The following is a 113,948-nucleotide window of genomic DNA, read 5'->3' on the forward strand; positions in this document are numbered from 1 at the left end:
GCCGTGCGCGGCTTCCCATTGCGCGAGCGGCTGCGGCGGCGTGGCGCCGATGCCTTCGCCGACGTTGGTGGCCGAGCCGACCGACACGAACAGCGTCTTGCCGTCCTGCGAGAACGCGAGCGAGCGCGTGATGTGGTTGCCCAGGCCGTCGACGATCTTCTCGACGATCGTCTCGGGCTTGCTCTTCGCCTTCAGGTCGCCCGCGGCGTACGGGAAGCGCACGACCGAATTCGCGTTGGCCACGTACAGGTATTTCGGATTCGCGGCCGGCCACAGCGCGAGGCCGTACGGGCGCGACAGGTCCGTTGCGAATACGCTGTCCGTGCCCACCTTGGCGCCGTCGGCCGACAGGCGCAGGATGCGGACTTCACCCTTGCCCGAATCGGCCAGGATGATGTCGCCGTTCGGCGCACGCAGCGCGTAGCGCGCCTTGCCCGTATCGGCCAGCACGCTGACCTTGAAGCCTTTCGGCACGGCCGGCAGCGCGCCGTCCGGACGCTTCGCGAGCTTGGGGCCATTGCCCGCGCTCTCGCTGGCAAACGGTGCGACGAGCTGGTCGACCGTGATGTGGTGCACGTCGCCCGGCTTGTCGTCGGTCCAGGCGCCGGTACGCGCGCCCGTCGCCGCGGCGGTTTTCGGTGCCGCCGATTTGCCGCTTTGCGCGGCGAGATAGTCGATCACGGCACCGCGTGCTTTCGCGTCCGCGATCCCGATCGGCATCGCGGTGCCCGGCACATCCTTCGTCGGGTCGCGCAGGAAGACGTCGAGCTCCGCGCGCGTCCACGTCTTGCCGGCCGCGCCGGCCTTCGACAGCGCATCCGTGTAGTTGTAGCCCGGTGCCGAACCGGCCTTGCGGCCCACGACGTTGAACAGCGGCGGACCCGCGCGCGAGCCCATGGCGGCATCGGCCGTGTGGCAGCTGGCGCAGTTCTGTTCGAAATAGGTCTGGCCCGCGGATGGTGCGGCCGACGCCGCGGAGGCGGCGCCCAGCAGCGCCAGTGCGGCGGCGATCTTGTAGTTCATTTTTTCTCCCCAGGTGAATCAGTCGATCATGAAGACCGGATAACGGCGCCACTCCGGCTCGCGCCAGCGCGCGCAGTTGGCGAAGATGAAGTCGAGCACCGCGCCCTGGTCCTTCAGCAGGTCCGGATTGGCGGCCTTCCACGCGCCGAACTTCGCGGCCAGTTCGGGCTCGGCGGCCAGCAGGCGCTCGGCCTCGTCCTCGAACACGTAGTTCGAATAGGCTTCCTTCTTTTCCAGCACGCTGTTGAAGAAGCCCCAGCGGAAGAAGCTGTCGTGGGCCTGCGGTTCCAGCGTCTCGACGGCGTAGCGGGCCTGGTCCTGGTCGAGCGGGACCAGGTAGTCGCCGGCGCGGATCGTGACGGTTTCGCGCATGCGCTCCAGCTGCACGTCGTCGTGGAACATGTGGCCTTCGTACGCGTGCGGCCGCGTCGTCAGCGCCGCGATGCGGTACACGGAGACTTCCTGCGTGCGCTCGGCATCCACGCGCTCCAGCCTGACGCCGTTCCAGCGCAGGCGCTCGATCGCTTCGCGCCATTGCTGCGGCACGACGTAGGCCTTCGGTGCCGGTACGACCACGTCGGCCGGGAAGCGGTTGTAGTGCGCGATGTCGCGCTCGAACGGCTCGTTGCGGTCGTAGTACAGGCGCTGGTAGTCGCCCAGCACGCTGGCCTTGTACTTCGCCGCATAACCCTTGAAGCGGAACGTGGACGGATTCGCCTCGTCCATCGCCCAGTGCACGGGCCATTCGCGGCGCGTGCGGCCGGCCGCGCGGGTGGCGCGGCGCATCTGCACGATCCTGTCGCCGTGGGCGACGGTGAAGTCCAGCGCCGTCTCGACGAGCGCGCGCATCGAGTGATAGCGGTCGGCGAACGGTTTCAGCATGTGCGTCTCGGGCATGAAGCCGATCGTGTCGTGCAGCGCCGCATAGCCCGTCGAGAAGCGCGCCGTCTCGAGGAAGTCGGCGATGCCCTCGATCGGGGTGTCCTTGACAGGGTTCACGTACGGGCACGTGGGCCAGCCGCGCCTGTCCATCTCCGCGTACAGCGCGGGCAGCATCTCGTCGCGCAGGAAGGTGCCGAGGTCGCCGCCCAGCTTGTCGGCCTGGGTCGGGATCAGCGTCATCGTGTAGCTGTAGTCGGCGCCGTTGGACGTGTGCGTATCGACCATCACGTCCGGGTCCCATTCCGTGAACAGTTTATTGAACGTCTGCGCCGTCAGCGTGTCGCACTTGACGAAGTCGCGGTTCAGGTCGAGGTGGCGGCTGTTGCCGCGAAAGCCGAACGACTCCGGGCCGTCCTGGTTCACGCGCGACGTATTGGCGCGGTTGAACGCGCCGTCCACGTTGTACAGCGGGACGAACAGGAACACGGTCCTGCCCAATGCCGCGAGGCGGTCCGGCTGCTGGCACAGGTCGCGCACGAGCGCCATGCACGCATCGACGCCTTCCGGTTCGCCCGGATGGATGCCGTTGTTGTTGAAGAAGACGGGACGGCCCGCGGCCTTGATGTGCGCGCGGTCGAACACGCCGTCGGCCGAGATCACGCCGGCGTGGATCGGCACGCCCGCGTCGGAGGTCCCGACCACGGAAAAGCGCAGCACCTGGGGGTATTGGTGCGCGAGGTTGTCGTACCAGGCGATGCAATCGGACCAGGTCGTGGTCTGATTCTGGTTGCCCTTCTCGAAAGGCGTCTGCAATGCGTTGAGCATGGTCGTGGTTTGCTAGCAAGTGGAAGACTGAGGTCGCTACTCTACCCCAGTTAACTGCTTTCAGGCAGTCGCCACGTCGCTGAGCGGGAGGGTGATGGCGACGAGGGTGCCTTCGCCGGGGCGCGACTGCATGTGGATGCTGCCGCCGAGGGCGAACACCCGCTCGCGCATGCCGATGATGCCGATGCCTTCCGACGCGACGGCCGGGTCGAAGCCTTCGCCGTCGTCCTGCACTTCGATGTGCAGCGCGCCGTCCTCGTCGGACAGGGCGAGGCTCACGCGCGCGAAGCCGGCCTGCGAGTGCTTCATGATGTTCGACAGCGCTTCCTGCACGATGCGGTAGGCGGAGATGGCAAGCTCGTTGCCGATCTTCGAGAAGTCGCCCTGCGATTCGAATTCGAAGTGCACGCCGGAGCTGCTGCGGTAGTGGCTGACCATCTCCTCGACGGCGCCGTGCAGGCCCAGCATGTCCAGCACTTCCGGACGCAGGCGGCGCACGAGGCGGCGGCCGTTCGCGTACAGGTCCAGCGCCAGCTTGGTGATGGCCTGCGCCTTGGCGCGGATCTGGTCGATCTCGTCGCCCGGCGTGACCTTGGCCGCGAGTTGCTGGATCGTCTGCGATTCCAGGCGCACGGCGATCAGGGACGCGTTCAACTCGTCGTGGATCTCGACGGCGATGCTCTTGCGTTCTTCCTCGATGATGCTGTTGACCTTCTGGATCAGCTTGCGCTTGTCGGCGTCGGCGCGCAGCGCCTCGTTGCGCGACGCGAGCAGGTCGCGCGTGCGCTCGGCCACCTTGTTTTCCAGGTCCTGCTTGGACTGGTCCAGCGCCACCGACATCTCGCCGATCGACGCCTGCAGTTCGCCCACCTCGCCGCCCGTCGTGACGGGCAGCTGGACACGGTAATTGCCGCCGCGGATGCGCCGCAGCACGGAGATCGCCTCGCGCAGCGGGACCGTGAGGCTGCGCGCGAGGATGTACGCGAGCGCGCCGCTCGCGGCCAGCGCCAGCGCGGCCATCGCCAGCTCGACGCGGAAGCGGTGCAGCTGCTTGGCCAGCATGTTCGTCGGCGACATCGTCACGCGCACGAGGCCCACGACTTCCGTCGTCAAGGTCGGCGGGCGGGTGTCGCTGGACGCGGAGACGTGCGGCGTGCCGTTGTCCGAGAACAGGTTGATCCAGACGACCTGCTTGCGGATCGGCGCCTCGAACGAGCGGCCCTCCGCCTCGATCGGGTGCTCGGACAGGGCGAACACCGTGTTCTGGCCGTTCATGTCGACGACGTCGATGCGGTACACGCTGCTGTCCGACTGCACGAGGCCATTGATGGTCAGGCGCAGGTCGGACAGGTTGCCCGAGATGACGTTGTATTCGCTGGTCTCCGCGAGCGCGCGCGCGAGGATGCGGCCGCGTTCCGCCAGTTCCTCGTCGACCTGGGCGCGGTGCGCGTACCACGAATACCAGACGAACGACGTGAACAGCAGCGTCACCGGCAGCATGGTGATGAAGGCCATGCGCAGGCCGATGCTCCAGCCGCGCCAGAACTGCAGCGCGCCGGGGCGCAGCTTCGCGGGCCGCAAGGTGGCGGAGCGCAGCTTGGCGGCGCGCAGCGAGGCGTCACGGAAGGCGGCGGGGCGTTTCATGGCTGGCGGGCCGGCGCGGGCCGGGCAAAGTTGCGCACGTTGTCGGGCACCTCGACGTCGAGCGAGCGCGCGACGCCCTCGTTGACGATGGTGTGGAAATAGCGCGGGAACTGGGGTGGCGGCAGTTCGCCGCCGGCCACGTAGCTGGCCACGATCTCGGCCACCTGCGCGTTGATGTCCTCGACTTCGGAATACGTCGTCGCCAGCGCGCCCGCCTTGACCATGTCGGCCGAAAAACCGATCACGCCCTGCTTCTTGCGGTAGGCCGAGAGCAGGATGTTGCGGAAGTTTTCCGTGTTGTAGACGGCGCTGTCGGGCAGCGCCAGCAGCACGTCGGTCTGCGCGATCTGGCCCAGCAGGCGGTTGATGCCCTCGTCCGAATCGCCCTCCAGCACGTTCACGTGTTCGCCCTCCAGCAGCGGCTTGAGGAAGGCGGTGTCCGGACCGAGGATGGCGGCCACGCGCACGGGACGCCGGTACAGCAGCGCCACGAGGCGCAGCTGGTCGACCGGCGCCGGTTCCGCGTACACGGCCGTGAACGTTGCTGCGCGCGCGGGCGGCAGCGTGCCGAGGATGGAGCGCACGACCTGGCTCGACGTGAACGTGGAGACGACGACGCAGTCGCAGCGGCGTTGCGCCACCTCGCGCAGCGCGGCCGGACCGACGGTCACGTACAGCATGCGCCGGTGCTGGGCCAGTTCGGTGCGGAACACGGCGAACACGGGCACGAGCCGGCGCGTGATGTCGTCCACGATGCGGCGCGTGATGGCGCTGTCGTCCGTCGTGACGACCTGGAAGCGGTAGCCCTGCACGGGTTCCGGCTTGATGTCGCGGGTGGAGAACGCGTGCGCGGACGTCGTCAACATCAGGGCGGCCAGCGCCAGCGCCACATTGGGTCCCTGCCTGCGCGGGGACGACGTGCGGACGCAGGCACCGTCGGTCCCGCGCAGGCGGGAACCCAAGTTTGCAAACCGGAGCACGGACGACAACACGGCAACGAAACGGGTCAGGGCTCGATCAAGCCATGCTTGACGGCGAGCTTGGTGATGTACGCCTGCCGGTGCACGCCGAGCTTCTCCTTCACGGACTGGCTGATGTTGCTGATGGTCTTGGTCGACAGGTTGAGGCGCTCGGCGATCTCCATATTGGTCAGGCCCTCGGCCATCAGCTTGAAGATCTCCAGGCTGCGCTCGTCCAGCTGCGACTGCGGCGAGACGTCGCCGCGCACGGCCAGGCTGGCCAGGCGCTCCGCGATCTGCGGCAGGAAATACAGCTTGCCCGCGTGCGCGTGGCGCACGGCATCGGCCAGGTCGGCCGGGTCGCAATCCTTCGTCACGAACGCGTGCGCGCCCAGGCGGTAGGTTTCCTTGATCAGGCTGTCCTGGTCGAACTGGCTGAGGAACACGATCTTGGCCTTCGGGTCGGTCCGGAGGATGTTCTGCGCCGCGTCCATCCCCGTCAGCTCGGTACCGAAACGGATGTCGAGCACCGCCACGTCCGGCTTGAATTCCGCATACATCGCGGCCGCCTCGCTCGGGCTCTTGGCCTGGCCCACCACTTCCATTCCCTGCGCCGACAACGACATCGCGAACCCGGTCATCACGATCGGGTGGTCGTCCGCCAGCATCACGCGGATCGGCTTTTGCTCTTTCTGCACGTTCGATTCTCCAGGCTACTTCTGCTTTCAGGCGAAAGCACAGAGACGATTATTCCACACAACAGCACCGGGCGCGAGGCGGCAAGCATTCATTTTCCAAATTGTCAAGACGGCCACGGCAATAAAGTGGAATGATACATTGCCATGAAATAGCTTTGCCGATTGCTAGCAAATAGCATATATTCATTCCGTTTGATGGATTTTCCGCTTCACTCCGTTTTACCTCCGGCAACGCCGGTACAACAACAAGGAGGATGGCCATGCAATTCACGAGTCTCCCGAGCGGCAACCGCCCCGATGCGAAAGCCGCGAAATTCGTCCTCGTCGCCGCCCTGCACGTGGCACTCGGCGCCGTGTTCATCCACAGCATCAACACGAAGAAGATTTCCCTGTCCAGCCTGCCGGAACAGGTGCTCGTCATGATCGAGCCGGAGCGCCCGGCGCCGCCACCGCCGCCCGAGCCGCCGAAGCCCACGCAGCAACTGGCGCCGCCGGACGTCGTGGTGCCGAAGGTCGAGGTGGACGTCGCCCCGCCGCCCGTGCCGAGTCCCATCCAGGCGACCACGGCATCCGACCCGTCGCCGTTCCCGGCCATGCCGTCCGACCCCGTGCCGGACACGCCGGCCACGCCCAGCGCCAACCCGGGCCAGATGCGCACGGCGGTGCTCGCGGACGCCAATGGCTGCGCCCTGCCCGACTATCCGGCCGCGGCCGCGCGCCGGGGCGACACCGGGACCACGACCCTGGCGCTGCTCGTGGGCGCCGACGGCCGCGTGAGTTCCTCGCGCATCGAACGATCGAGCGGGTCGCGCGACCTCGATCGCGCCGCCATCAATGCCCTGACGCTGTGCAAATTCAAGCCCGCGACGAACAACGGCGTCGCGCAAGCCGGCTGGGCGAAGCTGGCCTTCGTCTGGAAGCTCGACTAGTTGGTGGCGATCAAAGGGAGACGCACGATGCGTCACGTACCTCGACTGGCCGTATGGGCGGCCTGCGGCCTGGCCTTCCTCCTCGCCTGGCTCATGCTGCAGCCGCGCGCGGCGCCGGTGCCGACCGGCCCGTTCGTCCCCGGGTTCGACGCGGCGCGCGCACAGGCGCACGTGCAGGTGCTCGCGCGGGCGCCGCGTCCGGCCGGCAGCGTCACGAACGCCCGCGCGCGCGAGTACCTGCTGGCGCGCATCCGCGCGCTCGGCCTCGAACCCGAGGTCCAGGTCGATACCGTGTCCGCGACGTCGTGGGACTGGATGTCGCATGGGCAGAGCACGATGGCGACCGCGCGCAACATCGTCGTGCGCAAGCGGGGCGGCGCGCGCCATGGCGCCGTGCTGGCCATGGTCCATTACGATTCCGCCGCGCCGACGCCCGGCGCGGCCGACGGCGGCGCGTCCGCCGCCGCGCTGCTGGAAACCATGCGCGCCCTCCAGGCCGGGCCGCCGCTCGACAACGACCTGCTGTTCGTCTTCACGGACGCCGACACGGTGCAGGCGATGGGCGCGCGCGCCTTCATGCAATCGCACCCGTGGGCGAAGCAGGTGCGCGTCGCCCTGCGCTTCGACAATGCCGGCAACCGCGGCCCGCTGGAATTGATCGACGCGGCGCACGCGGACGGTTTTGCGCTGGACGCGTGGGCGCGCGCGGCGCCGCAACCGCAAGGCTCGTCCTTCATGGCCGAGCTGTACGACCGCCTGCCGCAAAGCGGGGGCGCCGCACCGCTGGCGACGGGCGCCTTTCCCGTGCTGCACTTCGCGACGACGCAGGGACCGCTGGGCCGGGAAGGCATGCACGACGTGCCGCAGCGCCTGTCCAGCGCGAGCCTGCAGCACGAGGGCGAGACGATGCTCGCGCTGCTGCGCCGCCTCGGCAACGCCAACCTGGCGCTGGTTTCTCCCCCGCACGGCCAGGTGTATTTCGCGCTGCCGCTCGCCGGCATGGTCCACTACGATGCCCGGCTGACCTGGCCGCTGGCGCTGCTCTGCTGCGCGCTGGGCGCCTGGGCCTGCCGCGCGGCCCTGCGCAACCGCATCTCCGCGACCGACATCGTCGACGCCATGTTCAGCGTCCTGTTCATCACGATCTGCGCCACCTTCGCCGCGTACCTGTGCCGCGAGGCGCTGCCGGTGCTGCAGGCCCGCTATCCGGCCGCCGTCCTCGCCGACGACGGCGGCGTGCGCTGGCAACTGGCGGCCTTCATGCTGGTGCCGGCCGCCGTCTTCATCGCGCTGCAGCGGCGCCTGCAGCGGCGGCTCGGCGTCGCGGCGACGGCGCTGGGCGTGCTGCTCGCCGCCGACGTCGCACTCGTCGCGACCTGCGTACGCGCCCCCGGCGCCAGCTACGTGCTGGCGTGGCCGCTGCTGGCCGGGCAGGCCGCATGGCTCGTACTCATGGGCGCACGCGCGTGGGCGCCGGCCCGGCGCGCGGCCATCGCGGTCGCCGGCGCGCTGCCGGCCCTCGTCCTGCTGCTGCCGGCGGTGTGCGCGAGCTTCGCGTTCTTCACGCCGGCCTGGCTCGTGCTGCCCTCGAGCCTCGTGTGCCTGCTGGCGGGGCTGTGCGGCATGGCCCTCGATGCGCTCGCGCGGCGCTGGCTCGTGCGGCCGCTGCTGGCCGGCGCCGGCGTCTCGTTCGGCATGGCGTATGCGGCCGTGCCGAACGTGCCCGACCTGCCGGCGCCGAACCGGCTCGTGTACTACAAGGACACCCCGAGCTGGCAGGCGTTCTGGCTGCATCCGGCCGGGCCGCTCGATGCGTGGACGCGCCAGGTCTTCCCCAACACCATGCATCCGTATCCGCTACCCTACCTGTTCGGGCCCGACGCGGATCCGGTGTGGTACGCGGCGGCGCAGAAGGACGACAGCATCGCGTGGCCCGGCCTCGTCATCGACAAGGACGAGCGCAGCCCCCGGCGGCGCCACGTGGAATTCACGCTGCGCTCGAACAACCGCGCGCCCGACATCGTCGTGCGCGTGCAGGGTGCGTGCCCGTGGCGCACGAGCGTCAACGGCCGCGTGCTGACGGAGAAATCGTGCTTCAGCTGGCATCTCGCCTTGCACGGCATGGGCGACGAGACGCTGCGCTTCGCGTTCGACTTCCAGGGCGATCCGCCGTTCCTCGTGTACGTCCAGGAACGCATCCCCGGCCTGCCCGCCCGCGACCTGCCGCCCCGTCCCGCCGGCCTGCCGCCGCTGCTGCCGCTGTCGGGGACCACGGTGGCGGCCGACGTGCTGCGGTTCCCCTGAGCGTGCCGTTATCGGCGCTGCCGCCGTCCCTTGCCCACCGACAGCCCCAGCAGCGACAGCCCCATGACCATCAGCGTGCCGCCGGCCGGCTCGGGCACCTGCGACGGGTCCGCCAGCGCGTGGACCTGCGCCTGCGTCAGCACGTTGTCGTAGATGCGGATGAAGTCCACCGAGCCCGCGGCCGCTTCGTTCAGGCCGCGGTCGTCGCGGAAGAAGTTGGCGTCGTGGCCGGCGAAGTCGGCATAGCCCTGCTTGTCGGCCACGGTCCCCACCAGCACGCCGTCCTGGTAAATGCGGAAGGCGGCGTCGGCGCCGCGGGTCAGCGTCAGGCGCGTGTCCTGCTTCGCCGTCAGGTGGCCGAAGCTGCCGCCGTAGTTGTACAGGTCGTAGCCGCTGCCGGACGTATAAAAACCGTAGTCCTGCAGCAGGCCGCTGAAGTCGACCACTTTCTGCCAGGAGCCCAGCGTATCGAAGCGGAAGCGCATGTCGATCGTGTACGTCGCGCCCAGGTTCCCGTGCAGGCGCAGGCCCTGGTTGGCGGCGAAGCCGTAGTGGCCCGCCGCGACGCTGCCGCCGTTGGCGACGAGGGCCGGGCCGCCCAGCGTGTCCGCCAGGTTGCCGTTGAATTCATATTGGTGGATCAGCGCGGCGCGTGCGTCGAAGGTCAGGCACAGGGCCAGCGTCGCGAAGATGCTGCGGTAGTTCATGTCGTGTTTCCCGTTTATTGATGTTGTGATGAGAAAGCAGGCAAGGGGCACGGCCCGTGCCGCGCCCCTCCTTCGAGCTTGACGACATGATAAGAAGATGGGACGTCGGGTCCCAGCCCCACCGGTGGGGTCACATCCGCGCGACGGTGGGACGCAGCTGTTCCAGCAGGCCGGCCTCGGACGAGCAGCCGAATTTTTCGTAGACGGCCTTCACGCAATCGCGCAGCACGGCGTCGCTGACTTCCATGTTGGCGCGCGCCGATTCGCGGCCGCCGCCGACGCCCATCCAGAACGCCACCTCGGCCTGTTGCGGCGACAGCTCCACGGAGCCGATGGCGCGCCAGATGCGCAGCGGCAGCGGCACGACGAATTTCATGAAGATGCCGACCGTGCGGATGTACGCCGGGTCTTCGGCGTGCAGCGCGGCCGCGCCGCCGGCGCTCATCCACTGCGCGCGCGCCTCCAGCACGCCGCCGGCCATGGCGAGGGTCCCGAGCGGCAGCAGCCACGGATAGCGGTCGCCGTGCGCGACGGATTCCACGAGGCGCAGGCAGAACGGGGGCAACGTGCGGCGGTTGAAGGCCTGGCGTTCCTGCGCCGCCAGCTGGTCGAGCAGCGCGCCGGCCGAATCGCTCAGGTACAGGATCTGGCCGTCGACGGTGGCCAGCAGCATGGCCTCGTCCTCGACGACGCCGGCGCTGCCGGCCGCCAGTTCGGGCGCGTTGCGCAGCACGTGCTCGAAATACGTCGCCACGCGCTGCAGGTCTTCCTCGTCGTGGCGGTCGAACGCGGGGCCATCGTGGCGCCACAGCGTGATCTCGCCCAGCCGGCGGCCGGCATGCGACAGCGGCACCTGCAGCGTGTGCAATGCGGGCGTGCCGTTCGCCGTGAAACCGGCGTGGTCGCGGTACGCATAGCCGCTCGGCGGCGGCAGCACCGACACGTACGCGGGGTCGTTCCCGGCCAGCGGCGACGCCTCGGCCGGATCGACGCGCAGCGCCAGCTCGGCGCAGGAATTCGGCACGAGTTCGCGCACCAGGGTGAAGGCATCCTGGACGATCGTCATCAGGTCCAGTCCCGCGTAGCACAGGATGCGCAGGCGGGCCCATTGACGGCTGTTCTTTTTGCGGGACACGGTCGGCTGGATGAAGTTGGGATAAGTCAGGCGCGGCCCATACTGATCGTTATGACAACGGATGTCAACCTTCCATGGCCGGCTGGTTCGAAGCCTTTCCTGCCAGGATCTGCGCCAGCTTGCCGATTTCGACCGGCTTGACGAGGTGGTGATCGAAGCCCGCCTGGCGCGACAGCTCGCGGTCGCGCTGCTGGCCGTACCCCGTCAGCGCGACGTAGACGGCCTGCGCGTGGCGCGCGTCGCGGCGCAGGCGGCGCGCCAGTTCGTAGCCCGTCATGTCGGGCAGGCCGATGTCGAGGATGAACACTTCGGTGGCGGGATCGGCATGCGCCAGCGTGCCGGCCGCATCCTCGTGCACGTGCACCGCGTGGCCGTGCGCGCGCAGCAGCACCGCGAGCGACTGCCCGGCGTCGCCGTTGTCGTCGACGATGGTGACCGTGAGCGGCCGCGCCGCCCCGCTGCCCTCGCCCGACCGCACGACCTGCCCCACCTCGGCCTGCGCGAGCGGCAGGGTGACGGTCATGATCGTGCCCTGCTGCGGTCCGGCGCTGTGCGCGGCCACCTGGCCGTTGTGCATGCGGACGATGCTCTTCACGAGCGCGAGGCCGATCCCGAGGCCGCCCTGCGAGCGGTCCGGCGCGCGGTCGGCCTGCGTGAACAGGTCGAACACGTGCGGCAGCAGCTGCGCGTCGATGCCGGTGCCGTTGTCGCGCACCGCGGCCCGCGCCGCGCCGTCCTCGATGGTGACGACGAGGGCGATGCGGCCGCCCGGCGGCGTGTACTTGGCCGAGTTGTTGAGCAGGTTGACGAGCACCTGGATCAGGCGCGTGCGGTCGCCTTCGACCGGCACCGGCGCATCCGGCAGCTCCACCGTGAGGCGATGCTGGCGCTCCTCGATGTGCGGGCGCGTCTGCTCCACGGCCGCCATCGCGACCTTGTTCAGGTCGAGGATCTCGTTCTCCAGTTTCACGAGGCCGCGGGTGACGCGCGAGACGTCCAGCAGGTCGTCGACGAGCTCCGTCATGTGGCGCACCTGGCGCGAGATGATGTTGCTGGCTTTCAGGCGCAACCCTTCGTTCACTTCGGGCAGGCGCAGGAGCTGGGCCGCGCTCGTGATCGGCGCCAGCGGATTGCGCAGTTCATGCGCCAGCATCGCGAGGAACTCGTCCTTCATCTTGTTGTGGCGCTCGGCCTCCGCGCGCGCCGCGCGTTCGCTGGACAGCAGCTGCTCGCGCTCCTCGGCCGCGCGCTGGGCCATGTCGTACAGGCGCGCGTTGTCGATCGCGATCGCGGCCTGCACGGCGAAGGCGCCGATCAATTCTTCGCTGCGTTCGCTGAACATCGCGGGCTGCGGATGGCCGAAGAACAGGCCGCCGATCACTTCGCCCGAGCGCGACACGACGGGTGCAGCGAGATAACTCACGACGGGCAGATGCCCGGCCGGCATGCCACGATGCGGCAGCATGGTGCCGTAGCGCGGATCGTCGCGGATGTCGTCGCTACGAATCGGCGCGCTGCCGTCGAACGTGGGCACGAGCATGGGCGTGGGACGGGGCTTGCCGATGCGCTCGAATGCGGCGCGCGGCGCTCCGGACAATGCGTACAGCGAATACACATCGCCGTCGTCGTCCTTGTTGTTGTAGAAGAACGCGCCGAATTCCGCGCCGACGAGCTGCGTGGCGGCATCCGTGATGGCCTGCATCAGCGGCTCGAGGGCGATGGTCGACGCCAGCGTCTCGGTCGCGCTCTTCATCAGTTCCAGCACGCGCGTCTCTTCGCGCAGCGCCTCCTCGGCGCGGATGCGGCGCAGCGCTTCCCACATGCGGCGCGCGGCGTCTTCCAGCAGGCGGACCTCGTCCCCGATGCGGCCCGCGTCGAGCGGCGCATGCAGCGCCAGCACGGCCGCCAGGCGGTCGCCGTCCATCAGCGGCACCGCGATGCCCGCCTTGTCGCCGGCCGCGCCATCCGTCGACCACACGGTCTCGCCCTTGCACAGGCGTTCCGGCACGCCCAGCGCCAGCGCCGCCAGCGGCACGGTGCGGCCGGACTGCGGCGTGCGCGCGCCGCCGTCCCACTGTTCCAGGATCACGGCCGCATCCATGCCCGGCCGTCTCTCCGCATACGTCACGGTGGCATCGTCGACGTACGCACCGACCTGGCGCAGCGCCGCCCGCAGCAGCGGACCGGACGACGTCTCGCGGCGCAGGATGTCCGCCAGTTCGAGCTGGAAGGCGCGGCGGCGTTCGGCCAGCACCGTCTCCGTCGTCTCGACGAAGGTCACCAGCACGCCCTTGGGGTTCCCGTCGTCGCCACAGACGGGGCTGTACGAATAGGCGAAGTGGCAGGTCTCGAAATAGCCGTAGCGGTTGATGGTCAGGGCGAGGTCGCTCGAACCGACCGGCTCGCCCTGCAGCACGCCCGCCCACATCGGGCCGATCACCGGCCAGATCTCCGGCCACGTCTCACGGACGTCGCCGCCCAGCGCCCCGTCCTTCTTGGCGCCGAGGATCGGCACATAGGCATCGTTGAAGAATTGCGTGTACGCGTCGCCCCAGGCGAGGTACATCGGCAGCTGGCAATCGAGCAGCGTGCGGACGGCGAATTTCAGGCTGAAGGGCCAGTGCGCGACGGGACCGACGGGCGTCGTCTCCCACGGGTGGCGCCGCATCTGCAATTCCATGTCGCCCGGCTTTCGGGCGGATGTGTCATCGAGGGATGCAAGATCGAACGGCCAGGGCATATCGTGGATAGTCGGAGGCAAGCCGGAGCGGCTCAGCTACCCATCATAGCAGGCGGCGCGAGCCCAACGTGTGCACATATTGAAATATTGTAACAAAGAGATGGGAAAATGTTACGCACCCCGTTCGATCCGCGCGAGCAGGCGCCGGCCCGCGGCGACGATCCCGGGGCCCGGATCCATCTGCGCCCTCACGATCATGCCTTCCACGCACAGCAGCGCCTCTTCCGCCACCTGGTCCGGTGCCGCCAGTCCCAGCCGTGCAGCCACGCCGCCGAGATAGCGCTCCAGTTCGCGCTTGTGGCGCACGGCCTGCTCGCGGTGGCGGGGATCGTCCGCCGCGCCCGTCTCGGCGACGGCATTGATGAAGGCGCAGCCGCGGAAGTCGTCTTGCGCGAACCACTCGTCCAGCGCGTCGGCCACGGCAGTCAGCCCTTCCCCGCGCGCGAGCCGGGCGTCGACGGCGGCCGTGAACCACGACGTCCAGTGGTCGTGGCGCCAGTCGAGGAACGCGGCGATCAAATCGTCTTTCGACGGGAAATGGCGGTACAAAGACATCTTCGCCACGCCGGATTCCGCGACGATCCGGTCGATGCCGGTGGCGCGCAAACCGTCGCGGTAGAACAGGCGTTTTGCCGTATCGAGGATGCGGTCGCGGGCGGAAGACTGGGCCATGGTCGTCAGGTTGGGGCGGAGTGCGGGACTCCAGTATATGATACAGACCTGTCTACATCAACTAGCTGGATGGATGGGCCGCATCAGGCTGGTTTCGCTTACGATACAGACCTGTCTACCTCATTTACACAAGGAGCCTTCATGTCCACGATCGAACCCCGTCCCCCACTCCCCCCGTTCACGCCCGAAACGGCCATCCAGAAAGTCCGCCTGGCGGAAGATGGCTGGAACAGCCGCAACCCGGAAAAAGTCGCACTGGCCTACACGCCGGACAGCTATTGGCGCAACCGCGCGGAATTCGTCACCGGCCGCGAGCAGATCGTCCCCTTCCTGGACCGCAAGTGGAAAAAGGAACTCGACTACCGCCTGATCAAGGAGTTGTGGGCCTTCGAAGGGAGCCGCATCGCCGTGCGCTATGCCTACGAATGGCACGACGATTCCGGCAACTGGTTCCGCACGTTCGGCAACGAGAACTGGGAATTCGACGAGATGGGCCTCATGCGGCGGCGCTATGCGTGCCTGAACGACATGCCGATCCAGGCATCCGAGCGCAAGTTTCACTGGCCGCTGGGTCGGCGGCCGGACGATCACCCCGGCTTGTCGGCGCTGGGGTTGTAATCCCTTACTGGATGACGCCGCAGGCGATGCGGTCGCCCCCGCCGCCCAGCGGTTTCGGCTGGTCCGAGAAATTGTCGCCGCCGGCGTGGATCATCAGCGCCTTGCCCTTCACTTCGGACAGCTTGGTCAGGCGCGGCGCCGTCACGGCCGTGCTGGCCCCGCCATTGTTCCCGACGACGAGCGGCGGCAGATCGCCCAGATGGCCGTCGCCGGACGGGCCGGCATGGTGCTTGGCGCCGGCCGGATCGAAGTGACCGCCGGCGGCGCCGGCCGGCACCTTCTTGCCATCCTTCTCGTTCGTGCCGCAGCTGGCCATCTCATGCACGTGGAATCCGTGCGCCCCGGGCGGCAGGTTCGTCAGATTCGGCGTGAACACGAGACCGCTCTTCGATTCGGCGATCGTCACGGCGCCGATCGGTTTGCCGGTGCCGTCCGGGCCCACGAGCGTCATCGAGGCTTGCAGTTGAGCGGCGGCGTGGGCGCCGGAGGCTGCGGTCAGCGCGCATGCGAGCGCGATGAGCGATTTGATGGTCATACCGTCTCCTTTCAGGTTGGGAATGTGTCGCGGGAATAGTGTATTCGATAACTAGCTGAGTTGACGCAACGGATACCGTGAGCGCGACAGGAACAATGGCGAGTCGACCGAGGAGCCATCATGTCCGACAGCCTGCTCTCAGAAATCCGCCAGACCATCATCGACATCCACCCGGAACTGGCCCACGACGCCAGCCTGCCGGACCGCCTCGAGCGCGCGTATGCGCACGCCGTGGTGCTGGGGTTCACCGACCTCGATGCCATCGCCCGCTTCCTCCGCTACGAAGCGACGGCCCCGAATTTTTATCGCCAGCCCGCGATCGACGCCTGGCTCAGAAGGCCCGGCCAGCCGGTCGAGCAGCGGTTTGCGGATGTGCTCATGCGGGTGAAGTCCGGCGTCAGGCGGGATTGATCGCATGGGGCTGGCATTTTGCCATTCAACCGTTAAACGATTTCACATTTGTCTTAGCGGAAATCTATGAGCAAACCTTTGGCTCGCATGGGTGATCGCACCAGTCACGGCGGCACCGTCATCAGCGGTGACATGACGTGGGAGGTCTACGGCAAAGCCGTCGCGCGCGTGGGCGACCTGACGGTATGCCCGAAGTGCAAAGGCGTGTTTGCGATTACCACCGGCGCAGACGACCTGACGGGTTTCGGGCAGGCCGTTGCGCGACATGGCGACAAGACTGCCTGCGGTGCGACGCTGATCGCCGGCCAGTCGTCGGCCTGGTGGGACAACCATTCCGGCCCCGACGGCGCAGCTTCTGCTGCCAGCGCAAACACCGACATGGGCAGTCATCTGGTTGCACAGGAGGCGCCGACCATCTGCCTGGAGTGCCTCGCCAAAGCTGCTGCCGCAGGATCGGCCATGGTAGTGAGAAGCTAGCGTGGATATCGTCGAGCACTTCCGGGCCCTTCAACACGCTGACACTGCCTTATGGCTCTATGCATTGGTTGACGGCTTCCCGTATGAACAGCATACCGGTCAGCGTTCTGGTTTATCACCGCGGCATCAACCGTCCTATTTTTCTCGGTACGGAAGATGAGCCTCTCGCTCACGCCGGCCCGTGGCTCATCGACGTCGTCAGGGCGCCTGACCAGTTGCAGTCGCTGCACGACCTTGAGCAAGCGCTGCCATCGGTGTCGTGGCTGATCTCGGCGATCGATCTGGAAGGCCTGAGCCAACTGCTGCAACTCAAACTCGACGCGCAACTGCCGGATGGCCGCAAGGTACTGCTGCGGTTCTACGATCCGCGCGTGCTGGGCAACCTGATGCATACGATGAACAACGCGCAGCGCGCCGAGTTCGTCCACCTCATCGACGAATGGCACTTCATCCACGATGGCCGCAGAGTATGCATGGGAGGGCCTCGTGCTTAAACTGAGCGAAGAACAGCTCTCGCATCTGGACCTGCTGGAAAAGCGTCAGTACATCAAGCAAGTCTGCAAGAACATCGTCAGGGAACATCCCGAACTCGCAAGCGACAGGGGTTTGCCGGACCGCCTCGAACGCGCGTATGCGCACGCCGTCGCGCTGGGTTTCACGGATGGCGGCGCCATTACCCAGTTTCTTTATTACGAAGCCTTTGCCCCGAATTTTTATCGTGAACCGGCCATCGATGCCTGGCTCAGAAAACCGGGCCAGCCGGTCGAACAACGGTTCGCCGACATGATTGCGTGGGTGAAGTCCAGACTGAGGGAGAATTAATGGCAGCGCTCGCAGTTCCCATCCTCGAAGCCGCCGGCGGCGCCCTGTTGCGGGCGCTCGGTGTTGCCGCTGTTGCCGGTGCCGGTGCGGTCGCGGTCAATGAAGTGACCAAGAACAAGGTCGAATCTGCGGACAAGGCCAAATCTGCGCCGATTGCGGAGGCTGGGACACAGGCCATGACAAAAGATAGGTGTGACAGGTGTCCGCCGGATGGCGGTTTGCTGGTCAAGCGCAACTGGAGTATGTCCGAGGTATCGCGAGCTTATCAGGCCCGTATTTCTGGTTTCGCGCCCTACACAGAATGGAATTTTCAAGGCATCGATTTTGATGGCTTTAAGTCACAGGGATGCTTGCTGTTAGAGGCCAAGGCTCTTTACGACCAATTCTTTGAGTCAGCCACAGAGCGGAAATTTTTCTTTGAATACACTGGACTGCAAAAAATCCTCGACGAAGCAGGACGCCAAAGCAAAGTTATCGACGCATCGCCACCTTCAGAATTGCACTGGTATTTTATGCAGCCATTGAGCCGTGCTTATTTCGCGAACCAATTTCGAGAGTCCTTTCTCCCTATTGTCACCTTCCTCACGCCATGAGCTATAACCTTACAATTAGCTGCAACTTCAGAACGGGATCGGTCCTCCCTTCAATCGAGTCGCAATATACAGATTTGTGGAAACTTGCCGTTACCTTGCAGAGCCTTGGCTTTCCTCTTGATGAATGGTACCCACCAGCCGACACGCAAGAGCAAGCATTACTGAACAGCGCATTCACAGACACCGGCCCAAGCTTGGCAGCACTTGCAATGGCCAAAGCTGACAAGGATAACCTTGCCACAGATCTGAGAAGCTTAGGTGTTTGGAACGGCAAAGAAGGTGACGAGGGCGCAACCTATACGACCAGTTACGACACGGGTCGGATTCCGTCTCGTTTGCGTTTTCGAACCCGAAACGTCGGAGCCCTGCAGGATTATCGAAATGTTATCAAATTGACTCGTAATATCGTCGGCATATGGAAACCTATGCTTGTCCAAGTCGGTCCAGCGGATTATTCGGACAATAGTGTTTTCCCGGACAGACCTGGCGCAGGCTGGATGCTCTATCTACCGTTTGCGATCAATGCCCATCAGGTTCCGGAAGCGGCTGACGTCATCAAGATCATGGATGACAAAGGTAAAGCCCAGCAAGGCAGCCTCATCATTACCGTAGCGGAAACCTTCGACGCGCAAAATCCTGAGCACATCAAAAAGGCGAACGCGATCGAGACCAGGCTGGTCGATCAAGACCTGCTCCCGACCAATAGAGAATTCGTCACAAAGTTCTAAGCGGCCAAACGCAGGACCTCGCCGGTCGCGCGCACCTCTGCATACTCGCCATGCAGGTTCGCCAGCGCCATCAGGTGGACGTCCTCGGCGCTGCGCAATGTCCCGCCGAAATCCGTCTTGTCGAAGGTAAAACAGGCATCCGCCACGACGACGGTCGAGAAACCGAGATTGCCGGCCGTGCGCGCCGTCGCCTCGACCGAATTGTTCGTGCTCACGCCGGCGATGACGACGTCGCGGATGCCGCGCGCGTGCAGCCACCGTTCGAGTCCCGTGTTGATAAAGGCGTCGGGCACGTTCTTTTCGACGACGTGCTCGTGCGCCAGCGGAGAAAAGGCTTCCTGGAACTCGGCGCCACTCTGCCCCGGCGCGAAGACCGACGTCGCCGCGCGGCTGATGTGGCGCACGAGGACGACGGGCTCGCCGCGCTCCCGCCACGCCGCCAGCAGGCGGGCGATGTTGGCTTCGGCCTGCGGGTTGTTACGCGGCGGCAGGGTCGGGCTCTGCATGCCTTTTTGCATGTCGATGATGAGCAGTGCGGTCATGGGGTCGGCGCTCCAAAACGTTCAACGATGAAATCAATAAAACTGCGCAGTTTGGGCGAGCGATACCGGTCCGGCAGGTAGACGATGTGCATCGGCCGCTCCGGCAACCCGTATTCGGGAAACAGCTGGACGAGCCGCCCCGCCCGCACGTCCGCCTCGAGCAGGATCGTCGGCTGCAGCACGATCCCGAGCCCGTGCAGCGCCGCGGTGCGCAAGGCCTGCCCATTGTTGATTTTTACGCGGCCGGTGACGGGCACCCGGCAGACGTCGTGGTCGTGCTGGAAGCGCCACTGGTTGATACTGGCCGCGCCGAACGCGAGGCAGTCGTGACTGGCCAGGTCGGCCGGGGTCGCGGGGACGCCGCGCCGCGCGAGATAGTCGGGCGACGCGCACAACATCAGCCGGTACGGCGCCAGTGGCCGGGCGACGACGTTCGCATCCGGCGGCAACTGGCCGACACGGATGATGGCCTCGTAGCCGTCTTCCATCAGGTCCACGAAGCGATCGGCAATATCCAGTTCGACATCCACTTGCGGATAGAGTGCCAGGTAATCGGACAGCACCGGCGCCAGCGCCTCGGTGCCGAACGTGACGGGCGCACTCACGCGCAACGTGCCCGCGGGCGCGAGCCGCATCGTGTGCGCCTGGGCATCCGTCTCGGCCACGAGCCGCAGGATCTCCTTGCAGCGCGCATAGTATTCCTCGCCGAATGCCGTCACGTGCTGGCGCCGCGTCGTGCGGTGCATCAACTGCATGCCGAGCCGCTGCTCGAGCGCGCGCACATGATTGCCGGCCATGGTCGCCGACATGCCGCACGCGTCCGCGGCCGCGCTCAGGCTGCCCTTGTCGACGGTGAGCACGTAGACCTTCATGCTGTCCAGCAAATCCATTCGCAAGTCCTGGTTGGAAATGTTGCAAGAAAAGCCGAGTTTATCGTTTTTCCGTTGGCAATCACACTGGGCGTCTCATTTCACAGGAGCCAACGCCATGTATGCCATCCAGCTTGTCGAACCGTCGTTGACCGCGTTCCGCCGCGTTTCCTTGCCGGATCCGCAACCCGGGCCGGGCGACGTCCTCATCCGCCTGCGCGCGGCCGCGCTGAACTACATCGACGTCGCCGTCGCGACGGGCAGCTTCCCCGGCGCGACCTTGCCGATGGTGCCTGTCGCCGATGGGGCCGGAGACATCGTCGCGCTGGGCGCGGGCGTGACGGATGTCGCGATCGGCGACCGGGTCATTCCCCACTTCATGCCGGACTGGCTCGACGGCCCGATGCGGCCGGAACGGATCGCGGCCATGCGCGGCATCACGCTGCCCGGGTCGCTGTCGGAATACGTGGCGGTGCCGGCGAAGAGCGCCGTGCGGCTGCCGGAACACCTCGATTTTGCCCAGGGCGCGACGCTGCCGATCGCGGCGACGACGGCGTGGAACGCGGTGCGTTCGGCGTCCGTGCGGCCCGGTTCCGCGGTCGTCATTCTCGGCACGGGCGGGGTCAGCATATTCGCGCTGCAGTTCGCCAAGGCGAGCGGGGCGACGGTCATTCTCGTGTCGTCATCCGATGAGAAGCTGGAGCGCGGACGCGCGCTCGGGGCGGATCACTTCGTGAACTATCGCGCGACGCCGGACTGGGACAAGGCGGTGCTGGCGATCACTGAAGGGCGCGGCGCCGACCTCGTCGTCGAAACGGTCGGCGACGCCACGTTCGAACGCTCGCTGCACGCGGCGGCGACGGGCGGCACCGTGTTCACGGTCGGCTTCCTGTCGGGCGCGGCGACGTCGGTCAACCTGTTCTCCATCATCGGCAAGGCCTTGCGCGTGGTGGGCAACAGTACGGGATCGGTGGCGGACCTGGGCGAGGCCGTGCGGGCGATTGCGGCGCACCGGATCGTGCCGGTAGTCGACCGGCGGTTCGGCCTGGACGAGACGGCAGCGGCTTATGCCGAGCTGGCAGCGGGTTCGCGGCATTTCGGCAAGCTGGCGTTCGTGCATTGATCATCCACCGGGAGTCGAACCCGGTATCCGGAGCATGGCGTTCCGTGTCTGTGCAAAAAAGATAATCTAGTGTTATCGTTTTCTGTCCAACAACAGTGGCCACGGTGCCGAAGGACCCTCATGCTTCTCTACGTCGACGCCCAATATGCCAGTCCCTACGCCATGTCCGTGTTTGTCGGGCTCAAGGAAAAAGGCATTCCGTTCGATATGCAAACGCTGGATCTGGGGACGGGTGCGAACCGCTCGGCGGACTATGCCGCCACATCGTTGACACAGCGCGTGCCGACGCTGGTCGACGGCGACTTTCGCTTGTCCGAGTCCTCGGCAATCACGGAATACCTCGATGAGGTGTATTCCGGTACCGCCCTGTATCCCGACGAGCCCGAGGCGAAAGCGCGCGCCCGCCAAATCCAGGCGTGGTTGAGAAGCGACCTGCTGCCCATCCGCCAGGAGCGGACGACGGAAGTGTTGTTTTATCGTCCATCCGATGCGCCTTTGTCCGACGTCGCGCAGCAGGCCGCGCAAAAATTGTTCAAGGTCGCGGAGACGCTGTTGTCCCGGGACCGCGCGCACCTGTTCGATGCCTGGTGTATCGCGGATGTGGATCTCGCGGTGATGCTGAATCGCCTCGTCCTGAACGGCGATGCCGTGCCGGCGCGGCTTGCCGACTACGCGAAGAGACAATGGGAGCGGGCGTCGGTCCAGGAATGGGTCGATCTGCCGCGTCCACCGCTCTGATCAAGCCAGGGCTTCAGCATCGAGGATCGTCGCCCATATCGGAAAAATCGCAATCACCGATCACTGACGGTAGTCATGGGCCGGGCTCGTCCGATCGATACACTGCACTTATCCATATTGCTTATTTTATAACTTTTGAGCAATGAAGGTTGCAGATGATCCGGATTGCCCGCCACCTCGCATGCCTGCTCGCCACCTGCGCCATCGCCGGACAGGCCAGCGGGCGCGACTCCGACCCGGACGGCTGGGGCATCGTGACAAGCCAGCCCATCACGGTGGCGGGTCATGAGTTCTGCCGTTCCTTCATCACGGCCTGGCTCGACAAGCCCGGCAGCGACCGCTACACGATCGCCATCCGCGAGCGCCCGTCGGCACGCTGGGGCACGCTGGTCTGGGTCGAGTACGGCCCGCGCCGGGTGCTCCAGGTGCAACTGCCGCCCACGCGCACGGCGCTGAGGGCGCTGGGCGAAAGCGCCGCCGAGAGCGCCTACCAGGCCGTCCTGGACACCGAGCGCCAACGCACGCTCATCCTCGATGCCGACCTCGCGCCCGACGAATTCTGACCCCGCATGAAGGAGTGAGCCATGTCCCACCGACTGTCCCTGCCTGTCGCCTGCAGCCTCGCGCTCTGGGGCGCCGCCGCGTGCGCGTCCGAACTGGTCTACGTGCCGGTCAACCCGAATTTCGGCGGCGCGCCCTCCAACGGTCCGGCCCTGCTCGGTGCGGCGTCGGCGACCAACAAGCATGGCCAGGCTGGCCTCGGCGGATCGTCGCCGCTGAACCAGTCGCCCCTCCAGCAGTTTAACCAGACGCTCGAACGCATGATGCTGAGCCAGCTCGCGTCCGCCGCGACGTCGAAGCTGATGGGGTCGGACGGCAAACTCGTGCCGGGGACATTTTCGACCGAAAACTTCGTCATCACGGTGACCGACCTGGGCGGCGGCCTGTTGCGCGTGACCACGACGGACAAGGCGACCGGCGCCGTCACCTCGTTTGAGGTGGGACAATGAATGCGCGCACCTCGGCCCTGCTGGCCGTACTGGCACTACTGTGCGCATTGGGCGGATGTGCCCATGTGCCCTCGGCGGCGCGGGACAATGCCCAGCTGACACCCGCCACCGCCGTCACGCGCGACCTGCTGGCCCTGCCGCCGCCCAAGGGCAAGATCGCGGTGGCCGTGTACGGCATCCGCGACCAGACCGGCCAGTACAAGCCGGCGCCGGACAGCTCGTTCTCCACCGCAGTGACGCAGGGTGCGTCGTCGATGCTGATCCGGGCGCTGCAGGACTCGGGCTGGTTCATTCCGGTGGAACGCGAGAACCTGCAGAACCTGCTCACCGAACGCAAGATCGTGCGCGCGCTGGAGATGCCGCAGCCGGCGGGGACGCCGCCCGTGCAGATGCCGCCCCTGCTCGCGGCCTCGGTCCTGATCGAAGGCGGCGTCGTCGCCTACGAGAGCAATGTGCGCACCGGCGGCGTGGGCGCGCGCTTCCTCGGTATCGGAATGAGCACCCAGTACCGGGTCGACCAGGTGACGGTCAACCTGCGCACGGTCGATATCCGCGGGGGCCAGATCCTGCAGAGCGTGTCGACCACCAAGACCATTTATTCGTACGAGCTGCATCCGAGCGTCTTCAAGTTCGTCAACGTGAAGGACCTGGCGGAATTCGAGGCCGGCACGACCCGCAACGAGCCGACGCAGCTGTGCGTGGGCGAGGCGATCGAGGCCGCCGTGGTGCACCTGATCGCGCAGGGCATCCGGGCCGGGAACTGGACGCTGCAGGACGACGCCGGGATGGCCGATCCGGTGCTGCGGCGCTACCTGGCCGCCGCAGGGAGAGCGCCATGAACGCGCTGCGGCACGGCGCCTGCGGCCTGTTGCTGGCCGGCGGCATCCTCGCGGGCGCCCGCGCGGGCGATCTCGCCCCGTCCGAACTCGATGTGCGGCCCACGGTCATTGCCGCGGCATCCCTTCCGGCACAAAGCCGGGCAGCGGTGTCGCAAGCGGGCAGCGACAACGGCGCCAGCCTGCTGCAAACGGGCATCGACAACGAAGCCTCCGTGTGGCAGAACGGCCAGCGGAACGCGGCCAGCATCCTGCAGGCGGGCGCAGGCAACCACGCCGGCATCGACCAGCAGGGCGCGTTGAACTCGGCCCGCATCGAGCAGTACGGCCAGCACGGCTATGCGCGCATCACCCAGTATGGCAACGGCAAGTCGGCCACCATCGTTCAGCATTAGGGGCCGCTGAATCGCTTTCGATAACGCCCCTGTCCACTTCGAGGAGCACTTCATGAAACTCGCACTCTCGACCATCGCGCTGGGCGTCGGCCTGGCCTGTACCAGCCTGGCCGCGTCGGGCCAGACCATCACGGTCACGCAACAGGGCAGCGGCAATACCGCAGCCGCGGAGCAGGTGAATACGACGCCCGACGCGGTCATCTATTCATCCACCACCGCATCGATCACGCAGATCGGAAATGACAACCATGTCGGCGGTCCCGGCGGCACCAGCGCCGGCATCTTCCAGATCCTCTCTCCGAACGGCGGCGCGCGTGCGCTGGTCACCCAGACCGGGGCGGGCAACAATGCGGGCATCACGCAGGACGGCAGGCCCGGGCCGAACCCGCCGCCGGTCACGGCCGTGATTACCCAGCAAGGCAACGGGAACGATGCGGCGATCACGCAGACGCACGCGGTGTCCAACAATGTGTCCGTCGACCAGAACGGCAGCGCCAACCTGGCCCGCCTGCTGCAGGTCAACACCGGCGACGCGTCGTTCCACATCACGCAGAACGGTACCGGCAACACGACCACGGCGGAACACTTGAGGAGCTCGCATGGCGGCCCGCAGGTGAACCAGACCGGCGAAAATAATACGGTCGCGATCTACGCGGACAATCTTCTTGGCCCCGGCGCCAGGATCACCCAGGACGGCAGCATGAACAGCGCGAACGTCCTGCTGATCGACACCGACGTCCTGCTCACCCTCTCACAACAGGGGGTCGGCAACGTTGTCAACGCAAGCGAGTCGGGAACCGGTTATGCGGACATCAGCCAGAACGGCAACGGCAACCTTGCCAACCTGACCCAGGCCAACGGCTTCCAGAAGGCCTCGATTGCCCAGATCGGCAACAGCAACAGCGCGTCGGTGACCCAGACTCTCCAGGCCTACTATGCCGGCAATGTGAGCCAGACAGGGGCGGGCAACTGGGCGAACGTCTACCAGCACTGATACCCGAGGAGCAAACTCATGAAATCCAGACTTTCGGCAATCGCCCTCGGCGCCGTGCTGGCCTGCGCCAGCCATGTCGCCACGAGCCAGACCATCACGGTCACGCAGCAGGGCAGCGGCAACACCGCGGCCGCGGAGCAGGTCGGCCTGACACCATTCGACACGGCGCCGAACACCAGCGCATCGATCACGCAGATCGGCAATGACAACCACGTGGGCGGCCCCGGCGCCACGAGCAGCGGCGTCTTCCAGCACGACACCAACAGCGGCGTGACCGCCGTGGTCAGCCAGAACGGCACGGGAAACAATGCAGGGATCACGCAGGACGGCGTGAGGGTGTACGGTCGGTTCGACACCAGCATCACACAGCGCGGGAACGGGAACGATGCCGCGATCACGCAGGCCATCGTCACGTCCAGCCCTGTCGTCGTTGACCAGAACGGCAGCGGTAACGTCGCCCGCGTGGAACAGAGTCTCAGCGGCGACACGAGTGTCCAGACGTCGCAGACCGGCACGGGCAACAGGGTGACGGTCATCCAGCGGGACGGCGTGTACTACGGTCCGAAGGTCACCCAGACCGGCGATGGAAATATCGCATCGGTCATCACCGACAGTGCCTACGCCGCCGGCCCGACCATCGTACAAACCGGCACCTCGAACAGCGCCAGTACGGTCCAGCGCGATGGCTGGGATGACTCGCTCACGCTTCGGCAGGAGGGATCGGGCAACACCGCTGACGTCAGCCAGACCGGCGACGGCCAGGTCGCCGACATCCGCCAGATCGGCAACACCAACCTGGCCAGCTTGACCCAGACCGGCGCCAGGAACGCGGCCACGATTGCCCAGATCGGCAGCAGCAACACCGCGACGGTCAGCCAGGCCGGCGAAGGCTACGTGGCCAACGTCAACCAGACGGGCTCGGGCAACTGGACCAACGTCTACCAGCACTGAGGCCGGCAGGCGACAGGCAAAAAAAACGGCACCCCTCGAGGTGCCGTTTTCATTAGCTGACTAAGCTAAGCAGAAGCGAAGATCACTCGCCGTCGCCATGATGCTGTTCGACCGAAGCCGCAGCGTTCTGCTGGTCTTCCATCGCCTGCAGCTCGGCAGCCATGTTGGCCTTCTCCTGCTGCAGCAGCGCTGCGCGCTCTTCCGCTTCCCACGCTTCTTTTTCCTTGCGGGCGCGGTGGAATGCCAGACCGGTACCGCCCGGGATCAGGCGGCCGACGATGACGTTTTCCTTCAGGCCGCGCAGACCGTCGCGCTTGCCCATGATCGCCGCTTCGGTCAGCACGCGGGTGGTTTCCTGGAACGATGCCGCCGAGATGAACGAGTCGGTCGACAGCGATGCCTTGGTAATACCCAGCAGCACGTTCTCGTAGGTCGCCGGCAGCTTGCCTGCGGCCGTCACGCGGTCGTTCTCTTCCAGCAGTTCCGAACGCTCCACCTGCTCGCCGACGATGTAGTCGGTGTCGCCGGCTTCGACGATCTGAACACGACGCAGCATCTGGCGAACGATCACCTCGATGTGCTTGTCGTTGATCTTCACGCCCTGCAGACGGTACACGTCCTGCACTTCGTCGACGATGTAGCGGGCCAGCGCTTCGATACCCAGCAGGCGCAGGATGTCTTGCGGATCGGCCGGGCCGTCCACGATCATCTCGCCCTTGTTCACCACCTGGCCGTCGTGCACCAGCACTTGCTTGTCCTTGGTGATCAGGAACTCGTGCTTGTTGCCGTCCATGTCGGTGATTTCCAGGCGCTGCTTGCCCTTGGTCTCTTTACCGAATGCGACCGTACCGGTGACTTCCGCCAGCATGCCGGCATCTTTCGGCGAACGGGCTTCGAACAGCTCGGCAACGCGCGGCAGACCACCGGTAATGTCACGGGTCTTCTGCGATTCGGTCGGGATACGTGCAAGCACTTCACCCACCGACACTTGCTGGCCATCCTTCACCATGATCAGTGCGCCGACCTGGAAGCCGATCGTCACGGCGTGCTCGGTGCCGGCGATCTTGACTTCCTGGCCTTCGGCGTTGAGCAGCTTGACCTGCGGACGGTTGACCTTGCCAGAACCGCGGCGTTTCGGGTCGATCGCGACCAGGGTCGACAGGCCGGTGACCTCGTCCACCTGGCGCGCGACGGTGACGCCTTCTTCCACGTTCTCGAACTTGATCGTACCGGCGTACTCGGTAATGATCGGACGGGTCAGCGGATCCCACGTTGCCAGCGGCAGGCCGGCTTTCACCACCATGCCGTCCTGGACAGCCAGGGTCGCGCCGTACGGCACCTTGTGACGCTCGCGCTCGCGGCCGTGGTCGTCCGTGATCAGCACTTCGCCCGAACGCGAAATGACGATCTGGGCGCCCTTGCCGTTGGTCACGTAACGCATGGTCGCCGTGAAGCGGACCGTACCGTTCGACTTGGCTTCCACCGACGATGCCACTGCCGCACGCGATGCCGCACCACCGATGTGGAACGTACGCATGGTCAGCTGGGTACCCGGCTCACCGATCGACTGTGCTGCCACCACACCGACAGCTTCGCCGGAGTTCACCAGCATGCCGCGGCCCAGGTCACGGCCATAGCACTTCGCGCACAGGCCATAACGGGTGTCGCAGTTCAGCGGCGTGCGGACCTTGACTTCGTCGATGCCCAGACGCTCGATCTCTTCGACCATGTCTTCGTCCAGCAGCGTGCCGGCTTCGTACAGGGTCGCCTGCGTTTCCGGATTGACGACGTCGGTACCGGTCACGCGGCCCAGGATACGGTCGCGCAGGGCTTCGATCACTTCACCGCCTTCGACCATCGCCTTCATGTGCGTGCCGTTGGTGGTGCCGCAATCGTCTTCCGTCACGACCAGGTCCTGCGTCACGTCGACCAGACGACGGGTCAGGTAACCCGAGTTTGCCGTCTTCAGCGCGGTGTCGGCCAGACCTTTACGGGCGCCGTGCGTCGAGATGAAGTACTGCAGAACGTTCAGGCCTTCGCGGAAGTTCGCGGTAATCGGCGTTTCGATAATCGAGCCGTCCGGCTTCGCCATCAGGCCGCGCATACCGGCCAGCTGACGGATCTGGGCTGCGGAACCACGGGCGCCCGAGTCGGCCATCATGTAGATGGCGTTGAACGACTCTTGCGTGCCTTGCGTGCCGTCGCGCTTCGTGACCGGCTCCACTTTCAGCTGGTCCATCATCGCCTTGCCCACTTCGTCCGAGGTCTTGCCCCAGATGTCGACGACCTTGTTGTAGCGCTCGCCGGCGGTGACCAGACCCGAGGCGTACTGCTGCTCGATCTGCTTCACTTCCGCTTCGGCGGTCGAGATCATGGTCTTCTTGACGTCCGGGATCAGCATGTCGTCCACGGCGATCGAGATACCGGCGCGCGTTGCGAGACGGAAGCCCGACTGCATCAGCTTGTCGGCGAACACGACGGTCGCACGCAGGCCGCACTTGCGGAACGACGTGTTGATCAGCTTCGAGATTTCCTTCTTCTTCAGCGCGCGGTTCAGCACCGAGAACGGCAGGCCTTTCGGCAGGATCTCGGACAGGATCGCACGGCCGACCGTGGTCTCGTAGCGGGTCAGCGTCTGGTCGAAGCCGCCTTCGGCGTTGCGCGGGAATTCCACGATACGCACGGTGATGCGGGTCGCCAGTTCGACTTCCTTGTTGTCGTACGCGCGGATGACTTCCGACACGTCCGGGAACAGCATGCCTTCGCCCTTGGCGTTGATCGCCTCGCGGGTCGCGTAGTACAGACCCAGCACGATATCCTGGGACGGGACGATCGACGGTTCGCCGTTCGACGGGAACAGGATGTTGTTCGACGCCAGCATCAGCGTGCGCGCTTCCATCTGTGCTTCGATCGACAGCGGGACGTGGACTGCCATCTGGTCACCGTCGAAGTCGGCGTTGAACGCCGCGCAGACCAGCGGGTGCAGCTGGATTGCTTTACCTTCGATCAGGACCGGCTCGAACGCCTGGATACCGAGACGGTGCAGCGTCGGCGCACGGTTCAGCATCACCGGGTGTTCCTTGATGACTTCTTCCAGGATGTCCCAGACGACCGGTTCCTGCTGCTCGACGAGCTTCTTCGCGGCCTTGATGGTCGTTGCCAGACCCATCAGTTCCAGCTTGTTGAAGATGAACGGCTTGAACAGCTCGAGGGCCATCAGCTTCGGCAGACCGCACTGGTGCAGTTTCAGCTGCGGACCCACCACGATGACCGAACGGCCCGAGTAGTCGACGCGCTTGCCCAGCAAGTTCTGACGGAAACGGCCGCCCTTACCCTTGATCATTTCAGCCAGCGACTTCAGCGGACGCTTGTTGGCGCCGGTCATCGCCTTGCCGCGACGGCCGTTGTCCAGCAGCGAGTCCACTGCTTCCTGCAGCATGCGCTTTTCGTTACGCGTAATGATCTCCGGCGCGCGCAGTTCCATCAGGCGCTTCAGACGGTTATTACGGTTGATGACGCGGCGATACAGGTCGTTCAGGTCGGACGTGGCGAAACGGCCGCCATCCAGCGGGACGAGCGGACGCAGCTCCGGCGGCAGGACCGGGAGCACTTCCATGATCATCCATTCCGGCTTGATGCCCGAACGCTGGAACGCCTCGAGCACTTTCAGGCGCTTGGCGTATTTCTTGATCTTGGCTTCCGACTTCGATTCTTTGAGTTCGACGCGCAGGGCTTCGGCTTCGCGGTCGATGTCGATCGAGCGCAGCAGTTCACGGATGCCTTCGGCGCCCATGAATGCGGTGAAGTCGTCGCCGTACTCTTCGTACTTGGCGGCGTAGTCGTCTTCCGACATGATCTGGCACTTCTTCAGCGGGGTCATGCCCGGATCGGTCACGACGTATGCTTCGAAGTACAGGACGCGTTCGATATCGCGCAGCGTCATGTCCAGGACCATGCCCAGACGCGACGGCAGCGACTTCAGGAACCAGATGTGCGCGACCGGCGAGGCCAGCTCGATGTGGCCCATGCGCTCACGGCGGACTTTCGCCAGGGTGACTTCGACGCCGCACTTCTCGCAGATGACGCCGCGGTGCTTCAGGCGCTTGTACTTGCCGCACAGGCATTCGTAGTCCTTGATCGGACCAAAGATTTTCGCGCAAAACAGGCCATCACGTTCCGGCTTGAACGTACGGTAGTTGATGGTCTCCGGCTTCTTGACTTCGCCGAACGACCACGAACGGATTTTCTCGGGCGACGCCAGGCCAATCTTGATGGCGTCGAAGCTCTCGTTTTGCTGAACTTGCTTGAATAGATCGAGCAGTGCTTTCATTTATCACTCCGGGTGATTGAATTCTGTATCTACTACTACCGCCAGCTTCTCACTGATTTTCGCCAGTGCTTGCCTGCCTCCACCAGCCCTGAAACCGTCATCCCGGCGCAGGCCGGGATCCAAGTCTTTCGGCGATTCACCGAACTTGGGTTCCCGCCTGCGCGGGAACGACGATGTCAGGGCCGCGGGCCAGCCCGAAGGCTGGCGGCCGTGCCGCTGTGTTAGCTGCGCTCGAGATCGATGTCGATACCCAGCGAGCGGATTTCCTTCACCAGCACGTTGAACGATTCCGGCATACCTGCATCGATCACGTGGTCGCCCTTGACCAGGTTCTCGTACACCTTGGTACGGCCGTTCACGTCGTCCGACTTGACGGTCAGCATTTCCTGCAGCACGTACGATGCGCCGTACGCTTCCAGTGCCCACACCTCCATCTCACCGAAGCGCTGGCCACCGAACTGGGCTTTACCGCCCAGCGGCTGCTGCGTCACCAGCGAGTACGGACCGGTCGAGCGGGCGTGCATCTTGTCGTCGACCAGGTGGTGCAGCTTCAGCATGTGCATGAAGCCCACGGTCACCTTGCGCTCGAATGCTTCGCCGGTGCGGCCGTCGTACATCGTGACCTGGTTCTTCGACGGGGTCATGCCCAGGTGGGCCGCGATCTCGTCCGGGAAGGCCAGATCCAGCATGCGGCGGATCTCTTCTTCGTGGGCACCGTCGAACACCGGGGTCGCGAACGGCACGCCGTTCTTGAGGTTGTGCGCCAGCTCGACGATTTCCTGGTCGCTGAAGTTGTCCAGGTCTTCCTTCTTGCCCGTTTCGTTGTAGATCTTGCCCAGGAAGGCGCGCAGCTGCTCGGTCTCGGCCTTGGCCTTGATCATTTCGCCCAGGCGCAGGCCCAGGCCTTTCGCTGCCCAACCCAGGTGGGTTTCCAGGATCTGGCCGACGTTCATACGCGACGGAACGCCCAGCGGGTTCAGCACGACGTCGGCCGGCGTACCGTCGGCCATGAACGGCATGTCTTCCACCGGCACGATACGCGAGACCACACCCTTGTTACCGTGGCGGCCTGCCATCTTGTCGCCCGACTGCAGGCGGCGCTTGACGGCCAGGTAGACCTTGACCATCTTCTGCACGCCCGGCTGCAGCTCGTCGCCCTGCGTGAGCTTCTTGCGCTTCTCTTCGAAGGCCAGGTCGAACTGGTGACGCTTCTCGTTGATCGACTCCTTCATCGCCTCCAGCGCGTTGGCGGTTTCGTCGTCGGCCGGACGGATGTCGAACCAGTGGAATTTATCCAGGTCGTCCAGGTAAGCCTTGTCGATCACGGCACCCTTCGCCAGCTTCTTCGGACCGCCGTTGACGGTCTTGCCGACCAGCAGACGCTCCAGACGCTGGAACGCGTCGCCTTCGACGATACGCAGCTGGTCGTTCAGGTCCAGGCGGAAGCGCTTCAGCTCGTCGTCGATGATCTGCTGGGCGCGCTTGTCGCGCACGATGCCTTCACGGGTGAACACCTGCACGTCGATCACGGTACCAACCATGCCCGACGGCACGCGCAGCGACGTATCTTTCACGTCCGACGCTTTTTCGCCGAAGATCGCGCGCAGCAGCTTCTCTTCCGGCGTCAGCTGGGTTTCGCCCTTCGGCGTCACCTTACCGACCAGCACGTCACCGGCCTGCACTTCGGCGCCGATGTAGACGATGCCCGACTCGTCCAGGCGAGCCAGCTGGTTTTCCGCCAGGTTCGAGATGTCGCGGGTGATTTCTTCAGGGCCCAGCTTCGTGTCGCGTGCGACGACCGACAGTTCCTCGATGTGGATCGAGGTGTAGCGGTCATCCTTGACGACGTTTTCCGAGATCAGGATCGAGTCCTCGAAGTTCAGGCCGTTCCACGGCATGAACGCCACCAGCATGTTCTGGCCCAGTGCCAGTTCGCCCAGGTCGGTCGAGGCGCCGTCGGCGATGACGTCGCCGCGTGCCACGCGATCGCCCACTTTCACGATCGGACGCTGGTTGATGTTGGTGTTCTGGTTCGAACGGGTGTACTTGATCAGGTTGTAGATGTCGACACCGACTTCGCCAGCCTGCGCTTCTTCGTCGTTCACGCGGATCACCACGCGGCCGGCGTCGACGTAATCGACGATACCGCCACGGGTCGCCTGCACGGTCGTGCCCGAGTCGACCGCCACGGTGCGCTCGATGCCGGTACCGACGAAGGCTTTTTCCGGACGCAGGCAAGGCACGGCCTGGCGCTGCATGTTGGCGCCCATCAGTGCGCGGTTCGCGTCATCGTGCTCGAGGAACGGAATCAGCGATGCCGCCACCGACACGATCTGGCCCGGGGCCACGTCCATGTACTGGATGCGTTCCGGCGACACGAGGATGGTCTCGCCCGCTTCACGTGCCGAGACCAGCTCGTCGACCAGTTGGCCTTCTGCGTTGATCTGCGCGTTCGCCTGGGCGATGATGTAGCGGCCTTCTTCGATCGCCGACAGGTATTCGATCTTGTCGGTGACTTTCGAACCTTCGACCTTGCGGTACGGGGTTTCCAGGAAGCCGTATTCGTTCAGGCGGGCAAACAGTGCCAGCGAGTTGATCAGGCCGATGTTCGGGCCTTCAGGCGTTTCGATCGGGCAGACGCGGCCGTAGTGGGTCGGGTGCACGTCGCGGACTTCGAAGCCGGCGCGCTCGCGGGTCAGGCCGCCCGGGCCCAGTGCGGAGACACGGCGTTTGTGCGTGATTTCCGACAGCGGGTTGGTCTGGTCCATGAACTGCGACAGCTGCGACGAACCGAAGAATTCGCGGATCGCGGCCGAGATCGGCTTGCTGTTGATCAGGTCGTGCGGCATCAGGTTGTCCGCTTCGGCCTGGCCGAGGCGTTCCTTGACGGCGCGCTCCACGCGCACGAGGCCGGCGCGGAACTGGTTTTCGGCCAGTTCGCCCACGCAACGCACGCGGCGGTTACCCAGGTGGTCGATATCGTCGACTTCGCCGCGGCCATTGCGCAGCTCGACCAGGATCTTGATCACGGCCAGGATGTCTTCGTTCGACAGGGTCATGTCGCCGACCAGTTCGTCACGGCCGATACGGCGGTTGAACTTCATGCGGCCGACGGCCGACAGGTCGTAGCGTTCCGGGCTGTAGAACAGGCCGTGGAACAGCGCTTCCACCGATTCTTCGGTCGGCGGTTCGCCAGGACGCATCATGCGGTAGATCGCGACGCGGGCAGCGGTCTGGTCGGCGGTGTCGTCGGTGCGCAGCGTCTGCGAGATGTAGGCGCCCTGGTCCAGGTCGTTGGTGTACAGCGTCTGGATCGCGTCGATGTTGGCGTCGCGCAGCTTGCCGAGCAGCTCGTCAGTCAGCTCGTCGTTGGCGTTGGCGATGATCTCGCCGGTGTCGCCGTCGACGACGTTCTTCGCCAGCACGCGGCCGACCAGGTAGTCTTCCGGCACCGAGATGTGCGTGATGCCGGCGTTCTCGACGTCGCGCACGTTCTTGGCGTTGATGCGCTTGTCCTTCGTTACCAGCGTCTTGCCGGTCTTCGGATCGACGATGTCGAAGCGCGCGACTTCACCGCGCAGGCGCTCGGCCACGAATTCCAGTTCCGCGCCTTCCGAGCGCAGGTTGAAGTTGTCGAACACGAAGAAGTTCGCGAGGATCTGCTCCGGCGTCATGCCGATGGCTTTCAGCAGGATCGTCACCGGCATCTTGCGGCGGCGGTCGACGCGGAAGAACAGGATGTCCTTCGGGTCGAACTCGAAGTCCAGCCACGAGCCGCGGTAAGGAATGATACGTGCCGAGAACAGCAGCTTGCCCGACGAGTGCGTCTTGCCGCGGTCGTGCTCGAAGAACACGCCCGGCGAACGGTGCAGCTGCGAGACGATCACGCGCTCGGTGCCGTTGATCACGAACGAACCGTTGGCGGTCATGAGCGGCAGTTCGCCCATGTACACTTCCTGCTCCTTCATTTCCTTCACGACGGGCTTGGTCGGCGATTCCTTGTCCAGGATCACCAGGCGCACCTTGGCGCGCAGCGGCGACGCGAAGGTCAGGCCGCGTTGTTGGCATTCCTTGACGTCGAAAGCGGGGTCACCCAGCACGTAGGAGAGGAACTCGAGGCGCGCAAAACCGTTGTGCGACACGATCGGGAAGATGGAGGTGAAAGCCGATTGCAGACCTTCGTTCTTGCGTACGGAGGGCCCTGCATCCGCTTGCAGGAAATTCTCGTAAGACTCCAGCTGCGTAGCGAGGAGGTAGGGAACGTTGTGAACGTTGGCGCGCTTCGCGAACGACTTGCGAATGCGTTTCTTCTCAGTAAATGAGTAGTGCATGGACACTCCGTGAGTGACAGAAAGGATGAGAATTCAGGAATTGCCAGTGGTTAAGCCACCACATGCAAGGCCTCAAATCTCGCCGCAATCGGCCGGGTGATTGGGAACCTGTGCTGCTGTGTTACGATAATGCTGTGCTGCGGTGCTACCAAAACCTAAGGGTACTGCTTGTTTTGTCGTAGGGACGACAAAAGAGCCAAAGCCGCATACCCCACCTTCCGGCGGGGATCTGCGCGCTTTGACTCCGGCGCGGGGCGCTGATTCAGCGCCCTTTGCATATGTATTACTTGAGCTCAGCCTTGGCGCCAGCTTCTTCCAGCTTCTTCTTGGCGGCTTCAGCGTCAGCTTTCGGCAGGGCTTCCTTGACGGTCTTCGGTGCGCCATCAACGACGTCCTTGGCTTCTTTCAGGCCCAGGCCGGTGATTTCGCGGACGGCCTTGATGACGCCGACCTTGTTCGCGCCGACTTCGGTCAGCACGACGTTGAATTCGGTCTGCTCTTCAGCAGCCGGTGCAGCGGCGCCGCCGCCAGCTGCCGGTGCGGCCATTGCAGCTGCCGACACGCCGAATTTCTCTTCGAATGCCTTGACCAGGTCGTTCAGTTCCATGACCGACATTGCGCCAACTGCGTCCAGGAACTCTTCTTTGCTAATTGCCATTTGAAACTCCAAATATTTGATTGTGATTAGTACTTGACCAAAAAGGCTTGCTTATTCTGCTGCTGCGGCTTCTGCCGGAGCTGCGGAACCTTCGCCTTTTTGTGCTGCGATTGCAGCCAGAACTCGTGCAAAGCCGGACACCGGAGCCTGCATGACGCCCAGCAGCTGGGCGATGAGGACTTCACGGCTCGGGATGCTTGCCAGCGCGTTGACGCCAGCGACATCCAGGTTCTTGCCAGCGTAGTTACCGCCCTTGACCACCAGTTTGTCGTTGGTCTTCGAGAAGTCGCTGAGCACCTTGGCGGCTGCCACGGCGTCGTCCGAGATCGAGTAGATCAGCGGACCAACCATGGTGTCGGCCAGGGATGCGAACTGGGTGCCTTCCACAGCGCGACGAGCCAGCGTGTTCTTCAGAACACGCAGGTACACGCCCTGCGAACGAGCATTTGCACGGAGTTTCGTCAGAGCACTAACCTGGATGCCACGGTACTCGGCGACGACGATGGTTTGCGCGGTTGCTACTTTCGCGCTAACTTCTTCGACGACGACCTTTTTGTCATTCAGATTAAGACCCACGGTCAATCTCCTTAAATGATGTGAGGGACGTCCCCCGCATCGGTTCGAACACGGCGTCCGAAGTTAAGAAGTACGACAAAAGCATCGACTACAAAACTTGTTCGGGTTCGCCATCTGCGTTGGGTGTATCTATTAACCTCCGGCCCAACCTGCTGCCTTCGGCCCAACGGTCTTTGATTGCCTGGCGGGGTTCAGTCCGCCAGCCCAAAGATCCGCCCCGCGATATTCTGCAAGGACTTAATTCTTTTCCTGGTCTGCATGGTGGGCTCAGGGAGTCCACCCTACGATCCATCGATAACCGTAGGGTGGGCACCCCGTGCCCACCAAACGTTTACATCTATTAAGCAGCCAGGGTAGCGTGATCGACACGCACGCCCGCGCCCATGGTCGACGAGATCGCGACCTTGCGCAGGTAGATACCCTTCGACGAAGCCGGCTTGGCCTTGTTCAGGGCGTCGATCAGCGCGACCAGGTTGGTCTTCAGCTGTTCGTCGCTGAACGACTTGCGGCCGATCGTGGCGTGGATGATACCTGCCTTGTCGGTACGGTACTGGACCTGACCGGCCTTGGCGTTGCGCACGGCGCCAGCCACGTCCGGGGTCACGGTGCCGACTTTCGGGTTCGGCATCAGGCCGCGCGGGCCCAGGATCTGGCCCAGGGTACCGACGATACGCATGGTGTCCGGCGAAGCGATGACGACGTCGAACGGCATGTCGCCGGCCTTGACGCGCTCTGCCAGGTCTTCCATGCCGACGATGTCGGCGCCGGCGGCTTTAGCCTGCTCGGCCTTGTCGCCCTGTGCGAAGACAGCGACGCGCACGGTCTTGCCGGTACCAGCCGGCAGGACGACGGAACCGCGGACGACCTGGTCCGACTTCTTCGGATCCACGCCCAGTTGCACGGCGACGTCGATCGACTCGTTGAACTTGGCGGTTGCGAATTCTTTGACGATTGCAACGGCGTTGTCGAAAGCGTAGGCCTTGTTACGGTCGACCTTGGCTTTGATTTCTTTGACGCGCTTGGACAGCTTGGCCATATTAGATACCCTCCACCGTGATGCCCATCGAACGAGCCGAGCCGGCCACGACGCGCACAGCAGCGTCCAGGTCAGCGGCGGTCAGGTCCGGCTGCTTGATTTTTGCGATTTCTTCAGCCTGGGCACGGGTCAGCGTGCCGACCTTGTCGGTGTGCGGCTTCGGCGAACCTTTGGTGACGCCCGACAGCTTCTTGATCAGGTACGTTGCCGGCGGGGTCTTCATCTCGAACGTGAAGGACTTGTCCGCGAAGGCGGTGATCACGACCGGAATCGGCATGCCCGGCTCCATGCCTTGAGTCTTGGCATTGAAGGCCTTGCAGAATTCCATGATGTTCAGACCGCGCTGGCCGAGGGCCGGGCCAATCGGGGGGGACGGGTTTGCTTTACCAGCCGGCACTTGCAGCTTGATAAAACCGACGATTTTCTTTGCCATGATAGGCTCCTTTGTCGATTATGAGTGGTAGCGCTCCACCATACCGGCGCTCCGATCAAGCTACTGCGCGTTGCATTTTCGGTCTGCGATGCTCGCTGTACTGAAGTACAGCTGCGCTTCTCAGGCTGGGCGCCCCCACCGAAACTGCCGCCGCTCGCTACGCTTTCTCGGAGTGCCTTTTCCTGGCGGAGCTCCTCTTATCGGATTCCGCCTTGCTGCTGCGACGCTCCGATTCGGCGTTTTAGACTTTCTCTACCTGCCCGAACTCCAGTTCCACCGGAGTCGCGCGGCCGAAGATGGTGACAGACACACGCACCTTCGATTTTTCGTAGTTGACTTCCTCGACAGAGCCGTTGAAGTCGGTGAACGGGCCTTCCTTGATCCGCACCTGCTCGCCCACTTCGTACAGCACTTTGGGCCGCGGCTTCTCGACACCTTCCTGGACCTGCTGCATGATCTTGTCGATCTCGCGCGCCGGAATCGGGGTCGGCTTGTTGCTCTTGCCGCCGATGAAGCCGGTGACTTTCGGCGTGTTCTTCACGAGGTGCCAGGTCTCGTCGGTCATTTCCATCTCGACCAGCACATAACCCGGGAAGAAGCGACGCTCGGTCACCGATTTGCTGCCATTCTTGACTTCGACCACTTCTTCGGTCGGAACCAGGATGCGGCCGAATTGTTCCTGCATGCCGCCGCGCTCGATGCGGTCGGTCAGGCCGCGCATCACGCTCTTCTCCATGCCGGAGTAGACATGCACGACGTACCAGCGCTTGTTGCTGACCGGAGTACTCAGCGGCGCACCAGCGTCTTGTGCCGGGGCGTCACCCGGCACGTTATCTTGCTGAACGTTATCGCTCATTATTATTTCCACCCCAGGATCACGTCGTACATCAGAAATTCCAGAATCTTATCCGTGCCCCACAGGAAAATTGCCATCACCAGCACGAACCCGAACACCACGGCGGTGATCTGGGTCGCTTCCTTGCGGGTAGGCCATACAACCTTCTTCGTTTCACGTACGGATTCCTTCGCGAAGCTCAGGAAATCGCGGCCGGTCGCGGAAGTCCACAACAGCAGGACGGCAATAGCCAAACCAGCCACGAGTGCGCCTGCGCACATCAGGGCTGGTTTGTTCTGGCCTTTCAGAATGAAAAAGCCGACCACACCTGCAATCGTAGCAACCACTGCCAGCGCGACCTTGAACTTGTCGTTCGAGGTGCCGACGGTTTGCACGGATTGATTAGACATACTTAATTTACTTTCGGGTGCCTGGCACCGAATTCGGTGGCAGGGGCGGAGGGCATCGAACCCCCAACCTTCGGTTTTGGAGACCGACGCTCTGCCAATTGAGCTACGCCCCTACAAAAACTTCTAGTTGAATCGAGCATTATACGCTACTTGGGTATTTCGCGCAACACTCTATTGTTGGGCGGAACAGAATCGTTCCGCCCGGAGCTTGGCGGGGAATTCGTGGAGCGACGCTCCACGCCCGCCGAGCGGCTCGTCCATTCAAGGGCGAGCCTCTTGCAACATTTACTTAGGCGATGATCTTGGCAACCACGCCGGCGCCGACGGTACGGCCGCCTTCGCGGATTGCGAAGCGCAGACCTTCTTCCATCGCGATCGGAGCGATCAGCTTGACGGTGATCGACACGTTGTCGCCCGGCATGACCATCTCTTTGTCGGCCGGCAGAACGATCGAGCCGGTCACGTCAGTCGTACGGAAGTAGAACTGCGGACGGTAGTTGTTGAAGAACGGGGTGTGACGGCCGCCTTCGTCCTTCGACAGGACGTACACTTCGCCCGTGAAGTCGGTGTGCGGCTTGATCGAACCCGGCTTGGCCAGGACCTGGCCACGCTGGACGTCTTCACGCTTGGTACCGCGCAGCAGCAGGCCGACGTTGTCGCCAGCTTGACCCTGGTCCAGCAGCTTGCGGAACATTTCCACGCCGGTGCAGGTCGTCTTGACCGTATCGACGATACCGACGATTTCGATCTCTTCGCCGACCTTGATGATGCCGCGCTCGACACGACCGGTCACCACGGTACCGCGGCCCGAGATCGAGAACACGTCTTCCACCGGCATCAGGAAGGCGCCGTCAACAGCACGTTCCGGGGTCGGGATGTAGGTGTCCAGGGCCTCAGCCAGGCGGATGATGCAGTCTTCGCCCATTTCGCCCTGCTGGCCTTCCAGCGCCATACGAGCCGAACCCTTGATGATCGGCAGGTCGTCGCCCGGGAACTCGTACTTCGAGAGCAGCTCGCGCACTTCCATTTCGACCAGTTCCAGCAGTTCCGCGTCGTCGACCAGGTCGCACTTGTTCAGGAACACGATGATGTACGGAACACCCACCTGGCGAGCCAGCAGGATGTGTTCGCGGGTCTGCGGCATCGGGCCGTCAGCAGCGGAGCACACCAGGATCGCGCCGTCCATCTGCGCTGCGCCGGTGATCATGTTCTTGATGTAGTCGGCGTGGCCCGGGCAGTCGACGTGTGCGTAGTGGCGGTTGGCCGTTTCGTACTCGACGTGCGCGGTGTTGATGGTGATGCCGCGTGCTTTTTCTTCCGGAGCCGCGTCGATCTGGTCGTACGCCTTGGCTTCGCCGCCGAATTTCTTCGACAGAACGGTTGCGATTGCAGCCGTCAGGGTGGTTTTGCCGTGGTCAACGTGACCGATGGTGCCGACGTTCACGTGCGGCTTGGTCCGTTCGAATTTTTCCTTTGCCATTCTAGACTCCTAAGATCCTAACGATATTGAAAATTACCAGGCACACCTGACGGTCGAAACAGCCGACAGCCGTTTAAATTCTGGTGCCCTTGACGTGGATTGAACACGTGGCCTCTCCCTTACCAAGGGAGTGCTCTACCACTGAGCTACAAGGGCTGATTTGAAACTGGAGCGGGTGAAGGGAATCGAACCCTCGTCATAAGCTTGGAAGGCTTCAGCTCTACCATTGAGCTACACCCGCGAGGTACCACGAATTCGATTCACTACACGATCAACGCATTTGGTGGTGGGGGCTGGATTCGAACCAGCGTACTCAGAGAGGGCAGATTTACAGTCTGCTGCCTTTAACCACTCGGCCACCCCACCGCGAAGAACCGCAGAGTATGAAGCAAGATAACAACTTCGTCAACTGGTTTTGCTTGAACTGATCAAACTCAAACAGTGTCGTTGCTTCGGGGCGTGATTGTAACGGCCGCAGTACAACTCCGCAAGGGCTGTTTGCAAGAATCCCTGCCGAGCGGTCCAACCATGCATTTGCGCGTACACTGTATTGACGTCAGAGGCGCCCCATGGACCAGCATCGCACCGGCAATCACGAAGGGCACGCGCTTCGGCTGTGGCTGGCCAACCTGGCGACCATTGCCGTCTATATCGGCACCCTTCTCCTTAGCCGCGCGCTGGCCCTGCCCGCGGGCTATGCCACACCCGTGTACCTGCCGGCCGGCGTCGGGTTCGCCTTGAGCGTCACGTTCGGCTGGCGTGCCCTCCCCGGCGTCGCCATCGGCGCGTGCCTGTCGCACCTGCCCGACGGCTGGATGGACCCCGACATCGCGCCCGCGACCGCGGTCCTCGCGACGACGGTCGCCACGCTGGGCTCGCTCGTGCAGGCCTGGCTGGGCGCCCGCTGGTTCCGCCGCTTCGTCGACCCGGCCCTCGGCACGGCGCGCGACGTCGCCCGTTTCCTTGCGCTGGCACCCATGTTCTGCCTGATCAACGCCACCGCCAACGTGTCCGCCCTGTACCGGCTGGACGTGGTGACGGCGGCCGAACGGGCACCGAACTGGATCAACTGGTGGGCCGGCGACACCGTGGGCGTCCTGCTGGCCGCCCCGCTCGTCTGGATCGTGTGCGGCCAGCCGCGCCGGCTGTGGCGCCGGCGGGCGCGCCTCGTCGCCCTGCCGCTGCTGCTGGCGGCCGGCGTCGTCATGGCCGCCTACGAGCAGACCGTGAGGTGGGAACACCAGCAATACCTGCAGGCCTACCGCCTGAAGGCCCAGCAGGTGGCCGACGAGCTGCAGGCCGAGCTGCGCGAGCACGAACGCTTCGTCGGCACGTTCTCGCGCACGCTTGCGGCGGAAGACCGGTTCATGGATCCCGCCAAGTTCCTGAACATCGCCAGCGGCTACGTCGACGGCCGGCCGGAGATCGCCGCCATCAACTGGCTGGTGCCCGTCACGCTGGCCGAACGCGCGGCGTTCGAAACGTGGGTGCGCACGCACGTCGACGCCGCGTTCGCCGGCGTGCGCGACGTGACCCGGACACAGGGCCTGCATCCGGCCGGTCCGCGCGCGCAATACCTGCCCCTGCTGTACACCTGGCCCCCGTCCAATGCGAGCATCCGCGGCATGGACTACCTGACGGCGCCGGGGCGCACGGAAGCGGTGTCGCGCGCGCTGGCCGGCACACGCCCGATCGCGACGGGGCCGGTCGAGCTGGCATCCAACGGCGCCAACGGCATCGGCCTGTTTCGCTCGGTCGGCGCGCCCGGCCGGCCGCCGCTGGGGGTATTGGCCCTGATCCTGGATGCCCATGCTTTCGTGCGGCAGGCGGTCGTGCGCGCAGGCTTCTCGGGCTTCGACATCAGCCTGGCGGATACGACCGGCCGCGGCCCGCCCATCGCGCTGGTGGGCACCCCCGGCCGGCACGTGGTCAGCGGCGACTACACCGTGCCGCTCACGTACGGCGGCCGCACCCTGCAACTGCGCTTCACGCCCACGGCCGCCTACATGGAAGGCGAACGGGGACTCGCGAGCTGGATCGTGATCACGACCGGCCTGCTGCTGGCCGCGCTGCTGGGCGCGCTGATGCTGATCGTCAGCGGCGAGCGCGCCCAGATCGAGGCCCAGGTGGCGGAGCGCACGGCGCGCATGCAGGCCATCCTGGACAATGCCGCCGACGCCATCGTTACCGTCAACGCGCGCGGCACGGTGCTGTCGGCCAACCGCGCCACGACCGCGCTGTTCGGCTACCCGCCGAATCACCTGCCGGGCCTCGCGTTCACGACGCTGGTGCCGGGCCATGGCGACGAAGACAGCCTGGGCCTGCTGGTGCGCCTGGCCGACAGCAGGCCCGACGAACGCCAGCTGGACGGCCTGAACGCGCGCGGCGAGCCGCTGCCGCTCGCGGTGGCGGTGTCCATCGTCGACCTGGCCGGGGAGCGCCTGTACGTGTGCATCCTGCGCGACCTGACGGAGCAGCAGCGTGCGCAGGCGCGCATCCACCGCCTGGCCCACCACGACCCGCTGACGGGCCTGGAGAACCGCCATGCGCTCGGCATGCGCCTGGAGCAGCAGCTCGCCCAGGCGCGCCGCAACCGGCAGCCGCTGGCCGTGCTGTTCATCGACCTCGACCATTTTAAAAAGATCAACGATTCGCTCGGCCACCAGGCGGGCGACGAACTGCTGGTGGGCGCGGCCACGCGCATGAAGGACCTGCTGCGCGACGTCGACAGCCTCGCCCGCCTCGGCGGCGACGAATTCATCATCGTGCTGTGCGGCCCGCTTTCCCCCGACAGCGTGAGCGCGGTGGCGGTGCGCCTCGTGGCCTCGCTGCAGCAGCCCTACCGCCTGGCCGGCACGACGGCGCACAGCGGCGCCAGCGTGGGCGTGGCCCTGTTCCCCGAGGACGGCCACGATGCGGACACGCTGCTGCGCCACGCCGACATGGCGATGTACGCGGCCAAGCGCGAAGGCCGCGGCAATTTCCAGTTCTTCTCGCCCGCCATGAACGCGGCCACGCACGAACACCTGCTGCTGGAAAACCGCATGTGGGCGACGCTGGAGAACGGCGGCTTCGACGTCCACCTGCAGGCCCAGGTCGAGCTCGAGACGGGACGCGTGATCGGCGCCGAGGTGCTGCTGCGCTGGCACGACCCGGAGCTGGGCAGCGTCGAACCCGGGCGCTTCATCCCCATCGCCGAGGAATCGGGCCTGATCCTGCCGCTGGGCGACTGGGTGCTGGCGCGCGCGATGGCCCTGCTGGCCGAGTGGCGCGACGACGGCATGGACCACCTGCGCCTGGCCGTGAACCTGTCGGCGCGCCAGTTCAGCGGCGGCGCCCTGCTGTCGCGCCTCGACGCGCTGCTCGCGGAGCACGCGATCGACCCGGCGCGGATGGAACTGGAGATCACGGAAACGGCCGCCATGCGCGACCCGGAAAACACGCGCAGCCTGCTGCTGCAGCTGCGCGCGCGCGGCTTCAAGCTGGCCATCGACGACTTCGGCACGGGGTATTCGTCGCTGGCCTACCTGAAGCTGTTCGCGATCGACCGCATCAAGATCGACCGCGGCTTCGTGCGCGACATCGAGACGAATCCGAACGACGCCGCCATCGTCGACGCGACCATCGGCCTGGCCCATGCGCTCGGGCTGGGCGTGATCGCGGAAGGCGTGGAAACCCACGCGCAATGGGGCTTCCTGCGCGACCGCAACAGCGACGAAGCGCAGGGCTACCTGTTCGGGCGGCCGATGCCGGCGCGCGAATTCCGGGAATTCGTCAGGGCGCGAGCGCAGCCAGTACCTGGCCCTTGAGCGCCTTGATGAGGGCCGTTTCGTCGGGCGGCACGCCTTCCGGCGCGAGCTCCGTGCGGTCGGCATAGAACAGGCCCAGCTGCACCTTTCCCACCACCAGCGGCAGCACGATGAAGCTCCGCGCGTCGGGCAGCAACGCCTTGTGCCAGGCCGGCAGCAGGTCGCGGATCTTGGCGCTGCGCGCATCCGAGATCATGAGGTCGGCGTCGTTTTCCATCGCCAGGTAGAACAGGTCGCGCGCGCTCTTTTCTCCGGCGGGCGCCAGCGGAAACGTGAAGCCTTCCTGCACGCGCGCCTGCGCGAGCCCGAACGATGCGCGGGCCCGGTACTGGCCGGCGCGCACGTCCTTCAGCACGACCGTCGCGAAGCGGAAGCCCAGCGCCGTGTACAGCGTCTCCAGCACGGCCATGACGACGTCGTTGACCTTGTGCCGGCCGGACGCGCGCATCTGGGTGACGTCCTGCACGCCCGCCAGCAGCAGGTCGCGCGCGTTCTTCGGCTTGCCGCTCGGGTACGTGCCCTGCTCTTCCTCTTCCCCGCCGAGGGTCGCCAGCAGCAGCACGTTGGGCAGGCCGCCCTTGTCTTCCTGCGGCGCGCGGCGCGGCATGGGCTGCAAATTCATGCTCTGCAGGAGGCTCGTCATTTCGAACGCGACCGTCTCGAACAACTCGTCCAGCTCGGCCGCGCCGAGGTTCAGCGCGGTGCCGTAGCGCGCCAGCAGCGCCTGCGCTTCCGGCGTGTCGGACGGCGTGGGGGTCCTGCCCATCAGGCGCGCCACGTCCAGGCTGAACGACGCCACCTGGCGCATCCATTCGCCGCGGTTGACGGCCAGCTTGAGCGCCCCTGCCTCCAGCGGGCGCTGGGCGTGCATGATCACGGCCGGGATCATCCACTCGCCCAGCACGGCTTCGGACAGCGCGTCGAAGCCGCAGCCGAGGATCATCTGCGCGGCCTGTGCGGGCGTGTGCTTGCCGGTGGCGAGGAGGGCCTGGATCTCGCGGTAGCGGTCATGCTCGTGCGACGCGACCAGCAGCGCGCCGAGATTCTTGAACAGCGCGCTGATCGACGCTTCCTCCGCGCCCTGGTAAAAGCTGTGGCGCGCCATTTCGCGGCCGACGAGACTCGCGCACAGCGACGCTTCCAGTTCCATGCGCACGCTGTACGCATGGTCGCTGCTGGCCAGCGCGTCGACGAGCAGCATCGCCAGCGCGACCGTGCGCACGTTGTCGAAGCCCAGCAGGGAAATGGCACGCGACACCGTCGTGACGGCCGTGCCGGCCGCCGTGCGGTAGCGGACCGTGTTCGCCAGGCGCAGGATGCGCTGCGTGAGCGCGACGTCGGACAGCACGTAGTGCGCGAGATCGTGGGTGCCCTGGTCTTCCGAGGTCGCCATCTGCACGACGCGCGCGATGGCGCTGCCCAGCGCGAACATGTCGTCGTCGCCGCAGACCTTCTGCAGCAGCGCGGCGCGCACGCGGCGGCCCCCGTCCGTCGGCTGGAACGGCGCGGCGTTCGTGTTGGGATTGGAAGCGGGGCTCCCGACTGCAGGAATCATGATCGCTTAGCCGGCCCTTTTCGGACGCGGACCCTTGTCGTATTTTTTCAGGATCTGCTGGTGCAGCCCGGCCAGCGCCGGCAGCTTCGGGTTGACCGGATCGAGGCGGCGCACGCCGGCGATGTAGCCCAGGGCCTGCTGGCCCAGGCGCTCGTCCCAGCCGTCGTGGTCCAGGCATTTCAGAATCGCCAGCGCGGCGTTGAACACGACCTGCGGATTGTCCGGCAACTTGGTCGCCGCTTCCTGCATCAGCACGACGGCGCCCTTGTAGTCGCCGCTCTTCGCCTTGGCGGCGCCGGTGGCGACGAGGTCGACGACCTGCTGGCGGCTTTCCATGGCGAGCTTCTGCGCCGTCTCGGCCTGGCCCGCGTTCTCGAACACGGCCATCGCGCGCGCCACCGCGGCGCCGTTCTGCGCATTGCGCATCACGTCGCGCACGATCTCGGCGGCGCCCTCCTCCATGCCGTTCTCGATGCACGTGCGCGCCAGTTCCAGCTTGATCTCCGGGCGCAGGTCCGGCGCGTCCTGGCTGGCCGCGAGGGCCGCCGCCAGCGATTCCGCGAGGCGCGCCTCGTTGCCCGTGTATTCGTGCACGAGGCTCGACGCGATCGCGCTGCACAGCGGCGTGTGCTTCTGGAACGCCATCGATTTGTCGAGGTCGCGGATGACGGCCGCGGCCTGCACCGGGTCGCCCTTGCGCACGAGCGTCTGCACGAGGCGCACGTGGTCCTGCGGGTCCTTGAATTCGGAATACTTGGCCTTGCTGACGACCTGCTTGAGGATCTTCTCGGCCGTGTCGTGGTCGCCCGCCTCCAGCGCCGTTTCGCCCAGCTTGCGCAGCCGGCGCACCGCGTGCGGGGAGACGGTCACTGCCTCCGTCAGCACGGCCTGCGCCGCATCGAGCGCGCCGGCCGCCTCGTGGGTGCGCGCGAGCCAGTCGTAGGCGTCGACGAAGTTCTTGTTGGCGTCGACGAGCTCTTCGAGCATCGCGCGCGCTTCGTCGTAGCGCTCGCGCAGGAACAGCGTTTTGGCCAGGCCCAGGCGCGCCCAGGCGATGGCCTTGGTCTCGACGAGCTGGCGGTAGAGCGGCTCCGCTTCGTGCGGCTCGCCGAGGAACATGTGCAGTTCGGCGCGCAGGCGCATGAAGTCGACGAAGTAGCGCGGATGGCGTTCTTCCCCGTCGAGGCAGGCGGCGATCGCCTCGCGCTGGCTGCCCGCCTCCATCAGGTCGTACACGGGCAGCAGCGCATTTCTCCGTTCCAGCCCGCGCGCGATGCGTTCGAGCAGGCGGTCGGCCGTGAACGGTTTCAGGACGTAGTCGGTGGGGCCCAGTTCGGCGGCGCTAACGACCTTGCCGTAATCGCCTTCGGCCGTGACCATGAAGAACATGGTCGACAGCGGCATGAGCTTGTGGTGGCGCACGTCTTCGAGCAGTTGCTGGCCGTCCTGGCCGCCTTCCAGCGCGTATTCGCACAGGATCAGGTCGTACTGCTTCAGGCCGAGGTGCTTGACGGCCTGGTTGGAGCTGCCGACGTGGTCGATCTTGCTCAGGCCGCACATGTTCAGCATGTTGTGGATCGTCGAGCGCATCCCGGCGTGCGGCTCGATAATCAGGGCGTTGAGGCCGTCAAGTTCGTTCATGTCCCGGTTTTCCGTGTGTGCCTGCGATGGGCTGGCGGGCTGCATGGGCCCGTGTGGTCTACCGAGTATATTACGTCCAGGGAACAAAATTCTTGAATTTCACCCCCCATCAAACTGGTGAAATGTCGCGAAAAACCACACTTTCGGTTATCAGGCGCCGGGCTGGCGTGCGGCGGCCTGGCGCAGCGGCGCGCGGTGGCCGGGGGCGCATTCAGGACGGGCACCGCCGATCATGATGTTTTGGTAACGGACTTCGTACTTGCCGGCCGCGAGTTTATCGATCAGGAACTTGGCGCGGCCCAGCACGTAGGCGTGGCGCACGTTCGAGCGGCGGTCGAGGTCGTAGATCTTGACCAGCACAGGCGACGAATTGTTGCTGTTGTCGACCAATACCTGCATCTCGTCGCCCTGGTTGCCGAGCGGATAACCGTCGATGTAGCCGGACTGCGCCGGCCACGGATCGCCCGTCGGCGCGACCTGGGTCTGCAGGTCGGTGTCGCAATCGGGCGCGCGGGCCGGCACGATCAACTGGGTGACGCCGAGGGCCTTGATGTCGGGCGGCACATCGGCCTGCCCGGCGGGACGTGCCCAGCCGTCGGCGCTGGCGTCGCTGCCCAGCGGATCTGGCGCTGTGTTCGGGGTGGATGCGGAGGCGGATGCCGACGCGGAGGCCGATGCCGATGCGGGCGCCGCGGCCGTGGGCTGCGCTTTGCCGGGCCAGGCCAGCGCGCTCGGTACGCTCGGCAGTATCCTGGGGGGATCGAGCAGGACGATGGCCAGCGCGCCGCCGCCCGCGAAGGAGGCGAGCATCAGGCCCCACCAGCGCGGGTCGCGCAGCACGCGCCAGCGCGACGGTGCCGCGACCTGGCGCGGTTCCCAGTGCCCGTCGCCGCGCGGCTTCTCGCGGCCATCCTCGCCATGGGAACTTTCCAGCCACTCGACTTCCCACTCTTCCGAAGCGATCCACTCGTCGTGTTCCTTGCGGCGCACGGGATCGGACAGGATGTTGTAGGCCGTATTGACGATGGCCATGATGCGGGCGGCGCGCTCGTCGCCCGGATTCTTGTCGGGGTGATATTTCTGACTCAAGGCCTTGTAGGCCGCGCGAATGACTTCCTGCGGTGCGTGGCGCGACACCTTCAGGTTGTCATAATGGGTATGGATCTTGGCCATGGGTCAGGGTCGGGTTGCACAGGGCGCCAGCTGCTTCAATAGTAGCCGATTCGTTCTGTAACGGCAGAGGCAAAGGACAGCCTGCCGTACGGGCGGCATTACAGCATAGCCGGGTTTGTATCCACCGCGCAAGATGTCAGTATCACAACTTGTGGCTGCGATCGGCGCGCTCGATGGCGGGGTCGAGCGCGACGCCGCTGCCGACGATGAGCACCTTGAACAATTCCCCCATTTCCGCCGGCGAGACGAGCTTCTGCACGGCCTTCGACTGCGGCAGGTAGCGCAACGCATCTTCCGGGTCCGTCTTCAGCAGCAGCTCGCCGATGCCCGCCGCCAGCAGGAAGGCCGCCTGGCTCATGTAGCCGAGCACGTCCAGCCCGGCACCGTGGGCCGCGAGCGCCATCGCCGTGAAATCGACGTGCGCCGTGATGTCCTGCAGGCCCGGCAGATAAAACGGATCCGGGTGCGCATGGTGGCGGTAATGACACATCAGCGTGCCGCTCGTGCGCTCGTCGAAATAATATTCGTGGGCCGGGAAACCGTAGTCGACCAGGAGCGCGGCGCCTTTCCCCTTCTCGAACATCTGCGCCAGCGAGCGCATGAACCCGCAGGCGACCGGGTGGACTTCGGTCAGATAGCCGTCCTGCAAGGTGTCGGCGTCGGGAATTTGGCGGCCGATCTGGTCGAGCAGAGCCGCGTCGGGCTCTGCGGGCGCAAAGGCGAAGCGACCGTCTTCCACCGTCACCATCTGGCGCAGCCAGCGGCCGCCGTCGCGCACGACGAGCTCGACCGGCATCGCATCCAGCACTTCGTTGGCGAGCACGACGCCGCGGAACGCGACCGGGAAATCGTGCGTCCAGCGCACCTGCGAGAAATCCTTCAGCGCTTCCTGCTGGCGCGCGCGCAATTCGCCCGACAGTTCGATGATCGTATAACTGTCGACGCGCACGCCCAGTTCGGCCAGCGCGGTCAGGACGTCATGGGCGAGTTTGCCCGTGCCGGCGCCGAATTCGATAATGTCAGGGGCACTTTGGGCCATAATAGCGGCTGCCGCGCGCGCCAGCGTGGCACCGAACAGCGGGCTGATCTCGGGCGACGTGGTGAAATCGCCATCGCGGCCCAGCTTCGCCGCACCGCCGCTGTAATAGCCGAGGTTCGGCGCGTACAGCGCCAGTTCCATGAACCGCGAAAACGGGATGGCGCCGCCCTGGTCGGCGATCTCGGCAGCGATCATGCGCTGCAGGGCTTGGGACGCGGCCAGCGCGTCGCTGGAGGGAAGAGGTAAGGACATCCGGCCATTGTAGCGAGAATTGGCAGCGACCCACAAACCACGATGACACAGACAAATTCGACTCCTGACTCAGTTGGCACACCCTCGGACCGCCCGCACGCGGGACGCGCGCGCGTGGCCCTCGTCACGGGCGCCGGCCGGCGCATCGGACGCGCCATCGCGCTTGGCATGGCCGAAGCCGGCTGGGACGTCGCCGTGCACTACCGCCAGTCCGCACAGGATGCCGACGAGGTCGTCGCGGCGATCCGCGCCCTGGGCCGGCGCGCCGTCGCGCTGCATGCGGACCTCGCCGACGAGGCGGCCGTGCGCGCCCTGCCCGGCCAGGCCGCGCACCTGCTGGGTGGACTGGATTGCATCGTCAACAACGCGTCGTTGTTCGAATACGACAAGCCGGACGCCTTTTCTCCAGCCCTGCTGGCCGCCCACATGCAGTGCAACGTGGGCGCGCCGCTGCTGCTCGCGCAGGCCTTGCACGCGCTGGTGCCGGACGGCGGCCAGGCCGTCGTGATCAACTTGCTCGACCAGAAACTGTACAATCTCAACCCGGATTTTTTGTCGTACACGTTGTCGAAAGCGGCATTGCAGACGGCCACCACGATGCTGGCCCAGGCGCTGGCACCGGCACTGCGCGTCGTCGGCGTCGCGCCCGGCATCACGCTCGTCTCGGGCGACCAGAGCGCGGACGGCTTCGAGCGCGCGCACAAGGTCACGCCGCTGGGACGCTCGTCCACGCCGCAGGACATCGTCGACGCCGTGTGCTACGCGGCCAATGCGAAGGCGCTGACCGGCACCACCCTGCTCGTCGACGGCGGCCAGCACCTGATGCCGCTGGCGCGCGACGTGATGTTTTTGACTGAAGACTGAATCAACCCCGTCCCCTCTTATTTCGAAGGTTTCCTATGTTGTCCGCCCTGTTCTACCCGCAACTGCGCGATTGCCGCAGGCTGTTCCTGCGCAATTACGAAGTCATGATCAACATCGGTGTCCATGAGTTCGAAAAGAAGGGCGAGCAACGCGTCCTGATCAATGTCGACCTGTACATCCCGCTCGCCCTGTCGACGCCGAAGGACGATCAATTGCACGAAGTGGTCGACTACGACTTCATGCGCGAGACCATCGCCAGGCGCATGGCGCAGGGCCACGTGCACCTGCAGGAAACCCTGTGCGACGACGTCGTGAAGGCGATGCTGGCGCACCCGAACGTGCGCGCGGCGCGCGTGTCGACGATGAAGCCCGACGTGTATCCCGACTGCGAAGGCGTCGGCGTCGAAGTGTTCCAGATCAAGGATGAAGCATGAATGAAGTGACCCTGGCGCACCCCGAGGCGGACGCGCTTGATAAAAAGGCCGAGAAGCAGGCCTACGAGAACAACAAGCTGCACAAGCGGCTGTGCCGGCTCGTCGGCCAGGCGATCGGCGATTTCAACATGATCGAGGACGGCGACAAGGTCATGGTCTGCCTGTCCGGCGGCAAGGACAGCTATGCGCTGCTGGACATCCTGATGACCTTGCGCGAGCGTGCCCCGATCCACTTCGACATCGTCGCCGTCAACCTCGACCAGAAACAGCCGAACTTCCCGGCCGACGTGCTGCCGGCCTATCTGGAAAAGCTGGGCATCCCGTACCACATCGAGAACCAGGACACGTACAGCATCGTCAAGCGCCTGATCCCGGAAGGCAAGACGACGTGCTCGCTGTGCTCGCGCCTGCGGCGCGGCATCCTGTACCGCGTGGCGGACGAGCTGGGCTGCACGAAGATCGCGCTGGGCCACCACCGCGACGACATCCTCGAGACCTTCTTCCTGAACATGTTCTTCGGCGCGAAGATCAAGGGCATGCCGGCCAAGCTCGTCTCGGACGACGGCAAGCACGTCGTGATCCGCCCGCTGGCCTACGTGAAGGAAGCGGATACGGAACGCTATGCGGAAGTGAAGGCGTTCCCGATCATCCCGTGCGACCTGTGCGGCTCGCAGGAAAACCTGCAGAGAAAACAGATCAAGGCGATGTTGCGCGACTGGGAGAAGAAATATCCGGGCCGTGTGGAAAACATCTTCTCGTCGCTGTCGACCGTCGTGCCGTCGCACCTGATGGACCGCGAGATGTTCGGCTTCACGGACCTGAAGGCGGACGGCGTGGCGAATCCGGCCGGCGACATCGCGTTCGACGAGGAACCGTGCTCGACGCCGGCGACGGGGACCATTCCGCTGCAGCCGCTGTAATACTTCACGCTGGCGTCGGAAGGCCTGGGCGAGCGCGCGGCCGAGGGCTCGGGCCTGATCTGCGTGGCCATCGTCGGCGGTGCCATCGTGCTCTTGATCACGGGCTACGCCGCCGATGCCGCCGGCCTGCGCCTCGCACTGGCCGTGCCCGCGCTGTGCTACCTGCTGATCCTCGCGTTCGGCTGGTACGCGCGCCGGCCGCTGCAGCACGGCTGAGCGTCAACCCGCGACATCGGTGCCCGCCGGGCTCGCGCCGTCCGGCTGCCTGCGCGCCTGGCCGAGCTGGCGCAGCGCGCGGGCGTTGATGCGGTCGCGCTCGGTATCGCGCAGCCAGCCCCACTTGTCGAAGTAGCGCCACGCCGACACGCACCGCCACCAGAGCGCAGCCGACCGCCTGCGCCAGCCGCGCGCGCTTGCCTGGGCCGGGTCGCGCGCAGGGTGACGCAACACCGTGACATGCGGCACGAACACGGTGCGCGCGATGCATGCGGTGCGGCGCGCCAGGTCGACGGTGTCGAACCGCTGCAGGAAGCGCTCGTCGAACATGCCGGCGCGCAGCACGGTCTCGACGCGCATCAGCAGGCAGCAGCCCGGCGGCACCGGCACCTCCATCACCCGGCTGTAGCCGCCCGCGTGCAGCTGGTAGCGCGCCAGCCTGCCGCTGGAGCGGCGCAGCAGCGGAAAGCAGCGTCCCAGCAGCAGTTCCAGCGGCCCCGGCAGCAGGCTGCACAGCGGCTGCAGGCGCCCGTCCACATCCTGCACCCGCGGCGCCAGCAGGCCCACGTCGGGATGCTGCTCCATATAGGCGACCATCCGGGCCACCGCGTCGAGCGGCAAGCCGATGTCGGGTGCAAGCAGCAGGTGATAGACACTGCCCGCAGCCGCGGCCTCACGCAGGATGCGGTTATGGGCGCGCGCCTGACGGGGCCAGTCCCGTTGCGGGCGGTAGTGCGCCCCGTAGCGTCCGGCCAGCGCGGCCAGCGCAGGCTGTTGGGCATCGTCGACCACGTAGATCCGGAGGTGCGGACAGGCCGTCGTGAGGCTGAGCAGCAGATGTTCGATCCGGTCCGGTGCCGCCCCGCCGCAGACGAGGCAGCAGCTGGCCCGGACGGCCGTGGCGCCCATGCTCAGCCCCCGCCACGCGCGCGCGTTCGCCGGGCGCGCGGTGCATGCGCGGCACGCCGGTTAGTTGCAAAACTGAATTCCTTGTCCATGGCGCCCTCCAGCGAACGAAACACATGGGTTCAGAGTGGCGCCGTGCGCGACGGTTGCAGCGGAATCGGCGGCGTTTGCGCAGGATCAGACTGCAAGCATCTGCCGCCGACAAATGGATATGAAAGAGGTCAAACGGTTACAGCGCCATGGGCACCCCGTGCCCACGCGTCGCGCCAACATGATGCGTACGTCACGCGTGGGCACAGGGGTGCCCACCCTACGATCCTGTCATTGATGAGTCAAGGTGTTTAGCGTGTGCGCGGCGGATAAATCGCGATCTCCTTCATCTGCGACCGCGCGATGTGCATCGGCACGCGACGCGCCCGCGCCGTCGACGCCGCCGGGCAGGCATTGGTGGCGCGGTACGCGAGCGCGGCGGCCAGCATGCCCTCGGCGGGATCGCCCAGCGCATGCGCCATGTCGTCGGACACGGCGCAGGTCGGCGCAAAGCCGTCGGCGAAATCGCCGAAGCCCTTCGCGTTCACGCCCTGGAACTGGATCGTGAAATACGTCGTGCCGCAGTTGTCCGCCGGCAGGAAGCCGTAGGGCTTGCCGCAGGTCGTGGCGCCGATGATATCGACCTGGACGTCCACCCCGCGCAGGCCGTTGATGACGGCTTCGCTGGCCGAGCACGTGTCGGACGTCGTCAGCACGGTCACGCGCTTCAGGCCCAGGTAGGGCAACGCCATATTGCGCGGCGCGGAAAAGCCGTAGGCCGTGTTGCGGAACGGGATCGGGGCATCGGGCGCCGTCTTGTCGTTGTACAGCGCGCGCTCGAACGTCTTCCCGGCCGTGGCCGGTCCCGCGATCATGTACGCCAGTTCGCTGGCGACGTACAGCAAGCCGCCGCCGTTGTAGCGCATGTCGAGCACGAGGTCCGCCGCGCCCTGGTTCTTCAGGCTCGTGAACGCATTCACGAGCTGCAGTTCGGAGACGGCATTGTGGTCCTCGAAGCTCAGGTAGCCCACCTTGCCGGTCGGCGTGTCGATCACTTTCACGTTTTTCACGGGCGTCGTCGTGACGACGGCGGACGTCAGCGCGATGTCCATCGTGGTGTCGCCGCGGCGTATCGTGAGCGTGTGGCGCTCGCCCGCGGTGTCCGGCGACAGGCCGTCGTTCAGCCGTTCGATCTGCGCCTCGTCGGCGGTGTTGATGAAGTCGATGCCGTCGACGGCCGTCAGCAGGTCGCCCCGCTGGATGCCGGCGGCGGCCGCGGGCGACCCCGGCTCGACGATCGCCGCGATCCACGTGCGCGGTGCCGTCGTGGAGTTGACGGACCACGTCAAACCATAGCCCGTATCCTGGCTCGCATTGGTCAGCGCATCCCATTCCGCCGTCGTGTAGGTGAAATGGAAACGGTCCTTGTCCTTGCCCGACGCGGTCAGCGCGGGCGTCTTGAGCGCAGCGAAATAGTCGAGCGTGTTCGTGTAGTCGGCCATGCGGACCGTCGACGGGATCTCGCTGTACCAGAGATAAGTCGCGTCGGTCCAGCCGCGCAGGAATTTCATCTCGTCCTGCAGCGTGCCCTGGCGGTCCGGGAACGCATGGCCCTCGGCGTCGACGCCCGTGCGTGGCGCGGCGCACAGGTTTTGGTAACTGATGTAGTCGGACGGGATCGGATCCGGGGTCACGGCCGGTGGCGTGGGCGTCGTGGTCGGCGGCGTGGTCGTTCCGGTGCCGGGATTGCCGGCGATGGGCGTCGAGGCGCCGATGCCTGGACTTCCCCCGCCGCCGCCGCAGCCGGACAGCGTGACGAGGGTGGCGCAAGCGCAAGCGAACAGGCGCGAAAAACGGGTCGGCGAAGCAGCGGTAGAAAGCGATTTCATGCGTCCGATTATAGACCCGGCCGCTACGCGCAAATACATCCAACTGTAACAACGCCGCCTGCCGAGTCCGGCAGGCGGCGTCGTGTCAAACGATCGGCATCAGGCGGCGCGGGTGACGGTGCCGCCCGCGTGGAAGGCGGATACCAGTTCCGCTTCCTTGCGCTTGGCTACCTTGAGGTTGCGCTCCTTGACGTGGCCGAAGCCGCGGATGTCTTCCGGGATACTCGCGATGGCCACGGCCTGCGCCAGGTTGTCGGCCGTCAGCCTGGGCAGCAGGCCCTCAATGGTGGCGCGGTATTCGCCGATCAATGCGCGCTCCATCCGGCGCTCGGCCGTGTGGCCGAACGGATCGAATGCCGTGCCACGCAAACCCTTCAGCTTCGCCAGCACGCCGAACGCCTTCATCATCCACGGGCCGAATTCCTGTTTTACCAGGTGGCCGTCCTTGTCCTTCTTCGCGAACAGCGGCGGCGCCAGGTGGAATTTCAGTGTGACGTCGCCTTCGAACATGCCGTCGATCCTGGCCATGAACGCGGGATCCGTGTACAGGCGCGCGACTTCGTACTCGTCCTTGTACGCCATCAGCTTGTGCAGGTAGCGCGCGACGGCTTCCGTCAGGCGCGTGCCCTTGCCCAGCTTTTCCTCGGCGGCGCGGACGCGGTCGACGAAGGCCTTGTACTGCACCGCATAGTCGGGATTCTGGTACGCGGTCAAGAGTTCGACGCGGCGCTTGACGAGCTCGTCGAGCGTCTGCGCGCGCTTGAACTCGATCACCTGCGCGGGCGTGACGAGCTTCTGCACGGACGGCAGATCATGCGCCGCCGTGCGGCCCCAGTTGAAGGCGGCCTTGTTGAAGGCGACCGACACGCCGTTCAACTCGATCGCCTTCACGATCGACGCTTCCTGCAGCGGCACGTGGCCCTTCTGGAACGCGTAGCCCAGCATGAACATGTTGGTGGCGATGGCGTCGCCCATCAAGGTCGTCGCGATGTGGCCGGCGTCGATGAAGTCGACGTTGCCTTCGCCGCAAGCCTGCACGATGGCGCCGCGCGAACCTTCGGCCGGGAATTGCCAGTCCGGGTTCTTGATGAACGCCGCGGTCGTGGCGCCGGTGCCGTTGACGGCGGCCCACGTGCGGCCTTCGCCCATGCGCGACAGCGCGTCGCGGCTGGCCGTCACGATCTGGTCGCAGCCGATCACGAGGTCCGCGTTACCGGTGCCGACGCGCGTCGAGTACAAATCGCCCTGGCGGTCCGCCAGGCGCACGTGCGACATCACCGGACCGCCCTTCTGCGCGAGGCCGCTCATGTCCAGCACGAGGGCACCCTTGCCTTCGACGTGGGCGGCCACCGCGAGGATCTGGCCGACCGTCACGACACCCGTGCCGCCGACGCCGGTGACGAGGATGCCGAACGGGTTCGTCGTCGCAGGAATCTTCGGCATCGGCAGCGACGGCGGCGCCGCTTCGGCAGCGGTCTTCTTCGGCTTTTTGAGTCCGCCGCCTTCGACCGTGACGAAGCTCGGGCAGAACCCGGTGACGCACGAGAAATCCTTGTTGCACGACGATTGGTTGATCTGGCGCTTGCGGCCCAGTTCCGTCTCCAGCGGTTCGACGGACAGGCAGTTCGACTGCTTCGAGCAGTCGCCGCAGCCTTCGCACACGGCTTCGTTGATCACCGCGCGCTTGGCCGGATCCGGGTAGGTGCCTTTCTTGCGGCGGCGGCGCTTTTCCGACGCGCAGGTCTGGTCGTAGATCATGGCCGACACGCCCGGCATCTCGCGCAGTTCGCGCTGCACGTCCATCAGTTCCGCACGGTGGCGCACGGTGACGCCTTCGGCCCACGGATAATCGTCCGGGTATTTGTCCGGTTCGTCGGTGACGACGATGATCGGCGTCACGCCTTCGGCCGCGAGCTGGCGGCTGATCCTGGCCGGGTCGAGCGGACCGTCGACGACCTGGCCGCCCGTCATCGCGACGGCGTCGTTGTAGAGAATCTTGTACGTGATGTTGACCTTGGCCGCGACCGAGGCGCGGATCGCCAGCACGCCCGAGTGGAAATAGGTGCCGTCGCCGAGGTTCGCGAACACGTGCTTCTCGCCCGTGAACGGCGCCTGGCCGATCCACGTGACGCCTTCGCCGCCCATGTGCGTGAACGTGGACGTCTCGCGGTCCATCCACAGCACCATGTAGTGGCAGCCGATGCCGGCCATCGCGCGCGAGCCTTCCGGCACCTTGGTCGAGCTGTTGTGCGGGCAGCCGGAGCAGAAATACGGGATGCGGTCCGTTTCCGGGTTCGCCTTCGGGATGTTCTTGAGGATCAGTTCCTTCGCTTCGAGGAAGGCGATGCGTTCCTTTACGCGCTCCGCGACCGGGTGGCCGGCGCAGTAGTGCGAGATGCGCGACGCGATCGCGCGCGCGACCTGGGCCGGGTTCAGCTCGTAGTTCGCCGACAGCAGCCAGTCGCCCTGGCCGGAGCGGTTCTTGACGCTCCACTCGCCGGCGTCGTCGAACTTGCCGACGACGCGCGGACGTTCGCTGTCCGGCAGGCTGTACAGCTCTTCCTTCAGCGCGTATTCCAGCACCTGCCGCTTTTCCTCGACGACGAGGATCTCGTCCAGGCCGCGCGCGAATTCGTGCACGCCGACCGAGTCCAGCGGCCACGTCATGCCGACTTTATACACGCGCAGGCCGATGTCGCGCGCGGCCTGCTCGTCGATGCCGAGATCCGCCAGCGCCTGGCGCGTGTCGAGGTAGCTTTTGCCCGCGGTGATGATGCCGATCCTGGGCTGCGGGCTGTCCCAAATGATCTGGTTGAGTTTATTGGCTCGCGCATAGGCCAGCGCGGCATACCACTTGTAGTGGTTCATGCGCACTTCCTGGTCCAGCACGGCGTCCGGCCAGCGGATGTTCAGGCCGCCCGGCGGCATCTCGAAATCGGTCGGCAGGATGGTCTGGACGCGGTCCGGATCGAGGTCGACGACAGCCCCCGATTCGATGATGTCGGTCACGCATTTCATCGATACCCATAGCCCGCTGTAGCGGCTCATCGCCCACGCATGCAGGCCGTAGTCGATGTATTCCTGCACGGACGACGGATACAGCACGGGGATGCCGCAGTGATGCAGGATGTGGTCGGACTGGTGCGCCGTGGACGACGATTTCGCCGCGTGGTCGTCGCCCGCCAGCACGAGCACGCCGCCGTTCTTCGCGGAGCCCGCGTTGTTGCCGTGTTTAAAGACGTCGCCGCAGCGGTCCACGCCCGGGCCCTTGCCGTACCACATGGCGAACACGCCGTCGTACTTCGCATCCTTGAACAGATTGGTCTGCTGCGTGCCCCAGACGGCGGTGGCCGCGAGGTCTTCGTTCATGCCGGGGTGGAAGTGGACGTGGTGCGATTCCAGGTGTTTCTTCGCCTTCCACGCGGTCTGGTCGACCTGGGTGACGGGCGAGCCCCGGTAGCCGGTGATATAGCCCGCCGTGTTCAGGCCGGCCTTCAGGTCGCGTTCGCGCTGCAGCATCGGCAGGCGGATCAGCGCCTGGGTGCCGGTCATGAAGGCGCGGCCGCGCTCGAGCGTCCATTTGTCGTCGAGCGTGATCTCGTGCGGGGATAGCGGTTCCAGCTGGCTGCGGTCCAGGGGGGCGTTCATGCGTGTCTCCAACGTTTGTTTTATATGTCGCTGCAGCGTAGGGTGGGCACCCTGTGCCCACGCGTGACGTTTGCGTCATGCCGGCGTTCGCGTGGGCACAGTGACGTTTGCGTCATGCCGGCGTTCGCGTGGGCACAGGGGTGCCCACCCTACATGGTTGTCGTGCGCGCGGCGTCAAATAACGGCCCCGCGTCGTGTCGGGCCAGTATAGACCCGCACCCCCAGCATTAAATTTCAATGAATTCCCCCCGCCGGACGATTTGCGCAATAAAATTGCGACGTACGCGAGTCCTGTGGAGAATTCATGTCAAAAATCGAGCTGGATAAAACCGATCGCAAAATCCTGGCAATCCTGCAGTCGGATGGCCGCCTGTCGAACCAGGACGTGGCCGAGCGCGTCAGCCTGTCGCCGTCGCCCTGCCTGCGGCGCATCAAGCGGCTGGAAGAGGCCGGTGTCATCCGGCAATATGTCGCCCTGCTCGATCCCGACAAGCTGGGCCTGGGCCTGCTGGCCTATGTGAATGTCCGCCTGGAAAAGCACAGCGAAGGCGCGGCGAACGCGCGCGTGCCGGCCACGTCGCCGCGCTTCGAATTCGCCCAGGCCGTGTCGACCTGGCCGGAAGTGGTGGCCTGCTATGCGATGACGGGGGAGATGGATTTCCTGCTGCGCGTGCACGTGGAAGACATGGACCACTTCTCGCGCTTCATGATGAGCACCTTGCTGCGCCACCCGGCCGTGCTGGACGTCAAGTCGAGCTTCGCCCTGCAGCGCATCAAGGAAACGACGGCGCTGCCCATCGTTTGACGGGCCTGCTCGTGCCCACGCGCGACGCCAACGCACCGCAAGCGTCACGCGTGGGCGGAGGCCGCCCACCCGACGGGTGCTTCGGGCATAACGTCGGCAAGCCTTCTGTTTAGTAATAAGCGCGAAACTCGAGGCTTCCTGCGCCGACGCGTTTGACCCTGCCGCACGTCGTCGGTAATCTCGATCTGGTCTCGGCCCGGCCGTCGCTTCAGGGGCGGCCGGTTCGTCTCCAGCCGGTGTGGTCCGGCTCTCTTTCCGATGCACCGGGTGTTATCCCGGTCCGTCGGATTTTTTTTGGCCTACCAGCCGGCGATGCGCCGCAGTTGCGGCAGGATCTCCGCCGCCATGGCCGCATGCTGGGCCGTCGTCGGATGGCCATTGACGGCGTCACCGGGCTGGTACGCCACCGGTGCGAGCAGGTGCACGCGCCTGTCGCCCACGCGGCCCATCGCTTCCTTCAGATAGCCGATCAGCGCCGCCTTCTTGTCGCCATTCAGCAGCACGCCTTCCGTCAGCGCGATCTGGGCGTGCGGATGGTCGCGCAGCACGCGGCGCAACAAGGCCGCGTACGTATCGACATACGCCGCGCGCTCCGGAATGCCGGGATTGAAGTCATTGGTGCCGATCGCGATGACGATCAGGTCCGGAGCGTAATCGGCCTGGTGCCATCGCACCGGATGCGCGGCATCGGCGATGGCGAGGTCGTAGAACGCCGGCAGCTGGAACTCGTCGGTCCGGTCGTTCCAGCTGCGCACGAGACCCCGGCCGCCATAGCAGACCAGCTGCACCTGCGCGTCGAGCGCACGCGCGGCCAGCATGCCGTAGGACAGGCGTGGATTCCACCAATCGGGCGTGTTCTTGTCGCCGGCGCCCCGCTCCATGTCGGCGCCGCACGTGACGGAATCGCCCAGCACGAGCAGGCGCCGCCTGGGCAGCGTGGGGGCGGCGAGGAACCGGCCATCGGCCGTGAAACGCGCGATGGACGTCACGCCCAGCCAAGTCTCGCTGCGGTGCACGAGTTCGACGCGATGCGAGCCGGGCGCCGCACCCTTGAAGACGTCATAGGACTGCACCTGCGGCGCCAGATGCAACGTGCCGGCGGGTTTGCCGTCCACGATGACGTCGACGAGGCTGCTGGCACTGCCCGCCGCATCGACGGCAAGCCGGGTGCCGTCGACGACCAGGGACAACGTCACGCCGGGATAGCCGAAGCGCACGGTGCCATCGGCTTCCGCCACCGTGCGGCCCATGCGCGCGACGTGCGTATCGGCGGCGGGTATCGTATGCCCGGCGGCCGCCGCAGCCGCGCACACAGCCAGCAGCGCGGCAACGAGCGGCCGGCGCATCACGCCCCCTTCTTCAGGCGCAGCAGCAGCACGCCGTGCGACGGCACGGTCGCGTCGAGACGCTTGCTCGTGTCGCCCGTCTTGCCGGTCCAGGCATCCGTCCAGTGCCAGGTCGCCTTCTTGAAGTCGACTTCGCGCTTGGAGAGGTCGTCGGCGATGGCGTTCTGCTTCCAGTCATAGTGCAGCGGCAGCGCGGACTCGCCGCGGTTCAGCACCATGAACGCCCACTCGTCGTTGGCAAGCGGCTTGGCCCACAGTTCGACGGGACCCTGCTTCCAGAAGCGCAGCGCCGGCACGCCCAGCGGGTCCTGGTTGAGGGCGATGACTTCGCGGCGGCCGATGATCTTCTTGACCGAGTCCGGCATCGAACGCAGGTCGTTGCCGAGGATGAGCGGCGAATTCATCATGGCCCAGATCGAGAAGTGCGCGCGGTCCTCGTCTTCCGTCATGCCCATGCCGACTTCCAGCATGTCCATGTCGTTCCAGTGGCCCGGCCCCGCGTGCTTGCGCAGGCCCGCCTGCATGTCGAGGATGCGCATCACGCCCCATGCGGACCACGAGCCGGCGCTCTTTTCGCAATCCCAGCACGGATAGATGTCGCCCGTCGTGCGCCACGAGTGGCCGACGTCGGCCGCCCATTCCCACGGCTTGTTGTCGCCCCATTCGCAGATGCTGAAGAGAATCGGGCGGTTGGCCGCGCGGATCGCGTCGCGCATCGTCGTGTAGGCGCCGACCGCGTTCAGGCCCTTGGTCTCGCACCAGTCGTATTTCAGGTAGTCGATGCCCCAGGCGGCATACGTCTTCGCATCCTGGTATTCGTGGCCGCGGCTGCCGGGACGGCCGCCGCACGTCTTGTCGCCGGCGTCCGAGTAGATGCCCAGCTTCAGGCCACGCGCATGCACGTAGTCGGACAGCGCCTTCATCCCGGACGGGAAGCGCTGCGGGTCCGCCTGGATGTCGCCGTGCGCGTCGCGCGCGCCGTGCCAGCAGTCGTCGATGTTGATGTACTGGTAGCCGGCATCCTTCAGGCCCAGCTTGACCATGGCATCGGCGGTCTCGCGGATCAGTTTTTCGTCGATGTCGCAGGCGAATTTATTCCAGCTGTTCCAGCCCATCTGCGGGGTGGCCGCGAGGCCGTCGAATTTCTGCGCCCAGGCCACGGCCGGGGACGCCGCGATGGTGGCGGCAAGGATCAGGGAGGCACTACGTTTCACTATTTTGCTCCAATCGTCTTCAGGCGTTTATCGTGGTCCGCGATCAACTTGAGCGAGCTGGCATCGCTGTCGAACACGGAATAAAGGCCCTGCTCTTCCTGCGGCGGATCGCCGACGAAATCGTTACCCGGCTTCCACCAGTAATCCGCATTGGCCGCACGCCCCGCACCGCCCCACGCCCAGAAGTTCCAGCCGGCGACCGGATCGCCCGCTGCCGCGCGCTTCTCCAGCGTCGTGAAGACTGCGTCATAGAAGCGGTCGCGCACCTTGGTCGACGCCTTGATGTCGAACGAGCCGCCGTCGCGGTTCAGGCCGAACTCCTCCAGCACGATCGGCTTGCCGAGCTTCTTCGCATAGTCGACATGCACGTTCAGGTAGTGGCTGGCCTTCTCCATCATGCCGTCCCACGTGGCGTCGGGCTTCTTCGGATCGAACCAGCCCCAGTTCGTCGGCCACACGTGGTACGTCAGGTAGGCGATGTCCGGCGTGCGGTGCGCGTCCAGGTACAGCTGCGCATCCTGCGCGGAGCCGGCCAGGCCCTCGCTGCCCGTGCTGACCATGTGGCGGCCATCGAGCGAGCGGATGTAGTGGGCGGTCTCGGCGATCCACTTCACGTACGTCGCCTTTTCGCGCGGCGTCGACTTGCTGTTGCCGGGGCGCGGCTCGTTCGCGAGCTGCCACGACAGGATCGTCGGGTCGTCGCGGTAAGCCTTCTTCGTCACCGTGTTCGTGCGCTGGACGATCTTCGCGATCACGTTGCGGTATTCGGCCTGGGCGCGGGCGTTCGTGTAGAACGTCGCGTTTTCGGCCATGTAGCGTTCGTAGTCCTTGCTCACGTTGGGATCGTGCGCGGGCGAGCCGGTGAACCAGTTCAAGTACTGGGTCATCCCGCCGGACCACTGCCAGAAATTATTCAGGTAGAGCACGGCCGTCATGTCACGCTTTGCCAGTTCGGCCATCATGAAGTCGAGGCCTTGCAGCAGCTGCTCGTCGTACTGCCCGGGCGCGCTCGTCGTGGCGGGGCTGACGGCGCTTTTCATTGCCGTCTTCTCCGACACGGCCAGCACGCGCACGTTGTTGATGCCGAGCGCCTTCATGCGGTCCAGCTCCTTGACGAGGCGGGCCCGCTGGCCCACGCCCGCCGGCGCGCCGAGGTAGCCGCCATACCAGAAGTTCGCACCGGCGATCATGTAGCGCTGGCCGTTGCGTTCGAAATGGCTGTCCTTGACGGCCACGAAGCCGCTGTTGTCTGCCGCTTGTGCCGCTTGGGTCGCACCCGCCATCAGCAGGGTGGCGGCCAAAGCGATGTTGCCGAACTTGCGTTGCATGGTCGTAGTCTCCTCGCGCTCCTTGGGGAACGTCATTGTGTGGGATCATGCGCCGCCCACCGGGCGGTGGGCGGCAGGGGGGTGATGCTTACTTGCGCTGGCGGCCGCGCACGTCCAGCGTGGACGCCGGCAGGTCGACCGTCACGCTGGTCGCGTTCTTGCCGGCCGCGTCTTCGGCCAGCACCAGCTTGTACTTGCCCTTGGCGATGCGCCAGGTCTTGCTCTTCTCGTCGAACAGGCCGAGGATGCGCGGCTCGACGACGACGTCGACTTCCTTCGATTCACCCGGCTGCAGCGCGACCTTGTCCCAGCCGGCCAGGCGCTTCGGCGCTTCCCACTTGGCGGCGAGCGGCGACACGTACACCTGCGGCACGTCCTTGCCGGCGACGTTGCCCGTGTTCGTGACCTTGAAGCGCACGTGCAGGCGGCCGTCCTTGACCTGGCTCGCGAGACCCGAGTACGAGAACGTCGTGTACGACAGGCCGTGGCCGAACGGGAACAGCGGGGTCAGGCCCTTCTGGTCGAACCATTTATAGCCGACGGCCGCGCCTTCCTTCGTGTAATCGACGGTGAAGCGCTGCTCCGGCTGTTTCGGATCGCCGTCCAGCTTCGGACGCGGCAGCTGCTGCTCGGAGACCGGGAACGTGGCCGGCAGGTGGCCGGACGGATTCACGGCGCCGAACAGCACGCGCGCGATCGCTTCGCCGCCGCTCGTGCCCGGGTACCACGCTTCCAGCACGGCCGGGATCTTCGACACCCACGGCATCGCGACCGGGCCGCCCGTCTCCAGCACGACGACGGTGCGCGGGTTGGCGCCGGCCACGTTGTCGATCAGGGTGTCCTGGTTGTCCGGCAGCGCCAGCGACGTCGCGTCGTTCGCCTCGCCGATCCACTGCGTCGCGAACACGAGCGCGACGTCGGCCTGCGCGGCCACGCGCGCGGCGCGTGCCGGATCGGTGCCGTCGTCGTACACGACCTTCGCGTTCGGCGCCAGCGCCTGGATGTGGCGCAGCGGCGACGACGGGTAGTACACGACCGGACCCGGCCAGACCTTCGGCTCCAGGCCCGGCACGGCATTGCCGCCGACCGGATACACCTGCGACGAACCGCCGCCCGACAGCACGCCCACGTCGGCATGGCCGCCGATGATGGCGATGGTCTTCACGTCTTTCGACAGCGGCAGCACGCGGTTGTCGTTCTTCAGCAGGACGATGCCCTCTTCCGCCGTCGCGCGGCTGACGGCGCCGTTCTTCGCGAAATCGATCTTGCCGCCCTGCGCGACCGGATTGTCGACGACGCCCTTGGCGAACATGGCGCGCACGATGCGCGTGGCCATGTCGTCCAGGCGCGCTTCCGACACGTAGCCGTTCTTCACGGCTTCGTCGAGCGCGCCGCCGAAGTACGGCGACTTGTCGAATTCCTGGCCCGACTGGCGGTCCAGGCCATTGTTCGCGGCCTGCACGGTGCTGTGCGTCGCGCCCCAGTCGGACATCACGTAGCCCTTGAAGCCCCAGTCCTTCTTCAGCACTTCGTTCAGCAGGTAGTCGTTCTCGCACGCATAGGTGCCGAACACGCGGTTGTACGAGCACATGACGGAGCCGGCGTCCGACTGCTCCAGCGCGAGCTGCATCGCGAGCAGGTCCGACATGCGGGCCGCGGCCTTGTCGATGCGGACGTCGTGCTCGTTGCGGCCCGTCTCCTGGTCGTTCAGCGCATAGTGCTTGACGGTCGAGATGACGTGGTTCGATTCGATGCCCTTGACGGCATGGCCGACCATCGTGCCGGCCAGCAGCGGGTCTTCACCGGCGTATTCGAAGTTGCGGCCGTTGCGCGGATCGCGCATCAGGTTCACGCCGCCGGCCAGCATCACGTTGAAGCCGGACAGGCGCGCTTCCGAGCCGATCATCGCGCCGCCGGCATAGGCCATCTGCGTATCCCACGTCGACGCCGTGGCGAGGCCCGACGGCAGCGCCGTGCGCTCGCGCGGGGTCGGGGTGGCCTGGGTGGCGACGCCGAGGCCGGCGTCCGTTTCCAGCAGGTCCGGCAGGCCGAGACGCGGGTTACCCGGCACGAAGCCGGCCGAGAACGGGATCGCGCCTTTCGGCGGCGTGGTGCCCTTCGGGGCGAACGACGTGCCGAAATAGCCGAACACCCAACGCAGCTTTTCTTCGCGGGTCATGGCCTTGACGGCGAGTTCGGCGCGCTTGTCGGCGCTGAGGGAACGGTCCAGCCATGGCTTCTGGGCCGGCGCGGCGGGCGCGTCGGCGGCGGTGGCGAACAGGGGGAAGGCGGCGGCCAGGGCGGCAACGAGGGTCAGTTGATTCAAACGCATGGGACGAGGCTCTCTTAGGGTACGGATCGTTATAGGTATGCGACGCTTTGGATAGGCAATGTGCCGCCGCGTGAGAACCGCGCGGCGGCAATTCGGGATCAGGCGGTCAGACGGCCTTGACGTCCACGTACATGCGGGCGTATTTCGCGCCGAAGTACAGGATGAAGGCGTAGCAGACGGCCGGGATCAGGAACGACGTCTGCAGGCCGATCATGTCCGCGGCCTGGGCCTGGATGACGGGCACCACGGCGCCGCCGGCGATGGCCATCACCAGCAGGCCGGAGCCCTGGCTGGTCTGCGGGCCCAGTTCGTGCACCGACATGCTGAAGATGGTCGGGAACATGATCGAGTTGAACAGGCCGACGGCCAGCACGGCCCACATCGCGAAGTGGCCATGGCCGAACGTGGTCGCCACCAGCAGCGCGATGCACACGGCGGCGTTGAACGCGAGGACCTTGCCCGGGCTGACGGTACGCATCACGGCCGAACCGATGAAGCGGCCGACCATCGCGCCGCCCCAATAGTAGGCGACATAGTTCGCGCCGACTTCCGGCGAGAAGCCGGCGATGGACGAGTCGCCCATGTAGTTGATCAGGAAGCTGCCGATGCTCACCTCGGCGCCGACGTACACGAAGATCGCCAGCACGCCCAGCATCAGGCGCTTCTGCTTGAGGATCGAGCCGGTGCGCACCGTGCCGGTGTCCTCGTCACGGATGATCGGCAGGCGGATCACGGCGAACAGGATGGCCAGGATCGCCAGCGTGGCGGCCAGGCCCAGGTACGGACCCTGCACGGCCTGCGCCTGCGCCAGCTTCTCGGCGGCGGTCATGTTGTTCGGATCGGCGACCGTCGAGATGTGCGACAGGATCAGGTAGCCGCCGATCGGGGGGCCGACGAAGGTGCCGAAGGAATTCAGGGCCTGGGTCAGGTTCAGGCGGCTCGACGCGGTGGCCGGCGGGCCCAGTACGGTGACGTACGGGTTGGCGGCCACCTGCAGGATGGTGATGCCGCCGGCCAGCACGAACAGGGCGAACAGGAACAGCGCGTACACGCTGGTGGCGGCCGGGTAGAACAGCGCGGCACCGACGGCGCACACGGCCAGGCCGACGACGGCGCCGGCTTTGTAACCGATGCGGCGGATCAGGGCGCCGGCCGGGATCGACAGCAGGAAGTAACCGCTGAAGAAGGCCAGGTTCACCATCATCGCCTGTACGTACGTCAGGTTGTAGACCGATTTCAGGTGCGGGATCAGGATGTCGTTCAGCGACGTCAGCAGGCCCCACATGAAAAACAGTGCGGTGACGACGGTCAGCGGAAAGGTGTAGCTGGGCTGGGCCCGGTTGGCAGGCTCGACGACAGCCTGTGGTGCGCGTTCCATGGATAAGTCTCCTCGAGATGTTACCGCTAACAGGACGGCAACTTTTATTGTGAAAAGATTCTGCAGAAGCAGGGTAATAGGGTCAAACGGGGTGTGCGATTCGCCGCGAAGTTTAGTCAGGTGCCACTAAACACGGCCTCCCCTCTTATGAAATCGGTTTCTTACATGAGAATATACCGGGCAAACAGCTGTTTAGTAAAGCCGACTAAACTTCCCTGTAAATGCACCTTCGCGTTTGACCAAGGGAATTTTCATATGCAAGACTCCATTCAAATGAGCGACGCCCAAGGCGTGCGCAGCAACGATATCGGAGACAACGTGAATCCCGTCACCTCACGCCCCCAGGCGGGCGACAGCCCCGCACCGGTCACGATCCGCGACCTGGCCAAGTATGCCGGCGTCTCGGCCGGCACGATTTCGCGCGCCCTGAAAAACGAGCCCGGCCTCACGGAAAGCACGCGCCAGATGGTGTTGTCGGCAGCCCACGAACTGGGGTACGACTTCTGCAAGCTGCGCCGCAAGCGCATCCGCCGCCTGACATTCCTGTTGCATCGACAACACAATACGGCGGCCAGCAGCCCGTTTTACTCGCCCGTGCTGCACGGCGCGGAGGAAGCCTGCCGCAAGCAGGGCATCGTGCTGTCGTTCATGGCGGTCGGCCCGGCCGACGGCGTGACGGAACAGCTGCGCATGCACGCGCCGGACGCCATCGTGTGCGCCGGCTTCTTCGAACCCGAACTGCTGAACGCCCTGCGCGCCAGCGGCAAGCCCCTCGTCCTCATCGACATGAAGCTGCGCGGCTACAGCTCGGTCAACCCGGACAACCACATGGGTGGCTACCTCGCCACCCGGCATCTGATTTCGCTGGGGCGCGAACGCATCGCCATGATCTCCGGCTCGCTCGGCCACTACAGCATCCGCGAGCGCAACCGCGGCTACCGCCAGGCCTTGTACGAAGCGGGCATGCTGGCCGACCCGCGCCTGGAGACGTGCCTGCCGGACGGCGTCGACCTCGAGACGGGCGCCTACGAAGCGATGCAGGCGCTGCTCGACCAGCCCCACCCGCCCGACGCCGTGTTCTGCTACAACGACGCCGCCGCCCTCGTCGCGATGCGCGCCTGCCTCGCGGCCGGGAAGACGGTGCCGCACGATATCTCGATCGTCGGCTTCGACGACATCCCCGGCGCCGTGCTGGGCCACCGTCCGCTGACGACGCTGCGCATCAACAAGAAGGAGCTGGGCGCGCTGGGCGTCGAGCTGCTGCTGCGCGGTCCGCAGGATCCGCCGCTGGAACAGGTGGCGCCCGTGGAACTGGTCGTGCGCGCCAGCACGGTCTGCGAGAATTTTCGCCTACGCTAGCGTGGGCTCCCCGAGCCCACGCGTGACGCCGCATATCGCATACGTCACTGACGCTAAATCGTTCCATCCACATCCCGATTTCACTCACCATAACCCACCATGCTTCCCGATTTCCATTCCCGTTCGACGCTGCTGCAGCACATCCGCCACACCCGCCAGTTCTACGACCCGCGCTGCGTCGACCCGAGCGGCGGCTTCTATCACTTCTACAAGGACGACGGCGCGATCTACGACGCGCGCACGCGCCACCTGGTAAGCAGCACCCGCTTCGTGTTTAATTTTTCGATGGCGTGGCGCCAGTTCCAGGAGCCGGCCGACCGCGAACGCGTGCTGCACGGCCTGCGCTTCCTGCGCGACGCGCACCGCAACCCGGAGACGGGCGGCTATGCCTGGACGCTGGACTGGAACGACGGACAGAAGAAAGTCACGGACGACACGAACCACTGCTACGGCCTGGCCTTCGTGCTGCTGGCGTACGCCCACGCGGTCATGGCCGGCGTCGACGAAGCGCGCGCCTGGCTGGACGAGACGTACGACCTGATGGAACGCCGCTTCTGGGAACCGGCGCACGGCCTGTACGCGGACGAAGCGAGCGGCGACTGGTCGACGCTGTACCCGTACCGCGGCCAGAACGCCAACATGCATGCGTGCGAAGCGATGCTGGCCGCGTTCGACGCGACGGGCGACACGAAATTCCTGTGGCGTGCCGAGACGCTCGCGCACAACATCACCGTGCGCCAGGCGGCCCTGTACGGCAACCTGGTCTGGGAACACTACAACAGCGACTGGTCCGTCGACCCGGACTACAACCGCGACGACAAGACGAACATCTTCCGCCCGTGGGGCTACCAGCCGGGCCACCTGACGGAATGGGCCAAGCTCCTCCTGATCATGGAACGCCACAAGGACCAGATGGCCGGCCCGTCCGACTGGCTCGTGCCGCGCGCGCGCCAGCTGTTCGACGCGGCGCTGGCCAAGGCATGGGACGCGAAGCACGGCGGCATCCATTACGGTTTCGGTCCGGAAAACGAAATCTGCGACGCCGACAAGTACTTCTGGGTGCAGGCCGAGAGCCTCGCCGCCGCCGCGCTGCTGGGCGCGCGCACGGGAGATAAAGCGTACTGGGACTGGTACGACCGCATCTGGGCCTACAGCTGGGAACATTTCGTCGACCACGAACACGGCGGCTGGTACCGCATCCTCGGCCCGGCGAACGAAAAGCTCACGGACGAGAAGAGCCCGGCCGGCAAGGTCGACTACCACACGATGGGCGCCTGCTATGAAGTATTGACCGTTCTCGTGAAGGACTGACATGGCGGACTTTCCCGTATTCGTCGCGGCAGGGGAAGCCCTGACCGACATGATTGTCGACGACGCCGGCGCCACGCGCTGGCACAGCGTGACGGGCGGCTCGACGTGGAACGTGGCGCGCGCGATGGCCAAGCTGGGCGCGCCCAGCGCCTTCGCCGGCGCCGTCAGCTGCGACGTGTTCGGCGACCAGCTGTGGCGCGCCACCCTCGACGCAGGCCTGGACGAGCGCTTCCTGCAGCGCCTGGACAAATCGCCGCTGCTCGCGATCGTGCACCGCCTCGACCCGCCCAGCTATTTCTTCGTCGGCGACGACAGCGCGGACCTGCACTTCGACGCCGCGCAGCTGCCGCAAGGCTGGATGGGCGCCTGCCGCTGGGCGCACTTCGGCGGCATCAGCCTGGCGCGCCAGCCGCTGGCCGGCAAGCTCGTCGCGCTGGCCGAAACGTTGAAGGCGCGGGGCGTGCGCATCAGCTACGACCCGAACTTCCGCGCGCTGATGGACGAAAACTACGACCCGACACTCCGGCGCATGACGGCCCTGGCCGACGTCGTGAAGGTCTCGGAAGAGGATCTCGTGGGCCTCCTCCGGACGGACGACGCCGATGCCGCCTTCGCGACGCTGCGCGGCTGGAACCCGGACGCCACCTATCTGTACACGAAGGGAGCGGCCGGCGCCTCGCTGCATACGCCGGCAGGATCGTGGGAGATGGCGGCGCCGCGCATCACGCCCGTGGACACGGTCGGCGCGGGCGATGCCAGCATCGCCGCGCTGGCGTGGAGCATGCTGCATGCGCCCGAACGCGATGGCCTCGCCCACCTGCGCTTCGCCGTCGCGGCGGGCGCCGCGGCCTGCCTCGCGGCCGGCGCCACGCCGCCGTCGCTGGCCGCCATCGATACCTTGCTGGCCGGGATGCACGCCTGATCACTTCCAGCAGTTTTCGTAGGTGACGCCGACGGTGAATCCGGACAGCGTCGTGCCATGGATGCCGTTCGCGGCCAGCGGATCGTTCATCCGCGCGGCCGCGCGCGCGGCCTCGTTCCAGCGCGCGTGCGTGACGAACAGGCGCAATTCCGGACGGTCGAAATAGCCGGGCTTCGACATCAGCGCGACGGCGCCCGTGACCTTGGTCAGCCGGCGCACGTCGCCGTTCTGCGGCGCCACGCGGTCATGGCCGATATCCGCCAGCAGTTTTATCCTGTCGGACAGCGCGTACGACATGCGGCCGCCGGCCGACGCCCACGTTTTTGCCTTGGCCGGATCGTGTGCCGTATCCCGTTGCCAGACGGCGATCAGTTCCCCGCCGAAGCGGCGCGTGACCTGCGCGTACCAGCTGTCGACGATGCGCAGCCGGTGCACGTCGTCGCCGCTCGTGATGTCGCCCGTCGCGCCATTGTCCGTGCCGGCGCCCGTGCCCCACTGGACCGCGAGACGGTTGTCGCCGGCGCCGTCCAGCACGCGCTGGCGGTGCTGCACCGTGATCATCGAACCGCCGTGATGATCGCGCTGGCCATCGCTGCGGATCAGCGCCAGGCCCAGTTCCAGCGTGCCGCCCGGATTCACGGGCACGCCGCGCAGCTGAACATCGTGGCGGTTCGCCGTGTCGCCGACGCGCATGATCGGCATCGTCTGCTGGTCGTCGTGCAGGTAGGCGTAGCTGAACTTCATGGGTCCCAGCGGCACGTCTTCGATGCCCACGCCCATGCCGGACGGGTTCCAGTACAGGAAGTCGTTGACGTTCGCGCCTTCGCGCTTGTAGTAGCGGCGCCCGATCCACAGCGCGGCGTCACCGAGTCCGCTCACGTGTTCGATGGCGAGATACGCTTGCGGCAGGCCGATCTTCCAGCCGCCCTGCGGCCGCCTTGCATTGTTCGACGCGGCCGCGTTGCCCAGGTTGAGCATGGCGTACGCCTTCACGTCCTCGCCGGCGTCGCCCTGCACGAGGTGCTGGCCCAGCAGCATCTCACCGTAGACGCCGCATTCATTCCCCAAGCGGTACTTGGCGCCCGCGCCGGCCAGGCCGAAGCAGGTCTGGCCGCCGCCTTCGGAATTCGCGGCCGCGTTGGCGCGCAGGTAGTTTTGGACGTCCACGGCGGACGCAGGGAAGCAAAACGCGAGCGCGAGCAGCGCCGGCGCGATGGTTGGCATGCGCATGGTATCTCCTGATTGTTTTTATGGGCAAAGCGGATCCCGTCCGGCCGCGGCGCAGATGCCGCGGCAGGTCGACGGAACAGGATCGGATGACGGGTAGGGTAGGCACCCCGTGCCCACGCGTGACGTCGGCGATATGCCGGCCTTACGCGTGGGCGGAGGCCGCCCGCCCTACCGGAGCAAAGCTTCCACCTCGCATGCGGTGGGCGCATACGGCCCGGCATGCATGGCAGCCGTGGCGGCCACCGCCGCGATGCGCGCGAGCTGGCACGAAGGGCGCATCTCCGGATGGAGCAGCAGGCCCGTGATCCAGCCGGCCATCGACGCATCGCCGCAGCCGACGGTGTCGACGACGTCCACGCGGCGCGCGGGCGCATCGAGCACCTCGTCGCCGCGGATCAGCGACAGGCCATCGGCACCGCGCGTGTACAGGATCTCGGCATCGGGCGCCAGCGCGCGCAGCGCGGCCAGCGCGTCGCGCTGTTCGAAGCCCGGGAACAGACCTTCCAGGTCTTCGTCCGACACCTTGATGTGGCTGGCGAGACCCGCGATGTGTTCGAACGTGGCCCGGTACGCCGCGTCGCGCATCGCGTTGCGGAAGTTCGGGTCGAAGGCGATGCGCTTGCCGGCCTGGCGCGCCATCAGCGCCTGCTCCACGAGACGCCGCGCCAGTGGACCGCGCGCGAGCGCGAGGCTGCCCACGTGGATGAAGTCGGCCGCTTCCAGCCAGCCGTCCGGCAGCAGTTCGGGCCGGAAGTGCAGGTCCGCGCTGTTCTCGCCCAGGAAGACGTAACGGGGCGGATGGCGTGACGTCACCATCGCAATGAACGGCGGCGCCTCCACGCGCTGCAGGAAGCGTTCGTCCAGTCCGGCCGCGCGGCTGGCGTCCGCGATCTCGTCGCCGAAGGCATCCATGCTGACGGCGCCGGCATACCCCGTGTGCAGCCCGAGCCTCGCGCCGACGCGCGCAACGTTCCAGCACGAACCGCCGGGCAGCGAGCGCCACGTGCCGTCGTCCTGGCGGATCATGTCGGTGAGCGCTTCGCCGAAGACCACGTAGCGAGGGAGTCGTTGTGCTTGCATGTCAGTTCGCCTGTTGTTGATAACGCCATTTATCGAGCATCACGGCGAGCACGATGACCGTGCCCTTCGCCACGTACTGCCAGAACGAGGACAGGCCGAGGATCGTGAGACCGTTGTTGAGCAGGCCGATGATCAGCGCGCCGATCACGGTGCCCCAGATCGTGCCCACGCCGCCCATCAGGCTCGTGCCGCCGAGGACCACCGCGGCGATCGCATCGAGCTCGTAGCCCGAGCCCCAGTTGCCGTTCGCGCCATACAGGCGGCTGGCCGACATCGCGCCCGCGGTGCCGGCGCACAGGCCGGAGAACGCATAGACGAAGACGAGGACCAAGCCGACCTTGATGCCCGTGAGCCGCGCCGCCTGCGGATTGCCGCCGACCGCGTACACATGCATGCCCAGCACCGTGCGGCGCAGGATGAACCAGGCCACCAGCACGAGCGCGGCGGCGACCCACACGAGCCACGGCAGGCCGGCGAACGAATCGTTGCCGATCCATTCGAAGGTCGGGATCTCGCGGTTCAGGATCGTGGTGCCGTCCGCGAGCAGGTACGCCGTGCCGCGCAGTGCCGTCATCGTGCCGAGCGTGACGACGAACGGGTTGATCTTGAAGACGGCGACGAGCGTGCCGTTCAACAGGCCCATGCCGAGGCCCGCGAGCAGGAAGATCGGCAGCGACAGCGCGGGCGCGTGGCCCGGCAGCGACGCGATCATGCCCAGCACCGCGGACACCGCCAGCACGGAGCCGACGGACAGGTCGATGCCGCCCGTGAGGATCACGAACGTCATGCCCGTCGCCAGCACGAGGTTGATGGAACTCTGGCGCAGCACGTTCATCGTGTTGGCCGTCGTCGCGAAATTCGACATGCCGTCTTCGGCGAAGTAGCCGGTCAGGAAGTAGAACACGATGTACAGCGCGACGAGCACGGGCAGCATGCCCATCGTCGCGAACATGCGCGAAAAGGCCTGGCCGATGCCGCCGTGCGCGCTTGCACGCGGCGCCGTGGGAAGGGATGATTTGAGGGTCTGCATGATGTCGTCTCCTATGCGGCCTGGGCCTGGGTGGCCAGTGCCATGATGTTTTCCTGGGTGATGCGTTCGCCAAGCAGCTCGCCGGACAGCCAGCCTTCGCGCATGACGAGCACGCGGTCGCACACGCCGATGATTTCCGCCAGCTCGCTCGAGATGCACAGCACGGCCACGCCCGCATCCGCCAGCTCGTGGATGATCCGGTAGATCTCGTGCTTGGCGCCGATGTCGACGCCGCGCGTCGGCTCGTCGAGGATCAGCACGCGCGGCTTGATCTCCAGCCAGCGCGCGAGCAGCAGCTTTTGCTGGTTGCCGCCCGAGAGGCCGCCGATGATGCCGTCCGGCCCCGCGCCGCGCGCCGACAGTCTGGCAATCGCGCCGCGCGTGACGTCCAGCAGTTCCCCGCGCCGGAGTACCCCGCAGCGGGCATGCTTGCCGAGCACGTTCATCGTCACGTTCGCCAGCAGCGACTGTTGCAGGAACAGGCCCTGCCCCTTGCGGTCTTCCGGCACGTAGGCGATGCCGAGGCGGATCGCATCGCCCGGCGTGCGGATCGTCACTGCGCGGCCATCGACTTCGATCGCGCCGCCGGACAGAGGGTCCGCGCCGAACACGAGCCGCGCCAGTTCCGTGCGGCCGGCGCCGACGAGGCCCGCGAGGCCGACGATCTCGCCGGCGCGCACCTCGAGCGAAACGGGATGCACCTTCGCACCGTGCACGTCGGTGAGCTTCAGGCGCACGGGGCCCGGCACGCGCCGCTGCGCGTGCTCGTAGAAGCCGTTGAGTTCACGGCCGACCATCATGCGCACGACCGTGTCCGGCGTCGCTTCGTCGCGCGTCAGTTCGCCGATCCACGTACCGTCGCGTAGCACGGTGACGCGGTCGGCCAGCATGCGCACTTCCGCCATGCGATGGCTGATGTAGATGATCGCGATGCCCCGTTCGCGCAGGGCGCGCATCACGTCGAACAGGCGCTCCGTCTCGCGCTCGGACAGCGCGGCCGTCGGCTCGTCCATGATCAGCACGCGGCTGTCGTGCACGAGGGCGCGGGCGATTTCGACCTGCTGCTGGTCGGCGATCGACAGGCCGCTCGCGAGACGGTTCGGCGCGAACGTGGCGCCGAGACTTTTCAATACCTCGGCCGCGCGCCGGTTCATCTGCGCCGTGTCGACGACGCCGAACCTGCCGCGCGGTTCCGCGCCCATGAAGATGTTCTGCGCGACCGTGAGATTGGCCGCGACAGACAGCTCCTGGTAGATCAGGTTGATGCCGCATGCGCGCGCATCGGCGGGACACCCGATGCGGACTGGCTTGCCGGCCACGCGGATCTCGCCGGCGTCCGGCTGGTACACGCCGGCGAGGATTTTCATGAGGGTGCTCTTGCCGGCACCGTTTTCTCCCATCAGCGCGTGGATTTCGCCGGGGCGGATGGTCAGCTGGACGCCGTCGAGCACCGTGACGGCGCCGAACCGCTTGCGGATGCCGGCGACCTCCAGCACGGGCGGTGGATGTAGTGTTGCCATGTCTCCTCCAATGAAGGGGATGTTTTAATGACTGGCCCAGCCCTTGTAGGCCAGTACGTTCTGCTTGGTGATTGCGGGGGTGGGAATCAGCACGACCGGGTTCGCGGGACGCTTGCCGTTCATGATCCCGTAGCCGATGTCGACGGCCAGCGTGGCCATCTTGTAGGGGTCTTGCGCGGTGGTGACGGCGAAGATGCTGTTCTTCGACCTGAGCGCCGCTTCCGCATCCGGCGCGCCGTCGACCGACGCGACCATCTGCACGTCCGCGCGGCCCGCCTGCTTGACCGCGAGTTCCGCGCCGATCGCGGACGGGTCGTTGATGGCGAAGACGGCATCGATGCGGCGGTGCGCGATCAGGAGGTTCGTCATCACTTCCATGCCGCCATCGAGGCTGCCCTTCGCGTCCTGGTTGTCGGACACGATGCGGATGCCGGTGCCGGCAAAGGCCTGCTTGCAGCCGGCCACGCGCGCGATCACGGCGGTGACGGGTGGCCCGTTGACGATGACGACGTTGCCCTTGCCGTGCAGGCGAAGGGCGATGCGCTTGCAGGATTCGGTACCCGCCATCGTGTTGTCGGACATGACCGTCGCGTCCGCGTTGTCCGCGCCGACGTCGACGGCCACCACCACGATGCCGGCATTGCGCGCCTTTTGCAGCACGGGTGCGATGCCTTTCGGATCGGACGCGTTGACGATGAGGATGTCGACCTTGTTGGCGATGAAGTTCTCGATCTGGCCGACCTGGGTGTTCAGGTCGTACTTGCTGGAGACGGTGGTGACCTTGACCTTGTCGCCGCCGACCTTTTTCGCGGCGTCAAGCGCGCCCTTGCCGATGGCGACGAAGTAGGGATTGGCGAGGTCGCTGACGGCCACGCCGACGGATTTCAGCGGGCGCGCGGCGTGCGCCACGCCGGCCAGGGAGAAGGCGAATGCCGCGATGCACGCGAACACGGCGGATCTTTTCATGACGGTGTCTCCGAGCTGTTTTAGGTATGGGATACGGCCTGACGAAAGAACTTTACACGTGTCGACTTTTTGTCGTCAACAGATTTTTTACAAAATTTTTAATGGTTGAGTGACCACAACAACACGTGAACGACAGCGGGCGAATGGCGCATGCGCGAGGGGAATTCGCGCTCTTATTGCACGCAAGTATTTTTGCTATGATGGTGACGCGCCTGTCGACGGGCGCTTACTTTACACGAGTCAACAAATTGATGAAAACAGCGCAAAATCCCCGTGGCCCAGCCTCTCGTGGCCCGGTGACCATGCACGACGTCGCCGCGCGGGCCGGCGTGTCGCGCGCCACGGTGTCGAAGTATTTCAACGACCGCGAGGGATTGAAGGCCGATACGCGGGCCCGCATCGAGCAGGCCTGCCGCGACCTCGAATACGTGCCCGACCCGCACGCCGTGAGCCTCGTGCGCGGGCGCTCGCGCATGGTCGGCGTCATCCTGCCGGTGGTGAACGAACCGTTCTTCGCCGAGGCGCTGCGCGCGATCGAGGCGAAGGCCAAGGCGCTGGGCATGGACGTGATCATCCAGTGCTCGTACAACGACCCGGCCGAGGAAGCGGCGGCGCTGATGACGATGCGGTCGATGAAGGTGGCGGGCGTGATCCTGACCGCGGTCGCGTCGACGGCGAACCTCGACCTGCTGCTGCGGCTGGAGCAGGAAATGCGCATCGTCTACATGGACAGCTACGTGCACGAAGACTGCAACTACGTCATGAACGACAACCGCCAGAGCATGGCGATGCTGACCCGCTACCTGCTGGGCCGCGGCCACCGTCCGGCCTACCTGGGCGCGCCACCGGTCGCGCATCCGTCGCCGGAAGAACGGCTGGCCGGCTACCAGGACGCGATGGCGGAAGCCGGCATGCAGCCGCACCTCGTGCCGGCCAGCACGCAGCCGTCGTGGGATTTCGAAGCGTACGCGTTCCGCCACGTGCTCGACTGGCTCGCGAGCGGCGCGTGGAAGCGCGCCGGCGTCACGGCGCTCGCCTGCGGCACCGACAGGCTCGCCATCGGCGCGATGTCCGCGTGCCGCCGCTTCGGCCTCGAACCGGGCAAGGACCTCGCGATCGTGGGCCACGACGACCTGCCGATCTCCGCCTACCTCTACCCGCCGCTGACGACGTTCCGGCAGGACGTCGCGGCCATCGGCGTCGCGGCGATGGAATGCCTGCAGGCGCAGCTGGACGGCGCCGACGTGGCGCCGTACCGCAAGCGGTTTACGGGCGGATTGGTGCCGCGCGATTCGGCTTAGGAACGTTCAGCGTTTCGGCCGGAACCATTTGACGGCAGCGCGCGCATTGGCCTTGACCGTGTAATCGATCTTGGCGAACTGCTCTTCCAGCGCCTCCGCAAGCACGCTGCCCGGGCTGGGCGGCGGCAGGTGCAGGTGGGCGTCCGCTTCTCCGTATTCGCGGCGGATCTCCATCCCGGCCTTCTTCGCAATGTGCATCATCGTGCGGTTCGACGACAGGCACTGCATGTACAACGTGTCGACGTCGGAGTTGCGGCAGTGGATGGCGGCCCGTTCGAACAGCCGCGTGCCGACGCCCTGCCCCCGCGCGGATGCCGAGACGGAGACACCGAACTCGGCCACCTTTTCCTTGTCCGTGTAATGGATGCTGTCCGGATGCGCCTCGCGCGACGTGAACGCGAGGTGGCCGACGCCCACGAGCTGGAACCGCCCGTTGACAACGCCGAACACGATGTCCTTCGAAAAATCGAGCTTCGCGACATACGCTTCGATCAGCTCGTCCGGCAACACGCTGCCGAAGCGCAGCAGGCGGTCGTCGCGGTCGAGGGCCAGGAAGTGGCGCAGGATCCGCCGCCGGTCGCGCCTGGCCAATGCCTTGACCAGCACGGCCTGACCCTTCTTCTTGATCAGGTGGTTCAGCCAGCGGCGGAGTGGATGGTCCTGCATGGGCGCCCTATTCTTGCGTCGATACAACAGAATTTGATCACTTATCGCTGCGAACGGGATACCAAGGGTAAAGCGGCATATACTTGATTCTAAAGAGAAATCGAGAGTGTCGCATGCCATTTTTTCGCCAGGCCCTGTCCTGCCTGATCTTCTGGATGAGCGCGCTGCTCGCGTTTCCCTCCACCGCGGCCGACGCAGATGCATCCGCAGCCTGGCAACCATTTTCTCACGTCTCGTTCCGGCATCACACCGAAGAAGCGCTGCGTTTCGGCACGTCTCTCGCCCAGGATCGCGACGGTTTCCTGTGGCTGGGTACGCAGACCGGCCTGGTTCGCTGGGACGGTTTCCGGGTGCGGCGCTATGTGGCCGATCCGGCGCGGGAAGGTAGCCTGCCGGACGGCTATATCCAGAGCGTGCACGTGGACGCGGGCGGCCGCCTGTGGATCGGTACGAGCGCGGGCGGCCTGGCGCGCTACGACGCGGCGCGCGACCGCTTCGCCGTCATCCCGGCCGGCCCGGGCGGCCTGGGCCATGCACGCGTCTCCAGCATCGTCGACGACGGTGCCGGCGGCATCTGGGTCGGCACCGGCGCGGGACTGGGACGCGTCGACGCCGCCGGCAAGGTGCATGCCGCCGCCAGCGGCGCCCCGCAGCTGGCCGCATCCGTGCTCGCACCGGATGGGGTGGACGTGCTGTTGCGCGACCGCCAGGGCGGTCTCTGGATCGGCACCCGCGAGGGCCTGTTCTACCGGTCCGGCGACCACGACCGGCTGGAGGTCGTGCACCTGGGGCTGCCGGCGCCGAACGAACCGTCGATCAACGCCTTGTACCAGGACAGCGCGGGGCGCGTATGGATCGGCACCCGTACCCATGGCGCCTTCGTCATCGCCACGCGGGGCGCGGCGCCCCGTCCCATCGTGGAAACGGGTCCGCAGCCCGCCTTGCAGGGCGAGCGCGTGTTCGCGATCGTGCAAAAGGATGACGACGTCGTCTGGCTCGGCACGGAGAGCGGCGGCATCGTCGAGGTCGACGTGCGCCAGGGCACGACGCGGCGCCTGCGCTACCGCGGCGATGTGCCGGACAGCCTGCGCAGCGACGAGATCCTCGCCATGCTGCGCGAGCGCGGCGGCCAGATCTTCGTTGCCACCGGCGGCACCCTGAGCCAGCACGATCCCCTCCCGCGCGGCATCGTGACGGTGCGGACGATCGGCAGCATTACCGGCCTCAACATTTATCATCTGCTGCCCCGCCCGGACGGCAAGGTATGGCTGAGCGTTCCCGGCGGTGGCGAGAGCATCGTCGAGCCGCACACCGGCGCGCTGGCCGAGATCAGGGCGGACGCCGATGCCCTGCCCAAGGGCCGGGTGCTCGCCATGGCGAATGCGCCGGACGGCAGCGTCTACATCGGCACCCAGCAAGGCCTGTATCGCAGCGACGGCACCGGGCGCGCCGTACGGCACGTCGAGATTGCGGGCCGCCGCCCCGACGCGTCCGTCTGGGCCCTGGCGTGGCGCGACGGTCTCCTGTGGCTGGGCGGGCTGGACGGGGCATGGGCGGTGCGGCCGTCCTCCGCCGGGCCGGCGACCGTGTTGCGCCACGAAGACGAGGCGCTGGGCGACCGCCGCGTCACCGCCCTGCTGCCGCTCGCGGACGGCAGCGTGTGGGTCGGCACCCGGCGCGGCGTCGTGCGGCTGGACCGGGACGGCACGACGGTGGAGCGCCTGCCGACCGACAACGCCGACCGCACGCGCGCGCCGAACGGCTTCGTCTCGTCGCTGCTCGTCGACCGCACGGGCCGCCTGTGGGTGTCCTCGTTCGGCAACGGCGTCGCCATCCTCGATCGCACCGATGCCGGCGGGCGCCGCTGGTTCCGGCGCCTGACGACGGCCGACGGCCTGCCCGACAACAGCGTCAACATGCTGGTACAGGACCGCAGCGGGCAGATCTGGCTGAGCACCGACCTCGGCCTGGCCGGCGTGCACCCCGACACCCTGCAGGTCCGCCGGCTGGGCGAGGCCGACGGCGCCCACGTGCCGAGTTACTGGACCAGCTCGGGCGCGCTGGGGGCGGACGGCGAAGTGCTGTTCGGCGGTTTCACCGGCCTCTCCGTCGTATTCCCCGACCGGCTGGACACCCGCCGTCCCCTGCCCCCGCTCGCCATCACGCAACTGATGCTCGGCGGGCGTGCGGTCCGTGCACTTGCGCCGGGTGCATCGGGCCGCGAGCCCGCCGCGCTGACCGTCACGCCCGCCGATCGCGAACGCGGTTTCGCGGTCGAGTTCGCGGCCCTGGATTACATGCCGGCCGAACACCGCCACTACGCCTACCAGCTCGAAGGCTTCGACACCGGGTGGATCGAAGCCGACACGACCGTGCGCCGCGCCAGCTACAACAACCTGCCGCCAGGGAACTACCGCCTGCGCGTGCGTGCCACCGGCGACGGCGACGATACCGTCAACCTGGAGCTGCCGGTCCGCGTCCTCCCCGCCTGGCACCAGCTGGCCTGGGTGCGGGCGCTGGGTGCGATCGCCGTGCTGGCCATCCTCGCCGCCCTGATGCAGGCCCGCACGTCGCTGCTGCGCCGGCGCCAGCGCGAGCTGGAGGCCGTGGTCGCCAGCCGCACCGCCGAGCTGCGCGCCACCCAGCTGAAACTGGAAACCATGGCCTACAACGACGCGTTGACGGACCTCCCCAACCGGCGCCGCTTCAACGACGAACTGCAGCGCCTGGCCGCCCTCGGCCAGCGCGGCGGCGACCCGTTCGCGCTGCTCCTGATCGACCTGGACCGCTTCAAGCACGTCAACGATACGCTCGGCCACGATGCGGGCGACGCGCTGCTGGTCGCGGCGGCGGAGCGCCTGCGTGCGGCCGTGCGCCAGACCGACTGCGTGGCGCGGCTGGGCGGCGACGAATTCGCCGTCCTGCTGACGCCGGCCAGCGACGCCATCGTGGGCGACGTGGCCCAGCGCATCGTCGATTCGATGCGCGCACCGATCGCGTTCGGCGCCCACGACATGCGCGTCAGCGCCAGCGTCGGCGCCGCCGTGGCCTGGCGGGACGGTGTGGACACGGACGCGCTGTACAAGAACGCCGATACGGCGCTGTACTGCGCCAAGGAAGCGGGCCGCGACACGTGGTGCAGGTTCGGGGCCGACACCGCGGCGGCCTAGGTTCAGTCGCGCACGTCGCCCAGCGCCGCCTTCACGGCGCTCACCCGCGCGGCGTGCACGGCTTCAGGGATTCTTTCCCGGTTCTCGGCATGGCGCGCCGCCACCTCGCCCGCGTTCACGCCGCGCGCCGCGTCCAGCGCGCGCAGCAGCCAGGGCGCCTGCGGATAGGCGCGGCTGCGCATCTCATGTCGTTCGTCGCCGCGCCCGCGCGCATCGCATTCGGACGCCAGCAGCATCTGCGCGAAGCGGTCCGGCTTGCGGAACGCGTCGCAGCGTTCGAACAGGGTCACGATCGTGTTCGGCCGCAGGTCGAGCGCGCGGCTCACGTTGCCGTGCTCGCGCGCCGTCATCACGGCCAGGTCGCGACAGTCCGTCGGCACGCGCAGGCGCTTGCTCAGTTCCGTGATCAGGCGCGGCCCCATGCCTTCGTGGCCATGGTGCTTGGGCCAGTGTTCGGGCGGCGTTGACCCTTTACCCAGGTCGTGCATGAGCGCGGCAAAGCGCACGGGCAGGTCGTAGCCCTGTTCGGCTGCGTAATCGATCACGAGCATCATGTGCACACCCGTGTCGACTTCGGGATGGTGCAGCGGCGGCTGCGGCACGCCCCACAGCGCATCGAGCTCGGGCAGGATGCGCGCCAGCGCGCCGCAGTCGCGCAGCACGGCCAGCATGCGCGACGGCTTTTGCTCCATCAGCCCGCGCGAGAGTTCCTGCCACACGCGCTCCGGCACGAGCGCATCCACCTCGCCCGCCTCGACCATCTGGCGCATCAGCGCGAGCGTCGTGTCGGCCACCGTGAATGCCGGGAAGCGCGCGGCGAAGCGGGCCAGGCGCAGGATGCGCACGGGGTCTTCGGCGAACGCGGGCGACACGTGGCGGAACACGCGGTCCCGCAGATCCTGCAAGCCGCCGTACGGGTCGACGATGGTGCCGTCCTCGGCGCGCGCCATCGCATTGATCGTCAGGTCGCGCCGGATCAGGTCGTCTTCGAGCTTGACGTCGGGGGCGGTGTGGAACACGAAGCCGTGGTAGCCCGGCGCCGTCTTGCGCTCGGTGCGCGCGAGCGCGTATTCCTCGTGCGTCTGCGGGTGCAGGAACACGGGGAAATCCTTGCCGACGGGCCGGAACCCCTTGGCGATCATGTCCTCGGGCGTGGCCCCGACGACGACCCAGTCGTGGTCCTGCACGGGCAGCCCCAGCAGCTCATCGCGGACGGCGCCGCCGACGACGTACGCCTGCATCGTCATCAGTCCGGCAACTCGTCTTCGTGCAGGCCGGCGATTTCCGTTTCGGCCATCGCTTCCTCGACCCAGCGCGCGACGGCCGGGTGCGCGAGCACGCGCGTGCAATAGGCCTGCAGCGCGGGCGCCAGCGCCACGCCATAGGTCTGGAAGCGCGTGACGACGGGCGCGAAGAACGCGTCGGCGATGGAGAAATCGCCGAACAGGAAGTTGTGGTGGCCGAAGCGGGACAGGCACTCTTCCCAGATCTCGCAGATGCGGCCGATGTCGGCCTGGGCGCCCGGCGTGCGGCCGCGGCCCGGCAGGCGCGCCTTGATGTTCATCGTCATCGCGGTGCGCAGGTCGCCGAAGCCGGAATGCATCTCGGCCACGACGGAGCGGGCCAGCGCGCGGGCGGCCACGTCCTGCGGCCACATATGCTTCTCAGGAAATTGCTCTGCTACGTATTCGCAGATGGCGAGACTGTCCCAGATGGTCATCTCGCCGGCCAGCAGCACGGGCACGCGGCCGGAAGCCGAATACTGCGCGATGTTGGTGGCCGTGTCCGGCTGGTCGAGCAGGACGCGCACTTCCGTGAACGGGATGCCGGCGGCGACGAGCGCCACCCAGGGGCGCATCGACCACGAAGAGTAATTCTTGTTGCCGATGACCAGGGTCAGGCCGGCCTGGCGTGCGTTGTCGAGGGTCTGCGTCAATGTCGGGTCGAGTTCGAGAGTCTGCATGGTGTGGCGTGATCGTTGAGGTCAGCGCCCGGCACGGGCGCGCAGGACATCGAGTCCGCCGGGCGGCGCCAGGTACTGCGGCGCGACGGCCTCGAGCGCCGTGAGCTTGATTCCCAGCGCCGCTGTTGTCAAGACTTTATTGTCCCTGGACGGCTCGAGCACATTGTCGACCTTCATCGAATCGAGATTGTCGCGCGTGATGACGGGCTCGCCCGGCAGCAGCTCGAACAACATCGCCTGCAGCCGCGCGAGCGCATCCGGCAAGGCGATCACCTTGCGCTCGTGCCCCGCATAGCGCCCCGCCAGCCGCACCAGTTCCGCCAGCTCGTAGACTTGCGGCCCACCCAGTTCATAGGTGAGGCCGGCCGTGTGCGGATCGAGCAGCGCACGCACGAACGCCTCGGCCACGTCGCCCACGTACACGGGCTGGAAGCGCGCATGCGCGCAGGCGAGCGGGACGACGGGCAGGTGGCGCTGCAGGCGCGCGAACATGTTGAGAAATTTATCTTCCGGGCCGAACACGACGGACGGCCGGAAGATCGTCGCCGCGACGCTGGGCTGGCTCGCCGCGGCCGCCTCGCCGTCGGCCTTCGAGCGCTGGTACATCGAGGGGCCGTTGCGGGCAGCCCCCAGCGCGCTCATGTGCAGGTAGCGCGGCACGCCTTCGATCGCGCAGGCGGCGGCGATGCGGTGCGGCAAATCGACGTGGGCCCGGCGGAAGTCCGGCCCGTACGGACTGCCGCGGCGCGAGTGCAAGATGCCGACCAGGTTGATGACGGCATCGCGCCCGGCCACGAGCTTGCGAAGCGCCGTGTCGTCGTAAGGATCCGCCTGCACGATGTCGACGCCCAGCGGCATCAGGTGCATCGCGTGGCTTTCGTGCCGCGTGGGCACGACGATGTCGATGGCGTGCTCGGACAGCCTGGCCGCCAGGTGGCTGCCGATGAATCCGGTCCCGCCGAACAATACGACCGATTGCGCGTGCATGCTGTCCTCCTGCTCGTTGTTCGCTCTCCTTACGGGAGGCCGATGCCCCCGCCGCGCGGCGTGATCGTACCCAGGCGCGCCTTGAGCGATTGCGGACGCTTGTCGAACAGCGCGGCATAGTTCGTCGCGTTCGACATCACGTTGCGCACGTAGGTTCGCGTTTCCTCGAACGGGATCGACTCGACGAACACGGCCCCTTCCATCGGCGCCGTCAACAGCCCGCGCCACGTGCGCGCGCGCCCCGGTCCGGCGTTGTACGCGGCCGTCGCCAGCACCTGCGAGCCTTCCGCACTGTTCAGCACCATGTTCAGGTAATTGGTGCCGAGCACGATATTCGTCCGGATATCGCTGAGCATGCCGTGGCCGTAGTCCGTCAGCCCGATCTTTTCCGCCACCCACTTGCCGGTCGACGGCATCACCTGCATCAGCCCGGACGCGCCCACGCCCGACTGCGCATCGGAGACGAAACGCGATTCCTGGCGGATCAGGCCATAGACCCAGGCCTGGTCCAGGCCGAGGCCCTGCGCCGTCGGGTGCAGGATGTCGTTGTGCGGCGCCGGGAAGCGCTGGGTGTAGTCGAACTCGGTGCGCGTGCGTTCGGACGTGGACAGCATGCGGTCGAGGATATCGTTCTGGCGCGCGAACTCGGCGGCGGCGAGCAATTGCCGTTCCGTGAATCCGGTGAGCGCCCAATTCCATTCGCGCGTGCCTTCGAAACGCATGCGCATCGAAAAGAATTTCAAGGCGCGCTTGAAGCCGGGGTTCGCGGCCACCTGCGCCAGCTCGGCCGGCGTGGGCGGCGCGGCGCTGGGCGGGATGCTGATCTGCATGCCCAGCTCTTCCATCGCCAGCTGGCCATAGAAACTGTTCTGGTCGGCGATGCCGCGGTACAAGGCCTGCGCATCCTCGCGCCGGCCTTCGGCCTGCAGCGCGCGGCCCAGCCAGTACGTCCAGGCGGGCTCGTCGTGCTGCTGCGGCGGCATCGCCTCGATCGTCGCACGCACCGTCTTCCAGTCGCCGCGGCGCAGCGCGATGCGCGTCTTCCACTCCAGCTGGTTCCACGTCAGCGGCGCCCCTTCGGCCTTCTTCCAGTCGTCGTACGCTTCGGGCGCCAAGGTCAGCGACGCGGCCAGCGCGATGTTCGCCCAGCCGATCGCCCTTTCCTCGGCCGACAGTTTCGATGCGTTCCTGTTGAGCGCCACCGTCGCCAGTTTCAGGCTCGTGCGCGCCATGCGGCCGATGGCGACGAGGTAGATCTCATGGTCGGCGCGCGTGCTGCCGATGCCGCGCGCCATTGCCACGGCCGGCAGGTCGACGGCCTGCGCGGCACGCGTGTCGGACGCACCCAGCAGCAGCGCCGTGCGGCGCGACGGCCCCGTCGCATGCATCTCGCCGGCCAGGCGCAATTGCGCCAGCAAATCATTGTTCGTGAATTGACCGGACTGGACGAGCTGGTTGACGAGTGCGGCGCACGCTTCGCCATACATCGGCGGATTGTCGAGCAGCACGCGTGCCTCGGCCGCCACGTTTTGTCCCTTCGACGCGCGCGACAGCAAGGCGTAGCACTTGACCTGGTAGTCGTCTTTCTTGACGAACAGGGGCAGCTCGCGGTCGAAATTGACCCAATCGCGCTTGCGGCCGAGTTCCAGCAGCCAGTCGTTGCGCAGGCGGTCGGCGATGGCGCTGCCTTCGTAACGTTTTAGGAAATCCAGTATTTCCTCGTTGGAAGCGTCGCGCAGCCGCGGTTTGAGCCGATAATAGTCGACGTACGACGGAATCGCGTAGTCCGGCAGCCGGGCCGCCAGCGCCGCGGCTTTATCGGCATCGTTCTTGCGGGCGGCGTCGCGCAGTTGCGCGAAGATCTCGTCCTGCTCGCGGCTGGCATCTGCCTGCGGTCCGGGCGCGACGACCGGCGCAGGCACCGCGGTGGGCGCAGCGGGTGCGGGGGGTGCCGTCCCTGGCGACACGGCCTGGGCCGCGACAGCGGACGACGCGAGGAAGAGCAGGCTGGAAGCGGCCGCGACGGCGCCGGCTAACAGTGTCTGCGACATCGATAATGCGATATTCAATGTAGGCTTCATTTCATCCATGACCGGCGATTCAAGAATACCATGCCCCTCGAGCCCGAGCGTGGCGGACGAGAAACAGGCGGCAAAATCGGCATTGCGCAAGGCGCTTAGGACTGCACGTGGGGGGCTTGATCCCGCAATCAAGGTCCAGTGGGATGCACACATCGGCGCACAGGTCGTTGCGTGGTGGAGATTGCGCCAGGTAAGTGTCATCGGTGTGTACTGGCCGCTGGTCGGCGAGCCCGACCTGCGCGCCGCATACGCGGAGCTGCACCAGGCGGGCGTGCGCCTGGCGCTGCCCGTCGTGATGGAACGCGATGCGCCGCTGACGTTCACGGAGTGGACGCCCGGCGAAGCCATGTTGCCGGACGAAGCCGGCGTGCAGGTCCCGGCCCAGCTGCGCTTCATCGAGCGCCCGCCGGCCCTGCTGATCCCCTGCCTCGGCTTCAATGCCGACGGGTATCGCCTCGGCTATGGCGGCGGCTACTACGACCGCACCCTGGAACAGCCGCCGCGCCCGCACACGTTGGGGATTGCCTACAGTAATCAGGAAGCCCAGTTCTCGCATGCGCCGCACGACGTGCCGCTGGACGTGATCGTGACGGAAACCACCCACGTCACCTGAGCGATCGAGTGATCATTCGATACGCGCAGGGGTGGCACGCCGTGCCCACGCGGAGGTTCGCGTGAGTATCGGCGTGCTTGTTCAGGCGCCGATGATGCGCTGCCAGATCGCGGTCGTGGCCGCCGCCTGGTTCATGCTGTAGAAGTGCAGGCCGGGCGCGCCGCCGGCGAGCAGTTTCTCGCACAGGCCGCTGACGACGTCCAGGCCGAACGCCTTGATCGACGCGGAATCGTCGCCGAAGCTGGCCAGCTTCAGACGGATCCAACGTGGAATCTCGGCGCCGCACATGTCGGAGAAACGCATCAGCTGCGTGTAGTTCGTGATCGGCATGATGCCGGCCACGATGGGCACGTCCACGCCCAGCTTGTGCGCATTGTCGACGAACTGGAAGTACGCGTCCGGATTGTAGAAGTATTGCGTGATCGCGGCATTCGCACCGGCCTGCACCTTGCGGACGAAGGCTTGCAGGTCGTCCTGCGGCGACTTGGCCTGCGGGTGCATTTCCGGATACGCAGCCACCTCGATGTGGAACCAGTCGCCCGTTTCCTGGCGGATGAACTCGACGAGGTCGCTGGCATAGCGCAGTTCGCCTGCGCCACCGTAGCCGCTTGGCAAGTCGCCGCGCAGCGCCACGAGACGGCGGATGCCCTTCTCCTTGAATTCCTGCAAGATCGCGCGGATCGATTCGCGCGTGCCGCCCACGCACGACAGGTGCGGTGCGGCATCGTGGCCTTCGGCCAGGATCTCGAGGACGGTGGACAGCGTGCCGTGCTGCGTGCTGCCGCCGGCGCCGAACGTCACGGAGAAATATTTTGGATTCAGCTCGGCCAGCTTCTGCCGGGCCACGCGCAGCTTGTCCGCACCCTCGGGCGTCTTGGGCGGGAAAAACTCGATACTGATGTTAGGGGTTTCCATCTTTGTTGAGTAATAAGGTAGAAAGCGCCCACGAAATGACACTGTACAAGATCGCCGCCAGGAACGCGGACCAGAACCCCGCCACGTGAAAGCCCCCGACGAGGTGCGCGACCAGCCAGAACAGCAGTGCGTTGATCACCAGGATGAACAGGCCGAGCGACACGACCGTCACGGGCAAGGTCAGCACGACGAGCAAGGGACGGATGATCGTGTTCACGAGACCCAGGACGAGGGCCGCCACGAGGGCGGCACCGACGTTGTCGACCGTTACCGAATGCATCAGGTAAGGCAGGGCCATCAGGGCTGCCGCATTGATCAGCCAGGTCAGGAGCAGGCGCATGTTGTGTCTTTCGTGAGAGGTTGTCCAGCACACCTCCGCCGACGATGGAATCCGGCGGACGTGCATCAGTTCACGGAAGAGCTTACCAGATCAATAACGGTAATGTTCCGGCTTGTACGGGCCTTCCTTGCTCACCGAGATGTAGGCGGCCTGCTCTTCGGTCAGCTCGGTCAGCTGGGCGTTGAGCTTCTTCAGCTGCAGGCGGGCGACTTTTTCGTCCAGCTTCTTCGGCAGCGTGTACACGCCGACCGGGTAGGCGGCGGTATTGGTGAAGAGTTCGATCTGGGCGATGGTCTGGTTCGCGAACGACGAGCTCATCACGTACGACGGGTGACCCGTGCCGCAGCCCAGGTTCACGAGGCGGCCTTCGGCCAGCAGGATGATGCGTTTGCCATCCGGGAAGATAATGTGGTCGACCTGCGGCTTGATGTTTTCCCACTCGTACTTACGCAGCGCGGCGACTTCGATTTCGTTGTCGAAGTGGCCGATGTTGCAGACGATCGCCTGGTCCTTCATGCGCAGCATGTGCTGCTCGGTGATCACGTGGTAGTTGCCCGTGCAGGTAACGAAGATGTCGCCGTGTTCGGCGGCCTGGTCCATCGTCACGACGCGGTAGCCTTCCATTGCGGCCTGCAGTGCGCAGATCGGGTCGATCTCGGTAACCCAGACCTGGGCCGACAGCGCGCGCAGCGCCTGGGCCGAACCCTTGCCGACGTCACCATAACCGGCCACGACGGCGACCTTGCCGGCGACCATCACGTCGGTCGCGCGCTTGATGCCGTCGACCAGCGATTCGCGGCAGCCGTACAGGTTGTCGAACTTCGATTTCGTCACGGAGTCGTTGACGTTGATGGCCGGGAACGCCAGCTTGCCGTCCGCGTGCATCTGGTACAGGCGGTGCACGCCGGTGGTGGTCTCTTCCGTCACGCCCTTGATCTGCGGCAGGCGCTTCGAGTACCACTGCGGATCGATGGCCAGGCGGCCCTTGATGGCGTTGAACAGGCAGATTTCTTCTTCCGAACCCGGCTTGTCCAGCACCGAGATGTCCTTCTCCGCGCGCACACCCAGGTGCAGCAGCAGCGTGGCGTCGCCGCCGTCGTCCAGGATCATGTTGGCGTAGACGTCATCGCCCCATTCGAAGATGCGGTGGGTGTAGTCCCAGTACTCGTCCAGCGTCTCGCCCTTGACGGCGAACACGGGCGTACCGACCGAGGCGATGGCGGCAGCAGCGTGGTCCTGCGTCGAGTAGATGTTGCACGAGGCCCAGCGCACTTGCGCGCCGAGGGCTTCCAGCGTGCGGATCAGCACGGCGGTCTGGATGGTCATGTGCAGCGAACCGGCAATGCGCGCGCCCTTCAGCGGCTGCGCGGCCGCGTATTCGTCGCGGATGGCCATCAGGCCCGGCATTTCGGTTTCGGCGATGCGGATTTCCTTCTCGCCCCACGAGGCGAGGCCGATGTCGGCAACGAGGTAGTCCTGGGTGGTGTCTTTGAGTACGGCGCTCATCACGCCCTCCTTTCAAGTTAAGAAAAAAGTAACGTGAGCGCGGTGTTGATATCCGAGCCTGGCGAGATGGGGAATCTCGTCGCAACGCTCCTCGGAATTTACAAGTGTAGCACGGTGGGCAGGTGTCTGCCCACCGGCAACGGGCGTTTTTGCAACGCCCGTTGGGTGTTACGCGAGACCGGCTTCGGCGCGCAGCAGCGCGGCCTTGTCGGTGCGCTCCCACGTGAATTCCGGCTCTTCGCGGCCGAAGTGGCCGTAGGCGGCCGACTTGGTGTAGATCGGGCGCAGCAGGTCGAGCATCTGCACGATGCCTTTCGGGCGCAGGTCGAAGTGTTCCATCACCAGTTCGGCGATCTTCTCGTCCGAAATGACGCCCGTGCCTTCCGTGTAGACCGTGATGTTGATCGGACGGGCCACGCCGATCGCGTAGCTGACCTGCACCTGGCACTGGCGCGCCAGGCCGGCGGCCACGACGTTCTTGGCCACGTAGCGGGCGGCGTAGGCGGCCGAGCGGTCGACCTTGGACGGATCCTTGCCGGAGAACGCGCCGCCGCCGTGCGGTGCGGCACCGCCGTAGGTGTCGACGATGATCTTGCGGCCGGTCAGGCCGCAATCGCCCTGCGGACCGCCGATGACGAAGCGGCCGGTCGGGTTGACCAGGTAACGGGTGTCCTGCAGCCATTCGCGCGGCAGCACCGGCTTGATGATCTCCTCGATCACCGCTTCCTCGATCTGGCTGTGGCTGACTTCCGGCGCGTGCTGGGTCGACAGCACGACGGTGTTCACGGACACCGGGCGGCCGTTGACGTAGCGCAGCGTGACCTGGGACTTGGCGTCCGGGCGCAGCCACGGCAGGCGGCCGTCCTTGCGCAGTTGCGACTGGCGCTCGACGAGGCGGTGCGCGTAATAAATAGCGGCCGGCATCAGTTCCGGCGTCTCGTCGCACGCATAGCCGAACATCAGGCCCTGGTCGCCCGCGCCCTGGTCGAGGTCGAGGCCGGCGCCTTCGTCCACGCCCTGGGCGATGTCCGGCGACTGCTTGTCGTAGGCGACCAGCACGGCGCAACCTTTATAGTCGATGCCGAAGTCGGTGTTGTCGTAACCGATGCGCTTGATGGTATTGCGTGCAACTTGAATATAATCGACGTTTGCGTGCGTCGTGATTTCACCGGCCAGGACGACCAGACCCGTGTTGCACAGGGTCTCGGCAGCCACGCGCGCGCGCGGATCCTGTTCCAGGATGGCGTCGAGGATGGCGTCGGAAATCTGGTCGGCGACTTTGTCCGGGTGGCCTTCAGAGACGGACTCGGAAGTGAAGAGGTAGTCGTTGGAAGACATTAAGGCTCCTGATACTGTTGTAAAAATTGCCGCAGCACCAAGGCCTGCGACGCTTTAGCGAGATTTATATTCCGCTTCGCAAGTTGTCATTAACTCCGCGGATGCTACAAAGTGGTATTTTACGCTCCTCCAAAAATTCTGGCACAGCAACCCGTCGGTTCTCTACCCTAAATCAATCAATGCTTGTCCTTTTGTTTCGGATCCTGTCGTTTTTGCCGCTGCGCGTCCTGCATGCGCTTGGCGCCGCGCTCGGCTGGATCGTCTATCTGCTCTCGCCGTCGCACCGCCGGCGCCTGCGCGAGAACCTCGAACGGGCCGGCTACGGCGGCCACTTGCGCGCCGCCATCGCCGAATCCGGCAAGGCCATCGCCGAGCTGCCGTTCGTCTGGTGCGCGCCGCAGGAGCGCGTCACCCGCCACGTCACGATGGAAAACTGGGAACTGGTCCAGCGCCAGCTCGACGCCGGCCGCGGCATCGTCTTCCTCACGCCGCACCTGGGCTGCTTCGAACTGACCGCCCAGCAGGTCTCGCTGCGCGTCGAACTGACGGTGATGTACCGCCCGCCGCGCCAGAGCGCCCTGAAACCGCTCGTCGAAGGCGCCCGCGAGCGCCAGCACATGCACCTGGCACCCGCCAACCTGGCCGGCGTGCGCATGCTCGTCAAGGCGTTGCGGGGTGGCCAGCCCGTCGGCGTGCTGCCGGACCAGGTCCCGCAGGAAGGCGAAGGCGTATGGGCGCCGTTCTTCGGCCGCGACGCGTACACGATGACCCTGCCCGCCAAGCTGGCCCAGCTGGGCAAGGCCGACATCCTGACCGTGTACGCGGAACGCCTGCCGCGCGGCCGCGGCTTCGCCATCCGCTTCGTTCCGTTCGAAGGGTCGCTCGACGGCGACGCGGCCCAGCAGGCCGCCGCCATCAACCGCCAGATGGAAAAGCTCATCGCCTACTGCCCCGCCCAGTATTTCTGGAGTTATAACCGCTACAAGAAGCCGCAAGGCGTCGAAGCACCGCACCCCGAGACCGTCGCATGAGGTTCCTGATTTTCCTGTTGTGGCTGCTGCACTTCCTGCCGCTGCCTGTCCTTGGTCGCATCGGCAACGCCGTCGGCTGGCTGATGTATTACGCGATTCCCAAGCGCCGCAAGATCGCGCTGGTCAACCTGCGCCTGTGCATGCCCGAACTGGGCGAAGCGGAGCGGGTCGATATCGTCAAGCGCCATTTCATGGCCTATTCGCGCAGCATCCTGGAGCGCTCGCTGATCTGGTGGGCGCCGTTCGAGCGCATCCACGGCCTGATCGAGATCGTCCCCAAGGTGCCGAAAGCGCAGCTGGAAAGCGGCCCGACCATCTTGTTCTGCCCGCACTTCGTGTGCCTGGACGTGGCGGGCGTGGCGTCGCGCGTGGTGCCGCTGTCGAGCATGTATTCGCCGCAAAAGAACAAGGCATTCGACGATTTGTTGCGTAATGGCCGCGAACGTTATGGCCCGGTGCGCCTGTTCACGCGCACCGACGGCATCAAGCCGATCATCCGCGCACTGCGCGAGGGCCTGCCTTACTTCATGCTGCCGGACATGGATTTCGGCGAGAAGGATGCCACCTTCGTCCCGTTCTTCGGCGTCCCGGCCGCCACGCTCACGGCAATGGGCCGCCTGGCGGGCGCGACGGGTGCAAAAGTCATCCCGGTCGTCGCCACTTTCTTGCCCGACTATAAGGGATACAGGGTAGAGTTCTATCCTGCATGGGAAGATTTCCCCGGCGACGACATCATTGCCGCCACGCGTCGCATGAACGCCTTCATCGAGGACCGCGTGCGCGAACATCCGGCCGAGTACTTCTGGACCCATAAGCGCTTCAAGACCCGGCCACCCGGCGAGCCTTCGTTCTACGATTAATGACAGAAACCATGAAACTCAAGTTCACCAAGATGCACGGCGCCGGCAACGATTTCGTCGTCATCGACGCGATCAACCAGCAACTCGACCTCGGCCCGGAACAATGGCGCCGCCTGGCCGACCGCCGCTTCGGCGTCGGTGCCGACCAGATCCTGGTCGTCGAGCGCCCGGTCACGGAAGGCAGCGATTTCCGCTACCGCATCTATAACAATGACGGCGGCGAGGTCGAGCAATGCGGCAACGGCTCGCGCGCCTTCGTCCGGTTCGTCAGCGACAAGGGGCTGACCGACAAGCGCAGCATCCGCGTCGAAACGATGAGCGGCATTATCACCCCGCGCCTGGAAGACGACGGCAGCATCACGGTGGACATGGGCGCGCCGATCCTGGAGCCGAGCCAGGTTCCGTTCGATGCGGCCGGCCTGGAAGGCGTCGCCGAAGGCCGCGACACGCTGTGGCCGATCACCGTCTCGAACAAGGGCCAGGAACAGACCGTGCTCGTGTCGACGGTGTCGATGGGCAATCCGCACGCGGTGCAGGTCGTCGCCGACGTCGATGCGGCTCCCGTCCTGGAAACGGGCCCGCAGATCGAGCACCACCCGCGCTTCCCGCGCCGCGTGAACGCCGGCTTCCTGCAGATCGTGGACCGCGGCCATGTGAAGCTGCGCGTCTACGAACGCGGCGCCGGCGAGACGCTGGCCTGCGGCACGGGCGCCTGCGCCGCCGTCGTGGCGGGCATCCGGCGCGGCCTGCTGGATTCGCCGGTGCAAGTCCAGGCCCGCGGCGGCAAGCTGACCATCAACTGGGCCGGCGAAGGCCAGCCGGTTTATATGAGCGGTCCGGCCGAGACCGTGTTCGAAGGCGAGATCGAGATCTGAAGCGAGATCCGATTCAGGCGGCCAGCGAATAGTCGCCGTCCGGCGCCGGGGACTCTTCCGGTTCTTCCGTCCCGGACTCCGCGCTCGCCATCTCCGGCAACAGGCTGCGCAACCGGTACAGGCGCTGGCGATAATTCCCTTCCGGCCCGCCCGGACCGCAATCGACGTTCTCGAAGACGAGCGCCACGCGGTCGAGCAGCTGGCGCTCCTGCGCCGTTTCCACCGAGATCAGCCGGCGCCGGCTGCGGCCGTAGCTGGCGCGGATGTCGATCACGAGGCAGTGACCGCGGTCGGCGCCGCGGATATCCAGCAACAGCGCCTCGGCCCGGCTCAGGCCAAAGGCCACCGCCAGTTCCAGGCGCGCGGCCAGCAGCGGATGGGCCGCGAGGTCACGCCCGGCCAGTCCACCCAGGTCCGTCCAGGCGCCGGGCTGGCGCGGCGCCAGCTTGCGCAGCGCGGCCGCAGCCTTGGGACAGGCCTGCGCCGCCGCCTTCTGCAGCCAGAACAGCGCGCGCACGTCGTTGTTCTCGTTCTCGCGGCGCGCACGCCATGCCGCGTTCCCGCATTCCAGCTGGGCATCGCGATAGCCCATCTCCGCCGCGCGCTCCAGGTATTTCTGCGCTTCCAGCACATTGCGCTGGGAGAATTCCGGCTTGATATAAATACGCGACAGCGCGTACCAGGCTTCGGCCAGGCCCTGCTCGCCAGCCAGGGTCAGCCAGCGCACGGCCTTTTTGAAGTTGGCCGCGCCATGGCTGCCGGGAATCCGCTTGCCGTCCACCCGCATGCGGGCGCACCACAGGCCGAGCGCGAACTGGGCATGGCGGTCCTGCTCGGCCGCGGCGATTTCCCAGAACCGCAGCAATTCATCCTGGTCGACGTCGTGCGGGGTCTCGTTCGCGGCCACGAGCCGGGCACAGCGCGACAGCAGCAGCACCTCGTCCGGCGCCAGGCGGGCGGCGGTGTGGTCCTGGGCGGCATCGGAACCGGCCAGGGCGCGCGCCAGCGGGAGCGCCCGCTCCAGCCAGGCGGACCAGCGGCCGGCGTTCCAGTCCTGTTCCAGCAGGGCGAACTGCGCGGCGCCGACGCCGCTGTCGGCCGCCTGGCGCAGCCAGCGCTGGCCCGCAGGGCTGGCCACGGGCGCGCGGGCGACCGGCTCGTCCGTCTCGGGCGGCGCCGCGCCGTGCTCGCGCGCGAGCAACCACTGCGCTTCCGGAAAGCCGGCACGGGCCGCGTCTTCCAGCGCGCGCAAGGCCTTGGCGCGCTGGGCCGGCGTGCACTGGCCCTCGTTCAGCGCGCCCAGCACCAGCTGGGCATAGACGAGCCCGGCGCGCACGAGCCCGCCGTCGTAGGCCAGTTCATACCAGCCGGTGACGGGTTGCGGATTGTCACGCGCAAGATCGACCGGAATATGGTTCCCGATCAATTGCCATGCTTCAGCGCAACCCTGCTGTGCGGCGCGGTCGAGCCAGTGGAGGGCCGTGGGCAGGCTCTTCGGCAGCCCGGCACTGCCGAACAGGTAGAGCCGGCCCAGGGCCAGTTGCGATTCGACGCGCCCGGCACGTGCGCCGCGGATGACCGCCAGTTCTTCACGGTTTGCCATCGTTCTTTTCTGGATGTTAGAGACGTCTACGAAATATACGCAGTCCAATTTCGCAAGCACAATGCACGAAGATACGTGAAGATCGCTTGCGTTGCGCTACTGATGAGCTCATGTGTCGCGCACTGCGGTAACAATGGACGTCGGATGGGCCAGAGTCTAAAGCCGCGGCGATGCGATTCGGCTACGATTCCAATGGCCTTTGAGCCCGCACAAACCCTGCCGTGGTACGGGGAGAGAATGATGATGTTTTGAAACTTAAACGAGCCTTAAGGTGTGCCCGGTTTCCCGAGGCGGCCGTTTCGAAAATACAACAGCACGATTGGATTTATTGGCTTTCGACCAAGTGCAACAGTCATAATTGACAAATCAGACAATCTTGACGCATTAAGCATTTAAGGTTCACACATCCGAGTGTTCAGCAACTAATAAAAATCTCAATGCTCTCTGGATTCCTTCGATTCACTTTTTAGGATAAAAATTAAGATGAAAAAAACCCTCGTGGCAGCCGCTCTGCTGGGCGCATTCGCCGGTGTGGCACAAGCTCAAACCGCTGTTCAAATCTACGGCAACATCGACGTCGGCATGGTCAAGCGCACCGACCAGACCCTGGCCATCGGCAAGCGTGCTTCGAACACCCTGGGCTTCAAAGGCACCGAAGATCTGGGCAACGGCCTGAAGGCACTGTTCCAGGTTGAAATGCGTTACGAGCCGGACACCGGCACCAACGAAAACAACGGCCGTCCGCTGTTCCAGGGCCAGACCCGCGTCGGTCTGCAGGGTGACTTCGGTATGGTCCGTCTGGGCCGTGGCCTGACCCCGTTCCAGGAAATCGTCGGTTCGTTCGAACCGTGGCACGGTCTGCCGACCCAGGCCGGCTTCTACACCGACATCTCGGTCGCCGGCTTCAACTCGGCTCCGCTGGACGTCGGCGGCACCAGCCCGAACAACAACCGTGTCTCGAACGCGATCTTCTATAACTCGCCGGTCGCCAATGGCTTCCAGGTGAACGCTTCGTGGGCATCGAAAGAAGCCACCGGCGGCGGCGTGACCGGTATCGGCGCTGGCGCCGCCACCTACGCTGCGGGCGCACAGGCTTCGGCCAACCCGTTCTCGATCGCTGGTACCTACAACAACGGTCCGGCAGCAGCGATGCTGGCTTACGAGCGCAACGCCGTCGAATCGAAGGTCTGGTCGGTCGCAGGTTCGTTCTCGGTGACCCCGGAACTGAAACTGATGGGTACCTACTCGCACCAGAACATGGAGCACACCAACACCCAGCGTCCGACCATCAAGGGTGCTGAAATCGGTGCAACCTACGCTGTCGGCCCGGGCAAGCTGCTGGCTGGCTTCGGTCTGAAGAAGCAGGAAGAAAACGTCCGCCTGCACGACCTGATCACCCGTCAGTACTCGCTGGGCTACGAGTACAGCCTGTCGAAGCGTACGTACCTGTACGTCGACGCATCGCGCAAGACCAACGTCTTCAACCAGGCGACCGGCGCAGCTTCGGCTACCCCGACCGTCAACCACTACGACATCGGCCTGAACCACTCGTTCTAAGCCGAGCCGCGGGGGCAACCCCGCTGCATCGCTCAAGCAAGGGCGGATCCGGGCAACCGGGTCCGCCCTTGGCTTTTGTGGCACAGTGCAGACAGGAAATCTGCGCCGACCCAATGCCGTCGGTTAAAATGAACTGTCTACCCATCTCGCAAGCCGCACATGACCGCCGCAACACTGGATTCCGCCGCCATCGCCCAATACCTGCTCGACCATCCGCAGTTCTTCGTGGAGCACGCCGCTTTGCTGGGCGAAGTAAAACTGTCGAGCCCACTTACGGGCCGCGCGGTGTCGCTGCAGGAACGCCAGATGGAAGTCATGCGCGACAAGTACCGCGCCCTGGAACTGCGCATGTCCGAGCTGGTGCGCCACGCCGAGGAAAACGCGGCCATCGCCAACCGATTCCATGGCTGGACCCAGCAATTGCTGCGCACCCGCGTGCCGGACGAGATCCCGACCGCCGTCGCCGACGGCCTCGTCAAGCATTTCATCGTGCCGCACGCCACGCTACGCCTGTGGAAACTGGCGCCCGAGCACGCCGACACGTGGTACACGAACGGCGTCTCCGAGGACGTGCGCCTGTTCGCCGGCAGCCTGCGCGTCCCGTACTGCGGTCCGAACAAGGACTTCGAGGCGGTGAGCTGGCTGGCAGGCGCCGAGCTGGACGGCGCGGACGCCGTGCGCTCGACCGTCCTGCTGCCGCTGCGCGCGAACGGCAGCGCCTTCGGCCTGCTCGTGCTCGGCTCGCCCGATCCGGAACGCTTCAGCGCCACGATGGCGACGGATTTCCTCGTCCACATCGGCGAGACGGCCAGCACCGCACTCGTCCCTCTGCTCGGCTGACGTGGACACGCCGGCCGCCGACGACTGGACCGGCCGCTACCTGGCGGAGCTGAAAACGCAGCGCCAGCTGTCCGACCACACGATCGCCGCCTACCGCCGCGACCTGGCCGAACTGGCCCGGCTCACCGGCCAGGCCGACTGGGCGGCATTGACCCATTTCGACATCCGCCGCGTCACGGCCAAACTGCATGCCGAGGGGCAGAGCGCCGCCTCGATCGCGCGCAAGCTGTCCGGCTGGCGCGGCTTCTTCGACTGGCTGTCGCGCCACGTTGCGCTGGCCGCCAACCCGGCCGACGGCGTGCGCGCGCCGCGCCGTCCCAAGCGCCTGCCCAAGGCACTGGCCGTCGACGATGCGGTCCAGCTCATGGAAAAGACGACGTCCGGCCATCCGGAACCCGCGGAGCTGTGCGACCGCGCCATGTTCGAACTGCTCTACTCGAGCGGCCTGCGCGTATCCGAGCTGGCCGGGCTCGACGTCCACCACGTCCCCGCCCGCGATGGCCAGCCCGCCTCGCTCGGCTGGCTGGAACTCGACGCGCAGGAAGTGGTCGTCACCGGCAAGGGCAACAAGATGCGCCGGGTGCCCGTCGGCGGTCCGGCGCGCGCGGCACTGGAAGCGTGGCTGGCCGTGCGTCCGCCGGCGCGCGACGGCAGCCTCGCCCTGTTCCTGTCGACGCGCGACACGCGCATCAGCCCCCGCGTCGTGCAATATCGCCTGAAAGCCCATGCGCAAAAGGCCGGCATGCCGGTCCACGTGCACCCGCACGTGCTGCGCCACTCGTTCGCGTCGCACGTGCTGCAATCCTCGGGCGACCTGCGCGCCGTGCAGGAACTGCTGGGCCACGCCAGCATCACCTCGACCCAGATCTATACGTCGCTCGACTTCCAGCACCTCGCCGCCGTCTACGACCGAGCCCATCCGCGCGCAAAGCGTAAGTAAGTGCTCCAGCGCAGGCAGGCACGGCATGCCGGGTGGTGACGATTCGCAAATTCCGGCATAATCTTCCGATTCCCTGCGGCCGGAACGGCGCACACCATTGGACAGCGACATATGGAATTGATCCCAAGCACTATCCTGACCGGCTTCCTCGGCGCCGGCAAAACCACGTTGCTCAACCGCATCCTGCAGGAAGAGCACGGCCTGCGCATCGCCGTCATCGAAAACGAGTTTGGCCAGGAAAACATCGACAACGAGATCCTCGTGCAGGACCCGAGCGAGCAGATCGTCGAAATGAACAACGGCTGCATCTGCTGCACCGTGCGTGGCGACCTGATCGTTGCCCTGACGAACCTGGCACGCAAGCGCGAAGCGGGCGAAATCAGCTTCGACCGCGTCGTCATCGAGACCACCGGCCTCGCCAATCCCGGCCCCGTGGCCCAGACGTTCTTCGTCGACGAGGAAGTCGGCGCGCACTACCTGCTCGACGCCGTCGTCACCGTCGTGGATGCCCGCCACGCCATGGACCAGCTGGACCGCCACGAGGAAGCCCAGCGCCAGGTCGGTTTCGCCGACAAGATCCTGCTGTCCAAGACGGACCTCGTGGACGCCGCCGCCGTCGAGGAACTGAAGGCGCGCATCCGCCGCATCAACCCGCGTGCACCGATCAGCACGTCGGACTTCGGCCGCGCCCCGATCAGCGACGTGCTCGACCTGCGCGGCTTCAACTTGAACGACAAGCTGGAGCTGGATCCCGCCTTCCTCACGACGGAAGAGGCGCACGACCATGGTCACGACCACGATCATGACCACGTCCACACGGAAGCGTGCGACCACAGCCACGACCACCATCATGGCCACCACAGCGACGACATCGCCGCGTTCGTCTTCAAGAGCGACCGTGCTTTCGACCCCGAACGACTGGATCAATTCCTCGGCAGCATGGTCCAAGTATTCGGTCCAAACATGCTGCGCTACAAGGGCGTGCTGTCGATGGCGGGCGCGGATCGCAAGGTCGTCTTCCAAGGCGTGCATCAAATCATGGGCAGCGACCTCGGTGCAAAGTGGGCGGATGGCGAATCGCGCGGCAGCAAGATGGTGTTTATTGGTAAAAATTTACCGAAAGATGTCTTTATTCGCGGATTGGAACAGTGTTTGGTATAAACTACCCCGGTTCTATGGTGCTCTCATGCACCCTGTGGTTGAACGACTGAACAACGGTCACGGCAGCTCGCCCGGCGCACACACCGAAGCAATGGTAACCGCTGAGTTAGCTGATAAAATGGAAACTCTGTCGTATCAAAGGTAAGTGAAGTCATGACTAAAACAACGAAACCGAATACCGTTGCGCAGCCCGAAGAACGCCTCCTGACGGAAGAAGAAATTCGGGCCATGAGCGACGACGACTACATGAACCCGGCCCAGCTGGCGTTCTTCAAGAACCGCCTGCAGGAACTCGAAAAGGAACTGCTGAAAAACGCAGGCGAAACGACGGAACACCTGCGCGAAACGGTACTCGTTCCCGACCCGGCCGACCGCGCCACCATCGAGGAAGAGCACGCGCTCGAGCTGCGTACCCGCGACCGCGAGCGCAAGCTGCTCAAGAAGGTCCAGCAATCGCTGGCCTCGATCGAGTCCGGCGAATACGGCTGGTGCGAAGAGACCGGCGAACCGATCGGCATCCCCCGCCTGATCGCCCGTCCGACCGCGACCTTGTCGCTGGAAGCCCAGCAGCGCCGCGAGCTGAAGCAAAAGCTGTACGGTGACTGATCGCCGTACGCGCCGATGAAAAAGCATGCGCCCGTCGCATGCTTTTTTGTTTTTGGGGCCGGAGTGACCTAGGGTTCGTGCGCACGAATTATTTCCCATCGGATACACTTATCGGATTGCCGGCAAGTTGACGCAGCTCAGGCGTGCGCACCGCACCGTCCGCGCCGCCATGCTAATGTCTCGACCGGCAAACGGGCAGACAAGGACGGCATGGGACTCTTCGATTTCCTGAAGAAAAAAGGCGACGCACCGCTGGCGGGTGCGGACGCCCGCCCGCGCCCTGACGATCCGCTGACCGCCGGCCCCGTCACGCGGCTTTCCCTCGATACCGAGGCGGAACGCGAGCGCCAGCGTGAAATCGCGCGCGCCACCGCGGCCAAGATCGACGCGATCGAACTGGAGATGGCCTCCGCCATCTTCGACGACGACGCCTGGGCCGGCAACCGCCGCCCGCCGGCCGCCGCCGGCGCGCCGCCACCTGACCAGGACACGGACCTCCTGCCGGGCCAGGATGAAGTGCCGGACGCGGCCGCCGCGCCGTCCAGCGCCCCCATCGTCGAAGAAGCGGCAATCCTGTACGCCAACGACCAACTGGAGGCGGCCGCCCTCCTCTTGCGCACCAGCGTGCACGACCAGGGTACCGACCGCCTGCCGTGGTGGATGCTGTTCGACCTGGTCCAGATCATGGGCCTCGAACACGAGTTCGAAAGCATCGCGATCGACTACGCCAGCCGGTTCGAAACGTCGCCGCCCACGTATCACCCCGTCGCGGACACGTCGCACGCGCCCGACCGCCAGGTATCGGGGGCGATCCCGACGGCCACCCTGTCCGGCCGCCTGGACGACGGTTCGCTCGCGCGCGCGCAACTCGCCCGCGCCGCCTCGCCCGGTCCGCTGGTCCGGTTCGAATTCCAGGCGGTCACCGCGGTGACGGCGCCGGGCTGCGCCCTGCTGCTGGACGCGCTGCAGGCCCTGCGCAAGGCGGGACGCGAACTCGTGCTGGCAGGCGCCGACCACCTCGTCGCCGTGCTGCGTCCGATGCTGGCGATCGGCGACCGCGGCGCGGGCGAGGCGCCCTGGCTGCTGTTGCTGGAACTGCTGCTGCTGACGAACCGTGAAAAGGATTTCGAGGAGACTGCGATGGATTATTGCGTCACCTTCGAGGTGTCGCCGCCCTCGTTCGAGGCCCCCAGACACGCGGCCTTGAGCCTGGCGGCCGGTCCGGCGACGGCGGGCGACCGCTTCCTCCTGCCGGCCGCGATCCGGGGCGGCAGCGCGCCGTTGCTGGCCGCCATCGCCGACCACGCGGCGCTCCATCCGGTCCTTGTGCTGGACGGGTCCCGCCTCGCACGCATCGATTACGCGGCCGCGAGCGCCCTCGCCGCCCATCTGCGCACGCTTGCCCAGGACGGGCGCGAGGTCGTGCTGCGCGACCTGAACCATCCCGTCGCGGCGTTGCTTCGCCTGCTCGGCGTCGGCGACCGGGTGCGTCTGTACGCCCACCGATACTGACGCCGCCAGGCGCCGTGCCCCTCGGATACGGTTCAGTCTTGCAATTTCATATCGCATCCCCACTTGCGGTGAGCAGATCAACCACGAGGCAAATATGGAACAATTTCACGGCACGACGATCGTCAGCGTACGGCGCGGCAGCCAGGTCGCGCTCGGCGGCGACGGACAAGTCACCCTGGGCAACGTCGTCATGAAGGGCTCGGCGCGCAAGGTGCGCAAGCTCTACCAGAACAAGGTGCTGTGCGGCTTTGCCGGCGGCACGGCCGACGCCTTCACCCTGCTCGACCGCTTCGAAGCGAAACTGGAAAAACACCAGGGCAATCTGCTGCGCGCTTCGGTCGAACTGGCCAAGGACTGGCGCACCGACCGCGTGCTGCGCCGCCTGGAGGCCATGCTGCTGGTGGCCGACCGCGAAAAGACCCTGATCATCACCGGCAACGGCGACGTGCTGGAACCGGAAGACGGCATCGGCGCGATCGGCTCGGGCGGCATCTACGCGCAGTCCGCCGCCAAGGCCTTGCAGGAAAACACGGATCTCGCCCCGGCCGACGTGGTCAAGAAAGCGCTGACCATCGCAGGCGAGCTGTGCATCTATACGAACATGTCGCACATCATCGAGACGCTGGAATAACGGTCTCTCACGCAAGAAAGCATTCATGAGCACAATTATGAACATGACCCCGTCCGAAATCGTCTCGGAACTCGACAAGCACGTCGTCGGCCAAGGTAAAGCCAAGCGCGCCGTATCGATCGCGCTGCGCAACCGCTGGCGCCGCCAGCAGGTCGAGGAACCGCTGCGCCACGAGATCACCCCGAAGAACATCCTCATGATCGGCCCGACGGGCGTCGGCAAGACCGAGATCGCGCGCCGCCTGGCCAAGCTGGCCGACGCGCCGTTCATCAAGATCGAGGCGACCAAGTTCACCGAGGTCGGCTATGTCGGCCGCGACGTCGACACCATCATCCGCGACCTGATCGACATCGGCGTCAAGCAGACCCGCGCCAGCGAAATGAAGAAGGTGCGCCAGCGCGCCGAGGACGCGGCCGAGGACCGCATCATCGACATTCTCGTGCCGCCGGCGCGCGACTTCGGCTTCAACGTCAGCAGCGACGCCAAGGACGGCGGCGACGCCACGCGCCAGACCTTCCGCAAGCGCCTGCGTGAAGGCGCGCTCGACGACAAGGAAGTCGAGATCGACGTCGCCGAGGCCTCGCCGCAGATGGAAATCATGGCGCCGCCCGGCATGGAAGAAATGACGGAACAGATCAAGTCGATGTTCGCCGGCGTCGGGGCGGGGCGCAAGAAGCCCCGCAAGATGAAGGTGAAGGAGGCGATGAAGCTGCTCGTCGACGAGGAAGCCGCCAAGCTCATCAACGAAGACGAGATGAAGCAGAAGGCCATCGCCAACGTCGAGCAGAACGGCATCGTGTTCCTGGACGAGGTCGACAAGATCGCGTCGCGTTCGGAACACGGCGGCGCGGACGTCTCGCGCGCGGGCGTGCAACGCGACCTGCTGCCGCTCGTCGAAGGCACGACGGTGAACACGAAGTACGGCATGATCAAGACCGACCACATCCTGTTCATCGCCTCGGGCGCGTTCCACCTGTCGAAACCGTCGGACCTGATTCCCGAGCTGCAGGGCCGCTTCCCGATCCGCGTCGAACTGGAATCGCTGTCGATCGAGGATTTCAAGAGCATCCTGACCTCGACGGACGCAAGTCTGACCAAGCAGTACGAAGCCCTGCTGGCGACGGAAGGCGTCAAACTCGAGTTCGCCGACGACGGCATCCATCGCCTGGCCGAGATCGCGTATTCCGTCAACGAGCGCACCGAGAACATCGGCGCGCGCCGCCTGTACACGGTGATGGAAAAGCTGCTGGAAGAAATCTCGTACTCGGCGACCGACAAGTCGGGCCAGGCGCTCGTCATCGACGCGACCTACGTCAACGAACGGCTGGATGCGCTGGCGGTCAACGAAGACCTGTCGCGCTACGTGTTGTAATCCACGGCTGCAGAAAGGAGAGGCGGCGATGGCAAACAAGGCACTGGCAACCCGGCAAAAGATGCGGCTGCGTGTCGAGCCGACGCCGCCACTCAAGCCCCGCAACCCGTTCGCCGGCTTCGCCAAGGCGCGCGCGGCTGGAGCGCATGCAAAACCCGAGGCCAGCGAGCGGCTGGCCGCGAAGCGTGCGCTCCAGAAGGTCAAGCTGGAGCCGGACGACGAGTAACCAGCGCCGGCGTTATTTCGCCGGCATGATCAGCGGCTTGCCCTTCTCGACGAAATAGGTGGCGATGCCCGCCCCGGCCACCGTGCCGGGGTTCCTGGCCGCGTGGATGGTGCCGGCCGGGATGAAGACGGATTGCCCCGCCTTCAGCACCACGGGCGCTTTGCCGTCGGGCAGGTACTCCAGCGTGCCCTCGACCACGTACAGCACTTCATCACCCGGATGCGTATGCCTCGGCACGCCATGGCCCGCGTCGACCTCGACGCGCACCTCGACGACTTCGCGTCCCGACACCACGCTGTCGTGCTTCAGCAGATCGGTGCGCCGCACACCCGGCACCTGCGCCGCCTGAGCACATGCTGCCGCACTTGATAAGGCCAATACGAACACGCTTGCCGTTTTCATACGTTCTCCTTGGGTCTCGATTGGACACCGGCGCAGCGGCGAGGGCACCGAAGTTCGCACCTGAACTGATGCGCATCATAACGCTGACCGGACCCAGCAGGCGGTCGTGGCTGGCGGGACTCGACATTTCTTGAACTGCCCTGCCTTCTTCTGTACATTCGTCAGGCCGAGTTGACGAACGAAAACAGAGAACTGACCACAACCATGAGCTCCCCCGACATGCTGCTGGACGTGCTGCGCGCCGAACTACGCGCGGCCGGGATCACCTACAAGATGCTGGCCGACCGCATCGCGATGAGCGAATCGAGTATCAAACGCATGTTCGGCCAGAAGGACATGACCCTGTCGCGCCTGGCGCAGATCTGCCAGGCGGCCGGCATCGCCATGGAAGACGTGCTACGGCGCGCGGCCGATGCGCGGCCGCAGGCCGACACGCTGACGCTCATCCAGGAAACGGCGCTCGTCGCCAACCCGCGCCTGCTGCTCGTGGCGATCTGCTGCCTGGGGCACTGGAGCCTGGAACAGATGGTGGAAACCTATCGCTTGAGCGAACCCGAATGCATCGGCTTGCTGGTGGAACTCGACCGCCTCGGCGTGATCGAACTGAAGCCGCTGAACCGTTACACGCTGCGGGTCTCGAACGCGTTCCGCTGGCTGCCGGACGGGCCGGTGCAACGCTTCTTCCGCGCCCACGTCGTCGAGGATTATTTCGCCGGTAACTTCGACGGTGCAGGCGAAACGTTGATGTGCCTGCCCGCACGCCTGTCGCTGGCGAGCGCCGCCGAGCTGGCGGAAAAGATCCATCAACTGGCCGGAGAACTTGCGCGCATGCACCGCAACGACCGCCGCCTGCCCCCGCAGGAGCGCGACGGCTTTACGTTGCTGGTCGGTTTCCGTTCGTGGGAATTCGCGGCGTTCACCGCGCTGCGGCGCTGAGCAGCCTTACTGCGTATTCATCTGGCCGGCCGGATTTTGCGGCGGCATCTGCTGACCGTTCGGCGTCGGATTGATCGGGTTCGGATTCGCGGGCGGCGGATTGTCGTGCGTGCCGACGTCGCCCGGGTTCGTCATGGACGGCTGCGGCTGGACGGCGCCCGGCGCCATCGGCGGCTCCGGCACGGCCTGCACCGGCTGCGCGGCCGGTGCGGTCGTAATCTGCTGGGGTTGCGGAAAATTCTGCTGCGGCATGCCGCCCGGCGGCGCCCCACTGGGCGGCATGCCGCCGGGCGCGCCACCCATCGCCGCGGCGGGCTTGGTATCGGTCGCCAGGTCGACACGCTTCATGACGCCGCCATCGGACAACATCACATAGCGCGGGTGGACTTCCGCCAGCGTGATGCCGGGCGCCAGCTCCTTGCCGACCCGCAGCGCCTTCGGCGGCGAACCTTCGGCGACGATGATCGCCACGCTGCTGCTCCCGTCCGCCACGACGCCCGTCAACTGGTAATTGGTCGCGCTTGCCACCGAGACCTGGCCACCAAACAAGGTAGCGGCGGCATCGATGGTCGGGTCGGGCATGGCGGCCTGCGGCGCCGCCGCGATCGGGCGCTGGGGCGGCTGGTACAACTGCATGATCCAGTACGCCAGCGACACGGCAAACAGGACCACGCCCAGCAGGCTCAGGAAAAAAGGCAAGCGCTTGTTCATCAGTTTCCTTGTCACTGCACCAACTGGTTGATTTCAATAATCGGCATCAGCACGGCCAGCACGATCAATAGCACGACGAGGCCCATGGCCAGAATCAGCACGGGCTCCAGCAGGCCGGCGATGGTCATGGTGCGCCGTTCGAGGTCGGCCTGCTGCGAATTCGAGGCCCGTTCGAGCATGGCCGGCAGCTCGCCCGTGATCTCGCCCGCGCGGATCATGTGCACGAGCATGGGCGGGAACAGCTTTTGCGCCGACAGCGCCCGCGCCAGGCTCACGCCCTCGCGCACGCTGGCCGTCGCCTGCTCCACGAGTTCCTTCATCGCCACGTTCGACAACGTGTCGCGGCTCGTCTCGAGCGCGCGCAGGATGGGCACGCCGGAGCCCGTCGTGATCGCCAGGGTGCTCGCGAAACGGGTCGTGTTCAGGCTGCGTTCGAACTTGCCGTACACGGGCGCGTTCAACAGCCACGTATGCCAGCGGCGCTTGAGCACGGGGTTGCGCAGGGCGCGGCGCCACGCGTACCACGCCGCGATGACGACCAATGCCACATAGATCCCGTAAGCGCGCGTAAAGTTCGACACACCGAGCATGAGGATGGTCAGGAACGGCAGTTTCTGCTTGGTGTTGGCAAACACCGAGACGATCTGCGGCACGACATAGGTCAGCAGGAAGATCACGATCGCGAACGCGACGACGGTGACGATGGCCGGATAGGTAAACGCCAGGCGCACCCGCTGCACGAGGGCGTTGCGGCGTTCGATGTAGTCGGCCAGGCGCGACAGCACGCGCGACAGCTGGCCGATCTGTTCGCCGGACGCGACGAGGGCCCGATAGATCTCGGCGAAGTCGCGCGGATGGCGCGCCAGCGCGCTGGAGAACGACGCGCCGCCCATCACTTCGGACCGGATCGACGCGATCAGGTCGCGCACGTAGGCACGCTCGGCCTGCTCCAGCAGCGCGGTGAAGGCCTGTTCGAGCGGCAGGCCGGCTTCCAGCAGGCTCGCGAGCTGGCGCGTGAACAGCGCGAGCTCGACCTGGGACAGGCGCTCGCCGAAGCCGCGCGCGCGCGCCGCCCCGCTCTCGTCGACCTGGGCCGCGATGGCCTCGACGGCGAGCGGCGTCAATCCCTGCAGGCGCAGGTCGGCGCGCGCGGCACGCGGGCTGTCGGCGTTCAGGACGCCCTTGCGGGTAACGCCGCCCGTGTCGACGGCTTCATAGCGGAAGGCGGGCATCGATCAATCCACCTTCGTCACGCGCAGCAGTTCGGCTTCCGTCGTGATGCCTTCCCGCACCCACCGTTGGCCATCGTCGTGCATGGTCTTCATGCCGGATTTCAGGGCCGCGTTGCGGATCTCGGCCTCGGCGGCCTGGTTGTGGATCTGCGAACGGATCTGTTCGTTCGTCTCGAGCAGCTCGTACACGCCCACGCGGCCGTGGAAGCCCGTGTGGCCGCAGCGGTCGCACCCGACCGCCACCCAATGTCCCGCTTCCTGGCGCTTGCAGTGCGGGCACAGCTTGCGCACGAGGCGCTGGGCCATCACGCCCAGCAGCGACGACGACAGCAGGAACGGCTCGATACCCATGTCCAGCAGACGGGTGACGGCCGAGGCGGCGTCGTTCGTGTGCAGCGTGGCGAGCACGAGGTGGCCCGTCAGCGAGGCCTGCACGGCGATCTGGGCCGTTTCGAGGTCGCGGATTTCGCCGATCATGATCACGTCCGGATCCTGGCGCAGGATCGCGCGCAGGGCCTTGCCGAACGTCATGTCGATGCGGGCGTTGACCTGCGTCTGGCCGATGCCGGGCAGGTCGTATTCGATCGGGTCTTCCACCGTCATGATGTTGGTGGTCGTCGAATTCAGGCGCGACAGCGAGGCGTACAGGGTCGTCGTTTTACCGGAACCGGTCGGGCCCGTGACGAGCACGATGCCGTGCGGCTGGTTGATCAGCTTGTCGAACTGCGGCAGCATCTGCCCGCTCATGCCGAGATGGCTGAGGTCGAGGCGGCCCGCTTCCTTGTCGAGCAGACGCAGCACGGCGCGTTCGCCGTGGCCGGTCGGCAGGGTCGACACGCGCACGTCGACGGGCTTGCCGCCGATGCGCAACGTGATGCGGCCGTCCTGCGGCAGGCGCTTTTCCGCGATGTCGAGCTGCGACATGATCTTGATACGCGAGATCAGCGACGCGTGGATGCCCTTGCGCGGGCGCACGATGTCGCGCAGCGCGCCGTCGATGCGGAAGCGCACGACGGACGTCTGCTCGAACGGTTCGATGTGGATATCGGACGCGCCTTCGCGCAGCGATTGCGTGAGCAGCGCGTTGATCATGCGGATGACGGGCGCATCGTCGGACGATTCCAGCAGGTCCTCGATCGCGGGCACGTCCTGCAGCAGCTTCGTGAGGTCGAGGTCGGCGTCGAACTCGTCCGCGACCTGCGACGCGTCGCCGCCGGCCGACTGGTACGCGGCGGCAATGGCCGATTCCAGTTCGGCGCGTTCCATCCGCCGCAGGGTGATGCGCCCGAAACGGCGCGAGACCTCGGCGATCGCCGCGGGCTTGGTCGCATTCGAGACCAGCACTTCGACGGCTTGCGACGGGTCGCCGTTGGAACGCGCCAGCACGCCGTAATCGCGTGCGAATGCGTAGGGCAACAAGTTATTCATCGTCTTCAGTTCTGTTGGGTCGGCGTCGCCGGCCGGTATTCGGGTTGCGCGGGTTGCACCGGGCGGAACTCCGGCTGGGCCGGCGCCTTGGGCTGGCTCGTGCCCGGCCCGGTGGCGGCACCCGGACGCGCAGCGGCGGGTGCCGGCGGCGGCATCGTGGCCATCGGGCTGCCCGCGGGCGGCTGGCCATTGACCAGGCTCGGCAGCACCGGTGCGCCGAGATTCTTCAGCAGCACGGTGTCGTCGACCGGTTGTGCCGTCGCGCCGGCGGCGCGCATGAATTCGTAGCGGTCCATCGACAGGCTGTCGTTCTGTTCCTTGCTGCGCACCACGACCGGGCGCAGGAACACCATCAGGTTACGTTTGGCGCGCGTGCGGGTGCGGTACTTGAACAGGTTGCCGATGATCGGAATGTCGCCCAGCCCACGCGTCTTTTCGTTGTTCTCGGATTCATCATCCGAGATCAGCCCGCCCAGCACGACGATCTGGCCATTGTCGGCCAACACGTTGCTCTCGATCGCGCGGACGGTGGTCACGATTCCCGACGCCGAGCTGACGGAGTTGTCGATCCCCGAATTCTCGTGGTAGATCGCCAGCTTGATCGTACCGCCTTCGGAAATCTGCGGGCGCACTTTCAGCAGCAGGCCCACGTCCTTGCGGTCGACCGTCTGGAACGGATTGCTTGCCCCGCTCGCGCCCGTCGTGAAGGAACCGGTGATGATCGGTATGTTCTGACCGACCTTGATCGTCGCCAGTTCGTTATCCAGCGTGATCATGTTCGGTGTGGACAAGATGTTGGCGTGTCCCGTACTTTCAAGGGCATGCGCGATCGCGCCCAGGCCCAGCTCGCCGTTCACCTGCTTGAAGAGGCCGATCGACAGGCCGGTCGGCGTCGGGATCGAGCTGCCGGTGGTCGCGCCGGACGCGCCGCTGATGCCCGTCGCCGCGGCCAGCGCCAGGTTGACGATGTTGTTGTTGCTGCCGCCGAGGCTGAACGACTGCAGGCCGCCGACACGGTAGCTGCTGTTGTTGTTGCCGGTCAGGCCCACCCATTGCACGCCGAACTCGGACGCGTCGGTCGACGTCACCTCGACCACCAGTGCCTCGATGTAGACCTGGGCGCGGCGCACGTCGAGCTGGTCGATGACGGCGCGCAGGTTGCGGTACACGGCGTCCGGCGCCGTGATGATGAGGCTGTTGGTCGACGCGTCGGCCTGGATGAAGCCGGAACCCTGTCCGCCGCCGGCACCGCCGGCCGTGGCCTGGCCCTGCTGGGAGAACGAGCCGCCCGTGCCGCCCATGCCCACGCTGCTCTGCTGGCCCTGCTGGCCGCCGAGCCCGCCGGCACCGCCTGCGCCGCCGGTGGCGGTCGACTGGATCGAACCGCCCGCCGTGCCCTGCTGCTGCACCGGCACGGCCGACGCATCCTGCGACACGACGGCGCGCAAGGTCTGCGCGACCTTGCTGGCGTCGGCGTTCTTCAGGTAGACCACGTGGATGTTGCCGAGTTCCGCCGTCGGCTGGTCGAGCTTCGCGATCAGGTTCTTGGCCATGCTCGCGCGCGCGGGCGATGGCGCGCGCACGATGACGGAGTTGGTGCGCGGATCGGCCAGCACCGTGACGCGGCCCGCGTCGCCGCCGGCCGCCGGTTCCATCAGGCGCGTGACGAGCGTGGCGACGTCGCTGGCGATGCCGTTGCGGATCGGGACCACGTCGAGGTCGCCGGTGGCCGGCGCGTCGAGCGCGGCGATGATCTTCGACAGGCGGCGCAGGTTGTCGGCGTAGTCCGTGATCACGAGGCTGTTGTTGCCCGGGTCGGCCATGATCGAGTTGTTGGGCGAGATCAGCGGACGCAGCACGGCCGTCAGGTTGGCGGCGGACTCATGCTGCAGGCGGTAGACCTGCGTGGCGATCTGGTCGCCTTTGACCTTCGAGCCGCCGATGCCGACCTGCGTGGGCGACGACTGCAGCTTCGCTTCCGCTTCCGGCACCACCTTCGCATAACCGTCGCCGGTGACGACCGCATAGCCCTGCAGGCGCAGTGCCGAGGTCAGCAGCGAGAAGGCCTGGGCCCTGGTCAATGTCTTTTCCGAAACGAGCGTCAGCGTGCCTTTCACGCGCGGGTCGATGATGAACGTCGTCCCCGTGTAATGGCCGACCGCCTTGATCACGGACTCCATGTCGGCATTGACGAAGTTGAGCGCGGCGCCATTACCACTACCGTCCTGGGCATGGGCGAGCGGCGGCAGGACGCTTGTTCCGACGGTGCAGCAGAGCATGGCGCCGGCCACGATGCGGCGCAGTGCCGGGAGTTGCTGGATGCTGCGGGTTGGATTTTTTTTCATCATCTGAACTCTAACGCGATTATGTTCTTGCCGTTCACCATACGCCGTTGACCCAGCAGGTTGAGCAGGTTGCCCAGCGTGTCTTCGTACTTGTCGGCCGCCGCGGCCTGTCCCGAGAAGTGCAAGCGGCCGTTTTCCAATGCTCCATTACCAGACAGCAGGAGCGCACCGCTCACCGTACGCAGCACCACGTCGGCCCGCTGGCCGTGCCAGTCCATGGCCATCTCGTAGGTACCGAGCGGTTTGATCGGGCTCATGCGCGATCCCATGTCGGTCAGCGACAGCACCGTGCGTCCGCTCACCGTCACCGTATTGCCCTGGCGCGCGATGTCCAGCAGGTTCCAGGACAGCTTGATCGTGCCCGTGAGCGCGAGCGTGTTCAACGGCGCACCCAGCCCGGCCAGGCCTTCGGCCGGCAACAGCAACTGGCCGGCGCTGACCTGCCATTGCGACCAGCTGCCGCTGACGTGCACGGGCTGCGCCAGCGCCTGGTCGTTGGCCAGGTCCATGCTGACATCCCCGAACAGCACTAGCGGCGACAGGCGCCAGCTGAAGCGTCCCGGCAGCAGCGGGGTGACGGATCCGCCCGCGCCCGGCGCCCCGCCCACAAAGGCTGAGCCGCGCCAAAGCGTACCCTGCGCATCCCCCAGAGTCAAACGGCCATCCGTCTGGCGTTCGACCATCGGCGCGAGCCATGCCGCCGGCAGGAACGCCAGTACCGTCAGGATCACCGCGAGCGTCGGCAGCGCGATCCAGGCAAACGTGCGCTTCATTGGCCGCTGCCGGTGTTCTGGCGCAGCGTCAGGCTGGCGTCGACCTGGCCGGCGGCGGGCAGGGACGTGACGACGGCGTCCTGCACGAGCAAGCGGTTGGCGCGGCGCTGCTCGTCCAGCCACGTGGCGAGGTTGGCGAACGCCACGTTATTCAACTGGAGCTTGATGTACTCGCCGTTCACCGACAGCGATTCCGGATTCAGGCCGCGCCCCGACAGGCTGCTGCCGACGGTTTCGCGCGTGAGCGGCACGACGTGCGTTTCCGGTGCCTGGGCCAGCGTGCTCGCTTCCTGGGCCATGGCCTGCAGCTCGGCCGCCTGCTGGCGCAGCTGCGGCAACTGGCGGCGCAGCTGGGCGCGCCCTTCGATGGCCGGATCGACGAGCAGCAGGTACAGCAGCGCGGCCAGCACGACGGCGCCGCCGGCCGCCAGGAAGCGGCGTTCCTGCTCGGTGCGCGCGAGCCAGAGCGCCGTGGCGCGCTCGCGGTACTGGGCAAAGGTGGTGGCGATGCTCATGGTTTGGCTCCCGTGCTGCGGATGACCCAGTTGCCCGGCGTGCTTTCTTCCAGCGTGAGCCGGCGCGTGGCCAGGGCCGTGCGCAACTGCCCGGTCAAACCGGGGTCGACCGTTTCGGGTTTGACTTTGACGGTCAACGCGCGTTCGCGGTATTCAATTGATACAAGTCCAATCGGACGGCCGAGCGATCGCGTCGCTTCACCCAGCGCCGAGGCGAGATAAGTAAATTCGTCGGGCGACACGTCGCCCGTGTTGGCGCGCGCGCGGGCGATGTGCTGGCGCATCTGCAGCACGGGATCGAGGATCGTCGTTTCGCGCGGATACACGTTGCGGTAGGTCTGGACCATCGACTGGCGCACCGTGTTGGCTTCGCGGCGCAGGCGCAGCCAGTCGACGTTCAGCCCGATCAGGTTGACGGCCACGGCCAGCGCGCCGAGCGCGATCGGCCAGCGCCAGCGGCGCCAGTCGCGCGTGGGCGCCCCCGCGGCGCCGAGGCCGCTCACGAGGTCCAGCGCAGTCGTCTTGGAACCGGCGATCCAGTGCGTCCAGCTGTCCGCTTCGATCAGGATGCCGGGACCGGCTTCCTGCGCCAGCGCCTGGTATTCGCCCACTTGCGCGGGCGGCACGTACAGCACGAGCGGGGCGTCGCCGCTGAAGGCGCGCGCCGTCTGCAGCACGACGGCCGGCGTGGCGTCGAGCGCGAGGCCGAAGCCCTGGAACAGGCTCTGGCGCAAAGTCAGTTCGACGCCGGAAATGGCGGCGGCAACACTGCCCGGCTGCAAAGGCAAGCACAGTTGCGCGGGCTCGGCCATGATGGTGCGCGCGCCCTGCGCCAGCAGGCTTTTCACGATGCCTTGCAGCCAGTCGCGCTCGACCACCGCGATGGGCCGCATGCCGTCGGGCTGCTCGGGCGCGGCCACGAGGACGGCGTCCATCGGATCGCCCAGGATGTGTTCTTCGACGAGGCCCGGCAGCGCGGCCTTCAGGCGCGCGCCGGACAGCGGCGGCGCCTGCACCGACAGCAGGGTCACGTCGGCGGCGGCGAGCAGCAGCACGATGCGGCGGC

General features: G+C 66.1%; 98 protein-coding genes, 4 tRNA genes and 1 riboswitch (2 of these 103 running past the window's edge). Of the genes, 42 read left to right on the top strand and 60 right to left on the bottom strand.

What is annotated here, in order from left to right; genetic code table 11:
• The 5 genes in view from ACL58G_RS02775 to ACL58G_RS02795 are tightly spaced (at most 60 nt apart) and all read right to left on the bottom strand, a layout consistent with a single transcriptional unit that may run on beyond the window.
• Nucleotides 1-1,023 carry the 5' portion of a PQQ-dependent sugar dehydrogenase gene (locus ACL58G_RS02775; protein WP_440965039.1) on the bottom strand. It extends 654 nt beyond the left edge of the window, so the window shows 1,023 of its 1,677 coding nt (coding positions 1-1,023); it begins with the start codon at nt 1,021-1,023; its stop codon lies off the left edge, out of view.
• An 18-nt stretch (nt 1,024-1,041) separates the two neighbouring features.
• Entirely contained in the window at nt 1,042-2,730 is a 1,689-nt protein-coding gene (locus ACL58G_RS02780; protein WP_440965041.1) for a M14 family zinc carboxypeptidase, read from the bottom strand.
• 60 nt (nt 2,731-2,790) lie between these two features.
• Nucleotides 2,791-4,374, bottom strand: a complete 1,584-nt coding sequence (locus ACL58G_RS02785) for a sensor histidine kinase (protein WP_413386048.1) — start codon at nt 4,372-4,374, stop codon at nt 2,791-2,793.
• Nucleotides 4,371-5,336 (bottom strand): hypothetical protein, encoded by a 966-nt coding sequence (locus ACL58G_RS02790; protein WP_440965044.1) that lies wholly within the window; start codon nt 5,334-5,336, stop codon nt 4,371-4,373. Before ACL58G_RS02790 ends, ACL58G_RS02785 begins: the two co-directional genes overlap by 4 nt.
• Nucleotides 5,337-5,380: 44 nt before the next feature.
• Nucleotides 5,381-6,031: a response regulator gene (locus ACL58G_RS02795; RefSeq protein WP_229412145.1), complete on the bottom strand. Its 651-nt coding sequence runs from the start codon at nt 6,029-6,031 to the stop codon at nt 5,381-5,383.
• A gap of 260 nt (nt 6,032-6,291) precedes the next feature.
• On the opposite strand from ACL58G_RS02795, the gene ACL58G_RS02800 reads away from it, so the two are divergent.
• The gene (locus ACL58G_RS02800; RefSeq protein WP_440965045.1) at nt 6,292-6,960 is read left to right on the top strand and encodes an energy transducer TonB; all 669 of its coding nucleotides are present in this window, start codon (nt 6,292-6,294) and stop codon (nt 6,958-6,960) included.
• Between the two features lie 27 nt (nt 6,961-6,987).
• Nucleotides 6,988-9,264: a M28 family peptidase gene (locus tag ACL58G_RS02805; RefSeq protein WP_440965047.1), complete on the top strand. Its 2,277-nt coding sequence runs from the start codon at nt 6,988-6,990 to the stop codon at nt 9,262-9,264.
• Nucleotides 9,265-9,272: 8 nt separating this feature from the next.
• On the opposite strand, the gene ACL58G_RS02810 is transcribed toward ACL58G_RS02805, so the two are convergent.
• From ACL58G_RS02810 to ACL58G_RS02825, 4 genes are all read right to left on the bottom strand, one after another.
• On the bottom strand, nt 9,273-9,971 hold the full coding sequence (locus tag ACL58G_RS02810) for a LamG-like jellyroll fold domain-containing protein (protein ID WP_440965049.1): 699 nt from the start codon (nt 9,969-9,971) through the stop codon (nt 9,273-9,275).
• 130 nt (nt 9,972-10,101) lie between these two features.
• Nucleotides 10,102-11,106 carry a hypothetical protein gene (locus ACL58G_RS02815; protein WP_440965051.1) on the bottom strand — a complete coding sequence of 335 codons (1,005 nt, stop codon included), beginning with the start codon at nt 11,104-11,106 and terminating at the stop codon, nt 10,102-10,104.
• 64 nt (nt 11,107-11,170) lie between these two features.
• Entirely contained in the window at nt 11,171-13,786 is a 2,616-nt protein-coding gene (locus ACL58G_RS02820) for an ATP-binding protein (RefSeq protein WP_440965052.1), read from the bottom strand.
• 171 nt (nt 13,787-13,957) lie between these two features.
• Nucleotides 13,958-14,518 (bottom strand): TetR/AcrR family transcriptional regulator, encoded by a 561-nt coding sequence (locus ACL58G_RS02825; protein ID WP_440965054.1) that lies wholly within the window; start codon nt 14,516-14,518, stop codon nt 13,958-13,960.
• A gap of 141 nt (nt 14,519-14,659) precedes the next feature.
• Between ACL58G_RS02825 and ACL58G_RS02830 the strand changes: the two genes are divergently transcribed.
• Nucleotides 14,660-15,136, top strand: a complete 477-nt coding sequence (locus tag ACL58G_RS02830; protein ID WP_440965056.1) for a nuclear transport factor 2 family protein — start codon at nt 14,660-14,662, stop codon at nt 15,134-15,136.
• Nucleotides 15,137-15,140: 4 nt separating this feature from the next.
• Here the strand turns inward: ACL58G_RS02830 and sodC are convergent, their stop codons facing one another.
• Entirely contained in the window at nt 15,141-15,671 is a 531-nt protein-coding gene (sodC, locus tag ACL58G_RS02835; RefSeq protein WP_413386039.1) for a superoxide dismutase [Cu-Zn] SodC, read from the bottom strand.
• 120 nt (nt 15,672-15,791) lie between these two features.
• On the opposite strand from sodC, the gene ACL58G_RS02840 reads away from it, so the two are divergent.
• The 6 genes from ACL58G_RS02840 to ACL58G_RS02865 all read left to right on the top strand — a co-directional run bounded on the left by ACL58G_RS02840 (nt 15,792) and on the right by ACL58G_RS02865 (nt 18,702).
• Entirely contained in the window at nt 15,792-16,082 is a 291-nt protein-coding gene (locus ACL58G_RS02840; protein WP_440965058.1) for a hypothetical protein, read from the top strand.
• A gap of 66 nt (nt 16,083-16,148) precedes the next feature.
• Nucleotides 16,149-16,559 (top strand): PAAR domain-containing protein, encoded by a 411-nt coding sequence (locus ACL58G_RS02845; RefSeq protein ID WP_440965059.1) that lies wholly within the window; start codon nt 16,149-16,151, stop codon nt 16,557-16,559.
• A gap of 83 nt (nt 16,560-16,642) precedes the next feature.
• Nucleotides 16,643-17,053 carry a DUF4123 domain-containing protein gene (locus tag ACL58G_RS02850; RefSeq protein WP_440965061.1) on the top strand — a complete coding sequence of 137 codons (411 nt, stop codon included), beginning with the start codon at nt 16,643-16,645 and terminating at the stop codon, nt 17,051-17,053.
• Entirely contained in the window at nt 17,046-17,381 is a 336-nt protein-coding gene (locus ACL58G_RS02855; protein WP_413340453.1) for a hypothetical protein, read from the top strand. The genes ACL58G_RS02850 and ACL58G_RS02855 overlap by 8 nt, the downstream gene beginning before the upstream one ends.
• Entirely contained in the window at nt 17,381-17,974 is a 594-nt protein-coding gene (locus ACL58G_RS02860) for a restriction endonuclease fold toxin 5 domain-containing protein (RefSeq protein ID WP_440965063.1), read from the top strand. Before ACL58G_RS02855 ends, ACL58G_RS02860 begins: the two co-directional genes overlap by 1 nt.
• Nucleotides 17,971-18,702, top strand: a complete 732-nt coding sequence (locus ACL58G_RS02865) for an Imm52 family immunity protein (protein WP_440965064.1) — start codon at nt 17,971-17,973, stop codon at nt 18,700-18,702. The genes ACL58G_RS02860 and ACL58G_RS02865 overlap by 4 nt, the downstream gene beginning before the upstream one ends.
• On the opposite strand, the gene ACL58G_RS02870 is transcribed toward ACL58G_RS02865, so the two are convergent.
• A complete protein-coding gene (locus ACL58G_RS02870) occupies nt 18,699-19,244 on the bottom strand; it encodes a cysteine hydrolase family protein (protein ID WP_440965066.1) in 546 nt (181 codons plus the stop codon). The two genes, ACL58G_RS02865 and ACL58G_RS02870, sit on opposite strands and share 4 nt — an antisense overlap.
• The gene (locus tag ACL58G_RS02875) at nt 19,241-20,134 is read right to left on the bottom strand and encodes a LysR family transcriptional regulator (protein ID WP_440965068.1); all 894 of its coding nucleotides are present in this window, start codon (nt 20,132-20,134) and stop codon (nt 19,241-19,243) included. The genes ACL58G_RS02870 and ACL58G_RS02875 overlap by 4 nt, the downstream gene beginning before the upstream one ends.
• A 97-nt stretch (nt 20,135-20,231) precedes the next feature.
• On the opposite strand from ACL58G_RS02875, the gene ACL58G_RS02880 reads away from it, so the two are divergent.
• From ACL58G_RS02880 to ACL58G_RS02915, 8 genes are all read left to right on the top strand, one after another.
• Nucleotides 20,232-21,236, top strand: a complete 1,005-nt coding sequence (locus ACL58G_RS02880; RefSeq protein ID WP_440965070.1) for a zinc-dependent alcohol dehydrogenase family protein — start codon at nt 20,232-20,234, stop codon at nt 21,234-21,236.
• A 120-nt stretch (nt 21,237-21,356) separates the two neighbouring features.
• Complete coding sequence (gene yfcF, locus ACL58G_RS02885) at nt 21,357-21,974, top strand: glutathione transferase (protein ID WP_440965072.1); 618 nt, start codon at nt 21,357-21,359, stop codon at nt 21,972-21,974.
• Nucleotides 21,975-22,129: 155 nt separating this feature from the next.
• Nucleotides 22,130-22,537, top strand: coding sequence for a CsgE family curli-type amyloid fiber assembly protein (locus ACL58G_RS02890; RefSeq protein WP_440965074.1), 408 nt, complete (start codon nt 22,130-22,132; stop codon nt 22,535-22,537).
• A gap of 21 nt (nt 22,538-22,558) precedes the next feature.
• Nucleotides 22,559-22,984, top strand: a complete 426-nt coding sequence (locus ACL58G_RS02895) for a curli assembly protein CsgF (RefSeq protein ID WP_440965076.1) — start codon at nt 22,559-22,561, stop codon at nt 22,982-22,984.
• Nucleotides 22,981-23,823 carry a CsgG/HfaB family protein gene (locus ACL58G_RS02900; RefSeq protein ID WP_440965078.1) on the top strand — a complete coding sequence of 281 codons (843 nt, stop codon included), beginning with the start codon at nt 22,981-22,983 and terminating at the stop codon, nt 23,821-23,823. Before ACL58G_RS02895 ends, ACL58G_RS02900 begins: the two co-directional genes overlap by 4 nt.
• Nucleotides 23,820-24,215, top strand: a complete 396-nt coding sequence (locus ACL58G_RS02905; protein WP_440965080.1) for a hypothetical protein — start codon at nt 23,820-23,822, stop codon at nt 24,213-24,215. The genes ACL58G_RS02900 and ACL58G_RS02905 overlap by 4 nt, the downstream gene beginning before the upstream one ends.
• Before the next feature lie 52 nt (nt 24,216-24,267).
• Entirely contained in the window at nt 24,268-25,209 is a 942-nt protein-coding gene (locus tag ACL58G_RS02910) for a hypothetical protein (RefSeq protein WP_440965082.1), read from the top strand.
• Nucleotides 25,210-25,227: 18 nt separating this feature from the next.
• Entirely contained in the window at nt 25,228-26,160 is a 933-nt protein-coding gene (locus ACL58G_RS02915; RefSeq protein ID WP_440965084.1) for a hypothetical protein, read from the top strand.
• A gap of 82 nt (nt 26,161-26,242) precedes the next feature.
• Here ACL58G_RS02915 and rpoC read toward each other — a convergent pair whose 3' ends face one another.
• From rpoC to ACL58G_RS02980, 13 genes are all read right to left on the bottom strand, one after another.
• Entirely contained in the window at nt 26,243-30,490 is a 4,248-nt protein-coding gene (gene rpoC, locus ACL58G_RS02920; RefSeq protein ID WP_413386023.1) for a DNA-directed RNA polymerase subunit beta', read from the bottom strand.
• Between the two features lie 221 nt (nt 30,491-30,711).
• Nucleotides 30,712-34,821, bottom strand: a complete 4,110-nt coding sequence (gene rpoB / locus ACL58G_RS02925) for a DNA-directed RNA polymerase subunit beta (protein WP_413386022.1) — start codon at nt 34,819-34,821, stop codon at nt 30,712-30,714.
• 283 nt (nt 34,822-35,104) lie between these two features.
• Nucleotides 35,105-35,479: a 50S ribosomal protein L7/L12 gene (gene rplL / locus ACL58G_RS02930; protein ID WP_056128709.1), complete on the bottom strand. Its 375-nt coding sequence runs from the start codon at nt 35,477-35,479 to the stop codon at nt 35,105-35,107.
• 51 nt (nt 35,480-35,530) lie between these two features.
• Complete coding sequence (gene rplJ / locus ACL58G_RS02935) at nt 35,531-36,055, bottom strand: 50S ribosomal protein L10 (RefSeq protein ID WP_440965086.1); 525 nt, start codon at nt 36,053-36,055, stop codon at nt 35,531-35,533.
• A gap of 340 nt (nt 36,056-36,395) precedes the next feature.
• On the bottom strand, nt 36,396-37,091 hold the full coding sequence (rplA, locus tag ACL58G_RS02940) for a 50S ribosomal protein L1 (protein WP_056128713.1): 696 nt from the start codon (nt 37,089-37,091) through the stop codon (nt 36,396-36,398).
• A 1-nt stretch (nt 37,092) separates the two neighbouring features.
• Nucleotides 37,093-37,524, bottom strand: coding sequence for a 50S ribosomal protein L11 (gene rplK / locus ACL58G_RS02945; RefSeq protein WP_056128716.1), 432 nt, complete (start codon nt 37,522-37,524; stop codon nt 37,093-37,095).
• A gap of 241 nt (nt 37,525-37,765) precedes the next feature.
• Entirely contained in the window at nt 37,766-38,380 is a 615-nt protein-coding gene (nusG, locus tag ACL58G_RS02950; RefSeq protein WP_413339960.1) for a transcription termination/antitermination protein NusG, read from the bottom strand.
• A 2-nt stretch (nt 38,381-38,382) separates the two neighbouring features.
• Nucleotides 38,383-38,769, bottom strand: coding sequence for a preprotein translocase subunit SecE (secE, locus tag ACL58G_RS02955; protein ID WP_056128720.1), 387 nt, complete (start codon nt 38,767-38,769; stop codon nt 38,383-38,385).
• 37 nt (nt 38,770-38,806) lie between these two features.
• Nucleotides 38,807-38,882: transfer RNA gene (locus ACL58G_RS02960), tRNA-Trp, on the bottom strand.
• 176 nt (nt 38,883-39,058) lie between these two features.
• Nucleotides 39,059-40,249 (bottom strand): elongation factor Tu, encoded by a 1,191-nt coding sequence (gene tuf, locus ACL58G_RS02965; protein ID WP_160406738.1) that lies wholly within the window; start codon nt 40,247-40,249, stop codon nt 39,059-39,061.
• Nucleotides 40,250-40,330: 81 nt separating this feature from the next.
• Nucleotides 40,331-40,405, bottom strand: a tRNA-Thr gene (locus ACL58G_RS02970).
• A gap of 11 nt (nt 40,406-40,416) precedes the next feature.
• Nucleotides 40,417-40,490, bottom strand: a tRNA-Gly gene (locus ACL58G_RS02975).
• A 40-nt stretch (nt 40,491-40,530) separates the two neighbouring features.
• Nucleotides 40,531-40,615: transfer RNA gene (locus ACL58G_RS02980), tRNA-Tyr, on the bottom strand.
• Nucleotides 40,616-40,818: 203 nt separating this feature from the next.
• On the opposite strand from ACL58G_RS02980, the gene ACL58G_RS02985 reads away from it, so the two are divergent.
• Nucleotides 40,819-44,058, top strand: a complete 3,240-nt coding sequence (locus ACL58G_RS02985; protein WP_440965089.1) for an EAL domain-containing protein — start codon at nt 40,819-40,821, stop codon at nt 44,056-44,058.
• Here ACL58G_RS02985 and ACL58G_RS02990 read toward each other — a convergent pair.
• The 4 genes from ACL58G_RS02990 to ACL58G_RS03005 all read right to left on the bottom strand — a co-directional run bounded on the left by ACL58G_RS02990 (nt 44,024) and on the right by ACL58G_RS03005 (nt 49,718).
• On the bottom strand, nt 44,024-45,613 hold the full coding sequence (locus ACL58G_RS02990; protein WP_440965091.1) for an HDOD domain-containing protein: 1,590 nt from the start codon (nt 45,611-45,613) through the stop codon (nt 44,024-44,026). The two genes, ACL58G_RS02985 and ACL58G_RS02990, sit on opposite strands and share 35 nt — an antisense overlap.
• Nucleotides 45,614-45,619: 6 nt before the next feature.
• Nucleotides 45,620-47,254, bottom strand: coding sequence for a tetratricopeptide repeat protein (locus tag ACL58G_RS02995; protein WP_440965093.1), 1,635 nt, complete (start codon nt 47,252-47,254; stop codon nt 45,620-45,622).
• Between the two features lie 150 nt (nt 47,255-47,404).
• Complete coding sequence (locus tag ACL58G_RS03000) at nt 47,405-48,427, bottom strand: J domain-containing protein (protein ID WP_440965094.1); 1,023 nt, start codon at nt 48,425-48,427, stop codon at nt 47,405-47,407.
• A 142-nt stretch (nt 48,428-48,569) separates the two neighbouring features.
• The gene (locus tag ACL58G_RS03005) at nt 48,570-49,718 is read right to left on the bottom strand and encodes a class I SAM-dependent methyltransferase (protein ID WP_413386017.1); all 1,149 of its coding nucleotides are present in this window, start codon (nt 49,716-49,718) and stop codon (nt 48,570-48,572) included.
• Nucleotides 49,719-49,760: 42 nt separating this feature from the next.
• Between ACL58G_RS03005 and ACL58G_RS03010 the strand changes: the two genes are divergently transcribed.
• From ACL58G_RS03010 to ACL58G_RS03025, 4 genes are all read left to right on the top strand, one after another.
• Entirely contained in the window at nt 49,761-50,582 is an 822-nt protein-coding gene (locus ACL58G_RS03010) for an SDR family oxidoreductase (RefSeq protein ID WP_440965096.1), read from the top strand.
• Between the two features lie 35 nt (nt 50,583-50,617).
• Complete coding sequence (locus ACL58G_RS03015) at nt 50,618-51,016, top strand: dihydroneopterin aldolase (RefSeq protein WP_056134732.1); 399 nt, start codon at nt 50,618-50,620, stop codon at nt 51,014-51,016.
• The gene (gene ttcA, locus ACL58G_RS03020) at nt 51,013-51,936 is read left to right on the top strand and encodes a tRNA 2-thiocytidine(32) synthetase TtcA (protein WP_440965098.1); all 924 of its coding nucleotides are present in this window, start codon (nt 51,013-51,015) and stop codon (nt 51,934-51,936) included. The genes ACL58G_RS03015 and ttcA overlap by 4 nt, the downstream gene beginning before the upstream one ends.
• Before the next feature lie 63 nt (nt 51,937-51,999).
• A complete protein-coding gene (locus tag ACL58G_RS03025) occupies nt 52,000-52,152 on the top strand; it encodes a hypothetical protein (RefSeq protein WP_440965100.1) in 153 nt (50 codons plus the stop codon).
• 3 nt (nt 52,153-52,155) lie between these two features.
• Here the strand turns inward: ACL58G_RS03025 and ACL58G_RS03030 are convergent, their stop codons facing one another.
• From ACL58G_RS03030 to ACL58G_RS03040, 3 genes are all read right to left on the bottom strand, one after another.
• On the bottom strand, nt 52,156-52,773 hold the full coding sequence (locus ACL58G_RS03030) for a glycosyltransferase family 2 protein (RefSeq protein ID WP_440965101.1): 618 nt from the start codon (nt 52,771-52,773) through the stop codon (nt 52,156-52,158).
• 626 nt (nt 52,774-53,399) lie between these two features.
• Nucleotides 53,400-54,977, bottom strand: coding sequence for a S41 family peptidase (locus ACL58G_RS03035; RefSeq protein ID WP_440965103.1), 1,578 nt, complete (start codon nt 54,975-54,977; stop codon nt 53,400-53,402).
• Nucleotides 54,978-55,076: 99 nt separating this feature from the next.
• On the bottom strand, nt 55,077-58,625 hold the full coding sequence (locus tag ACL58G_RS03040) for an indolepyruvate ferredoxin oxidoreductase family protein (protein ID WP_440965105.1): 3,549 nt from the start codon (nt 58,623-58,625) through the stop codon (nt 55,077-55,079).
• 304 nt (nt 58,626-58,929) lie between these two features.
• On the opposite strand from ACL58G_RS03040, the gene ACL58G_RS03045 reads away from it, so the two are divergent.
• Nucleotides 58,930-59,430, top strand: a complete 501-nt coding sequence (locus ACL58G_RS03045; RefSeq protein ID WP_036230990.1) for an Lrp/AsnC family transcriptional regulator — start codon at nt 58,930-58,932, stop codon at nt 59,428-59,430.
• A 299-nt stretch (nt 59,431-59,729) separates the two neighbouring features.
• Here ACL58G_RS03045 and axe2C read toward each other — a convergent pair whose 3' ends face one another.
• The 5 genes from axe2C to ACL58G_RS03070 all read right to left on the bottom strand — a co-directional run bounded on the left by axe2C (nt 59,730) and on the right by ACL58G_RS03070 (nt 67,028).
• On the bottom strand, nt 59,730-60,776 hold the full coding sequence (axe2C, locus tag ACL58G_RS03050) for a bifunctional acetylxylan esterase/glucomannan deacetylase AxeC2 (protein ID WP_440967941.1): 1,047 nt from the start codon (nt 60,774-60,776) through the stop codon (nt 59,730-59,732).
• Nucleotides 60,776-61,990 carry a glycoside hydrolase family 27 protein gene (locus ACL58G_RS03055; protein ID WP_440965107.1) on the bottom strand — a complete coding sequence of 405 codons (1,215 nt, stop codon included), beginning with the start codon at nt 61,988-61,990 and terminating at the stop codon, nt 60,776-60,778. Before ACL58G_RS03055 ends, axe2C begins: the two co-directional genes overlap by 1 nt.
• Nucleotides 61,990-63,318 carry a glycoside hydrolase 5 family protein gene (locus tag ACL58G_RS03060; RefSeq protein WP_440965109.1) on the bottom strand — a complete coding sequence of 443 codons (1,329 nt, stop codon included), beginning with the start codon at nt 63,316-63,318 and terminating at the stop codon, nt 61,990-61,992. Before ACL58G_RS03060 ends, ACL58G_RS03055 begins: the two co-directional genes overlap by 1 nt.
• 88 nt (nt 63,319-63,406) lie before the next feature.
• Complete coding sequence (locus ACL58G_RS03065; protein WP_440965111.1) at nt 63,407-65,650, bottom strand: glycoside hydrolase family 3 C-terminal domain-containing protein; 2,244 nt, start codon at nt 65,648-65,650, stop codon at nt 63,407-63,409.
• Between the two features lie 106 nt (nt 65,651-65,756).
• The gene (locus tag ACL58G_RS03070; protein ID WP_413380441.1) at nt 65,757-67,028 is read right to left on the bottom strand and encodes a sugar MFS transporter; all 1,272 of its coding nucleotides are present in this window, start codon (nt 67,026-67,028) and stop codon (nt 65,757-65,759) included.
• Nucleotides 67,029-67,301: 273 nt separating this feature from the next.
• Between ACL58G_RS03070 and ACL58G_RS03075 the strand changes: the two genes are divergently transcribed.
• The 3 genes from ACL58G_RS03075 to ACL58G_RS03085 all read left to right on the top strand — a co-directional run bounded on the left by ACL58G_RS03075 (nt 67,302) and on the right by ACL58G_RS03085 (nt 70,620).
• Nucleotides 67,302-68,387 (top strand): LacI family DNA-binding transcriptional regulator, encoded by a 1,086-nt coding sequence (locus tag ACL58G_RS03075; protein ID WP_440965113.1) that lies wholly within the window; start codon nt 67,302-67,304, stop codon nt 68,385-68,387.
• A 99-nt stretch (nt 68,388-68,486) separates the two neighbouring features.
• Nucleotides 68,487-69,698, top strand: a complete 1,212-nt coding sequence (locus ACL58G_RS03080) for an AGE family epimerase/isomerase (protein WP_440965114.1) — start codon at nt 68,487-68,489, stop codon at nt 69,696-69,698.
• A 1-nt stretch (nt 69,699) separates the two neighbouring features.
• Nucleotides 69,700-70,620: a carbohydrate kinase family protein gene (locus tag ACL58G_RS03085; RefSeq protein ID WP_440965115.1), complete on the top strand. Its 921-nt coding sequence runs from the start codon at nt 69,700-69,702 to the stop codon at nt 70,618-70,620.
• Here the strand turns inward: ACL58G_RS03085 and ACL58G_RS03090 are convergent, their stop codons facing one another.
• The 5 genes from ACL58G_RS03090 to ACL58G_RS03110 form a co-directional block, all read right to left on the bottom strand.
• Nucleotides 70,621-71,850 carry a maltoporin gene (locus tag ACL58G_RS03090; RefSeq protein WP_440965116.1) on the bottom strand — a complete coding sequence of 410 codons (1,230 nt, stop codon included), beginning with the start codon at nt 71,848-71,850 and terminating at the stop codon, nt 70,621-70,623. It lies immediately after the preceding gene.
• A gap of 168 nt (nt 71,851-72,018) precedes the next feature.
• Nucleotides 72,019-72,930, bottom strand: a complete 912-nt coding sequence (locus ACL58G_RS03095; protein ID WP_440965118.1) for a carbohydrate kinase family protein — start codon at nt 72,928-72,930, stop codon at nt 72,019-72,021.
• 1 nt (nt 72,931) lies between these two features.
• Nucleotides 72,932-73,960, bottom strand: a complete 1,029-nt coding sequence (locus ACL58G_RS03100) for an ABC transporter permease subunit (RefSeq protein WP_440965119.1) — start codon at nt 73,958-73,960, stop codon at nt 72,932-72,934.
• Nucleotides 73,961-73,971: 11 nt separating this feature from the next.
• Nucleotides 73,972-75,480, bottom strand: coding sequence for a sugar ABC transporter ATP-binding protein (locus tag ACL58G_RS03105; protein WP_413380456.1), 1,509 nt, complete (start codon nt 75,478-75,480; stop codon nt 73,972-73,974).
• A 24-nt stretch (nt 75,481-75,504) separates the two neighbouring features.
• Nucleotides 75,505-76,446 (bottom strand): substrate-binding domain-containing protein, encoded by a 942-nt coding sequence (locus tag ACL58G_RS03110; protein WP_440965121.1) that lies wholly within the window; start codon nt 76,444-76,446, stop codon nt 75,505-75,507.
• Between the two features lie 302 nt (nt 76,447-76,748).
• On the opposite strand from ACL58G_RS03110, the gene ACL58G_RS03115 reads away from it, so the two are divergent.
• Nucleotides 76,749-77,747: a LacI family DNA-binding transcriptional regulator gene (locus ACL58G_RS03115; protein WP_440965123.1), complete on the top strand. Its 999-nt coding sequence runs from the start codon at nt 76,749-76,751 to the stop codon at nt 77,745-77,747.
• A 6-nt stretch (nt 77,748-77,753) separates the two neighbouring features.
• On the opposite strand, the gene ACL58G_RS03120 is transcribed toward ACL58G_RS03115, so the two are convergent.
• A complete protein-coding gene (locus tag ACL58G_RS03120) occupies nt 77,754-78,413 on the bottom strand; it encodes a GNAT family N-acetyltransferase (RefSeq protein WP_440965125.1) in 660 nt (219 codons plus the stop codon).
• A gap of 113 nt (nt 78,414-78,526) precedes the next feature.
• Here ACL58G_RS03120 and ACL58G_RS03125 point away from each other — a divergent pair, with 113 nt between their 5' ends.
• Nucleotides 78,527-81,583 carry a two-component regulator propeller domain-containing protein gene (locus ACL58G_RS03125; protein ID WP_440965126.1) on the top strand — a complete coding sequence of 1,019 codons (3,057 nt, stop codon included), beginning with the start codon at nt 78,527-78,529 and terminating at the stop codon, nt 81,581-81,583.
• 2 nt (nt 81,584-81,585) lie between these two features.
• On the opposite strand, the gene ACL58G_RS03130 is transcribed toward ACL58G_RS03125, so the two are convergent.
• The 4 genes from ACL58G_RS03130 to ACL58G_RS03145 are packed head-to-tail and all read right to left on the bottom strand — an operon-like array spanning nt 81,586 to nt 86,584.
• Nucleotides 81,586-82,824, bottom strand: a complete 1,239-nt coding sequence (locus tag ACL58G_RS03130; protein WP_440967943.1) for a multifunctional CCA addition/repair protein — start codon at nt 82,822-82,824, stop codon at nt 81,586-81,588.
• A 5-nt stretch (nt 82,825-82,829) separates the two neighbouring features.
• Complete coding sequence (locus tag ACL58G_RS03135) at nt 82,830-83,546, bottom strand: glutathione S-transferase family protein (RefSeq protein WP_413336805.1); 717 nt, start codon at nt 83,544-83,546, stop codon at nt 82,830-82,832.
• 21 nt (nt 83,547-83,567) lie between these two features.
• A complete protein-coding gene (locus ACL58G_RS03140; protein ID WP_440965129.1) occupies nt 83,568-84,533 on the bottom strand; it encodes a complex I NDUFA9 subunit family protein in 966 nt (321 codons plus the stop codon).
• A 29-nt stretch (nt 84,534-84,562) separates the two neighbouring features.
• Nucleotides 84,563-86,584, bottom strand: coding sequence for a lytic transglycosylase domain-containing protein (locus ACL58G_RS03145; protein ID WP_413380470.1), 2,022 nt, complete (start codon nt 86,582-86,584; stop codon nt 84,563-84,565).
• Between the two features lie 79 nt (nt 86,585-86,663).
• On the opposite strand from ACL58G_RS03145, the gene ACL58G_RS03150 reads away from it, so the two are divergent.
• Nucleotides 86,664-87,227, top strand: a complete 564-nt coding sequence (locus tag ACL58G_RS03150; protein WP_413380472.1) for a 5-formyltetrahydrofolate cyclo-ligase — start codon at nt 86,664-86,666, stop codon at nt 87,225-87,227.
• Between the two features lie 81 nt (nt 87,228-87,308).
• Here the strand turns inward: ACL58G_RS03150 and metF are convergent, their stop codons facing one another.
• The 4 genes from metF to metK all read right to left on the bottom strand — a co-directional run bounded on the left by metF (nt 87,309) and on the right by metK (nt 91,326).
• Entirely contained in the window at nt 87,309-88,142 is an 834-nt protein-coding gene (gene metF, locus ACL58G_RS03155) for a methylenetetrahydrofolate reductase [NAD(P)H] (protein ID WP_440965132.1), read from the bottom strand.
• Nucleotides 88,129-88,482, bottom strand: coding sequence for a phage holin family protein (locus ACL58G_RS03160; protein WP_160406869.1), 354 nt, complete (start codon nt 88,480-88,482; stop codon nt 88,129-88,131). Before ACL58G_RS03160 ends, metF begins: the two co-directional genes overlap by 14 nt.
• A gap of 90 nt (nt 88,483-88,572) precedes the next feature.
• Nucleotides 88,573-89,988 (bottom strand): adenosylhomocysteinase, encoded by a 1,416-nt coding sequence (gene ahcY / locus ACL58G_RS03165; protein ID WP_413380477.1) that lies wholly within the window; start codon nt 89,986-89,988, stop codon nt 88,573-88,575.
• 28 nt (nt 89,989-90,016) lie between these two features.
• Nucleotides 90,017-90,087: riboswitch (S-adenosyl-L-homocysteine riboswitch) on the bottom strand.
• A gap of 69 nt (nt 90,088-90,156) precedes the next feature.
• The gene (gene metK / locus ACL58G_RS03170; RefSeq protein ID WP_056134518.1) at nt 90,157-91,326 is read right to left on the bottom strand and encodes a methionine adenosyltransferase; all 1,170 of its coding nucleotides are present in this window, start codon (nt 91,324-91,326) and stop codon (nt 90,157-90,159) included.
• A 179-nt stretch (nt 91,327-91,505) separates the two neighbouring features.
• Here metK and ACL58G_RS03175 point away from each other — a divergent pair, with 179 nt between their 5' ends.
• From ACL58G_RS03175 to dapF, 3 genes are read left to right on the top strand one after another with little or no spacing between them, the layout of a single operon-like run.
• The gene (locus ACL58G_RS03175; protein ID WP_413380479.1) at nt 91,506-92,357 is read left to right on the top strand and encodes a lysophospholipid acyltransferase family protein; all 852 of its coding nucleotides are present in this window, start codon (nt 91,506-91,508) and stop codon (nt 92,355-92,357) included.
• Nucleotides 92,354-93,217 carry a lysophospholipid acyltransferase family protein gene (locus ACL58G_RS03180; protein WP_440965135.1) on the top strand — a complete coding sequence of 288 codons (864 nt, stop codon included), beginning with the start codon at nt 92,354-92,356 and terminating at the stop codon, nt 93,215-93,217. The genes ACL58G_RS03175 and ACL58G_RS03180 overlap by 4 nt, the downstream gene beginning before the upstream one ends.
• Before the next feature lie 11 nt (nt 93,218-93,228).
• Nucleotides 93,229-94,092 carry a diaminopimelate epimerase gene (gene dapF / locus ACL58G_RS03185; RefSeq protein WP_413336796.1) on the top strand — a complete coding sequence of 288 codons (864 nt, stop codon included), beginning with the start codon at nt 93,229-93,231 and terminating at the stop codon, nt 94,090-94,092.
• A 13-nt stretch (nt 94,093-94,105) separates the two neighbouring features.
• Here dapF and ACL58G_RS03190 read toward each other — a convergent pair whose 3' ends face one another.
• Nucleotides 94,106-95,695, bottom strand: coding sequence for a tetratricopeptide repeat protein (locus ACL58G_RS03190; protein WP_413380483.1), 1,590 nt, complete (start codon nt 95,693-95,695; stop codon nt 94,106-94,108).
• Between the two features lie 483 nt (nt 95,696-96,178).
• On the opposite strand from ACL58G_RS03190, the gene ACL58G_RS03195 reads away from it, so the two are divergent.
• The 9 genes from ACL58G_RS03195 (at nt 96,179) to ACL58G_RS03235 (ending at nt 104,540) form a co-directional block, all read left to right on the top strand.
• A complete protein-coding gene (locus tag ACL58G_RS03195; protein ID WP_371764259.1) occupies nt 96,179-97,252 on the top strand; it encodes a porin in 1,074 nt (357 codons plus the stop codon).
• Between the two features lie 159 nt (nt 97,253-97,411).
• Entirely contained in the window at nt 97,412-98,092 is a 681-nt protein-coding gene (locus ACL58G_RS03200; protein WP_440965137.1) for a DUF484 family protein, read from the top strand.
• Nucleotide 98,093: 1 nt separating this feature from the next.
• The gene (xerC, locus tag ACL58G_RS03205; protein WP_413380488.1) at nt 98,094-99,032 is read left to right on the top strand and encodes a tyrosine recombinase XerC; all 939 of its coding nucleotides are present in this window, start codon (nt 98,094-98,096) and stop codon (nt 99,030-99,032) included.
• Nucleotides 99,033-99,143: 111 nt separating this feature from the next.
• A complete protein-coding gene (locus ACL58G_RS03210) occupies nt 99,144-100,193 on the top strand; it encodes a CobW family GTP-binding protein (RefSeq protein ID WP_371764256.1) in 1,050 nt (349 codons plus the stop codon).
• Between the two features lie 153 nt (nt 100,194-100,346).
• Nucleotides 100,347-100,799 (top strand): RNA polymerase-binding protein DksA, encoded by a 453-nt coding sequence (gene dksA, locus ACL58G_RS03215; RefSeq protein WP_056134490.1) that lies wholly within the window; start codon nt 100,347-100,349, stop codon nt 100,797-100,799.
• Nucleotides 100,800-101,009: 210 nt separating this feature from the next.
• Complete coding sequence (locus ACL58G_RS03220; protein ID WP_440965140.1) at nt 101,010-102,311, top strand: STAS domain-containing protein; 1,302 nt, start codon at nt 101,010-101,012, stop codon at nt 102,309-102,311.
• Nucleotides 102,312-102,405: 94 nt separating this feature from the next.
• The gene (gene hslV, locus ACL58G_RS03225) at nt 102,406-102,942 is read left to right on the top strand and encodes an ATP-dependent protease subunit HslV (protein ID WP_440965141.1); all 537 of its coding nucleotides are present in this window, start codon (nt 102,406-102,408) and stop codon (nt 102,940-102,942) included.
• A gap of 37 nt (nt 102,943-102,979) precedes the next feature.
• Nucleotides 102,980-104,314, top strand: coding sequence for an ATP-dependent protease ATPase subunit HslU (gene hslU, locus ACL58G_RS03230; protein ID WP_440967945.1), 1,335 nt, complete (start codon nt 102,980-102,982; stop codon nt 104,312-104,314).
• Between the two features lie 28 nt (nt 104,315-104,342).
• A complete protein-coding gene (locus ACL58G_RS03235; protein WP_413342519.1) occupies nt 104,343-104,540 on the top strand; it encodes a hypothetical protein in 198 nt (65 codons plus the stop codon).
• 12 nt (nt 104,541-104,552) lie between these two features.
• Here ACL58G_RS03235 and ACL58G_RS03240 read toward each other — a convergent pair whose 3' ends face one another.
• Nucleotides 104,553-104,942 carry a cupin domain-containing protein gene (locus tag ACL58G_RS03240; protein WP_440965143.1) on the bottom strand — a complete coding sequence of 130 codons (390 nt, stop codon included), beginning with the start codon at nt 104,940-104,942 and terminating at the stop codon, nt 104,553-104,555.
• 204 nt (nt 104,943-105,146) lie between these two features.
• On the opposite strand from ACL58G_RS03240, the gene ACL58G_RS03245 reads away from it, so the two are divergent.
• Nucleotides 105,147-105,878 carry a helix-turn-helix domain-containing protein gene (locus tag ACL58G_RS03245; RefSeq protein ID WP_056134472.1) on the top strand — a complete coding sequence of 244 codons (732 nt, stop codon included), beginning with the start codon at nt 105,147-105,149 and terminating at the stop codon, nt 105,876-105,878.
• 6 nt (nt 105,879-105,884) lie between these two features.
• Here the strand turns inward: ACL58G_RS03245 and ACL58G_RS03250 are convergent, their stop codons facing one another.
• The 7 genes in view from ACL58G_RS03250 to gspL are tightly spaced (at most 11 nt apart) and all read right to left on the bottom strand, a layout consistent with a single transcriptional unit that may run on beyond the window.
• The gene (locus ACL58G_RS03250) at nt 105,885-106,589 is read right to left on the bottom strand and encodes a type II secretion system protein N (protein WP_413342525.1); all 705 of its coding nucleotides are present in this window, start codon (nt 106,587-106,589) and stop codon (nt 105,885-105,887) included.
• Between the two features lie 11 nt (nt 106,590-106,600).
• Nucleotides 106,601-107,821 carry a type II secretion system inner membrane protein GspF gene (gene gspF / locus ACL58G_RS03255; protein WP_413342527.1) on the bottom strand — a complete coding sequence of 407 codons (1,221 nt, stop codon included), beginning with the start codon at nt 107,819-107,821 and terminating at the stop codon, nt 106,601-106,603.
• Nucleotides 107,822-107,824: 3 nt separating this feature from the next.
• Nucleotides 107,825-109,249: a type II secretion system ATPase GspE gene (gspE, locus tag ACL58G_RS03260; RefSeq protein WP_413342528.1), complete on the bottom strand. Its 1,425-nt coding sequence runs from the start codon at nt 109,247-109,249 to the stop codon at nt 107,825-107,827.
• Nucleotides 109,250-109,254: 5 nt separating this feature from the next.
• Nucleotides 109,255-111,594, bottom strand: coding sequence for a type II secretion system secretin GspD (gspD, locus tag ACL58G_RS03265; RefSeq protein WP_440965146.1), 2,340 nt, complete (start codon nt 111,592-111,594; stop codon nt 109,255-109,257).
• On the bottom strand, nt 111,594-112,367 hold the full coding sequence (gene gspN / locus ACL58G_RS03270) for a type II secretion system protein N (RefSeq protein WP_413380500.1): 774 nt from the start codon (nt 112,365-112,367) through the stop codon (nt 111,594-111,596). The genes gspD and gspN overlap by 1 nt, the downstream gene beginning before the upstream one ends.
• Nucleotides 112,364-112,882: a type II secretion system protein GspM gene (gspM, locus tag ACL58G_RS03275; protein WP_371764249.1), complete on the bottom strand. Its 519-nt coding sequence runs from the start codon at nt 112,880-112,882 to the stop codon at nt 112,364-112,366. Before gspM ends, gspN begins: the two co-directional genes overlap by 4 nt.
• Nucleotides 112,879-113,948, bottom strand: the 3' portion of a protein-coding gene (gspL, locus tag ACL58G_RS03280; protein ID WP_413380502.1) for a type II secretion system protein GspL. Its footprint extends 142 nt past the window's final position; only the last 1,070 of its 1,212 coding nucleotides appear in the window; the start codon falls outside the window, past its right edge; the stop codon is at nt 112,879-112,881. The genes gspM and gspL overlap by 4 nt, the downstream gene beginning before the upstream one ends.

Origin of the sequence: Massilia sp. GER05 (genome assembly GCF_052056005.1) — a bacterium.
In the GTDB taxonomy this organism is placed as follows: domain Bacteria; phylum Pseudomonadota; class Gammaproteobacteria; order Burkholderiales; family Burkholderiaceae_D; genus Telluria; species Telluria orientalis.

What these genes read in the sequence shown, in the direction of transcription:
- ACL58G_RS03190 (WP_413380483.1), bottom strand. Translation starts at nt 95,695, where the DNA reads ATGGCAAACCGTGAAGAACTGGCGGTCATCCGCGGCGCACGTGCCGGG.
- ACL58G_RS03075 (WP_440965113.1), top strand. Translation starts at nt 67,302, where the DNA reads ATGAGCGACGCCCAAGGCGTGCGCAGCAACGATATCGGAGACAACGTG.
- ACL58G_RS03240 (WP_440965143.1), bottom strand. Translation starts at nt 104,942, where the DNA reads ATGAAAACGGCAAGCGTGTTCGTATTGGCCTTATCAAGTGCGGCAGCA.
- ACL58G_RS03200 (WP_440965137.1), top strand. Translation starts at nt 97,412, where the DNA reads ATGACCGCCGCAACACTGGATTCCGCCGCCATCGCCCAATACCTGCTC.
- secE (WP_056128720.1), bottom strand. Translation starts at nt 38,769, where the DNA reads ATGTCTAATCAATCCGTGCAAACCGTCGGCACCTCGAACGACAAGTTC.
- ACL58G_RS02895 (WP_440965076.1), top strand. Translation starts at nt 22,559, where the DNA reads ATGTCCCACCGACTGTCCCTGCCTGTCGCCTGCAGCCTCGCGCTCTGG.
- ACL58G_RS03010 (WP_440965096.1), top strand. Translation starts at nt 49,761, where the DNA reads ATGACACAGACAAATTCGACTCCTGACTCAGTTGGCACACCCTCGGAC.
- ACL58G_RS03040 (WP_440965105.1), bottom strand. Translation starts at nt 58,625, where the DNA reads ATGAACGCCCCCCTGGACCGCAGCCAGCTGGAACCGCTATCCCCGCAC.
- ACL58G_RS03110 (WP_440965121.1), bottom strand. Translation starts at nt 76,446, where the DNA reads ATGAAAAGATCCGCCGTGTTCGCGTGCATCGCGGCATTCGCCTTCTCC.
- ACL58G_RS03125 (WP_440965126.1), top strand. Translation starts at nt 78,527, where the DNA reads ATGCCATTTTTTCGCCAGGCCCTGTCCTGCCTGATCTTCTGGATGAGC.
- ACL58G_RS02985 (WP_440965089.1), top strand. Translation starts at nt 40,819, where the DNA reads ATGGACCAGCATCGCACCGGCAATCACGAAGGGCACGCGCTTCGGCTG.
- ACL58G_RS02890 (WP_440965074.1), top strand. Translation starts at nt 22,130, where the DNA reads ATGATCCGGATTGCCCGCCACCTCGCATGCCTGCTCGCCACCTGCGCC.
- ACL58G_RS03245 (WP_056134472.1), top strand. Translation starts at nt 105,147, where the DNA reads ATGAGCTCCCCCGACATGCTGCTGGACGTGCTGCGCGCCGAACTACGC.
- ACL58G_RS03015 (WP_056134732.1), top strand. Translation starts at nt 50,618, where the DNA reads ATGTTGTCCGCCCTGTTCTACCCGCAACTGCGCGATTGCCGCAGGCTG.
- rplL (WP_056128709.1), bottom strand. Translation starts at nt 35,479, where the DNA reads ATGGCAATTAGCAAAGAAGAGTTCCTGGACGCAGTTGGCGCAATGTCG.
- ACL58G_RS03250 (WP_413342525.1), bottom strand. Translation starts at nt 106,589, where the DNA reads ATGAACAAGCGCTTGCCTTTTTTCCTGAGCCTGCTGGGCGTGGTCCTG.
- ACL58G_RS02845 (WP_440965059.1), top strand. Translation starts at nt 16,149, where the DNA reads ATGAGCAAACCTTTGGCTCGCATGGGTGATCGCACCAGTCACGGCGGC.
- ACL58G_RS03145 (WP_413380470.1), bottom strand. Translation starts at nt 86,584, where the DNA reads ATGTCGCAGACACTGTTAGCCGGCGCCGTCGCGGCCGCTTCCAGCCTG.
- gspM (WP_371764249.1), bottom strand. Translation starts at nt 112,882, where the DNA reads ATGAGCATCGCCACCACCTTTGCCCAGTACCGCGAGCGCGCCACGGCG.
- ACL58G_RS03105 (WP_413380456.1), bottom strand. Translation starts at nt 75,480, where the DNA reads ATGGCAACACTACATCCACCGCCCGTGCTGGAGGTCGCCGGCATCCGC.
- gspE (WP_413342528.1), bottom strand. Translation starts at nt 109,249, where the DNA reads ATGAATAACTTGTTGCCCTACGCATTCGCACGCGATTACGGCGTGCTG.
- ACL58G_RS03160 (WP_160406869.1), bottom strand. Translation starts at nt 88,482, where the DNA reads ATGCGCCTGCTCCTGACCTGGCTGATCAATGCGGCAGCCCTGATGGCC.
- metF (WP_440965132.1), bottom strand. Translation starts at nt 88,142, where the DNA reads ATGGAAACCCCTAACATCAGTATCGAGTTTTTCCCGCCCAAGACGCCC.
- ACL58G_RS03080 (WP_440965114.1), top strand. Translation starts at nt 68,487, where the DNA reads ATGCTTCCCGATTTCCATTCCCGTTCGACGCTGCTGCAGCACATCCGC.
- ACL58G_RS02910 (WP_440965082.1), top strand. Translation starts at nt 24,268, where the DNA reads ATGAAACTCGCACTCTCGACCATCGCGCTGGGCGTCGGCCTGGCCTGT.
- ACL58G_RS03220 (WP_440965140.1), top strand. Translation starts at nt 101,010, where the DNA reads ATGGGACTCTTCGATTTCCTGAAGAAAAAAGGCGACGCACCGCTGGCG.
- ACL58G_RS03115 (WP_440965123.1), top strand. Translation starts at nt 76,749, where the DNA reads ATGCACGACGTCGCCGCGCGGGCCGGCGTGTCGCGCGCCACGGTGTCG.
- gspN (WP_413380500.1), bottom strand. Translation starts at nt 112,367, where the DNA reads ATGAAGCGCACGTTTGCCTGGATCGCGCTGCCGACGCTCGCGGTGATC.
- ACL58G_RS02800 (WP_440965045.1), top strand. Translation starts at nt 6,292, where the DNA reads ATGCAATTCACGAGTCTCCCGAGCGGCAACCGCCCCGATGCGAAAGCC.
- ACL58G_RS03005 (WP_413386017.1), bottom strand. Translation starts at nt 49,718, where the DNA reads ATGTCCTTACCTCTTCCCTCCAGCGACGCGCTGGCCGCGTCCCAAGCC.
- ACL58G_RS03135 (WP_413336805.1), bottom strand. Translation starts at nt 83,546, where the DNA reads ATGCAGACTCTCGAACTCGACCCGACATTGACGCAGACCCTCGACAAC.
- ACL58G_RS02810 (WP_440965049.1), bottom strand. Translation starts at nt 9,971, where the DNA reads ATGAACTACCGCAGCATCTTCGCGACGCTGGCCCTGTGCCTGACCTTC.
- ACL58G_RS02915 (WP_440965084.1), top strand. Translation starts at nt 25,228, where the DNA reads ATGAAATCCAGACTTTCGGCAATCGCCCTCGGCGCCGTGCTGGCCTGC.
- ACL58G_RS02875 (WP_440965068.1), bottom strand. Translation starts at nt 20,134, where the DNA reads ATGGATTTGCTGGACAGCATGAAGGTCTACGTGCTCACCGTCGACAAG.
- hslU (WP_440967945.1), top strand. Translation starts at nt 102,980, where the DNA reads ATGAACATGACCCCGTCCGAAATCGTCTCGGAACTCGACAAGCACGTC.
- ACL58G_RS03140 (WP_440965129.1), bottom strand. Translation starts at nt 84,533, where the DNA reads ATGCACGCGCAATCGGTCGTATTGTTCGGCGGGACCGGATTCATCGGC.
- ACL58G_RS03035 (WP_440965103.1), bottom strand. Translation starts at nt 54,977, where the DNA reads ATGAAATCGCTTTCTACCGCTGCTTCGCCGACCCGTTTTTCGCGCCTG.
- ACL58G_RS02870 (WP_440965066.1), bottom strand. Translation starts at nt 19,244, where the DNA reads ATGACCGCACTGCTCATCATCGACATGCAAAAAGGCATGCAGAGCCCG.
- ACL58G_RS03045 (WP_036230990.1), top strand. Translation starts at nt 58,930, where the DNA reads ATGTCAAAAATCGAGCTGGATAAAACCGATCGCAAAATCCTGGCAATC.
- gspF (WP_413342527.1), bottom strand. Translation starts at nt 107,821, where the DNA reads ATGCCCGCCTTCCGCTATGAAGCCGTCGACACGGGCGGCGTTACCCGC.
- ACL58G_RS03235 (WP_413342519.1), top strand. Translation starts at nt 104,343, where the DNA reads ATGGCAAACAAGGCACTGGCAACCCGGCAAAAGATGCGGCTGCGTGTC.
- rplA (WP_056128713.1), bottom strand. Translation starts at nt 37,091, where the DNA reads ATGGCCAAGCTGTCCAAGCGCGTCAAAGAAATCAAAGCCAAGGTCGAC.
- ACL58G_RS03085 (WP_440965115.1), top strand. Translation starts at nt 69,700, where the DNA reads ATGGCGGACTTTCCCGTATTCGTCGCGGCAGGGGAAGCCCTGACCGAC.
- ACL58G_RS02995 (WP_440965093.1), bottom strand. Translation starts at nt 47,254, where the DNA reads ATGAACGAACTTGACGGCCTCAACGCCCTGATTATCGAGCCGCACGCC.
- ACL58G_RS03100 (WP_440965119.1), bottom strand. Translation starts at nt 73,960, where the DNA reads ATGCAGACCCTCAAATCATCCCTTCCCACGGCGCCGCGTGCAAGCGCG.
- ACL58G_RS02785 (WP_413386048.1), bottom strand. Translation starts at nt 4,374, where the DNA reads ATGAAACGCCCCGCCGCCTTCCGTGACGCCTCGCTGCGCGCCGCCAAG.
- rplK (WP_056128716.1), bottom strand. Translation starts at nt 37,524, where the DNA reads ATGGCAAAGAAAATCGTCGGTTTTATCAAGCTGCAAGTGCCGGCTGGT.
- tuf (WP_160406738.1), bottom strand. Translation starts at nt 40,249, where the DNA reads ATGGCAAAGGAAAAATTCGAACGGACCAAGCCGCACGTGAACGTCGGC.
- ttcA (WP_440965098.1), top strand. Translation starts at nt 51,013, where the DNA reads ATGAATGAAGTGACCCTGGCGCACCCCGAGGCGGACGCGCTTGATAAA.
- ACL58G_RS02830 (WP_440965056.1), top strand. Translation starts at nt 14,660, where the DNA reads ATGTCCACGATCGAACCCCGTCCCCCACTCCCCCCGTTCACGCCCGAA.
- dapF (WP_413336796.1), top strand. Translation starts at nt 93,229, where the DNA reads ATGAAACTCAAGTTCACCAAGATGCACGGCGCCGGCAACGATTTCGTC.
- ACL58G_RS03175 (WP_413380479.1), top strand. Translation starts at nt 91,506, where the DNA reads ATGCTTGTCCTTTTGTTTCGGATCCTGTCGTTTTTGCCGCTGCGCGTC.
- ACL58G_RS03130 (WP_440967943.1), bottom strand. Translation starts at nt 82,824, where the DNA reads ATGCAGGCGTACGTCGTCGGCGGCGCCGTCCGCGATGAGCTGCTGGGG.
- ACL58G_RS03070 (WP_413380441.1), bottom strand. Translation starts at nt 67,028, where the DNA reads ATGGAACGCGCACCACAGGCTGTCGTCGAGCCTGCCAACCGGGCCCAG.
- ACL58G_RS03065 (WP_440965111.1), bottom strand. Translation starts at nt 65,650, where the DNA reads ATGCGTTTGAATCAACTGACCCTCGTTGCCGCCCTGGCCGCCGCCTTC.
- ACL58G_RS02880 (WP_440965070.1), top strand. Translation starts at nt 20,232, where the DNA reads ATGTATGCCATCCAGCTTGTCGAACCGTCGTTGACCGCGTTCCGCCGC.
- ACL58G_RS02860 (WP_440965063.1), top strand. Translation starts at nt 17,381, where the DNA reads ATGGCAGCGCTCGCAGTTCCCATCCTCGAAGCCGCCGGCGGCGCCCTG.
- ACL58G_RS03000 (WP_440965094.1), bottom strand. Translation starts at nt 48,427, where the DNA reads ATGGCCAAGATCCATACCCATTATGACAACCTGAAGGTGTCGCGCCAC.
- ACL58G_RS02905 (WP_440965080.1), top strand. Translation starts at nt 23,820, where the DNA reads ATGAACGCGCTGCGGCACGGCGCCTGCGGCCTGTTGCTGGCCGGCGGC.
- ACL58G_RS03090 (WP_440965116.1), bottom strand. Translation starts at nt 71,850, where the DNA reads ATGCGCATGCCAACCATCGCGCCGGCGCTGCTCGCGCTCGCGTTTTGC.
- ACL58G_RS03195 (WP_371764259.1), top strand. Translation starts at nt 96,179, where the DNA reads ATGAAAAAAACCCTCGTGGCAGCCGCTCTGCTGGGCGCATTCGCCGGT.
- dksA (WP_056134490.1), top strand. Translation starts at nt 100,347, where the DNA reads ATGACTAAAACAACGAAACCGAATACCGTTGCGCAGCCCGAAGAACGC.
- ACL58G_RS02820 (WP_440965052.1), bottom strand. Translation starts at nt 13,786, where the DNA reads ATGGAATTGCAGATGCGGCGCCACCCGTGGGAGACGACGCCCGTCGGT.
- axe2C (WP_440967941.1), bottom strand. Translation starts at nt 60,776, where the DNA reads ATGCGCCGGCCGCTCGTTGCCGCGCTGCTGGCTGTGTGCGCGGCTGCG.
- ACL58G_RS02805 (WP_440965047.1), top strand. Translation starts at nt 6,988, where the DNA reads ATGCGTCACGTACCTCGACTGGCCGTATGGGCGGCCTGCGGCCTGGCC.
- ACL58G_RS02780 (WP_440965041.1), bottom strand. Translation starts at nt 2,730, where the DNA reads ATGCTCAACGCATTGCAGACGCCTTTCGAGAAGGGCAACCAGAATCAG.
- ACL58G_RS02850 (WP_440965061.1), top strand. Translation starts at nt 16,643, where the DNA reads ATGAACAGCATACCGGTCAGCGTTCTGGTTTATCACCGCGGCATCAAC.
- ACL58G_RS03210 (WP_371764256.1), top strand. Translation starts at nt 99,144, where the DNA reads ATGGAATTGATCCCAAGCACTATCCTGACCGGCTTCCTCGGCGCCGGC.
- ACL58G_RS03120 (WP_440965125.1), bottom strand. Translation starts at nt 78,413, where the DNA reads ATGCAGGACCATCCACTCCGCCGCTGGCTGAACCACCTGATCAAGAAG.
- ACL58G_RS02825 (WP_440965054.1), bottom strand. Translation starts at nt 14,518, where the DNA reads ATGGCCCAGTCTTCCGCCCGCGACCGCATCCTCGATACGGCAAAACGC.
- rpoC (WP_413386023.1), bottom strand. Translation starts at nt 30,490, where the DNA reads ATGAAAGCACTGCTCGATCTATTCAAGCAAGTTCAGCAAAACGAGAGC.
- metK (WP_056134518.1), bottom strand. Translation starts at nt 91,326, where the DNA reads ATGTCTTCCAACGACTACCTCTTCACTTCCGAGTCCGTCTCTGAAGGC.
- ACL58G_RS02990 (WP_440965091.1), bottom strand. Translation starts at nt 45,613, where the DNA reads ATGATTCCTGCAGTCGGGAGCCCCGCTTCCAATCCCAACACGAACGCC.
- ACL58G_RS02840 (WP_440965058.1), top strand. Translation starts at nt 15,792, where the DNA reads ATGTCCGACAGCCTGCTCTCAGAAATCCGCCAGACCATCATCGACATC.
- nusG (WP_413339960.1), bottom strand. Translation starts at nt 38,380, where the DNA reads ATGAGCGATAACGTTCAGCAAGATAACGTGCCGGGTGACGCCCCGGCA.
- gspD (WP_440965146.1), bottom strand. Translation starts at nt 111,594, where the DNA reads ATGAAAAAAAATCCAACCCGCAGCATCCAGCAACTCCCGGCACTGCGC.
- hslV (WP_440965141.1), top strand. Translation starts at nt 102,406, where the DNA reads ATGGAACAATTTCACGGCACGACGATCGTCAGCGTACGGCGCGGCAGC.
- ACL58G_RS03180 (WP_440965135.1), top strand. Translation starts at nt 92,354, where the DNA reads ATGAGGTTCCTGATTTTCCTGTTGTGGCTGCTGCACTTCCTGCCGCTG.
- ACL58G_RS03060 (WP_440965109.1), bottom strand. Translation starts at nt 63,318, where the DNA reads ATGCAACGCAAGTTCGGCAACATCGCTTTGGCCGCCACCCTGCTGATG.
- ahcY (WP_413380477.1), bottom strand. Translation starts at nt 89,988, where the DNA reads ATGAGCGCCGTACTCAAAGACACCACCCAGGACTACCTCGTTGCCGAC.
- ACL58G_RS02865 (WP_440965064.1), top strand. Translation starts at nt 17,971, where the DNA reads ATGAGCTATAACCTTACAATTAGCTGCAACTTCAGAACGGGATCGGTC.
- yfcF (WP_440965072.1), top strand. Translation starts at nt 21,357, where the DNA reads ATGCTTCTCTACGTCGACGCCCAATATGCCAGTCCCTACGCCATGTCC.
- ACL58G_RS02900 (WP_440965078.1), top strand. Translation starts at nt 22,981, where the DNA reads ATGAATGCGCGCACCTCGGCCCTGCTGGCCGTACTGGCACTACTGTGC.
- ACL58G_RS03095 (WP_440965118.1), bottom strand. Translation starts at nt 72,930, where the DNA reads ATGCAAGCACAACGACTCCCTCGCTACGTGGTCTTCGGCGAAGCGCTC.
- sodC (WP_413386039.1), bottom strand. Translation starts at nt 15,671, where the DNA reads ATGACCATCAAATCGCTCATCGCGCTCGCATGCGCGCTGACCGCAGCC.
- rpoB (WP_413386022.1), bottom strand. Translation starts at nt 34,821, where the DNA reads ATGCACTACTCATTTACTGAGAAGAAACGCATTCGCAAGTCGTTCGCG.